The 115343-nt window shown below is 65.1% G+C and carries 102 protein-coding genes, 3 tRNA genes, 4 pseudogenes, 1 riboswitch and 1 other annotated feature (2 of these 111 running past the window's edge); of the genes and pseudogenes, 65 read left to right on the top strand and 44 right to left on the bottom strand.

Going from position 1 to position 115343, the window contains the following annotated elements; all coding sequences use genetic code 11:
- From QM741_RS01510 to ggt, 9 genes and pseudogenes are all read left to right on the top strand, one after another.
- On the top strand, positions 1-889 hold the 3' portion of the coding sequence (locus QM741_RS01510; protein WP_415205983.1) for a serine hydrolase domain-containing protein. 629 nt of this gene lie to the left of the window's left edge; only the last 889 of its 1518 coding nucleotides appear in the window; the start codon falls outside the window, past its left edge; it ends in the stop codon at positions 887-889.
- Positions 790-2238: a D-serine ammonia-lyase gene (locus tag QM741_RS01505; protein ID WP_415209060.1), complete on the top strand. Its 1449-nt coding sequence runs from the start codon at positions 790-792 to the stop codon at positions 2236-2238. The genes QM741_RS01510 and QM741_RS01505 overlap by 100 nt, the downstream gene beginning before the upstream one ends.
- A complete protein-coding gene (locus QM741_RS01500) occupies positions 2235-4262 on the top strand; it encodes a serine hydrolase domain-containing protein (protein ID WP_415209059.1) in 2028 nt (675 codons plus the stop codon). Before QM741_RS01505 ends, QM741_RS01500 begins: the two co-directional genes overlap by 4 nt.
- 214 nt (positions 4263-4476) lie before the next feature.
- Positions 4477-4549 (top strand) — tRNA-Thr (locus tag QM741_RS01495).
- Positions 4550-4950: 401 nt separating this feature from the next.
- Positions 4951-5451 (top strand): annotated as a pseudogene (locus tag QM741_RS01490) (TonB-dependent receptor plug domain-containing protein); the annotation flags it as partial.
- Between the two features lie 763 nt (positions 5452-6214).
- Positions 6215-7456 carry a TonB-dependent receptor domain-containing protein gene (locus QM741_RS01485; protein WP_415209058.1) on the top strand — a complete coding sequence of 414 codons (1242 nt, stop codon included), beginning with the start codon at positions 6215-6217 and terminating at the stop codon, positions 7454-7456.
- A 165-nt stretch (positions 7457-7621) separates the two neighbouring features.
- Positions 7622-8407, top strand: a complete 786-nt coding sequence (locus QM741_RS01480; RefSeq protein WP_415205982.1) for a L,D-transpeptidase family protein — start codon at positions 7622-7624, stop codon at positions 8405-8407.
- Positions 8404-9645 (top strand): dicarboxylate/amino acid:cation symporter, encoded by a 1242-nt coding sequence (locus tag QM741_RS01475; RefSeq protein ID WP_415205981.1) that lies wholly within the window; start codon positions 8404-8406, stop codon positions 9643-9645. Before QM741_RS01480 ends, QM741_RS01475 begins: the two co-directional genes overlap by 4 nt.
- Before the next feature lie 219 nt (positions 9646-9864).
- Positions 9865-11571 carry a gamma-glutamyltransferase gene (ggt, locus tag QM741_RS01470; RefSeq protein WP_415209057.1) on the top strand — a complete coding sequence of 569 codons (1707 nt, stop codon included), beginning with the start codon at positions 9865-9867 and terminating at the stop codon, positions 11569-11571.
- A gap of 117 nt (positions 11572-11688) precedes the next feature.
- On the opposite strand, the gene QM741_RS01465 is transcribed toward ggt, so the two are convergent.
- Entirely contained in the window at positions 11689-13200 is a 1512-nt protein-coding gene (locus tag QM741_RS01465) for a CoA-acylating methylmalonate-semialdehyde dehydrogenase (RefSeq protein ID WP_415209056.1), read from the bottom strand.
- Positions 13201-13494: 294 nt separating this feature from the next.
- Here QM741_RS01465 and QM741_RS01460 point away from each other — a divergent pair, with 294 nt between their 5' ends.
- From QM741_RS01460 to QM741_RS01430, 7 genes are all read left to right on the top strand, one after another.
- Complete coding sequence (locus QM741_RS01460; protein WP_415205980.1) at positions 13495-14619, top strand: serine hydrolase domain-containing protein; 1125 nt, start codon at positions 13495-13497, stop codon at positions 14617-14619.
- Positions 14620-14894: 275 nt separating this feature from the next.
- The gene (locus QM741_RS01455) at positions 14895-15236 is read left to right on the top strand and encodes a type II toxin-antitoxin system RelE/ParE family toxin (RefSeq protein WP_415205979.1); all 342 of its coding nucleotides are present in this window, start codon (positions 14895-14897) and stop codon (positions 15234-15236) included.
- Positions 15229-15522 (top strand): helix-turn-helix domain-containing protein, encoded by a 294-nt coding sequence (locus tag QM741_RS01450; protein ID WP_415205978.1) that lies wholly within the window; start codon positions 15229-15231, stop codon positions 15520-15522. The genes QM741_RS01455 and QM741_RS01450 overlap by 8 nt, the downstream gene beginning before the upstream one ends.
- Positions 15523-15559: 37 nt before the next feature.
- Positions 15560-15823, top strand: a complete 264-nt coding sequence (locus QM741_RS01445) for a hypothetical protein (RefSeq protein WP_415205977.1) — start codon at positions 15560-15562, stop codon at positions 15821-15823.
- Between the two features lie 100 nt (positions 15824-15923).
- On the top strand, positions 15924-16178 hold the full coding sequence (locus QM741_RS01440) for an AbrB/MazE/SpoVT family DNA-binding domain-containing protein (protein ID WP_415205976.1): 255 nt from the start codon (positions 15924-15926) through the stop codon (positions 16176-16178).
- Positions 16175-16576, top strand: a complete 402-nt coding sequence (locus QM741_RS01435; protein WP_415205975.1) for a type II toxin-antitoxin system PemK/MazF family toxin — start codon at positions 16175-16177, stop codon at positions 16574-16576. Before QM741_RS01440 ends, QM741_RS01435 begins: the two co-directional genes overlap by 4 nt.
- A gap of 48 nt (positions 16577-16624) precedes the next feature.
- Positions 16625-16885 carry a hypothetical protein gene (locus QM741_RS01430; RefSeq protein WP_415205974.1) on the top strand — a complete coding sequence of 87 codons (261 nt, stop codon included), beginning with the start codon at positions 16625-16627 and terminating at the stop codon, positions 16883-16885.
- 90 nt (positions 16886-16975) lie between these two features.
- Here QM741_RS01430 and QM741_RS01425 read toward each other — a convergent pair.
- Positions 16976-18198, bottom strand: a protein-coding gene (locus QM741_RS01425) for an IS3 family transposase (protein ID WP_415205973.1) whose coding sequence is annotated in 2 segments (ribosomal slippage) — positions 16976-17916 and positions 17916-18198 — 1224 coding nt in all. Because the reading frame shifts where the segments join, the coding sequence is not laid out codon by codon here.
- Positions 17807-17923 (bottom strand) — a sequence feature (AL1L pseudoknot). Its footprint overlaps the gene before it by 117 nt.
- Positions 18199-18299: 101 nt before the next feature.
- On the opposite strand from QM741_RS01425, the gene QM741_RS01420 reads away from it, so the two are divergent.
- From QM741_RS01420 to QM741_RS01405, 4 genes are all read left to right on the top strand, one after another.
- On the top strand, positions 18300-18419 hold the full coding sequence (locus QM741_RS01420; protein ID WP_415209055.1) for a hypothetical protein: 120 nt from the start codon (positions 18300-18302) through the stop codon (positions 18417-18419).
- The gene (locus tag QM741_RS01415) at positions 18420-19355 is read left to right on the top strand and encodes a trypsin-like peptidase domain-containing protein (protein ID WP_415205972.1); all 936 of its coding nucleotides are present in this window, start codon (positions 18420-18422) and stop codon (positions 19353-19355) included. It begins immediately after the preceding gene.
- Positions 19301-20317: an IS110 family transposase gene (locus tag QM741_RS01410; RefSeq protein WP_415205730.1), complete on the top strand. Its 1017-nt coding sequence runs from the start codon at positions 19301-19303 to the stop codon at positions 20315-20317. The genes QM741_RS01415 and QM741_RS01410 overlap by 55 nt, the downstream gene beginning before the upstream one ends.
- Before the next feature lie 615 nt (positions 20318-20932).
- The gene (locus QM741_RS01405) at positions 20933-21394 is read left to right on the top strand and encodes a hypothetical protein (protein ID WP_415205971.1); all 462 of its coding nucleotides are present in this window, start codon (positions 20933-20935) and stop codon (positions 21392-21394) included.
- A gap of 113 nt (positions 21395-21507) precedes the next feature.
- Here QM741_RS01405 and ahcY read toward each other — a convergent pair whose 3' ends face one another.
- Positions 21508-22932, bottom strand: coding sequence for an adenosylhomocysteinase (gene ahcY / locus QM741_RS01400; protein ID WP_415205970.1), 1425 nt, complete (start codon positions 22930-22932; stop codon positions 21508-21510).
- 16 nt (positions 22933-22948) lie between these two features.
- Positions 22949-23035, bottom strand: a riboswitch (S-adenosyl-L-homocysteine riboswitch).
- 240 nt (positions 23036-23275) lie between these two features.
- On the opposite strand from ahcY, the gene QM741_RS01395 reads away from it, so the two are divergent.
- Positions 23276-23797, top strand: coding sequence for a hypothetical protein (locus QM741_RS01395; protein WP_415205969.1), 522 nt, complete (start codon positions 23276-23278; stop codon positions 23795-23797).
- Positions 23798-23831: 34 nt separating this feature from the next.
- Here the strand turns inward: QM741_RS01395 and QM741_RS01390 are convergent, their stop codons facing one another.
- From QM741_RS01390 to QM741_RS01375, 4 genes and pseudogenes are all read right to left on the bottom strand, one after another.
- Positions 23832-24542 (bottom strand): hypothetical protein, encoded by a 711-nt coding sequence (locus QM741_RS01390; protein ID WP_415205968.1) that lies wholly within the window; start codon positions 24540-24542, stop codon positions 23832-23834.
- A 15-nt stretch (positions 24543-24557) separates the two neighbouring features.
- Entirely contained in the window at positions 24558-25085 is a 528-nt protein-coding gene (locus QM741_RS01385; RefSeq protein WP_415205967.1) for an RNA polymerase sigma factor, read from the bottom strand.
- Between the two features lie 70 nt (positions 25086-25155).
- Positions 25156-27276, bottom strand: coding sequence for a glycosyltransferase (locus QM741_RS01380; RefSeq protein WP_415209054.1), 2121 nt, complete (start codon positions 27274-27276; stop codon positions 25156-25158).
- A 561-nt stretch (positions 27277-27837) separates the two neighbouring features.
- Positions 27838-28683, bottom strand: a pseudogene (locus QM741_RS01375) (glycosyltransferase family 4 protein); the annotation flags it as partial.
- A gap of 1202 nt (positions 28684-29885) precedes the next feature.
- On the opposite strand from QM741_RS01375, the gene mrcB reads away from it, so the two are divergent.
- The 6 genes from mrcB to tsaB all read left to right on the top strand — a co-directional run bounded on the left by mrcB (position 29886) and on the right by tsaB (position 37116).
- Positions 29886-32204 (top strand): penicillin-binding protein 1B, encoded by a 2319-nt coding sequence (mrcB, locus tag QM741_RS01370; protein WP_415205966.1) that lies wholly within the window; start codon positions 29886-29888, stop codon positions 32202-32204.
- A 136-nt stretch (positions 32205-32340) separates the two neighbouring features.
- Complete coding sequence (locus QM741_RS01365) at positions 32341-32865, top strand: tetratricopeptide repeat protein (protein WP_415205965.1); 525 nt, start codon at positions 32341-32343, stop codon at positions 32863-32865.
- A 535-nt stretch (positions 32866-33400) separates the two neighbouring features.
- Positions 33401-35332 carry an ATP-dependent DNA helicase gene (locus tag QM741_RS01360; protein ID WP_415205964.1) on the top strand — a complete coding sequence of 644 codons (1932 nt, stop codon included), beginning with the start codon at positions 33401-33403 and terminating at the stop codon, positions 35330-35332.
- Positions 35329-36144 carry an aminotransferase class IV family protein gene (locus QM741_RS01355; RefSeq protein ID WP_415205963.1) on the top strand — a complete coding sequence of 272 codons (816 nt, stop codon included), beginning with the start codon at positions 35329-35331 and terminating at the stop codon, positions 36142-36144. Before QM741_RS01360 ends, QM741_RS01355 begins: the two co-directional genes overlap by 4 nt.
- Before the next feature lie 125 nt (positions 36145-36269).
- The gene (locus QM741_RS01350; protein WP_415205962.1) at positions 36270-36389 is read left to right on the top strand and encodes an inner membrane CreD family protein; all 120 of its coding nucleotides are present in this window, start codon (positions 36270-36272) and stop codon (positions 36387-36389) included.
- Between the two features lie 10 nt (positions 36390-36399).
- Complete coding sequence (gene tsaB, locus QM741_RS01345) at positions 36400-37116, top strand: tRNA (adenosine(37)-N6)-threonylcarbamoyltransferase complex dimerization subunit type 1 TsaB (protein WP_415205961.1); 717 nt, start codon at positions 36400-36402, stop codon at positions 37114-37116.
- A 10-nt stretch (positions 37117-37126) separates the two neighbouring features.
- Here the strand turns inward: tsaB and QM741_RS01340 are convergent, their stop codons facing one another.
- The 13 genes from QM741_RS01340 to QM741_RS01280 all read right to left on the bottom strand — a co-directional run bounded on the left by QM741_RS01340 (position 37127) and on the right by QM741_RS01280 (position 52224).
- On the bottom strand, positions 37127-38539 hold the full coding sequence (locus tag QM741_RS01340; RefSeq protein WP_415205960.1) for an MBOAT family O-acyltransferase: 1413 nt from the start codon (positions 38537-38539) through the stop codon (positions 37127-37129).
- Between the two features lie 5 nt (positions 38540-38544).
- Complete coding sequence (locus QM741_RS01335; protein ID WP_415205959.1) at positions 38545-39639, bottom strand: hypothetical protein; 1095 nt, start codon at positions 39637-39639, stop codon at positions 38545-38547.
- Positions 39640-39761: 122 nt separating this feature from the next.
- Positions 39762-41849, bottom strand: a complete 2088-nt coding sequence (locus QM741_RS01330; RefSeq protein WP_415205958.1) for a hypothetical protein — start codon at positions 41847-41849, stop codon at positions 39762-39764.
- Positions 41850-41865: 16 nt separating this feature from the next.
- Positions 41866-42573 carry a TVP38/TMEM64 family protein gene (locus QM741_RS01325; protein WP_415205957.1) on the bottom strand — a complete coding sequence of 236 codons (708 nt, stop codon included), beginning with the start codon at positions 42571-42573 and terminating at the stop codon, positions 41866-41868.
- 178 nt (positions 42574-42751) lie between these two features.
- Entirely contained in the window at positions 42752-44491 is a 1740-nt protein-coding gene (ptsP, locus tag QM741_RS01320; RefSeq protein WP_415205956.1) for a phosphoenolpyruvate--protein phosphotransferase, read from the bottom strand.
- Positions 44488-44757, bottom strand: a complete 270-nt coding sequence (locus QM741_RS01315; RefSeq protein ID WP_415205955.1) for an HPr family phosphocarrier protein — start codon at positions 44755-44757, stop codon at positions 44488-44490. The genes ptsP and QM741_RS01315 overlap by 4 nt, the downstream gene beginning before the upstream one ends.
- 17 nt (positions 44758-44774) lie before the next feature.
- Complete coding sequence (locus tag QM741_RS01310; RefSeq protein ID WP_415205954.1) at positions 44775-45161, bottom strand: PTS sugar transporter subunit IIA; 387 nt, start codon at positions 45159-45161, stop codon at positions 44775-44777.
- Positions 45161-46057, bottom strand: a complete 897-nt coding sequence (rapZ, locus tag QM741_RS01305) for an RNase adapter RapZ (RefSeq protein ID WP_415205953.1) — start codon at positions 46055-46057, stop codon at positions 45161-45163. The genes QM741_RS01310 and rapZ overlap by 1 nt, the downstream gene beginning before the upstream one ends.
- A gap of 5 nt (positions 46058-46062) precedes the next feature.
- Positions 46063-47016 (bottom strand): HPr(Ser) kinase/phosphatase, encoded by a 954-nt coding sequence (hprK, locus tag QM741_RS01300; RefSeq protein ID WP_415205952.1) that lies wholly within the window; start codon positions 47014-47016, stop codon positions 46063-46065.
- A 1100-nt stretch (positions 47017-48116) separates the two neighbouring features.
- Positions 48117-48443 carry a ribosome hibernation-promoting factor, HPF/YfiA family gene (hpf, locus tag QM741_RS01295; protein ID WP_415205951.1) on the bottom strand — a complete coding sequence of 109 codons (327 nt, stop codon included), beginning with the start codon at positions 48441-48443 and terminating at the stop codon, positions 48117-48119.
- A gap of 122 nt (positions 48444-48565) precedes the next feature.
- The gene (locus QM741_RS01290; RefSeq protein WP_415209053.1) at positions 48566-50053 is read right to left on the bottom strand and encodes an RNA polymerase factor sigma-54; all 1488 of its coding nucleotides are present in this window, start codon (positions 50051-50053) and stop codon (positions 48566-48568) included.
- Positions 50054-50159: 106 nt separating this feature from the next.
- Complete coding sequence (locus tag QM741_RS01285; RefSeq protein WP_415205950.1) at positions 50160-51521, bottom strand: ATP-binding protein; 1362 nt, start codon at positions 51519-51521, stop codon at positions 50160-50162.
- 4 nt (positions 51522-51525) lie between these two features.
- Entirely contained in the window at positions 51526-52224 is a 699-nt protein-coding gene (locus tag QM741_RS01280; protein ID WP_415205949.1) for a response regulator, read from the bottom strand.
- Positions 52225-52457: 233 nt separating this feature from the next.
- Between QM741_RS01280 and QM741_RS01275 the strand changes: the two genes are divergently transcribed.
- Positions 52458-53426 (top strand): sulfotransferase family protein, encoded by a 969-nt coding sequence (locus QM741_RS01275; protein WP_415205948.1) that lies wholly within the window; start codon positions 52458-52460, stop codon positions 53424-53426.
- A 24-nt stretch (positions 53427-53450) separates the two neighbouring features.
- Here QM741_RS01275 and QM741_RS01270 read toward each other — a convergent pair whose 3' ends face one another.
- Complete coding sequence (locus QM741_RS01270) at positions 53451-54242, bottom strand: undecaprenyl-diphosphate phosphatase (RefSeq protein ID WP_415205947.1); 792 nt, start codon at positions 54240-54242, stop codon at positions 53451-53453.
- 75 nt (positions 54243-54317) lie between these two features.
- On the opposite strand from QM741_RS01270, the gene gcvPB reads away from it, so the two are divergent.
- The 6 genes from gcvPB to QM741_RS01240 all read left to right on the top strand — a co-directional run bounded on the left by gcvPB (position 54318) and on the right by QM741_RS01240 (position 59242).
- A complete protein-coding gene (gene gcvPB, locus QM741_RS01265; RefSeq protein WP_415205946.1) occupies positions 54318-55814 on the top strand; it encodes an aminomethyl-transferring glycine dehydrogenase subunit GcvPB in 1497 nt (498 codons plus the stop codon).
- Between the two features lie 23 nt (positions 55815-55837).
- On the top strand, positions 55838-56212 hold the full coding sequence (locus QM741_RS01260; RefSeq protein WP_415205945.1) for a diacylglycerol kinase: 375 nt from the start codon (positions 55838-55840) through the stop codon (positions 56210-56212).
- Between the two features lie 139 nt (positions 56213-56351).
- Complete coding sequence (locus tag QM741_RS01255) at positions 56352-57071, top strand: TerC family protein (protein ID WP_415205944.1); 720 nt, start codon at positions 56352-56354, stop codon at positions 57069-57071.
- Between the two features lie 72 nt (positions 57072-57143).
- Entirely contained in the window at positions 57144-57776 is a 633-nt protein-coding gene (locus QM741_RS01250) for a LemA family protein (protein WP_415205943.1), read from the top strand.
- A 43-nt stretch (positions 57777-57819) separates the two neighbouring features.
- Positions 57820-58743: a TPM domain-containing protein gene (locus QM741_RS01245; protein ID WP_415205942.1), complete on the top strand. Its 924-nt coding sequence runs from the start codon at positions 57820-57822 to the stop codon at positions 58741-58743.
- Between the two features lies 1 nt (position 58744).
- A complete protein-coding gene (locus QM741_RS01240) occupies positions 58745-59242 on the top strand; it encodes a TPM domain-containing protein (protein ID WP_415205941.1) in 498 nt (165 codons plus the stop codon).
- On the opposite strand, the gene QM741_RS01235 is transcribed toward QM741_RS01240, so the two are convergent.
- Entirely contained in the window at positions 59239-61308 is a 2070-nt protein-coding gene (locus QM741_RS01235; protein ID WP_415205940.1) for a thioredoxin domain-containing protein, read from the bottom strand. The genes QM741_RS01240 and QM741_RS01235 overlap by 4 nt on opposite strands.
- 79 nt (positions 61309-61387) lie before the next feature.
- Between QM741_RS01235 and lgt the strand changes: the two genes are divergently transcribed.
- The 3 genes from lgt to QM741_RS01220 are packed head-to-tail and all read left to right on the top strand — an operon-like array spanning position 61388 to position 63584.
- Positions 61388-62293, top strand: a complete 906-nt coding sequence (gene lgt / locus QM741_RS01230) for a prolipoprotein diacylglyceryl transferase (protein ID WP_415205939.1) — start codon at positions 61388-61390, stop codon at positions 62291-62293.
- The gene (locus QM741_RS01225; protein ID WP_415205938.1) at positions 62293-63087 is read left to right on the top strand and encodes a thymidylate synthase; all 795 of its coding nucleotides are present in this window, start codon (positions 62293-62295) and stop codon (positions 63085-63087) included. Before lgt ends, QM741_RS01225 begins: the two co-directional genes overlap by 1 nt.
- Positions 63087-63584 (top strand): dihydrofolate reductase, encoded by a 498-nt coding sequence (locus QM741_RS01220; protein ID WP_415205937.1) that lies wholly within the window; start codon positions 63087-63089, stop codon positions 63582-63584. Before QM741_RS01225 ends, QM741_RS01220 begins: the two co-directional genes overlap by 1 nt.
- An 8-nt stretch (positions 63585-63592) precedes the next feature.
- On the opposite strand, the gene QM741_RS01215 is transcribed toward QM741_RS01220, so the two are convergent.
- The 3 genes from QM741_RS01215 to rsmA are packed head-to-tail and all read right to left on the bottom strand — an operon-like array spanning position 63593 to position 65664.
- On the bottom strand, positions 63593-64441 hold the full coding sequence (locus QM741_RS01215) for a symmetrical bis(5'-nucleosyl)-tetraphosphatase (protein WP_415205936.1): 849 nt from the start codon (positions 64439-64441) through the stop codon (positions 63593-63595).
- A gap of 13 nt (positions 64442-64454) precedes the next feature.
- The gene (apaG, locus tag QM741_RS01210) at positions 64455-64838 is read right to left on the bottom strand and encodes a Co2+/Mg2+ efflux protein ApaG (protein ID WP_415205935.1); all 384 of its coding nucleotides are present in this window, start codon (positions 64836-64838) and stop codon (positions 64455-64457) included.
- A 31-nt stretch (positions 64839-64869) separates the two neighbouring features.
- Positions 64870-65664, bottom strand: a complete 795-nt coding sequence (gene rsmA / locus QM741_RS01205; protein WP_415205934.1) for a 16S rRNA (adenine(1518)-N(6)/adenine(1519)-N(6))-dimethyltransferase RsmA — start codon at positions 65662-65664, stop codon at positions 64870-64872.
- Positions 65665-65909: 245 nt separating this feature from the next.
- Between rsmA and QM741_RS01200 the strand changes: the two genes are divergently transcribed.
- Positions 65910-66830 carry a DMT family transporter gene (locus QM741_RS01200; protein ID WP_415205933.1) on the top strand — a complete coding sequence of 307 codons (921 nt, stop codon included), beginning with the start codon at positions 65910-65912 and terminating at the stop codon, positions 66828-66830.
- Entirely contained in the window at positions 66821-67441 is a 621-nt protein-coding gene (locus QM741_RS01195; protein WP_415205932.1) for a glutathione S-transferase, read from the top strand. Before QM741_RS01200 ends, QM741_RS01195 begins: the two co-directional genes overlap by 10 nt.
- A 13-nt stretch (positions 67442-67454) precedes the next feature.
- Here the strand turns inward: QM741_RS01195 and pdxA are convergent, their stop codons facing one another.
- The 3 genes from pdxA to QM741_RS01180 form a co-directional block, all read right to left on the bottom strand.
- A complete protein-coding gene (gene pdxA, locus QM741_RS01190) occupies positions 67455-68441 on the bottom strand; it encodes a 4-hydroxythreonine-4-phosphate dehydrogenase PdxA (RefSeq protein WP_415205931.1) in 987 nt (328 codons plus the stop codon).
- Positions 68442-68510: 69 nt separating this feature from the next.
- Complete coding sequence (locus QM741_RS01185; RefSeq protein WP_415205930.1) at positions 68511-69869, bottom strand: peptidylprolyl isomerase; 1359 nt, start codon at positions 69867-69869, stop codon at positions 68511-68513.
- A 130-nt stretch (positions 69870-69999) separates the two neighbouring features.
- On the bottom strand, positions 70000-72477 hold the full coding sequence (locus QM741_RS01180; RefSeq protein ID WP_415205929.1) for an LPS-assembly protein LptD: 2478 nt from the start codon (positions 72475-72477) through the stop codon (positions 70000-70002).
- A 158-nt stretch (positions 72478-72635) separates the two neighbouring features.
- Between QM741_RS01180 and msrB the strand changes: the two genes are divergently transcribed.
- From msrB to ispG, 4 genes are all read left to right on the top strand, one after another.
- Positions 72636-73031: a peptide-methionine (R)-S-oxide reductase MsrB gene (gene msrB, locus QM741_RS01175; protein ID WP_415205928.1), complete on the top strand. Its 396-nt coding sequence runs from the start codon at positions 72636-72638 to the stop codon at positions 73029-73031.
- Between the two features lie 114 nt (positions 73032-73145).
- On the top strand, positions 73146-75320 hold the full coding sequence (locus QM741_RS01170) for an acetyl-CoA hydrolase/transferase C-terminal domain-containing protein (RefSeq protein ID WP_415205927.1): 2175 nt from the start codon (positions 73146-73148) through the stop codon (positions 75318-75320).
- Positions 75321-75335: 15 nt separating this feature from the next.
- On the top strand, positions 75336-77024 hold the full coding sequence (locus QM741_RS01165) for a hypothetical protein (protein ID WP_415205926.1): 1689 nt from the start codon (positions 75336-75338) through the stop codon (positions 77022-77024).
- A gap of 144 nt (positions 77025-77168) precedes the next feature.
- Positions 77169-78428 carry a flavodoxin-dependent (E)-4-hydroxy-3-methylbut-2-enyl-diphosphate synthase gene (gene ispG, locus QM741_RS01160; protein WP_415205925.1) on the top strand — a complete coding sequence of 420 codons (1260 nt, stop codon included), beginning with the start codon at positions 77169-77171 and terminating at the stop codon, positions 78426-78428.
- 4 nt (positions 78429-78432) lie between these two features.
- Here the strand turns inward: ispG and QM741_RS01155 are convergent, their stop codons facing one another.
- Together QM741_RS01155 and QM741_RS01150 are read right to left on the bottom strand one after the other, a co-directional pair.
- Positions 78433-79050 carry a hypothetical protein gene (locus tag QM741_RS01155; protein WP_415205924.1) on the bottom strand — a complete coding sequence of 206 codons (618 nt, stop codon included), beginning with the start codon at positions 79048-79050 and terminating at the stop codon, positions 78433-78435.
- A gap of 12 nt (positions 79051-79062) precedes the next feature.
- Positions 79063-80031, bottom strand: a complete 969-nt coding sequence (locus tag QM741_RS01150; protein WP_415205923.1) for a DMT family transporter — start codon at positions 80029-80031, stop codon at positions 79063-79065.
- 158 nt (positions 80032-80189) lie between these two features.
- Between QM741_RS01150 and QM741_RS01145 the strand changes: the two genes are divergently transcribed.
- From QM741_RS01145 to QM741_RS01110, 8 genes and pseudogenes are all read left to right on the top strand, one after another.
- Positions 80190-81734: an amidohydrolase family protein gene (locus QM741_RS01145; RefSeq protein ID WP_415205922.1), complete on the top strand. Its 1545-nt coding sequence runs from the start codon at positions 80190-80192 to the stop codon at positions 81732-81734.
- 70 nt (positions 81735-81804) lie between these two features.
- Positions 81805-82580 (top strand): annotated as a pseudogene (kdsB, locus tag QM741_RS01140) (3-deoxy-manno-octulosonate cytidylyltransferase).
- Positions 82553-83092 carry a low molecular weight protein-tyrosine-phosphatase gene (locus QM741_RS01135; RefSeq protein WP_415205921.1) on the top strand — a complete coding sequence of 180 codons (540 nt, stop codon included), beginning with the start codon at positions 82553-82555 and terminating at the stop codon, positions 83090-83092. The pseudogene kdsB and the gene QM741_RS01135 overlap by 28 nt, the downstream one beginning before the upstream one ends.
- Complete coding sequence (gene uvrC / locus QM741_RS01130; protein ID WP_415205920.1) at positions 83089-85071, top strand: excinuclease ABC subunit UvrC; 1983 nt, start codon at positions 83089-83091, stop codon at positions 85069-85071. The genes QM741_RS01135 and uvrC overlap by 4 nt, the downstream gene beginning before the upstream one ends.
- Positions 85072-85132: 61 nt before the next feature.
- Complete coding sequence (gene pgsA, locus QM741_RS01125; RefSeq protein ID WP_415205919.1) at positions 85133-85693, top strand: CDP-diacylglycerol--glycerol-3-phosphate 3-phosphatidyltransferase; 561 nt, start codon at positions 85133-85135, stop codon at positions 85691-85693.
- A gap of 59 nt (positions 85694-85752) precedes the next feature.
- A tRNA-Gly gene (locus QM741_RS01120) sits at positions 85753-85828 on the top strand.
- 152 nt (positions 85829-85980) lie between these two features.
- A tRNA-Cys gene (locus QM741_RS01115) sits at positions 85981-86054 on the top strand.
- Positions 86055-86720: 666 nt separating this feature from the next.
- Complete coding sequence (locus tag QM741_RS01110; RefSeq protein ID WP_415205918.1) at positions 86721-87107, top strand: hypothetical protein; 387 nt, start codon at positions 86721-86723, stop codon at positions 87105-87107.
- Between the two features lie 120 nt (positions 87108-87227).
- Here the strand turns inward: QM741_RS01110 and phoU are convergent, their stop codons facing one another.
- A complete protein-coding gene (phoU, locus tag QM741_RS01105) occupies positions 87228-87938 on the bottom strand; it encodes a phosphate signaling complex protein PhoU (RefSeq protein ID WP_415205917.1) in 711 nt (236 codons plus the stop codon).
- Positions 87939-88387: 449 nt separating this feature from the next.
- Between phoU and QM741_RS01100 the strand changes: the two genes are divergently transcribed.
- Positions 88388-88831 (top strand): ORF6N domain-containing protein, encoded by a 444-nt coding sequence (locus tag QM741_RS01100; RefSeq protein WP_415205916.1) that lies wholly within the window; start codon positions 88388-88390, stop codon positions 88829-88831.
- Positions 88832-88908: 77 nt separating this feature from the next.
- Here the strand turns inward: QM741_RS01100 and QM741_RS01095 are convergent, their stop codons facing one another.
- Positions 88909-89325, bottom strand: coding sequence for an RHS repeat-associated core domain-containing protein (locus QM741_RS01095; protein WP_415205915.1), 417 nt, complete (start codon positions 89323-89325; stop codon positions 88909-88911).
- A 413-nt stretch (positions 89326-89738) separates the two neighbouring features.
- Entirely contained in the window at positions 89739-90755 is a 1017-nt protein-coding gene (locus QM741_RS01090; RefSeq protein WP_415205730.1) for an IS110 family transposase, read from the bottom strand.
- Between the two features lie 479 nt (positions 90756-91234).
- Here QM741_RS01090 and QM741_RS01085 point away from each other — a divergent pair, with 479 nt between their 5' ends.
- Entirely contained in the window at positions 91235-91363 is a 129-nt protein-coding gene (locus QM741_RS01085; RefSeq protein WP_415205914.1) for a hypothetical protein, read from the top strand.
- Here the strand turns inward: QM741_RS01085 and QM741_RS01080 are convergent.
- The 6 genes and pseudogenes from QM741_RS01080 to pstS form a co-directional block, all read right to left on the bottom strand.
- The gene (locus QM741_RS01080; protein ID WP_415209052.1) at positions 91357-95280 is read right to left on the bottom strand and encodes an RHS repeat-associated core domain-containing protein; all 3924 of its coding nucleotides are present in this window, start codon (positions 95278-95280) and stop codon (positions 91357-91359) included. The genes QM741_RS01085 and QM741_RS01080 overlap by 7 nt on opposite strands.
- Positions 95281-95346: 66 nt before the next feature.
- Positions 95347-96066, bottom strand: a pseudogene (locus QM741_RS01075) (DUF6531 domain-containing protein); the annotation flags it as partial.
- A 991-nt stretch (positions 96067-97057) separates the two neighbouring features.
- On the bottom strand, positions 97058-97882 hold the full coding sequence (gene pstB, locus QM741_RS01070; RefSeq protein WP_415205913.1) for a phosphate ABC transporter ATP-binding protein PstB: 825 nt from the start codon (positions 97880-97882) through the stop codon (positions 97058-97060).
- Between the two features lie 159 nt (positions 97883-98041).
- A complete protein-coding gene (gene pstA, locus QM741_RS01065; protein WP_415205912.1) occupies positions 98042-98917 on the bottom strand; it encodes a phosphate ABC transporter permease PstA in 876 nt (291 codons plus the stop codon).
- Positions 98914-99894 (bottom strand): phosphate ABC transporter permease subunit PstC, encoded by a 981-nt coding sequence (pstC, locus tag QM741_RS01060; RefSeq protein ID WP_415205911.1) that lies wholly within the window; start codon positions 99892-99894, stop codon positions 98914-98916. The genes pstA and pstC overlap by 4 nt, the downstream gene beginning before the upstream one ends.
- 169 nt (positions 99895-100063) lie before the next feature.
- Positions 100064-101086 (bottom strand): phosphate ABC transporter substrate-binding protein PstS, encoded by a 1023-nt coding sequence (pstS, locus tag QM741_RS01055; RefSeq protein WP_415205910.1) that lies wholly within the window; start codon positions 101084-101086, stop codon positions 100064-100066.
- A gap of 273 nt (positions 101087-101359) precedes the next feature.
- On the opposite strand from pstS, the gene QM741_RS01050 reads away from it, so the two are divergent.
- Positions 101360-101989 (top strand): DUF47 domain-containing protein, encoded by a 630-nt coding sequence (locus QM741_RS01050; RefSeq protein WP_415205909.1) that lies wholly within the window; start codon positions 101360-101362, stop codon positions 101987-101989.
- Positions 101990-102129: 140 nt separating this feature from the next.
- Positions 102130-103305: an inorganic phosphate transporter gene (locus QM741_RS01045; protein ID WP_415205908.1), complete on the top strand. Its 1176-nt coding sequence runs from the start codon at positions 102130-102132 to the stop codon at positions 103303-103305.
- 9 nt (positions 103306-103314) lie between these two features.
- On the opposite strand, the gene QM741_RS01040 is transcribed toward QM741_RS01045, so the two are convergent.
- Positions 103315-104097, bottom strand: coding sequence for a TatD family hydrolase (locus tag QM741_RS01040; protein WP_415205907.1), 783 nt, complete (start codon positions 104095-104097; stop codon positions 103315-103317).
- Between the two features lie 4 nt (positions 104098-104101).
- Positions 104102-105310: a magnesium transporter gene (locus QM741_RS01035; RefSeq protein WP_415205906.1), complete on the bottom strand. Its 1209-nt coding sequence runs from the start codon at positions 105308-105310 to the stop codon at positions 104102-104104.
- Between the two features lie 204 nt (positions 105311-105514).
- Between QM741_RS01035 and QM741_RS01030 the strand changes: the two genes are divergently transcribed.
- Together QM741_RS01030 and QM741_RS01025 are read left to right on the top strand one after the other, a co-directional pair.
- Positions 105515-106024, top strand: a complete 510-nt coding sequence (locus tag QM741_RS01030; RefSeq protein ID WP_415205905.1) for a glycine zipper 2TM domain-containing protein — start codon at positions 105515-105517, stop codon at positions 106022-106024.
- A gap of 228 nt (positions 106025-106252) precedes the next feature.
- On the top strand, positions 106253-107731 hold the full coding sequence (locus QM741_RS01025) for a hypothetical protein (protein ID WP_415205904.1): 1479 nt from the start codon (positions 106253-106255) through the stop codon (positions 107729-107731).
- A gap of 18 nt (positions 107732-107749) precedes the next feature.
- Here the strand turns inward: QM741_RS01025 and QM741_RS01020 are convergent, their stop codons facing one another.
- Both QM741_RS01020 and QM741_RS01015 read right to left on the bottom strand, forming a co-directional pair.
- A complete protein-coding gene (locus tag QM741_RS01020) occupies positions 107750-108187 on the bottom strand; it encodes a cell wall hydrolase (protein WP_415205903.1) in 438 nt (145 codons plus the stop codon).
- A 412-nt stretch (positions 108188-108599) separates the two neighbouring features.
- Positions 108600-109484 carry a YgfZ/GcvT domain-containing protein gene (locus tag QM741_RS01015; RefSeq protein WP_415205902.1) on the bottom strand — a complete coding sequence of 295 codons (885 nt, stop codon included), beginning with the start codon at positions 109482-109484 and terminating at the stop codon, positions 108600-108602.
- A 166-nt stretch (positions 109485-109650) separates the two neighbouring features.
- Here QM741_RS01015 and QM741_RS01010 point away from each other — a divergent pair, with 166 nt between their 5' ends.
- From QM741_RS01010 to QM741_RS00975, 8 genes are all read left to right on the top strand, one after another.
- Complete coding sequence (locus tag QM741_RS01010) at positions 109651-109836, top strand: DUF1674 domain-containing protein (protein WP_415205901.1); 186 nt, start codon at positions 109651-109653, stop codon at positions 109834-109836.
- A 45-nt stretch (positions 109837-109881) separates the two neighbouring features.
- Positions 109882-110277: a succinate dehydrogenase, cytochrome b556 subunit gene (gene sdhC, locus QM741_RS01005; protein ID WP_415205900.1), complete on the top strand. Its 396-nt coding sequence runs from the start codon at positions 109882-109884 to the stop codon at positions 110275-110277.
- Positions 110274-110681 (top strand): succinate dehydrogenase, hydrophobic membrane anchor protein, encoded by a 408-nt coding sequence (gene sdhD, locus QM741_RS01000; protein WP_415205899.1) that lies wholly within the window; start codon positions 110274-110276, stop codon positions 110679-110681. Before sdhC ends, sdhD begins: the two co-directional genes overlap by 4 nt.
- 26 nt (positions 110682-110707) lie before the next feature.
- The gene (sdhA, locus tag QM741_RS00995) at positions 110708-112498 is read left to right on the top strand and encodes a succinate dehydrogenase flavoprotein subunit (protein WP_415205898.1); all 1791 of its coding nucleotides are present in this window, start codon (positions 110708-110710) and stop codon (positions 112496-112498) included.
- A gap of 157 nt (positions 112499-112655) precedes the next feature.
- Positions 112656-113441 (top strand): succinate dehydrogenase iron-sulfur subunit, encoded by a 786-nt coding sequence (locus QM741_RS00990; RefSeq protein ID WP_415205897.1) that lies wholly within the window; start codon positions 112656-112658, stop codon positions 113439-113441.
- A 161-nt stretch (positions 113442-113602) separates the two neighbouring features.
- Positions 113603-114022 (top strand): MAPEG family protein, encoded by a 420-nt coding sequence (locus QM741_RS00985; RefSeq protein WP_415205896.1) that lies wholly within the window; start codon positions 113603-113605, stop codon positions 114020-114022.
- Between the two features lie 38 nt (positions 114023-114060).
- Positions 114061-114261, top strand: a complete 201-nt coding sequence (locus QM741_RS00980) for a succinate dehydrogenase assembly factor 2 (RefSeq protein ID WP_415209051.1) — start codon at positions 114061-114063, stop codon at positions 114259-114261.
- Complete coding sequence (locus QM741_RS00975; RefSeq protein WP_415205895.1) at positions 114233-114664, top strand: protein YgfX; 432 nt, start codon at positions 114233-114235, stop codon at positions 114662-114664. The genes QM741_RS00980 and QM741_RS00975 overlap by 29 nt, the downstream gene beginning before the upstream one ends.
- 144 nt (positions 114665-114808) lie before the next feature.
- Here the strand turns inward: QM741_RS00975 and QM741_RS00970 are convergent, their stop codons facing one another.
- Positions 114809-115343, bottom strand: the 3' portion of a protein-coding gene (locus QM741_RS00970) for an outer membrane protein (protein ID WP_415205894.1). The gene runs 119 nt beyond the window's last position; the window shows 535 of its 654 coding nt (coding positions 120-654); its start codon lies beyond the right edge, outside the window — the gene reads right to left on this strand; the stop codon is at positions 114809-114811.

Genomic DNA, 115343 nt, shown 5'->3' with positions numbered 1-115343 from the left:
CGAGAGCCTGCTGTTGCGCCCGCTGCGGATGAACGACTCGGGCTTCGTCGCCGATGCCGCGCCGATCGGGCGCCGCGCACTCGGTTATCGCTGGGAGGACGATGCCTGGCGCGCGGAACCGACGCAGGCGGCCGGCGCCTTCGGTGCGGTCGGCGGCATCCAGACCAGCGCCAACGATTACGCCAAATGGGTTGCATTTCTGCTCTCGGCATGGCCGGCGCGCGACGATGCCGATGCGGGGCCGGTGAAGCGCGCCAGCGTGCGCGAGCTGGCGCAGGGATCGAATTTCGTCCGCCTGACGGTTCGCCCCGGCCATTCCGCGCCGGAATCGTGCCGTCAGGCCATCGCTTACGGGATGGGCATGCAGGTGGTGACGGATTGCGAGCTGGGAACCGCACTCGCGCACAGTGGCGGTCTGCCCGGATACGGCTCTTATGTTCTGCTGTTGCCGAATCGCGGCGTCGGCGTGTTCGCCTTCGCCAATCGCACCTATGCCGCGCCGATCGCGCCGGTGTGGGATGCGGTCGTGGGGCTGATGAAGTCCGGCCAGTTGCCCGGCGAACGCAGCCTGCCGCCGGGCGTCGATCTGATGGCGGCTTACCGCACCGTCGCGCACATCTACGCCAGCGGCGGCGTCGAGGCGGACCGCGGCCAGCTTGCGATGAACTTCCTCATGGATCGTTCCGCCGATGCATGGAAGCGCACTCTGGCGAAACTGAAAAACGATGCGGGCGAGTGCGACACCTCGGCACCGATAATCCCCGGCGGTGCGCTGACCGGCAGCTTCGCATGGCGTTGCAGTCATGGACGAATCAAGGGCAACGTGCAGCTCGCGCCCACGCTGCCGCCGCGCATTCAAAAACTGGAGCTGGCGGTCGTCGCACCATGAGTGGCGGATTCGGTGCGCACCGCTTGCATCCGCCCTCGCTTGCGCAGGCAGTGAGCGCGAAGCAACCCGTGTTCTGGAGCAACCCGAACTGGCGGACGCTGAGCGAAGCCGCAACCGACGCGGCGCTGGGATTGGCCGACGTACGCGACGCCGAAGCGCGCTGGCAGCGCTTCGGCGGCTTGCTCGAAATCTTGTTCCCCGAGCTGCGCGCCAGCGCCGGTCTCATCGAGTCGCAGCTCTATCCGGTCGACGCGTTCCGGCAGGCGCTGACGGACGACGGCTCATCCGCAACGGGCCGCTGGTTCGTCAAGGCCGATCACGAACTCCCGGTGGCGGGATCGATCAAGGCGCGCGGCGGCATTTACGAGGTGCTCGTCCACGCCGAACGCCTGGCACTGGGTTCGGGATGGATACAGGCGGAAGACGATCCGTGCGTGCTTGCTACGCCGCGCCTGCGCGAATGTTTCGCGCGTCATCGTGTCGCGGTCGGTTCCACCGGAAACTTGGGTTTGAGCATCGGCATCGCCGCTGCGGCGCTCGGCTTTCGCGCCACCGTGCACATGTCCTCGGACGCGAAGGCGTGGAAGAAAATCCGGCTGCGCGCGCGCGGCGTCGAAGTCGTCGAACACGAGGGCGATTTCGGCGCCGCGGTCGCTGCGGGTCGCGAACAAACCGCGCACGATGCCCATGCCTATTTCGTGGACGACGAGAATTCGCGCGAACTGTTCCTCGGCTACAGCGTGGCGGCGTTGCGCCTGCGCAAACAACTCGCGGATTTGCGGATCGAGATCGATGCGGGCCGTCCGCTGTGCGTGTATCTGCCCTGCGGCGTGGGCGGCGCGCCGGGCGGGATCACGTTCGGTTTGCGTCATCTCCTCGGCGATCACGTGCATTGCTTCTTTGCCGAGCCTCTCGCCTCGCCGTGCATGCTGCTGCGTCTCGCGCAGACGGACGACGCCGACGTCTCGGTCCGGGATTTCGGGCTCGACAATCGCACCGCCGCAGATGGGCTGGCGGTGGCCCGCGCCTCGCAGTTCGTGGCGCCGCTGATGCGTCCCTTGGTGTCGGGCGTTTTCACCGTGGCCGACGACCAGTTGTTCGAAGACCTGTATCGACTCGAGCGCAGCGAGGGCTTGCGTATCGAGCCGTCCGCCGCCGCAGCCCTGCGCGGACCGATGCGATTGCGGCAGGCGCTGCGGGATGCGGATTGCACTCCGGGCCGCATTCGCGCGACGGATATCGAACCCGCGACCCATGTCCTTTGGACGACGGGTGGAACGTTCGTTCCGGAAGAGGAATACCGGGAGTTCCACGAGCGCGGCCGAATGCTCTTCCACTCCGTCGCATGAGGCGCTCGACGCGACAGTCATTCAAGGAGACAACCGTGCACAAACTCGCTCTCGCCATAGCCATCGCATTTTGCGTCGCATCCGTTCACGCCGATGATCTCAAGTCATTGCCGACGACGGCGGAAGTTCTCAAGCAGGACAGCTCGCGCACGACGCCGGACGGTACACGCTTCGTCGCGCCGGTCGGCTGGTCGATTCGCACGACGGGATCAACGGTAATTCTCGGCGCGCCGGAGGCGGGCTCGCGCATCGCCTTGGTCGACGTGTCGGCGAAGGACGCCGATACGGCCGTTGCCGCAGCGTGGAACGCGTTCGATCCGAATGCGAAGCGGCCGCTGAAGATCGCGATCGATCGCCCGCCGCGCGACGGCTGGGAAGAACGCCGCATCTACCAGTACGAAACCTCGGCGAACGACCGGCGCGACGTGTACGCCGTGGCGCAACGTCGCGGCGATCACTGGACCGTCCTGATCGGCGATCTGGCGAACGCCGTGGAAGAAAAGCGTCTCGCGCAGATCGCGCAGATATCCGGCCGGCTGTGGCCACAGGGCTACGAGCGCGAAAGTTTCGCCGGGCGTACCGCGCACGCGCTCGACGCGGCTCGGCTCGAACGGATCAAGGCGTTCGTCGAAGAAGGGCGCAGGCAACTCGACGTGCCCGGCATCGCCGTCGGCATAGTGCAAGGCGGCAAGACCGTGTTTGCCGGCGGCTTCGGCGTGCGTGAGCAGGGCAAGCCGGCGAAGGTCGATGCCGGTACGCTCTTCATGATCGCCTCGAACACGAAGGCGCTGACCACGCTGATGCTGGCGCGCGAGGTCGAGGCGGGCAAGTTTGGTTGGGACACGCCGGTTACCGAGATTCTGCCGAGCTTCAAGCTCGGTGACAGCGACACGACGCGGCAGGTATTGGTCAAGCATTTGATCTGCGCCTGCACCGGGCTGCCGCGGCAGGATCTGGAATGGCTGCTCCAAGGGCGCAAGCAGACGCCGAGCACAGTGATGAAGATGCTGGGAACGATGCAGCCGACCAGCAAGTTCGGCGAGCTTTACCAGTACTCCAATCTCATGGCATCCGCAGCGGGGTTCGTCGGCGGTCATGCACTGTATCCGGACAAGGAACTCGGTGCGGCCTATGACGCGGCGATGCAGGACCTCGTGTTCGATCCGCTGGGCATGAAGTCGACCACATTCGATTTCGCCAAAGCGCTGTCCGGCAACCACGCCTCTCCGCACGATTGGAACGTGGATGGCCAGACCGTACCGTCCAGCATGGATCTGAACTACACGGTCTTTCCGGCGCGTCCCGCCGGTGCGGCATGGAGCAACATCAACGACATGCTGCGATATGTGCGGATGGAACTTTCCGACGGTCTTCTGCCGGACGGCAAGCGACTGGTCGCGGAAGGGCCGCTGCTCGAACGCCGCAAGCGGCAGGTCGGGATCGGCAACGACGCGAGCTACGGCATGGGTTTGATGGTCGACCGCACCTGGGGCGTACCGGTAGTGCACCATGGCGGTTCCATGTTTGGCTACAAGTCCGACATGATGTGGCTGCCGGATGCCAATGTCGGCGCGGTGATTCTCACCAATGCGGAAAATGGCTGGAGCTTGCTTGCACCGTTCCAGCGCCGTCTGCTTGAAGTCCTGTTCGATGGCAAGGACGAGGCGCTTGGCGACCTTGAGGCGAGCGCCAAGCGCATCAAGGATCAATTCGCCGTGGAGCGCAAGCGCTTGGCTGTGCCGGTCGCCCCTGCGGTCGTCGGGACACTTGCCGCACACTATCGCAATGCGACGATGGGCGATATCTCGGTACGCCGAATCGGCGCGAATCTGTGGCTCGATTCCGGTGACTGGAAAAGCGAAGTCGCTTCGCGCAAGAACGACGATGGCAGCGTTTCGCTCGTCACCGTGTCACCCGGTGAATCCGGTTTCGAATTCGTCGTCGCCGACAAAGCCGGCAAACGCGATTTGACGCTGCGCGACGCACAGCACGAGTATGTCTTCAGTATGTCTTCGACGAGGTGAAGTAATCGCACACCCGGAACTTGCCCGGGGTCGCTCACTACCGGAGAAGGGAATCGACCGTGCAAGGCATGCGAGCGGTAGTGCATCAATACCGATCAAAGGCAGATCGGGCAATTGCATGCTGATTCGTGGGGTGGTGGCAGGACGGAATCGAACCGCCGACATCGCCACGGTTGAGCCAAGTCCGCATCTTGCCTATAATGCCCGGCTCCGTGCCGGAGTAGCTCAGTTGGTAGAGCGGCGCATTCGTAATGCGTAGGTCGGGGGTTCGATTCCCTTCTCCGGCATGTCCGCATGCTTTGCGGACGACGCATCGGTCGACGGCTTTCCAGCGCAGATGGCGGTGGTACCGAATCGGCGAGAAGCGCAAGGACGAAAGCGCCCGCGTCTGGAAGAAACTCCTCGGCGGTGCCATCGTGCCCGATGGCATCGGCACGCCGGTTGAGGACACCCGTTCGCAACGGACCCCAAAACCTGAAGTTATGCGAAGCACCGACCTTTTCATTGGTGGATGTCGCGTGCCCACGTCTATGCTTGGCTCGGGGCCGTGGAGGGAATGGGGCGAACGGGTCGATTCTCGTGGATTCCACGGCCACCGAAGGAACACCATCATTTGCTCGCAGCGGTACGCGATGGTATTGATCTGCAGCGCCTTGCAGCCCGAAAACACGAACTCCGGTGAGGAATCATGCACAAATCCATTGGTAATGCCGTTCCGACCTTGCTGGCTGCCGCGATCCTGCTTGCACTCGCCAACACCGCAACGGCGCAGGACACCACTGCGTCCGCATCAAGCAATACGTCGGGCAAGACGTCCGCCACGGAAAAAAGCCAGAGCCTCGATACGGTCATCGTGACCGGCACGCGCGCCGCGGGCCGCACGGTCAACTCGTCGTTGACGCCGATCGACATCATTTCCGCCGACGATTTGAAGGCGAGCGGCACGACCGACCTTCCCCAGGCCCTGGCGCGCCTGGTTCCGTCGCTGAATTTCCCGTTGTTCCCCGCCTCGGACACCTTCGCGTTCCAGCGCCCGTTCGAATTGCGCGGCCTGTCGCCGGACCAGGTTCTGGTGCTCGTCAACGGCAAGCGCTGGCATACCGGCGCGCTGCTGATGACGTTGGGCCAGATCGGCCAGGGCGCACAAGGCGCCGACCTGAACACCATCCCCATGTCGGCGGTCGACCATATCGAAGTGCTGCGCGATGGCGCCTCTGCGCAGTACGGCTCCGATGCCCTGGCGGGCGTCATCAACGTGATCCTGAAAAAGGGCGCGGAAGGCGGCGACCTGCAATTCTCCGAAGGGGAATATTCCGCAGGCGACGGTATGCAGGTGCAAGGTTCCGCCAATTTCGGCGTGCCGCTGGGCGGCGACAAGGGCTGGCTGCGCCTTTCCGTGGACGACATCCGTCAGGACCCCACCAACCGGGCCCGGCCCGACAACCGGGCCGGCCTTGCGCAGCTGGGGGTGAAATTCCATTACGGCGTGACCGAATTCGACAGCCAGAACGTGCTCCTGAACGCCCAGTACAATTTCACTCCCGACGTGCAGTTCTACGCTTTCGGACACTACAGCCAGCGTGTCGGCGATCCATACGCCTACTTCCGTTACGGAAGCAATTATCCGTCCTATGCGTCCTCCTCGCTGCTCAAGGTGACCGCGAAGCTCGGGCCGATCTTCCCGGACGGTTTCTTGCCGATGGAGCAAGGCAATGCGATCGATCGCTCGCTGGTCGCGGGGCTGCGCGGAACCTGGAACGACTGGCATTGGGACGTCAGCGCGAACTACGGCGGCAACCGGGTTTACTACAACACCAACGACTCCACGAACTACGCGATGCTGTACGACTTCGGCAGCAGTCCGCGCAACATCTACGACGGCCGCCTGACGGCGACGCAGCAGACCTTCGACATCGACATCTCGCGCGAAATCCGAGTGGGCTGGCTGCCCAATCCGGCGACGCTGTCGTTCGGCACGCAATGGCTGCGCCAGGGCTACCAGAATCAAGTCGGGCGAGCCGGCCTCGTATTACGTCGGCACCTCCGGCGTCACCGGCGGCGCGCAAGGCTTCGCGGGGTGGGGGCCGTGGGACGCGAGGTCGGTCGCGCGCAACGATCTTTCCGAGTACGTGCAGTTGGAGACCAACCTGACCGACCGCTGGAGCGGCTCGCTGGCGGCGCGCCACGAGGATTACTCCGACTTCGGCAGCACGACCTCCGGCGCGTTGTCGACGCGTTTCGATTTCACCGAAGCATTCGCCCTGCGCGGCAGCATTTCGACCGGGTTCCGCGCGCCGACCCTCGGTCAGCAGCATTACTCCGCGACCACTTCGACCGCCTACGGCGCCGGCAACTCCCTCGGCCTGCCCGCGGGCATCTACCTGAGCGGCCTGGTCCCAGTCGACAACCAGCTTGCCAAGCTGCTCGGCGCCACGCCGCTGAAGCCGGAGACATCCAAGAGCATCACCTTCGGCGCCGTGTGGACTCCCACCGAGGCGCTCAACATGAACGTCGACGTCTATCAGATCAACGTCGACGACCGCATCGCGATGTCGAGCACGCTTTCCACCTCGACGGCGGTGGTGCTCAACTACCTCGCCGCCAACGGCATCACCAACGTGCAATACAGCGGCATCCGCTATTTCACCAACGCCGGCGACGTGCGCAGCCAAGGCATCGACGGAGTAGCCAGCTATCGCAGCGACCTCGGCGATGCGGGCACGCTGACGACGACGTTCTCGGCGACCTACAACAAGAACAAGGTCACCAACGTCCTGCCCAATCCCGCCATCCTCACCCAGTTGGGCGCGACGTTCGTGCGCCTCGGCCGCGACGCCGTTCTCGGCCTGCTCGCGGACACGGCGCCGCGCAGCAAGATCATTCTCGGTGAGACCTACGAGACCGGTCGTTGGAGCTTCACGGGCAACGCGATCCGCTATGGCCGCGTCACCGTCTATTCTTCGACCAATTCCATGTACGATCAGTCGTTCCCGGGCAAATGGATTTTCGATGCTTCGGCGAGCTACAGCGTGAACCGGTTGAGGTTCACCCTCGGCGTCGACAACCTGTTCAATACCTATCCGGAAGAAGTGATCCCCTCCCAGAACAACAACGGCACGTTCCCTTATCCGGGGGCTTCACCGTTCGGCTCCCAGGGGGCGTTCGTCTATGGAAAGGTCCAGTACCGTTGGTAAGTCGGACTCGCCGCGAAGATGCCCCCACCGGGTCGTTCGCGGCAATGCTGGACTTGCATGTCGAAAGGGCCGCTCCGAACAAAGGACCTCGACGACGGGCGTGCCCTGATTTCCCAGAGGCCGTGGTGGAAAGCTAAAGTCGCGCCTGCACAGGAACCAGCACACATGTTTCACGGGCACCATCGCAGCGTTTCCATTTTCCGGCTGTTTCTTGTCGTTCTGTGCGTCGCCAGTTGCGCCCGGCACCCGGCGCGGACCGCGTCATCGGAGTCGACCTGGCGGGATTCGCGCCAGCTCGTGCTGGTGATCGTTCCGGACTGGAATGCGAACCACGGCAGTCTGCGCAGCTACGCTCGCGATGGCGGTCGCTGGTATGCCGTGGATGCGGCGCAGCCGGTCGCGATCGGACAGGCGGGCGCCGCCTGGGGCCTGGGCTTGAACGAAACGCACGGCGACGGCCCGATCAAGCGCGAGGGCGACGGCCGCAGCGCGGCGGGCGTGTTCCGCATCGGCGAGGCGTTCGGTTACGGCAGCCATGCCGATACCGGGCTCGAGTACCGCGCGATGCAGGCATCCGACTACTGCGTCGACGTCGACGGCTCGCCGTCGTACAACCGCATCGTGGACGCGAATGCAGTCGATGCGAAAGGCTCCAGCGAACCGATGCGCCGCGACCTGCACATGGACGGCGACCAGCGCTACCGCCTCGGCTTCGTGATCGAGCACAACGCGACCGGCCGGCGCGGCGCGGGCAGTTGCATCTTCGCGCATCTGTGGCAATCGCCGACCGACACGACGACGGGTTGCACCGCGATGAGCGATGCCACGATGCGACATTTGCTGGCGTGGCTGAAACGCGGGGACGCGCCCGTCTTCGTGCTGCTGCCGCAGAGCGAATACGCCCGCCTGCATGCGCAATGGGATCTTCCACCGCCGGAGATGCAACCGTGAATGCGACGACGCGCGTGCTGATCGGGCTGGCGCTGGGCGCGCTGGGTGGACTGGCTTTGGATGCTTACGATTCCGCGACCGCCGTGAAGGTCGCGGACTGGATCCAGCCCTTGGGGCGACTATGGCTCAATGCCCTGCAGATGACCGTGGTGCCGCTGGTGTTTGCGCTGGTCGTCGTCGGCGTGAATGCGGCCAGCGATGCGGCGGCGTCGGGGCGCATCGCGCGCCGCGCGCTCGGGGTGTTCGTGGTGCTGTTGACGATCGGCGTGACCTTGGCCGCGCTGACCGCACCCATGCTGTACGGTCTGTTCACTCGCCATCCTTCATTGGCCGAGGCCCTCGGTGGCGCGGTGGCGCAGAATATGCCGCACGCGGGGCAGGCGGTCGGCTGGGCGGACTGGCTCAACGGCATCGTGCCTAGCAACGCGCTGATGGCCGCCGCGCAAAGCGCGATGTTGCCGCTCGTGGTATTTGCCCTGTTTTTCGGCTTTGCGCTGTCGCGCATCGATGCGGCGCGGCGCGAACTGATGGTGTCGTTTTTCCAGGCCATTGCCGATGCGATGATCGTCAGCGTGCACTGGGTGCTGTGGGCGGCGCCGTTGGGCGTGTTCGCGCTGATTCTCGCAGTATGCGCGCGCGCCGGCATACACATGATCGGCGCGCTCGGCGTCTACGTGCTCGTGGAAAGCACACTGTACGTGATGGCCACGCTGGCGATGCTGCTGGTGGCCTGGACATGGGGCCGCGAACGCGTGCGCCGCTACATGCCGGCGCTGGTGCCAGCGCAGATCGTGGCGGCGAGTACGCAGTCCTCGCTTGCCGCGCTGCCGGCGATGCTCGAATGCAGCGTGCGGCGTCTGGGCTATCCGCAGCGGGTCGCGGCATTGGTGTTGCCTATGGCGGTGAGCCTGTGCCGGCTGACGAGCCCGGTGCAATATATCGCCTCCTCGTGTTTCATCGCATGGGCCCTCAACATCGATCTCGGACCCGCCCAGCTCGCCGCGGGCGCGGCGCTCGCGATCGTGATCAGCCTGGGCGCGGTAAGTCTGCCGGGGCAGGTGAGCTTCATGGCGACAAACATGCCGGTGGCGCAGGCGATGGGCGTGCCGGTGGGGCCGCTGGCGCTGATGCTCGCGATGGATGCGCTGCCCGATGCCATCGGCACCTTGGGCAACGTCACGGCGGACATCACCGCGGTTTGCGTGGTGAGCCGTCAGTCTTCGTCGGATGCGGCATGAGGCGAAATGCCCGCATGCCGTTTCCGTTCGTCGGGCGATCTCGAATCCACCACCGGATCGTGCCAATGGCCAGCTTTTTGATTGGCGGCTTTCACGTGGAAACATGAGTGTATCGAAGGACGGGAATCGGCCTGTCCATGACTGTCTCGCCCCATTGGAGCACGAGCAATGAGCTTTCGCATCGCGCCGCAAACCCATGCCGAATCCGTCTGCCGGACGATGCCGTTGCGCGACTTCCCGTGGCCGCATCGTCTTGCATTGGCGGCGGTCCTCATCGCGCTCGGTGCGCCGGCATTTGCGCGTGACACCGGCGCGGCGACGAAGACGGCCGCGATCGCCAGCGCCAACGCGCACGCCACCGAAGCCGGCTTCGCCGTGCTCGCCGAAGGCGGCAACGCGATGGATGCGGCGATCGCGGTCGCGACGTCGCTGTCGGTGGTGCAGCCGGAAGCGTCCGGCATCGGCGGCGGCTTCCTCGCGTTGATCCACGACGCGGCGAGCGGCAAGGACACGTTCATCGACTCGCGCGAGATGGCGCCGGCGGCCGTGAAGTCCGCGGACTATCTCAACGCGGACGGCACGCCCAATCGCGACACTTCGCTCAACGGCCCGTTGGCCGCGGGCATCCCCGGATCGCCCGCGGGCCTAGCCTACATCGCGCAGCACTTCGGCAAGCTGCCGCTGAAGAAGTCGGTGCAGCCGGCCATCGATCTGGCCGAGAAGGGCGTCCGTCCGACGACCTCGCTGGTGCATTCGATTGCGCATCGCGCCGACGTGCTGCATCGCTACGCCGCCTCGACGGCCAAGTTTTTCCCGAACGGAAAAGCGCTGACTGAGAAAGACGTCTTCCGCGACGAGGCGCAGGCGCGCACGTTGAGGATTTTCGCGGACAAAGGCGCCGACGGTTTCTACAAGGGCGAAGTCGCCGAGGAAATGGTCGCGGCGGTGAAGGCGGCCGGCGGCACGTGGACGGCGACCGATCTCGCGAGCTACCAGACCAAGGAACGCGCGCCGATCGAGCTGACCTACGACGGCTACAAGATCGTCACCGCGCCGCCGGTGTCCTCGGGCGGCGTGGTCGTCGGCGAAGTGCTCAACATTCTCTCCGGCATCGACTTGAAGAGTCTCGATCAGGCGCATCGGCTGCACTACGAAATCGAAGCGATGCGCCGCGCCTATCGCGACCACAACGAATATCTGGGCGATCCGGATTTCGTGAAGATGCCGATGGATATGCTTCTGTCCCCGTACTACGCGGACGGATTGCGCCAAAGCATCCTGCCCGAACAGGCGACGAAATCCGAATGGCTGCCGGCCGTGCACGCCAAGGAACCGGGCATGCACACCACGCACTTCTCGATCGTCGACGAGGACGGCAACATGGTGTCGATGACCTGCACGGTCAACACCACGCTGGGCTCCGCCTTCGTCGCCGGCAAGAGCGGCGTGCTGCTCAACAACGAGATGGACGACTTCGCCCTGGTCGCCGGCCAGCCCAACGCGTTCGGCCTGATCGGTGGCGACGCCAATGCGCCGGTCGCGGGCAAGCGCATGCTCTCCTCGATGACGCCGAGCTTCGTCATCGGCAAGGACCGCCTCGCCGTCATCGGCTCGCCGGGCGGCTCGACGATCATGACCCAGGTGCTCGAAGGCATGCTCGCGTTCATGGACGGCAAGAGCGCACCCGAGATCACCGCGCAGAAGCGCTTCCATCACCAGTATCTGCCCGACACGGTCGAGATCGAGCCCGGCAGCCTGCCCGCCGAGGTGGTCGCGAAGCTCAAGGCGATGGGCCACGACGTGCGCGAGCGCGAGCCGTGGGGCAACATGAACGTCGTGGTCTGGAACAAGACGACGAACACGAAGACGGCGGCCAGCGATCCGCGCAGCAAGGCCGGCCTCGGCAAGGTGCAGGTCATCCGCTGACGGCGACGGGTTTCAGTGCAGGTGCCGGTTTGCACCGGATTCGCGGCCGTCCCCGGTCTGGCCGCATATGGGTCGTCGCTCCGTGCCCCGGTCCGGGTCGGGTGCTTTCCGTTGCGATCAATCCGCCGTGGGCATGGCGAATTCGGCACCCTTGGAGATGTTTTCCGGCCAGCGCTGCATGATCGACTTCTGTTTGGTGTAGAAGCGCACGCCTTCTTCGCCGTAGGCGTGGGTGTCGCCGAACAGCGAGCGCTTCCAACCCCCGAACCCGTGCCAGGCCATCGGCACGGGAATCGGCACGTTGATGCCGACCATGCCGGCCTGGATGCGGCGGCCGAATTCGCGCGCCACGTGACCATCGCTGGTGAAGCAACTCACGCCGTTGCCGAATTCGTGGGCATTGACGAGTTCGATGGCCTCGGCGAAGTTCTTGACGCGCACCACGGCGAGCACCGGGCCGAAGATCTCTTCTCGGTAGATGCGCATTTCCGGCGTCACGCGGTCGAACAGCGTGGCGCCGAGCCAGAAGCCGCCGGACGTGTCCGTGCCGGTGCCCGCGCCGGCCGTCCTGCCGTCGAAGTTGCGGCCGTCCACGAGCAGCTGCGCGCCTTCCGCCACGCCGAGGGCGATGTAGCTGTTGATGCGTTCCTGCCCGGCGCGCGTGACGATGGGCCCCATCTCGGCGGCGAGGTCCTCTCCGTCGAGGATCTTGAGCGCTTTGGCGCGCGCGACCAGTTCGGGTATCAGCCGGTCGGCCACGTCGCCCACCAGCACCGCCACCGAGATGGCCATGCAGCGTTCGCCGGCGGAGCCGTAGGCCGCGCCGATCAGCGCGTCCACGGTACGCGTGATGTCGGCATCGGGCATGACCACCAGATGGTTCTTGGCGCCGCCGAGGGCCTGGATGCGCTTGCCGCGGCGGGCTCCGGTCTCGTAGATATGGTTGGCGATCGGCGTGGAGCCGACGAAGCTGACGGCCGCCACCTGCGGGTGCTCCAGCAGGGCGTCGACAGCCACCTTGTCGCCCTGCACGACGTTGAATACGCCGTCCGGCAAACCGGCTTGCTTGAAAAGCTCGGCGATGCGCAACGACGGGCTGGGGTCGAGCGGACTGGGCTTGAGCACGAAGGTGTTGCCGCAGGCAATGGCCACCGGGAACATCCAGCACGGCACCATCACCGGAAAATTGAAGGGGGTGACGCCCGCGACCACGCCGAGCGGCTGGCGCAGGGTCCAGTTGTCGATACCCGTGGACACCTGCTCGGTGTAATCGCCCTTGAGCAACTGCGGGATGCCGCAGGCGAATTCCACCACGTCGATGCCGCGCGAGACTTCGCCCTGGGCATTCGTGAATACCTTGCCGTGTTCCGCGGTGATCAGGTGGGCCAGTTCGTCCCGGTGCTCGTTCAGCCGTTCCAGGAACTTGAACAGCACCCGGGCGCGCCGCAACGGAGGCGTGTCGGACCAGGCGGGAAACGCCGCGGCCGCGGCTTGCACGGCGGCGTCGACTTCGCCGGCGCTGGCCAATGCCACGGCGCCGGTCGCGGGATTGGTGACGGCGCCGGTGTTGCCCGAAGCGCCGGATACCGTGCGCCCGTTGATGTAATGGCCGATTTCGGTGGAAGCGATGGTCGCTGCGCGGGGACTCCGAGGGGATTGTGCGCGCTTGGGCGCGGCGGTCAGGACCGGGCGGGACTCAGGCGGTGGTGCGGACAACCCATTGTCGGTGCCGATCAAAAATTGACCCGCTTTGCGATGGAGGACTGCCTCGCGTGCGGACGCTGCCGTTGCCTGAGCGTTGGTGAACAAGTGTAGCTTTTCTGCGGTGGCTTTTCTTCCCTCCTCTTTTGCCTGTAGTGGTCTACCATGAAATCCTTGGGCTCTGATTCGGGTTCCAGAAACGAAACCTCCAAGAGGCAAACGATGAAACAAACGAAATTCTTCACATGGGTCTTCGCCGCGGCGATTCTGGCCGGTTGTGCCGCCACGCCGCAGAACAAGCCCGCGGAGTTGTCATTGGCTCAGGAGAAAGAGGTCGATGCGGCGGTCGCAGAAGGCATGCGCCGCGACGGCACGGTCGGCATGGCCGTCGGCGTGATCAAGAACGACCGCATCGTCTACCTCAAGGGTTACGGCTACGCCGACCGCGAATCGAGCGTGCCGGTGACGACGCAGACGATGTTCCGCTGGGCATCGGTGTCCAAGCCCGTGGCCGCGCTCGCGGCGATGCAGCTCGTCGAGCAGGGCAAGCTCGACCTCGACGCCGACGTGCGCCGCTACGTGCCCGAATTCCCCGACAAGGGCGTGAGGATCACCCTGCGTGAACTGATGAGCCATCAGGCCGGCATCGTCCATTACGACAACGGCCCCGTCATCAAAACCGAACGCACCTATACAGAGGCGCATCCGTTTGCGGACGTCGTCACCGCGCTCGACTGGTTCAAGGATTCGCCGCTCGTCAACCAGCCAGGCGAAAAATATTCCTACTCCACCTTCGGCTTCATGCTCGTCGCCGCCGTCGTGCAGCGCGCCGGCAACGAACCGTATGCGCAGCAGGTGCGCGAGCGCATCGTCGATCCGCTGCACCTGACGACGATGCAGCCCGATTACCAGTGGATCGCCATTCCCGACCGCGCCGTCGGCTACGTGAAGAACGGCGACGCGATCGAGCGCTCGACCGACACCGACGTGAGCTGGAAGCTCGGCGGCGGCGGTTACATTTCCGACATCGCCGATTTCGCCGGCTTCGCCAAGGGCGTGCTCGACGGCCGCCTCGTTTCCGCGCAGACGCAGGCCGCGATGTGGACGCCGCAAAAACTCGCCGACGGCACCGCCACCGGCTACGGCCTCGGCTTCATGATCGCCGACGACAACGGCCGCCTGCGCATCGCCCACAGCGGCTCGCAGGAAAAGACCAAGACGTGGCTCGCGATCTGGCCGCAGCAGAAGCGCGGCATCGTCATCATGACGAACAGCGAATGGGTCGATCCGCGCAAATACGCGGAGCCGGTGATGGCGGCGGTGGAGAAGGCGGCTGGCGCGAAATAAGCTGCCGTCTTTTGACGGCGAATCCTGGCCGCCATATTGCCCAGGGACCAATCACGGCGGATTCGACGCATGCGATGTGCGGCCGGCAGCGGCTTGCCGAAGCGCGCTTTGGTCCCTTTTGCACCCTGAACCGAGTTCTTACCTCGTCGAAAAATGAAGACCAAGATCGATATCGCCACGAGCGAGGTCGCCCTGCGCGGCTGACCCTGCGCCGCTGCGCGTTTGCCGTTGACGACGATCATTGACGCTTGTACTAAAAAAAGTACAATGCGTGCATGACACCGACCTTGCAGGTCCACTTCTATGCCGCTGCGTCCGGCAATGAACCGGTGCGTGATTGGCTTCGCACGCTGAAGCGTGAAGATCGCAAGTCGATCGGCGAAGACATCAAGACTGCGCAGTTCGGCTGGCCGCTCGGCATGCCGCTGGTGCGCAAGATGGAGCCCGGTCTCTGGGAAATACGCAGCCGAATCACTCACGGAACGGCACGCATTCTCTTCACCGTGTCCGGCTCGACCATGGTTCTGCTGCACGGATTCGCGAAGAAGTCGGCGAAGACGCCGGCGGCGGATTTGAAGGTTGCCAAGCAGCGCAGATCGGAGGTACACAATGGCTAAGCGCAAAAATTCCATCGGCTCGAATTTCGACGACTTCCTCGCCGACGACGGCATGCTCGCCGAGGCAACCGCCGTCGCGATCAAGCGCGTGATCACCTGGCAGATCGACGAAGCCATGAAGGCCGAGCACATCACCAAGAAGGAGCTTGCCGAACGCATGGGCACCAGCCGCTCACAACTCGATCGTCTGCTCGACGAAAGCGATGCGGGGCTTACGTTGGAAACGTTGAGCAAGGCCGCGCAGGCGTTGGGGCGGCAGGTAAGGGTGGAGTTGGTTGAAGCGTAGCCGACGGTCCATGAAATGGTGATCACTTTTCGCCCATGTGACCCCGTTCCGCCGTCACCGCTCCGGTTTTCGCCCGCCGATCCGCAAAAACAATCCGAGGCCTTTGGCGAAGCGTCGCAGAAACCATCTCGGCCAGAGCATTCGGGCCATCGACGACGTGATCTGGATCGAGTGCAACTGGTTCGAGAAATGCGGGCAAGCCGGGCGGCAAATGCGCGATGTGTATCCGTTCCTCGTGCTGTCGCCGACGTGGCGAGTGGGTTCCGCCGACGCGGCCGACACGGCCCAGGCGCGCCGATGAGTGGAATTCAATGAGCGCAGCGCATCGCGCGGCGCTTTCATGTTGTGCCTGAAGCTGACCAAGTATAGACTTCGTATAAACATATTGGACGGAGCGCATCATGGCGGCAGTCGAGCTGGACATCAAGCAGTGGGGCAACAATCTGGGTGTGCGCTTGCCGGCGGCGATCGCGCGTGCGGCGCATCTGCGCGCGGACCAGCGCGTGAGCATCGTTGTCGAGGCTGGCCGCGTCGTCGTCACGCCGGTGGAAGATAGATTCCTCACGCTTGAGCAGCGCTTGGCGCGGTTCGATCCGCAGCATCACGGCGGCGAAGTCATGTCCGTCGACGGGCGTGTCGGGGCCGAGCGGTGGTGAGCAGGCCGGTCGGCAAGCGCATCGCCAGGCGCGCGCACGCATGGGCGCCGGATCGGCAGGACGTGATCTGGATCGACTGCAACCCCCAAGCCGGGCGGGAAATGCGCGACGTGCATCCGTTCCTCGTGCTGTCGCCCAAGGCGTTCAACCAGCGCACCTCGCTGGTCGTGGGCTTGCCCATGACGACGGCAGCCTGCAATGCGAGCAACCCTTTTGCCATTGCCGCCGGCGCGGCAAGCGGGCGCAAGCCGGGAGCAATCAGCTACGTGCTATGCCACCAGCCCAAGTCGTTCGATTGGCGATTGCGCGGCGGCAAGCCGCATCCCATGCGCAAGCTCGACGACAAACCGTTCGCCGAAGTGCTGCTGGTGCTGAATCAGATCGTGCAGTTGGCGTAGGACACCGGCAGCGGATTTGAAGATCGCCAACCGGCACGCAACTTGATCATGAATGACGAATCCTTGAAACATTCGGATTTCCATATTGGTTTGGAGTTCTATACCGAAACCGGGCGCTGGCGCTGCACGGATGTCGGTTCGCGCACGATCTGCGCGATCAAGCTGGACGAACATACGGAAGATTGGTATCACGGCCCGCCTTATGCCGTAGCGGAGCAGGTATTCGACGAAAACGATTTTGGCGCGCTCTACCGCAACGGCGACGACGTTCCTGGACTCGACATTCGCCAGCAAAAACGAAAGCTTTGACGGCGCATTGCCGCAACGCTATCGTGCCAAGGAGTAACATGTGCTCGCATGTGAACCGCCCCGGGAACGTCGGAGGCTGGTTGGTGTGAGTCAAGCCGCCATCGGCATCTCACGGTGTTGCTGTTGCTGATGATATATCGCTTCGGCTTCCGCCGGCGGTAGGTGTCCGATCGAGGAGAGTAGGCGGTGGTGGTTGAACCAGTTCACCCACGCCAGCGTCGCCATTTCCACGGCTTCCAGGTTCGGCCAGGATCGGCGGTGGATGACCTCGGCCTTGTACAGCCCGTTGATCGTCTCGGCCAGCGCGTTGTCGTAGGAGTCGCCCACGCGGCCGACCGACGGTTCGATGCCGGCCAGCGCCAGCCGCTCGGTGTAGCGGATCGACACGTACTGCACGCCGCGGTCGGAGTGGTGGATCAGGGCTTGCTGCACCGGCCGGCGGTCGTGCAGCGCCTGCTCCAGCGCGTCGAGCACGAAGTCCGTGCGCGCCGACCGCGACACCTTCCAGCCAATGATACGACGAGCGAACACGTCGATCACGAAGGCCACGTAGACGAAGCCAGCCCACGTCGACACGTAGGTGAAGTCGCTGACCCACAGCGCGTTCGGACGGTCGGCGTGGAACTGCCGGTTGACGCGATCCAGCGGGCACGGCGTGGCCTTGTCGCTGACTGTGGTCTTCACCGGCTTGCCGCGGATCACGCCTTGCAGGCCCAGCCTGCGCATCAGCCGCTCGACCGTGCAGCGCGCCACGCGCACGCCCTCACGCAGTAATTGCCGCCATACCTTGCGCGCGCCGTACACCTGCAGGTTCTCGGCGAACACGCGCCGGATCGCTTGGCACAAGTCCTCGTCCCGGCGCGCCCGCGCCGAGCGTCGATCCGGATGGCGACGTTCCCGCGCGTGGCGGCGGTACGTCGACGGAGCGATCGGCAGCACGCGGCAGATCGGCTCGACTCCATGGATGGCTCGGTGATCGTCGATGAACGCGATCATGGCTTGAATCGGCGGTCGAGCTCCGCCTGGGCAAAATACGCCGACGCCTTGCGCAAGATCTCGTTCGCCTGGCGCAGTTCGCGAATCTCTCGCTCCTGCGCCTTGAGCCGATCACGCTCTGACGTGCTCAACCCCTCGCGCCGGCCTTCATCGACCTGCGCCTGCCGCACCCAGCGCCGCAACGACTCCGACGTGCAGCCCAGCTTGCCGGCCACCGAGGCGATCGTCGCCCACTCCGAGCCGTGTTCGGCTTGGTGCTCGCGCACCATCCGCATCGCTCGCTCTCTCACTTCCGCAGAATACTTCGTGTTTGTCATTGCTCCATCCTCTCAAGAGTGGGAGCCTCCGACATACCCGGGGCGGTTCAGTTCAATGGTGGCGCAAGGCTGCAGACAATGGAAATGTTCCTGCACAACAAATGCTCGGGGTGGCTTTCTTGAATGGGTATGGAGTTGAAAAGGATCACGCAAAGGCTTTGGATTGGCTTAATAAAGCCGCGGAGCAAAGTAATGCCGACGCTCAAATCAATTTAGCATGAATGTATGAAAATGGTATCGGAGTGCCAAAGAATCAGGTGACTGCATTCGAGTGGTTGAAGAAAGCAGCTCGACAAGGGAACTCGACTGCGCAAGCAGGGATTGGTTGGGATTACAGTAATGGCGTCGGTACTGCTGCTGATTCGGTATTAGCGTACGCTTGGTTCAATATCGCCGCACTTCAGGGGGATGTGAAGATGGTTGCTGATCGGGACTCGTTAGAGGCTAAGCTTTCGCCTCAGGAGCTTTCTGAAGCACAGCGGCTTTCTTCTTCGTGGCATAAGGGCATGCTGCTCACTCGCGGCGGTACTGTGGACAAAAGATCGGAAGTGTCCGGGGGCATTGCTGCGAACGGATCGTCTAGGCACATAGTCAGCACAGGTACCGTCTTTGTCGTCAGCTCGGATGGGCGCGGTGTCACAAACCATCACGTTGTTGATGGCTGCACTGAGCTTAAGATTGCCGGGCGAGAAGGCTTGGTGCAGCGTCTTACCGATGACTCGGTTAACGATCTGGCCTTGGTCGCTCTTCCCGGAAATATCGGAGGGGCCGCAACAATTGTAAAAGAGCCATCTAAACTACGCCAAGGCGACGAAGTGGTGGTTTTTGGTTTTCCGCTCAATACCGTACTTTCATCTGGTGGAAATTTGACGCCAGGTGTGGTTAGTGCAATTGCGGGTTTGGCAAACAATACGAACCAAATTCAAATCACAGCACCGATTCAACCGGGATCGAGCGGCAGCCCAGTACTGAATAAGCGGGGTGAGGTGGTCGGCGTGGTTTCCATGAAATTATCTGAAGACTCATGTCGCCGCCGCCTGCGCGTGGCGGTATGTTCGGACTTGCGAAGTTCTGAACATCCCCCCCGCGACAGGAGGCAGCCATGTCACTTTACGCAGCCATCGATCTGCATTCCAGCAATAGCGTGCTGGCCGTGATCGACGAAACCGATCGGCCCTTGCGGCAATGCCGCTTACCCAATGAATTGCCGGCAATCCTCAAAACGCTGGAGCCTTTTCGAGAGGAGATTGCCGGTCTGGTTGTCGAATCGACCTACAACTGGTATTGGCTCGTCGATGGCCTGAAGGATCATGGCTATCGTGTGCACTTGGCCAACACCGCGGCCGTGCCGCAGTACGACGGACTCAAGTACAGCGGTGACGAATCCGATGCCCGGCACTTGGCGCATCTGTTGCGTCTGGGGATTCTGCCCGAAGGGTATATCTACCCGCGCGATCAGCGTGCGATTCGCGACCTGCTGCGTCGCCGCTTCCAGTTGGTGCGCATGGCCGTCGGTCTGATGTTGTCGGTGCAATCGAGCTGGGCCAGACATACCGGACAGCGCATCTCGGCCAATGCGGTGCGCCAGCTCTCGGGCGAAGTCATCGAGCGGGCCTTGCCCGATCCGTCGGTGCGCTATGGCGTGCTGGCTCAGTTGCAGGTCTGGTTGCACGTGGAAGAGCAGATTCGGCAGGTGGAAAAGTGGGTCCTCGCCTCGCCCGTCCGCCATAGCGAACAGCGCGTATTGCGTTCGATACCGGGCGTCGGTTCGATTCTGTCCATGACGATCGCGCTGGAAACCGGAGACGTCGCGCGCTTCGCCGAGGTGGGCGACTATGCTTCGTATTGCCGCATGGTCAAGAGTGAGCGCATTTCCAACGGCAAGAAGAAAGGCCACGGCAACCGCAAGTGCGGCAATCGCTACCTGGCTTGGGCATGGATCGAAGCGGCGAACTTTGCCACGCGATTCAGCCCGCCCATCCAGCGCTGGTTCGATCGCAAGGCCAGTCGATGCCATAAGGTCGTCGCCCGCAAGGCCGTAGCGCACAAGCTCGCACGAGCCGGCTACTTCCTGATGCGCGACGGCGGCCGCTTCGACGTGCAGCGCGCGTTCGGATGATCCGATCATGCCGGCGGCGATCCGCTCGCAACGGGGTTGGCGTCCAGCCCGGACTCTGAATAGCGATCCTCGCCGGCGCCCGTGTTGGAGGAAACCGCCCATCGTCCGAGCCCTCTTGGGTTGATCCCCTTCGGGTGAGATCAGGCATCTGTGCGCCGCATCGCGGGCACCTGGACGGCACGATGGCAACCGACGAGTGTTTGGGAGCGCAGCTCAGGGGCGAGAAGCCTTGATCCAGAACGGTGACTGGGCGGAATCCTTCCGCATCCACCCGACAACACCAGGCAGCGGTTCATTCACGACACGGCATTACCGTTCCTCTTCCGCTCTTCCGAGCGGAGTGGATATCTTGTTGCCTATTGACGGAGGCGGCGAAATGGTGACGCCGCTATGGCTAAGGTAACAGGCCAAATCGGCCAGAACGTGAACTTCGCCATAAGTGGCCAGACTCTGAAGGCATTTTTGGATGCAAACTCAGTCAAGTACAGTAACGGGGGCGGCTTGTTTACCTTCGAAAAGTCCACCGCCGACCTTGCGGACGAAGCAAAGAAGTGGTCTTTCGTTCTGGAATGTTGGGAATAGATATCATGGATTGAGTGCGGGCGAGAACCACATATGAACGGTCAGACATTCTTATTAGAAGTCGCGAAAGCGCTGAGTGGTTGTCAGGCCATTGAACTTGAGCTCAAAGCCTATATCTCGCATGCTTTTCGAAATATTCGCAATACAGTTGCACAAAAATATGCCTTCAAGTTCAAAGGTGAGGATTGCGAAAATTATTCGCTTGAAAGATTGATCAAGGTATTTAGGAAACTCAGTGACAATCCCGGTCTTATTGCGCGTTTGAATCGGTTCAAGGACAAGCGAAATTTTTTGGCGCATAAAGCTATTGCTCAATGTATGGATGATGAAGGAGTTCTGGGCGAGCAACAAATGGCGGAAGCTTGCGCTGACATCAGTGCCGTGCAAGAAGATGCTGAAACTCTGCTCAGTGAGATATTCAAGGAGCATCGCAAGCTTTTCGTCATCTACACTGATGTCCCATGTCCTCCGCCCGAGCCGGGTGAGGACGAATGACATGCAGCATTTATTGGGGCTTGGTTAGAATCCACACTTTCGATCCAGCCGAATAACAAATGGGCGCCTTTCGGCGCCCGTTTTGCTTCAAGCTGTGATGACCTGCACGTCAATCAGTAGCGATAATGCTCCGGCTTGTACGGCCCTTCGACCGGCACGCCGAGATAGGCGGCCTGTTTCGCGGTAAGCTTGGTCAGCACCACGCCGATCTTTTCCAGATGCAGGCGCGCGACTTCCTCGTCGAGCTTCTTCGGGAGACGATAAACCGTCTTCTCATACTTGTCTTTGTTGGCCCACAGGTCGATTTGGGCGAGCGTCTGGTTCGAGAACGAGTTCGACATGACGAAGCTCGGATGACCCGTCGCGCAACCGAGGTTCACGAGGCGGCCTTCGGCGAGCAGGAAGATCGAATTCCCGCTCGCAAAAGTATACTTGTCCACCTGCGGCTTGATGTTGACGTGCTTGACGCCTTTGAGGCCCTTGAGCGCGTCGACCTGGATCTCGTTGTCGAAGTGGCCGATGTTGCAGACGATGGCCTGGTCTTTCATCTTGGTGAGGTGGTCGAGCGTGAGCACGTCCTTGTTGCCGGTCGTGGTGACGTAGATGTCGCCCTGGCCGAGCGTGGATTCGACCGTGTTGACCTCGAAGCCTTCCATCGCCGCTTGCAAGGCGTTGATCGGGTCGATCTCGGTGACGACCACGCGCGCACCGTAGGCACGCAGGCTGTGCGCCGAGCCCTTGCCGACGTCGCCGTAGCCGCAGACCACCGCGACCTTGCCGGCGAGCATCACGTCCATCGCGCGCTTCAAGCCGTCGGCGAGCGATTCGCGGCAGCCGTAGAGGTTGTCGAACTTCGACTTGGTCACCGAGTCGTTGACGTTGATCGCGGGCACGAGCAGCTTGCCGGCGGCGGCGAGCTGGTAGAGGCGGTGCACGCCGGTCGTCGTCTCTTCGGAGACACCCTTCCAGTCCTTGACGACATTGGTCCAGAAGCCCGGGCGCTCCTTGGCGACGCGCTTGAGCAGGTTCTTGATCACCTGTTCCTCATGCGAGGACGACGGCGAGTCGACCCACTTGTCGCCCTGTTCGAGCTCGTAGCCCTTGTGGATCAGTAGGGTCACGTCGCCGCCGTCGTCGACGACGAGCTGCGGGCCCTTGTTGCCCGGGAAAGTGACCGCGTCGAGCGTGCAGTCCCAGTACTCTTCGAGCGTTTCGCCCTTCCACGCGAACACCGGCGTGCCGGTCGCGGCGATCGCGGCGGCGGCTTGGTCCTGCGTGGAGAAGATGTTGCACGAGGCCCAGCGCACGTCGGCGCCGACGTCCTTGAGCGTTTCGATCAGCACGGCGGTCTGGATCGTCATGTGCAGCGAGCCGGTCACGCGCACGCCCTTGAGCGGCTTGGTGGCGGCGTACTTCTTGCGGATCGACATCAGGCCCGGCATCTCGTGCTCGGCGATGTCGATTTCCTTGCGCCCCCAGTCGGCGAGCGACATGTCGGCGACTTTGTAGTCGTGTGTGGGTTTGACGACGGCGTTCATTGCGAAATCTCCAGTGAGTTACTGGGCGCGGTTTCGGTGGGTGAACCCGAAAAGCCCGCCGAGCCTGATTTCGCATCGCGAAAATGCAGCGCCCCTCGGCGGGTGAGGGGGCGGGCATTATATCGCTTGTTCGCGATGAAAAGATAAATAGGCGTTATTCCGGTCACCTTGTCCCCGGAATAACTCGCAGCGTTCGAGTCAGCCCTGCGGGCTGCTCAACGCTGCGGTAGGTGCGACGGCCGTTTGTACGGACAAATGGCACCGTGCGGAATGCGTGGATTGGCGGTTCACGCCGGCAGCGGAGGCGGCGAAGAATGGCTTACCGACACTCTGAGGATGCGCAATGAAATCACGCTGCCTGCTGTTGCTGTGCGTCGTTTGCGGACTCTTCGCCGCGCGGGCCGATGCCGCGGAATCGGCCAAATTCTGCACCGACGCGGAATACCGCAAATTCGATTTCTGGATCGGCGATTGGGACACGTTCGACGAACCGGTCACGCCCGCCTCGAAATCGGTTGCACGCAACCATGTCGATGCGGTTCTCGACGGCTGTGCGATCCACGAGGACTACGATCAGTTCGACGGCCATCATGGCCGCAGCTTCACGATCTACGACGCGGCGCGCAAAGTCTGGCACCAGAGCTGGGTGACGAACCGCGGCGAACTGCTCGTGCTCGAAGGCACGCGCAGCGCAAACCGCATCACCCTCGAAGGCGACGAAGCCGGCGCGAAAGGCAGGCGCCGCGTGCGCGTGTTCTGGGAACCGCAAGGCGGCGACGTGCGCGAAACCGCCACCGTGTCCGCCGATGGCGGCAAGACGTGGAGGCCGCTGTTCGACATCCTGTTTCGCCGGCACAAGGAATGATTGCGATAGGGTCGTGGTGTCTTCGTTTCCCGGCTCAACTGCGTTCGAATCGTTCGATTTCGCGCAGCATGTCCATCGCGTTCGTCAGGCCGCGCGCGGACTGGCGCTCGAAGCGTGCGAACGAGTCGGGCCGCTTGATCTTCCAGAGCCGGTACAGCCAGGCGAACAGCGCCATCATGAGCAGGCAGGGAATCAAGTAATAGAGCAGGTTCGGCCAGGCGCGTCCGAGCTGGTCGGGCAAGGTTTCGCCGGTGGCGACGCCGTCGATGGTCAGGCGCGAGTTCAGCATCTCGGCGCTCGTCGTCCACACCAGCAGCAGCGGCAGAAGCGGCACCCACAATACCCACCACGCATTGCCGAGCCAGAAGCTGCTGCGCAGATGGAACGCACGCAGGCGGGCGAGTTCCTGCTGGATGCGCAGCACCGGTGCGGCGTAGTCGATTTCGTGGATCAGCCACAAGGCACGGCCGCTGAGCGCGCACGTGGCGATGCCGTAGATCTGCACGGCGGCGCCGCAAACGACGATCACGGGGTATTGCCAGTAGTTTGGCCACGTCGCGGCGGACGCGGCGATCAGCGCGGCGCCGAACAGGATGCGCAGCCACAGGCCCGCCTGCATCGGCCGCAGGCCGGCGCGCAGGCGGTCGAGCCGCGTCGCCTTGAAGGCGTGCAAGTCCAGCGCGAAGCGCCGTTCTAGCTGGCGGTCGAGCGCCTGCCAGGCGAGCTTGAGGTCGTCGAGTTGCATGATCGTCTCCGGATGTCAGGCGTGGTCGGCGAGGCGCTTGCGCAGACGCTGCCTGAGCCGGCCGAGCTTGGTCGCCACGTTGGTTTCGCTCAGGCCGAGGATGTCGGCGATCTCGCGCTGGCCGCGCTCGTCGAGATAGAGCAGCAGTAGCGCGCGGTTGAGCGGGTCGAACGAATCGATGACGCGGTACAGCGCGGTCACGCGTTCGTCGCGCTCGCCGTCATCGCCGCCGATGTCGTGCAGCGCTTCGTCGAGCGCGACCGTGTGCCGCTCGCGGTATTCGCCGCTGCGTCGATGCGAAACCGCCACGTTGAGCGCGATGCGGTAGAGCCAGGTCGAAAATGCGCGCGCCGGATCGTGTTTTGCGAACGCGCGCCAGCACTGCGCGACGATTTCCTGCGCGAGGTCGGCGCGGTCCTCGGGCGAGCGCGCATAGGTGCTCGCGACCTTGAGCACGATCCCACGGTGCGCGTCGAGCAGGTCGCGGAATCGCGCCTGTGCCGTCCGGTCTATTGTGATCCCCATCGTCGCTTGTGCCGCCATGCCGTGCATCCGCAAGTGTGCCCGTTGCACACATGATTCGCACGGGGGCGGAGAAAATCACACCCGCGCGTCAGCGCGGCAGGATGGCCTTCAGCGCGGCGCGCGCCGCATCGAACGAGAAGTGCGAGCGCACGTTGGCGAGGCCGTTCGCCGACAAGGTGCTCCACAGCGCCTCGTCGTCGTACAAACGCAGGATCGCCGCGGCGAATTCGGCCGCCGTGTCGGCGACGAGCACGTCGCGGCCGGCCTCGACGTGCATGCCTTCGACCGCGGTCGTCGTCGCGACCACGGGCAGGCCGTAGCTCATCGCCATGTTGACCTTGCCCTTGACGCCGGCGCCGACGCGCAGCGGCGCGATCGAGATGCGGCAACCGTCCATGAACGTCGCGAGATCGGCGACGTAGCCGTGCACGCTGACGCCGTCGAGCGCAAGCCGGGCGATCGATTCCGGCGCGCCGTTGCCGATCACGTGCAGTTCGATCTTCGCCTGCGCGCGCAGCAGCGGGAACACTTCGCGCACGAACCAGAGCACGGCGTCGACGTTCGGCGGATGCTGGAAGCTGCCGACGAAGACCAGGCCCGCGCGTTCGGCGAACGCGCGCCGGCAGCCGTGGACCTCGTGCACGTTGCTGACCACGGCGACCGGCACGCCGGGCGCCTCGCGCGCGAGCAACGCCTTCTCCGTCTCGCTGACGACGAGGGTGAGGTCGCATGCGTCCATCATCTTCGTCTCGCTCGCGCGCGTCGCCGCGGCCTGGCGCGCGAGTTCGGCGCTGCCCTGCATCTGTGCCGTGCGCTGCTCGCGCAGATAGTGCAGGTCGACGGTGTCGAAGATGACCTTGGCGCGCCGTGCGTACAGGCGCACGAGGCCGAGATACTTCGCCGCGACGTAGTGGCGCGAGAGCACGACCACGTCCAGTTCCGCGCCGTTCGCGCGCAGCCACGCGCCCGCGTCGGCGACGAACGGGTGGTACAGCGCCTCGACGCCGAGCGCCTGCAATGCTTCGGTGTAACGGCCCTCATGGGCATGGTTCTCGGGCAGGAAGCTGACGCGGTAGCCGAATTCGCGCAGCAGACGCATGAGGTTGGTCATGCGCAGCGAGCCCGAATCCTGGTCGGGCCGCGGCGTATACGAATCGATGATGAGCACGCGCCGCGCGTCGCGGAAATTGGCCGCGGCGGGCGCCTGTTTCGCATCGTGGATCGGTGTCGGCTGGCGCGCGAGCGCATCCTTCCACTTGTCGAGGAATTTCTCGCGGTTGACGACCTGGTAGCGTTTGATGCCGCCGCTCGTGTCCGTGCCCGACGTGACGCCCTCGAAATGCACGACGACCGCGCGCGGCTCGTAGAAAACCTTCTTGCCGGCGGCGCGCACGGCGAAGGCGAGATCGGTGTCCTCGTAGTAGGCCGGTGCGTAGCGCGTGTCGAAGCCGCCGAGCCGTTCGAACAGCGCGCGCGGCAGCATGATGGCCGCGCCGGAAACGTAGTCGGCCTCGCGCCGGTACCCGTAGCGCGGATCGTTCGGGTCGTCGAAGCGCCCGTAGTTCCAGCCCGAACCGTCGCGGAAGACGATGCCGCCGGCCTCCTGCAGGCGCCCGTCGGGATAGACGAGCTTGGCGCCGACGAGGCCGGCATCGGGTTCCTCGGCGAAGCAGGCGATCAACGCGTCGAGCCAGCGGTGCGTGACGACGGTGTCGTTGTTGAGGAACAGCACGTACTCGCCGCGCGCCTGCGCCGCACCGGCATTGCACGAGCCGATGAAGCCGAGGTTGCGTTCGTTGCGCAGCGCGCGGATGCCGGCGATCTGCGCGAGCTGCGCCGGCGTCGCATCGCTCGAACCGTCGTCGACGACGATCACCTCGAACGCGGCATCCGCGGCATGCTCGGCCAGCGAGCGCAGGCAGGCCACGGTGTACTCGATCTTGTTGTAGACCGGAATGACGATGCTGGCCTTGGGCTGCGCCGAGGTCGGCACGGCGAAGCGTTGCAACGGCGCATCGGGCCCGGACGGCGTCGGCACCGCGTCGATGATCGGCGCCGGTACCGGCGCGCCGCGTTTGCGCGCGAACTCGTCGCCGATGCGGCGGAACGTGCCGAGCAGGCCGCGCCGGGCGAGGCTGGCGCGCGTGCGCGTAGCCGCGGCGCGTACGCGCTTGAGCTGGAACGCGGCGCGCGCGCGCGCGGCGCGCAGCTTGCGCATGACGAAGCGCAGCGGCTTGGTGATGCGCCATGATGTGCTCGCGCGCATCTCCTCGATTTGTGCATCCAGACGCAGTGCCCATTGCGTGCGTTCTTCGAAATCGCTTTCGAGCTGGTGATGGTCGCTCTGGAGTCGGCGATGGTCGTCTTGCAATTGTCGATGGTCGCCCTGCAGTTGCAGATGGGCATTGTTGAGCGCGCCATGTTCCACACGCAGGCTCTGCAATTCGGTGTCCAGAGCGAACGCCCAGCGTGTGCGCTCGTCGATGGTTCGTTCCCGTTCGGCGATGACCTTGCGGCCGCGGCGGATGTCGCGTTCGAGGTCGATCGCCCAATCGGCGCGCTGCGACAATTCCTCGCGTTGCCGCGCGACTTCGCCGCGCAATGCGGCATTCGCGCGCTGTGCATCACCGAGCAGAGCGGCGCGCGTCTGCTCGGCAATCGCATCCGGTGTGGTTGCCGAGGGCGCCGCAGCCTCGCGCCGGGGCGTCGACGGCAGCAGCGCCGCATAGTCGGCGCTCATCTGCGCCGAGTTGCGCGGTGCGGCAGCCGCGAGTTCGGCGCGCACTTCGGCGATCGCCGCGCGATCCTTCGCCAGCCGCTCGATGCAGGCTGCGACCGCCGATGCTTCCGGCGCGACGAGCCAGCCGTTGACGCCGTCGGCGATGCGTTCGGCCAGCGCGCCGACGCGCGTGGCGACGACGGGAATGCCGAGGCTGGTCAATTCGGACAAGGTATAGCTGAACGTCTCGGCGACGGTCGGCAGCAGCAGCGCGACATCGGGTTGCACGCGGGCGAGCAGGGCGGGCAAGTCCTCGTGCCGATAATTCAGTACGACGTGGACGTTCGTCTCGCCGAAGAACTGTTCGCCTTCGGCGCCGGCGCCGAGCAGGAAGACGTCCGCGTGCTTGCGCAGTTCCGGCAACGCGGCATGCAGCAGTTCCGCGCCCTTGCCGCGGCGCACGCGCCCGGGAACGACCAGGCGCAGGCGTTCGCGCGCAGGTGGCGCCGGCGTCGGCACGGGCGCATCGTGCGGCCACGGCGCAAGGCCGTGCGCGATCACCGACGAAGTCAGCGCTTCGAGACGCGGCTCGATGCGCAGCAGGTTCTGCAGGGCCGACCGGCTCGGCGCGACGATGCCGCCCTTGGCCGCGAGCGCTGCGGCCACATAGGCCTCGCGCAGGCCGCGCCAGTAGTCGGGGTCGCGCTCGGCGAACTCGAAGTCCGCGCCCGCGCCGCGCAGGTCGGCGACGAGCTGCGCGGCGTCGAAGGCGAGCCGCGCGTCGCCGAAGTCGCGATGCAGGATCGGCCAGAGTGGGTAGTAGTCGTGGGCGACGAGCAAGGTCGGCAACCCGGTACGCAGCGCGTCGAGGCTGTGCCCGATCAGCGAGGAAACCATCACGGCGTCGACGCGGAAATCGCGCAGGATCGCGCCGAGGAAGCTCCGGTAAGTCGCATCGCCGGTCGTCGTGCTGCGGATCGGGTCGGGCAGGGTCAGGCTGCGCAGCGCGGGCGCCGCGGACGTACCGTCGAAATGCCGGCCATCGACGAGATCGAGCGATTCGCCGTAACGGCGGCGCGGAAAACTGCCCTGCGCGCGCAGCACGAGATGATGTCGGGCCGTGTCCGCCGCGGCGAGATCGCGCACGAAGCGTTCGGCGCCGCCGCCCCAGCCGTGCAGGACATGCAGCACGACGGGCTTGCCGTCGAGTCCGCTGTAGGGGCGCGCCTCATCGAGGCCGCCCGACGCCGGCCGCGCCGCCAGCGCCGCGGAAACGTTTTCGCGCAGTTCGCCGAGCGGCGACGGCGGTACCGCGTCGCCGCCGGGCGGCACGGGCGGCGGCCCGCGCAGGTCGCGCGCCGGATCGGCGACATAGAGGTGATCGAGCACGACGCCGCGCAGCGGCGCGAGCGTTTGCGGCAAAGTGGAATTGTGTACTTTCCCCGCGCCGATGCGCTGCAGGCGCGCGCCGCTCCAGGCGCTCAGCAGCGGCGAGAACGACGAGGCGTCGACGATCCGGCCGCGGCCGTAGGCGTGGCACAGCGCATCGATCGTCGCCGCATCGGCTCCGCTGCGCATGCCCGCGATCAACGGCGAGCGCGCGGAATCGGCATTGTCCAGCGGCGAGGCGACGAGCACGTCGTCCGCGGCCAGCGCGCGCCTCAGGCGCGCGAACCAGTGCGGCGGCAGGACGGTGTTCGCGCGCAGCAGGATCAGATCGTCGCCCGGCCACGCACGCGCGGCGGCGCGCAGCGCCGCGCTGGCATCGTCGCCGCGCGCGGCCGGTTCGTCGATGGCGGCGATCTCGGCGTCGACCGCTCCCGCGCGCGCGTGCGCGAGCCAATCCGCATCCGCGGCCTGCGTTCCGAACACGCACAGGCGCAGGCGGTTCGTGGAATTCGATGGGATCAAAGCATGGTCCGTTGCGTATTCGGTTGTGTCCGGCGAGCAGAAAGCGGGCGGAATCTGCAAAATCCGGGGCCGGTTGTGGCAGAACGCCGAAATTATCGCGGATGCGGCGCGCAAAGTCATCGCGATGGCTTGGCGTTCAGTCCGATCCGGTAGACTTCGCCGCATCGTTTTCCGGGTACGATCACGCTTTGTCCTTCCTTTCCGCCTCGCTGCGCACGATCGGGTTCGTCTGGCGCTACGTGCGCGTGCCGTTCTGGCTGTGCTTCGGCTTCGCGATCGGCTTTCTGCCGCTGTACGTGCAGAACCTCGATGCGCAGTTGCGCAGCCGCTTCGACGATTTTTCCTGGGACGTGCCGAGCCGCGTCTATGCGCGGCCGCTCGAATTGCGCGCGGGCACGCCGATGTCGGCCGAGGCGCTGCTGCTCGAACTAGACGCAGCGCGTTACGAAAGCGATGCGGCGGCAAAGGGTCCGAATGCCTTCGCCGAGGCGGCGAAGGCGCCCGGCACGTACGCGCGCAACGGATCGAAGTTCATCATCGCGCGTCGCGCGTTCGTCGATGCGCAGGGTGCGCAAAAGCAGCGCCGCGTCGCGCTGGCGCTGTCGGCGAACGCGGTCGCCAGCGTCAGCGACGCGGACACGGGCGCCGCGCTCGACTACGCGCGCCTGGATCCCGCGCGCATCGCCACGCTCTACGGCGCCGAACAGGAGGAGCGCCGCGTGGTCAAGCTCGAACAGTTGCCGCCGCTGCTCGTCGCTGGCCTGCAGGCGGTGGAGGACCGCGAATTCAAGCACCACCATGGCATCAACATCTTCGCGATCCTGCGCGCGATGCTCGCCAACCTGTTCGCCGGGCACACGGTACAGGGCGGCTCGACGCTGACCCAGCAACTGGTCAAGAACCTGTTCCTCGATTCGGGCCGCAGATTCACGCGCAAGTTCAACGAGGCGATCATCGCGCTGTTGATCGAAGCGCGCTACGACAAGCACCCCATCCTCGAAACCTATTGCAACGAAGTCTTCCTGGGCCAGCAGGGCGGCCAGGCCGTGCACGGTTTCGCGGCGGCGGCGGAATTCTATTTCGGCCGCGACGCCAAGGACCTGAAACCCGCCGAGATCGCGCTGCTGGTCGGCATGGTGCAGGGGCCGAGCGTGTACGATCCGCGGCGCAGTCCCGCGCGCGCGCTGGCTCGCCGCAACGTGGTGCTCAACTCGTTCTACGAAACCGGGCTGATCGATGCGGATACGCTCAAATCGGCGCGCGCCGCGCCGCTCGGCGTGCCGGAAACGCCCGGCCTGCCGCGCAACCGCTATCCGGCCTTCCTCGACCTCGTGCGGGCGCAGTTGCAGCGCGATTATCCCGACGCACAATTGCAGCGCGCCGGCCTTGTCGTCTACACCACGCTGGCGCCGTCGACGCAGGCGCTGGCCGAGCAGGCGCTGACGAAGACGCTCGACGGGCTCGGCAAAAGGCAGAGCGGAACCCAGGGCGCGATGGTCGTCACCGGCGCGCGCGACGGCGAGGTGCAGGCGCTGGTCGGCGCGCGCGATCCGGCCGATCCGGGCTTCAACCGCGCGCTCGACGCACGTCGGCCGATCGGCTCGCTGGTGAAGCCGTTCGTCAACCTCGTCGCGCTCGCGCAGCCGGACAAATATTCGCTGGCGACGCTGCTCGACGATTCGCCGGTTGACATGGCGATGCCGAACGGCTCGCGCTGGACGCCGCAGAACGACGACCACGAAAGCCACGGCCAAGTGCCGCTGATCGACGCGCTGGCGCACTCGTACAACCTTGCGACCGTGCATTTGGGCCTCGCGCTCGGCTTGGCGAAGATTCGCGGCCTGCTCGATTCGTTCGGCCTGGACGCCGAGGTCAATCCGAATCCGTCGCTGCTGCTCGGCGCGGTCGATCTGTCACCGTTCCAGGTCGCGCAGCTCTACCAGTATTTCGCCGCCGACGGCCACGCGCTGCCGCTGCGCGCGTTGCGCGGCGTGGTCGACGCGCAGGGCAGGCCGCTCGCCCGCTACGGCGTGAAGCCCGGCGCGGGCAACTACATCCAGCCGGCGCGCCTGGTCACGTTCGCGATGCAGGACGTGGCCGAGTACGGCACCGCGCACGCGATCTCCGACCAGGGCCTCGGCGCGCTGCGCGCCGCCGGCAAGACCGGCACCAGCGATTCGCAGCGCGACTCCTGGTTCGCCGGCTTCACCGGTTCGCAGCTGGCCGTCGCCTGGATCGGCCGCGACGACAACCAGGTCACCGGCCTGTGGGGCGCCACCGGCGGCCTCGCCGCATGGATCGCGCTGTTCAAGAGGCTGCCGAGCGCGCCGCTGGCCGTGCCGCTCGACGGCATCGAAATGGTCACGGTCAATCCGCAGTCGGGCGAACGCACCGACGCGCAATGCGCCGGCGCGCGCCAGTTGCCGTTCATGGCCGGCTTCGCGCCGAGCGCGACCGACCATTGCGTGATGCAGGAAATCAAGTCGATTTTCAGCGGGAACCCGTAGCTTTCCCTACTCCCTCCGGGAGAAGGTGGCGCGAAGCGCCGGATGAGGGTCCGGTCACGTACAATCCTCACATGATTTCCGTACCCTCACCCCAACCCCTCTCCCGGAGGGAGAGGGGTTAAAGCAAGGTATAAAAATGAAATTTTTCCAATTTCCCATTCTTGCCGTCGCTGCCGGCGCGCTGCTTTCCGCCTGTTCCCAGCCCTCACCGCCGGCCAAGGCCGCGGCCAAGCCCGACCGCGATCCGGCCGCCGCGGTCGCCGCGATCCGCGCCGCGGGCAGTCAACTCGAATCCGCGGTCGAGGTGAAACCGCTGCGCGATCCGGCCGTGGACGGCCTGATCAAGCAGGCGCGCGACCTCGAAGCGCAGGCGCAACCCGCGCCGGCGCTCGACGCCGTGCGCCGCGCCGAGAAGATCGCGGGACCCGCGCCGGACATCCTGCAATTCGAAGCGGAACTGCTGATCGAATCGCGCGAGTGGCGCGAGGCCGGCGAGGTGGCGCAGCGCGCCTACGATTCCGGCCCGAAAGTGGGCGCGATCTGCGCGCGCAACCAGCAGACCCTCGTCGAAGCGCGCAGCGCGCTCGGCGACGCCGCCGGTGCCGAACAGGCGCGCGCCCAGGTCGTCGCGTGCAAGCTGGCGGCGCCGGCGCGCTATTGACGTTGGCGCTGCACTTGGCTTTCGCTCTTTGTTTCTGCTCGTCATTCCCGCGCGCTTTTGGCGGGAATCCAGTGTCTTCGACTTTTTTAAGAGTCGGAGCTTCCGCTCGTCCTGCGGACGAGCGGGTTACTTTCTTTGCTCGTGCAAAGAAAGGTAACCAAAGAAACACGCCCCAGAGCATTGCGCCTTTCGGGCATCCTGCCCGAAAGGTCCGCGTCAGCAGCCGGGCTTCGCTGACTGCACGTCCCTGTGCAGGCAGCGAAGTCGGCGCGATCCCTCGCGCCGCCCCTGCGGGCGTTTCCGTCCGCTGCCGCCGCAATGCAATGGGGACCCGGAAAAGCCAGAGCAGCGCGCTCCTGCGCGCAGAAGCAAAAGCCTCGCACGCCACGGCTTTTGATCTGGCTGGTGATTTTGGGGTCCCCGTTTGCCGTGGCGAATGGACGCGGCTGGAAAGAGCAAAAGGCTCAAAAGAGAAGTCACTGGATTCCCGCCAGAAGCACGCGGGAATGACGAGCAAAGGCGGGAACACGCGCGCATGAGCGCCAACAATCAAAGCGCCCGCGAGCTGCTCGGCCCCGACGGCCCGTTCGCGCACGAAGTGCCGAACTTCGCGCCGCGCGAATCGCAGCGGGCGATGGCCGAAGCCGTCGAGGAAGCGATCGCCGACCGCGAGACATTGATTGCCGAAGCCGGTACCGGCACGGGCAAGACGTTCGCCTATCTCGTGCCCGCCCTGCGTTCGGGCAAGCGCGTGATCGTGTCGACCGGAACGAAGACGCTGCAGGATCAGCTCTTCCATCGCGACCTGCCGCGCGTGCGCGCGACCATCGGCGCGCGCCTGAAGACGAGCCTGCTCAAGGGGCGCGCGAACTATCTGTGCCTGTACCGCATGGACCAGGTCGGCCGCGACGGCCGGCTCGCCTCGCGCGAGCAGGTGGCGCACCTGCAGGCGATTCGCGCGTGGTCGAAGCGCACCGCTTCGGGCGACCGCGGCGAGTTCGCCGAAGTGCCCGAGGATTCGCCGCTATGGCCGCGCGTGACCTCGACCGCGGAGAACTGCCTCGGCGCCGACTGCCCGATGTTCGGCGACTGCTTCGTGGTCAAGGCGCGGCGCGCGGCGCAGGAAGCCGATCTCGTCGTCGTCAACCATCATCTTCTGTTCGCCGACCTCGCGATCAAGCAGGAAGGCTTCGGCGAGATCCTGCCCGGCGCGCAGGCGTTCATCCTCGACGAGGCGCATCAGATTCCCGAACTCGCCGGCGCGTTCTTCTCGACCAGCGTCACTTCGCGCCAGATCACCGAACTCGCGCAGGACGCGCTGGCCGAATGCGCGAACGTCAGCGGCGCGCTGGCGACGCTGCGCGAGCCGATCGAAGCGGTCGCGCCGGCGTTGCGTCGTGCGCGCCTCGCACTCGACAAGCTGCCGCCGAAGGGCGCGTTCGCGCAGATCGAGAACGACGGCATCGCGCAGGGCGAACTGCACGAATTGCAGGGAACGTTGCGCAAGCTGACCGATGCACTGGCGCCGCACGCGGAACGCGCGCGAGGCATGGACTCGGTGCACCAGCGCGGCGAAGCGCTGTGCCAGCGCCTGCACGCCGTGCTCGACGGCGGCGCGCACGACGCGGTGCACTGGTACGAACTGTCGCAGCAGGGGTTTTCGCTGCATGCCACACCGCTCGATCTCGCGCCACCGATGCGCGCGCTGCGCGATGCCTCGCACGCGAGCTGGATCTTCACCTCGGCGACGCTATCGGTCGCCGGCGACTTCCAGCACTTCGCGCGCCAGCTCGGGCTCGACGATCCCGTGCGCCTGAGCTTGGAAAGTCCGTTCGACTACGCGCGCCAGGCGCTGGCCTACGTGCCGCGCGGACTGCCCGACCCGAACGCGCCCGACTACACCGAGCGCATGGTCGCCGCCGCGCGGCCCGTCGTCGACGCGGTGGGCGGACGCACGTTCCTGTTGTTCACTTCGCATCGCGCGCTGCGCCGCGCGGCCGAATTGCTGGCCGATTCCCCCTTTCCGCTTTTCATCCAGGGCACCGCGCCGCGGCACCAGTTGCTCACCGGGTTCCGCGAGTCGGGCAACGGCGTGCTGCTCGGCGCGGCGAGTTTCTGGGAAGGCGTCGACGTGGCCGGCGAAGCGCTGAGCTGCGTCGTCATCGACAAACTGCCGTTCGCCGCGCCCGACGACCCGGTGCTCGTCGCGCGCCTCAACGCGCTGCGCGAGAGCGGCGCGAATCCGTTCTTCGACTGGCAGGTGCCGGCCGCGGTGATCGCGCTCAAGCAGGGCGCGGGGCGGCTGATCCGCGACGTCGCCGATCGCGGCGTGCTGATGCTCTGCGATCCGCGTTTGACGACGAAGGCCTACGGCAAACTGTTCCTGCGCAGCCTGCCGCCGATGCCGCTGACGCGCGAACTGGGCGACGTGTGGAAATTCTTCGACATTGCGGCGGTTCCCGCATGAACGCCACCGCTCTCCCGCGCATGCAATTGAACGGCGCGCCGGCGGGCGCGGACGACCTGCGCCATCTCGTGCAGACCAATTACGGCCATTTCACCGCGCTGCGCGTGGAGCAGGGCGGCGTGCGCGGCCTCGACTTGCATCTGGATCGTCTGCAACACGCCACGCGCGCATTGTTCGGCAGCGAACTCGAGCGCGAGCGCGTGCGCGGCTATCTGCGTCATGCGGTCGCGGGCGACGTGAGCGAGCTGTCCGCGCGCGTCAACGTGTTCGCGCACGCGCTCGACCGCGAGCGTCTCGACCGGTCGGTCGCGGTCGACGTGCTCGTGACCGTTGCGCCCGTATCGACTCGTGCGACGGCGCCGCTGCGGGTGAAATCGTTCCGCTACGCGCGCGACCTTCCGGCGATCAAGCATGTCGGCACGTTTGCGCTGTTCCATCATCGCCACCTCGCGCAACAGGCGGGCTTCGACGACGCGCTGTTCGTCGACGAAGACGGCCGCATCAGCGAAGGCTCGATCTGGAACGTCGGCTTCGTCGATCGCGACGGCGCCGTCGTCTGGCCCGACGCGCCGCAACTCGACGGCGTCGGCATGCAGTTGCTCAAGGCCGGTCTCGCGCGCGAAGGCATCGCCGGCGCGACACGGCCGATTCGTCTGTCCGGGCTTGCCGCGTTTCGCGCCGCGTTCTTCACGAACGCGAGCGTGCCCGTGCGCGCGATCGCCTCGATCGACGGGCAGACATTCGCGCACGACGACGCGATGCTGGAAACGCTGGCGCGTTGCTACGCGGCGAATACGCCGCAGCCGTTGTAGGCCGGCAAGCGGCTGGCGGGACCGCCGCACTGCGGCCAGTGTTTGCCCGCGAATCGCCCGCATTGCACCACTCGCCGGCCCACGCGCGGCGTTGCAATATTGTCGAATCCAGATGGGGACGGACCGTGGCGTTGCATTTTTCGCAATCGGTCTGCCCGATGGGCGCGTTCGCGCTGCTCGCGGTAGTCGCGGCACTGATGTATCTGACGCGCAAAGTGGATTGGTATACTTATGCCGGTGCTTGATCTCCCTTCCATGAACATTCTCGCCATCGATACCGCCACCGAAGCCTGCTCGGCCGCGCTCGCCGCCGGCGGCGCGATCATCGAACGCAGCGAACTGGCGCCGCGCCGGCATGCGGAACTGATCCTGCCGATGATCGAATCGCTGCTCGCGGAAGCGGGAATCGCACGCCGCGACCTCGACGGCATCGCCGTCGGGCGCGGGCCGGGCGCATTCACGGGCGTGCGCCTGGCGATCTCGGTCGCGCAGGGTCTGGCGCTCGGCCTCGGCGTGCCCGTGGTGCCGGTGTCGTCGCTGGCCGCGCTCGCGATCGATGCGCCGGACGGCGCCGCGCATCGCGACGACGTCATTCTCGCCGTCATCGACGCGCGCATGGGCGAGATCTATGCGGGCGCGTTTCGGCGCACACGGGACATGCTCGTCGAGGCGATTTCGGACGAAACCGTCGGCCCGGCGGAAAAGTGGAATTTGCCGCAAAGTACACTCGCGGGCGGTTCGCGCTGGAGCATCGTCGGCAGCGGTTGGGATGCGTACCGCGATGCGCTTCGCGCACGCCTCTGCACTCCGCCCGCGTTCGCCGACGGCGCGCGCTACCCGCAGGCGCGCGCCGTGCTGCGCCTTGCCGCGCCGCGTTTCGCGCAGGGCGGCGGCGTGGCGCCCGAGGCGGCGCTGCCGGTCTACCTGCGCGACAAGGTGGCGCTGACGCTGGACGAGCAGCGCGCGCGCTGAGCGGCAGAATTCAGAACTGGAAATAGACGAACGGAATTTGCGCGTCGACCTGGCCGAACAACTCGAGTGCGATCACGGCGACGACCGTGACCGCGACGACCACGGCGAAGCCGGCGCGTTCGACCAGCCAGTCCTGGACGCGGCGGCGCGCGTCGAGCAGGCATAACGCCAGCGTCGCCAGCGGAATGGCGACGATCGCCGGGTGGGCGCGGGCGAGCGCGGTGTCGGGTGCGTCGAACAGCGCCTGCAACGTATGCCAGGTCGTGGCGAAGTCGGGGGCGCGGAACGGAATCCAGCCGACGGTCACGAGCAGGAAGGTCAGCGCGATCCAGAACGGTTTCAACGCGGCGCGATCGACCGTATCCGCGACCCCGCAAGCCGCCACGAGCTTGCGCCAGTAGCGATGCAGCACCAGCAGCGCGCCGTGGTACAGCCCCCACGCGGCGAAATTCCAGCTCGCGCCGTGCCACAGGCCGCCCAGGCCCATGACGATGAGCAGGTTGACGCTGGTGCGCAGTTCGCCGCGGCGGTTGCCGCCGAGCGGGATGTAGAGATAGTCGCGCAGCCAGGTCGACAGCGAGATGTGCCAGCGCCGCCAGAAGTCGGCGATGTCGGCGGCGAGATAGGGTCGTTCGAAATTCGACGGAAAGCGGAAGCCGAGCAGCCGCGCGCAGCCGCGCGCGATGTCGGTGTAGCCGGAGAAGTCGAAGTAGATCTGCATCGAGAACGCCAGCACGCCGATCCAGGCGGGCACGCTTGCGCCGTTCCATTGCGCGGCGTGGAAATACGCATCCGCGAGCGGTGCGTAGAAGTTCGACAGCGCGATCTTCTTGATCAGACCCTTCAGGATTTCGCGCAGGCCCCAGCGCGCATCCTCGTCGCCCAGCGCCAGCGGCTTGCCGGCCTGCGGAAAGAAATTCGTCGGGCGGATGATGGGTCCGGCGATCAGATGCGGGAAGAACGAAATGAACAACGCGAAGTCGAGCGCGCTGCGTTTCGCGGCGAGATCGCGCCGGTAGACGTCGACGGCGTAGGCGATGCCCTCGAACGTGAAGAAGCTGATGCCGACCGGCAGCACGATGCGCAGCGTCAGCGTTTGCGGGTCGAGATGCAGCAACGCGGCCAGCGTATCGGCGAAGAAGTTGAAGTACTTGAAGAACCCGAGCGTGACGAGATTGAAGACGATGGCGGCGACGAGCGCGCGCTTGCGCGATGCCTGCGCGCCGCGGTCGATCCACAGGCCGAGGCCCCAGTTCGCCAGCGTCGAGGCGCCCAGCAGGAAGACGAAGCGTACGTCCCAGCAGGCATAGAACGCGTAGCTGGCGACGACGAGCAGCCCTTTGCCCGCGCGCGGACGCAATGCAGCGAGCAGCAGCAGGACGGCGGCGAAGAACAGCCAGTAGGAGAGGGTGTCGAACAGCATCCGAATCAGTGAACGAGAGGCGCGATCTTCCGCGCGAGCAGGGCCGAGAACGCCTCGCGGCCGGCGTGGTTCATGTGCAGCGTGTCGAAGAAGAATTGTGGCTTCTCGAACTGCACGAACGCATCGCCGGGCAGCAGGTCGATGCTTCCCGCGCGCGCCAGTTCGAGCAAGGCGCGGTTGGGTTGCGGCGGCGCAACGAGCGATCCGTGCCAGGGACCGCGCGGGATATTGAAAACGATCACCGGAATGCCATGGGCGCGATAGCGCGCCGCGATGCGGCCGACCCATTCGCGCTCGTAATCGATGTTCGCCTCGATCGTGGCCGGGTCCACGGGCGTGCGCAGGTCGCTGAAATACGATTCGAGTTTGGGCTTGAGCGTAGCCGCGTCGGTGCCCCAATCGTTCGGCATTCCCGTGGCGGCGTCGATCGGCAAGTCTGGCAAGGCTTCCTTGTGGCCTTCGTATTTGTTCAAGACGTCTATCCAGATGGGGCGCGTGTCGTGGATTTCGTCGAGCCGTTTGGTCGGTTGGGCGACGAAATCGAGCACATCCAGCCGTATCGCCTGCAACGGCAGCAGGATGGCGCGTCGCGCGCGTTCGCGTTCGTCCGCGTCGTGGAACGAGGCGGGATAGTCGAAGAAATCCGTCAGGCGCAGCAGCGGTGTCAGGTGGGAAGTGTCGAGCGGACTGTCCGCGAACGATCCACCCCAGGTGGGACCGTAATCGACCATCAGGACGATGGCGGCGTATCGATTGACGGCGCGATCGATTTTGCGCAGCAGATAGTTCCAGACGCGCGGCGACGTGCCGGGGATCGCTGCGTTGACGAAATGCAGGTCGCCGTTGCCGAGCGCGGCATCGGCAGTCGGCGCGGAAAGCCCTTCGGCGACGCGCGAGTCGCCGAGCACCAGAACGTTTCTGCGCGACGGGTCGGTGTAATGGCGGATCGCAAGGACATTGCTGACGGTCGCCCCGGCCGTCGAATCCATTTCCATCCACGGCGCATACCAGCCGCTGCGGAACACCACCGCATCGATGAGGACGAGAATCAGGGCGACCGCTGCCACGAGCTTGAGCAGCGCTGAGAGACGGGCGAGCATGGGCGCAGTTTTACCACATGAAGTTTGCGCGCATCGTCATGTCGCCGGAGTCGTCGTCGAAGACGTGGATCGTCGCAGGCCATGCGGGGCGGCAATCGGCGACGACCCGCGCGATGGTCCGGCTATTGTCGTTCAAGGGCATCTTTGGTCGAGGTCGAGAAATATACCGAAGACAGTTTCATTGAAAGTTCGCGCGAGTCCTGTGACGAAGAAAAGCGGTTCGGTACGAACGAGCTGTCCGAAGAGATGTTGATATGCGTCAGGTCCGGATGAGATGCAGGCGCTGGAAGATCGTGTGTGGGTATGTCAATGGTAAACGCGCCGTCGGCCTCGATCGTCTTCGTGGCCACCGGCACGTCATCGACCTTGACCGTGAGGGTCGCGGGCGAACTCTTTCCGGCTTGGGCATAGGTGTTCTGCGGAAACGATCCCTGGACGATCAGGCGCGACGCATCGGCGGGCCTGCGCAATATCAGCGAGACGTCCGGCCCGCACCAGCTCGACTGGTGGTGCTTCGGGCCATCGGGCGACCAGCAGCCTGCAAGCATCAGCGGCACGTCGTTCGCATGCAGGGCATTCACGTCGATGCCGCTGCTTGGCCAAATGTCGCGACCGACGCCGAGGAACCGGCTGATGGAGCCGTATGCATTCTCGGCCGACGCATCGTCTTGCGCTTCCTGCACGGCGGAAAGCAGTGGTTCCCGGCTTGCCGCGCTCATCGAAGACGTCGCGTTCAACAGGTAGGGATGCGCAAGCAGGACCCGCGGCGAAAAAACATTCAGGCGACGGTCCTCAAGCAGGCGCAGCAAGCTTTCCCTCTTTTCGGGCGGCCAGCCGCAGATGGAAAGTTGCATGCTGCAATTGCCGAGCAGCCGGGCATCGTCGGGATGGGCGGCGAGTCGATAGATATCCCGTGCCAGGTTCTGGAAGTAGAGCTGCTTGTAGGGGACGACGCGCCAGGCGGCGATGGAGATGGGGATTTGCAGCAGCACGAGACCCAGGCAGGCGATCGTTCCCCAGCGCACGAGCCGGTGCTTCTGCGCACCGGGGCTGCTGTTCATCGCCGACCCCACCCACATCAGGATGAGTGCCACCAGTTCGAATTGGTACTGGCGCACGTATCGGTCCTGCTGGAAATAATCCGCACCGAATGCCGAAACGCGATAAACGAGTATTCCCGCAATCCAGCCGTAGGCCACGAGCATCAGGCAAACGGCGACGAAAATCGGCAGGTTCCATTCGCGACGCAAGGCCCTCAGCCAGAACCAGCCATGGAGAAACAGCATGACGCCGAAGAAGGCATATTCGATGATCTCGAAAGCGCGGTCGTGGATGCCCGGCAGGAACGGTCGCGAGGCGATGGACCAGGCCAAGGGAGTGATGAGCCATTTGTACCACTCGCCGTGCCGGACCTGATCGAACAGGGCACGCAACTTGTCGGGCAGCGGCGTATCCGGCGCGCCGCCAACCAGCGGCGCATGGGAATAACCGATCCGCATGACCAGCATGCAGACGAGGACGACGGCGACGATGCGCAGCAAAACGCCCTTTTCCGTGGGCTTGCGAGCCAGCACGTAAAACGCGATCGCCGTCAGTGTGGCCGCAACGCCGATCATGGCATTGTCGTCGCTGACGAATCCGAGAATGAGCGTCACGACGGCGAGAAGCAGGTATTTCTTATCGCGGTAGGCGCGCCAGACCGACCACATGAACACGGGCAGGGGCAGGTAGCTGGAATACTGCGCCGAGTTCAACGGCCACGCCCAGACCTCGGTGGCGTTGAGGGAAAACAGGATGGCGGCGATGGTGACCCATGCAAGCTGGCGGCTCTGCCCGGCATCGTTGCCGCCTTCCGAAAAAATCAGGAAACGGAAAATCAGCACGCAACCGAGCACGACCGAAACCCCGACGAGCGCCTCGATCGAAATATCCAGATCGAACCCGCGCAGGCACCACAGCAGGACCATCTTGATGAACGGCTCCGAATGATCCGAGGCGATGCGTTTCACGAAGAAGTCCGCAAAATGCAGATTGCCGTCGATTCCTTTGCGGACGAATACGTCGAGAAAGTACCAGTCGTCCGCCATCAGAACCGGATTGACGCAATGAACGACGAAGGCCAGTACGTTGCAGAAAACGACCAGAAAAACAGCCCGCGCGGCGAGCTTGGGCATGTCCACGCGCGTGCCATTCGTGCCAATCGACTTCATTCCAACTCCCAATCGGCTACGGATGCAACGAGAGCGCCCGAGAGACGACGCGCTTCACGTACAGCGTCAGGAAGACGGTGGCCGCGATGCCTGCTCCGAGAATCGTCCATTGCAAATAACCGACGTCGATGGATCGGGTGCTCATGCTCTGTCGCGCGAACCAACCGATGCAGACATAGCCCAACAGCGCCGGCAGCGATGCGAGGGTACCGAGCATGTAATCGCGTGCCGTGATGGCGGACAGCCCCAACGCGTAGCTGGTGAGTGCGAACGGCATGATGGGAGACATGCGCAGCAGGCAGACGAATCGCCATCCTCCCTTGACCACTTCGTCGCCGATATGGCGAAGGCGTGCGCGCCGGATGAATAGCCGTTCGAATGCCTTCCGGAACAGGCTCCGGCTCACCAAGAAGGAAATCCAGGCTCCCGCCAGCGTTGCCAGCGCCGAAACGAGAAATCCGACGAGCAATCCGTAAATCGATCCGCTCACGATACCTATCAACGAAGCCGGCAGGAATCCAGTGAAAGCAATCAGCACCAGCAGCGCGACGACGACGAGGAAACCGCCTGTGCCTGCCCTTGAAGTGGAATCAAGGAAGTGCTCGATGCGATCCATCCCACCCGTGCCGAACGCGGTGTGCCCGGAAAGCAGCCCGGCCAGCAACAGCCCTGCCATGGTGCAGGCAATTACCGCAAGGCAGATGAGTTTGAAATTGCGGCCCATTACTCGAGCCCCTCGGGTATCAGGTCGCATGCGGAGCAGTCCGGGAAATGCTTTGGGTCCTTCGATTTTTCTGCTTTGCGCCTACGCTCGGAACGAACGATTGCTAAGTTGGAAACATTGCATGCCAGGGGATGGCGGAAAACATGCCCGGCAGCGTGTAAATTCCTGAAAGCAATTTTCATAGCAGATCAAATTGCGCCAGAACACGCTCGATGCCCGCGCGCGACTGTGCGCGCAGCAGGGCCTTGGCCGCGGCGCGCAGCGCCTTGTGGTTGCTGTGCGCAATTTTCTGGCGCACTTCGAGCAGCGAGGAGGGGTGCATCGAAAAATCGGTGAGGCCGAGCGCGAGCAGCAGCGCGGTGTAGCGCGTGTCGCCGGCCATTTCGCCGCAGAGCGCGACCGATTTCTTCGCGCGCTGGCCGGTGGCGATCGCCTGCGCGAGCAGCTTGAGCATGGCCGGATGCAACGGGTCGTGCAGCACGCCGAGCGCGTCGTTGCCGCGGTCGGCGGCGAGGATGTACTGGGTGAGATCGTTGGTGCCGATCGAGACGAAATCGAGATGGCGCAGCAGCGTGGACAATGCGATCGCGGCGGCGGGCACTTCGATCATCGCGCCGAACTCGTAATGGTCGGCGATCTCGTGGCCTTCGGTGCGCAACTCGCGTGCGCAATGCGCGGCGAGGGACTTCGCGGCGACGATTTCCTCTGCCGTCGTCACCATCGGCACGAGGATGCGCACGGGGCCGTAGCGGCTCGCGCGCAGGATCGCGCGCAATTGCGTCGCGAACAGATGCGGGCGCTTCATCGACAGGCGCACGCCGCGCACGCCGAGCGCGGGGTTGTCCTCGTCGGTCAGCGCGATGCCCGACGAGTCGGCCTTGTCGGCGCCGAGGTCGAGCGTGCGGATCGTCACCGGCAGGCCGCCCATGCCGAGCACGAGCTCGCGGTATGCGGCGAACTGTTCTTCCTCGCCCGGCGCGTCGCCGCGCTGCAGGAACAGGAATTCCGTGCGGTAGAGGCCGACGCCGCTGACGCCGAGCGCGTGCGCCTGGGCGATGTCGGCGGCCTGTTCCGCATTCGCGTAGAGGCGGATCTCGACCCCGTCGCGCGTCAGCGTGCGCGCGCCGCGCAGGCGCGAGAGTTCGTCGGCGCTGCGCGCCTGCTCGCGCTGGTAGTTGCGGTAGACCGTCAGGTCCTGCGCGGTGGGATGCACGACGACCTGGCCGCTGCGGCCGTCGACGAGGATCAGGTCGTCGTCGGAGATTTCCTTGAGCGCGTCGTGCACGCCGACCAGCATCGGCATGCGCATCGAGCGCGCGAGGATCGCGCTGTGCGAGAGCGGGCTGCCCGCGGTCGTGACCAGCGCGAGCACGCCGGCCTCGCGCATCTGCGCGAGTTCGGCCGGCGCCACGGTGTCGCTGACGAGGATCGTGCCGACGCGCGCGGCGATCTGGCGCTCGGCCGGGGTCTTGTCGCGCGTCAGTTCGCCCTGCACGCGGCCGATGACGTGGTCGACGTCCTCGCGCCGGCTGCGCAGGTAGGGGTCGTCGATCGCGTCGAACGCGGCGACGAGACGGTCGCGCTGCACCTTGAGCGCCGCGCTCGCGCGCAGGCGCGCGGTGCGGATCAGGTCGTAGAGGCCGTCGACGAGCTCGGGGTCGTCGAGGATCATGCTGTGCGCGTCGATGAACTCGCCGACCTCGTGCGACAGCGCGCCGTGCAGCTTGTCGCGCAGCGCGGCGAGTTCGGAGCGCGCCGCGGCGAGCGCGGAGGCGAGCTTGGCGACTTCGGCTTCGACTTCGTCGGCCGGCAGCGGGCGCTCGTCGACGCTGATCTGGTTGGGCTGGACGAGGCGCGCGCGGCCGAGCGCCATGCCTTTGGCGGCGGCGGTTCCGGGCAGGACGAGGCGGCCGCTCATGCGCCTTCGTCGAACTTGCGGTTGAACAGATCGACCATGGCGTCCATCGCCGCTTCCTCGTCGGCGCCGTCGGTGCGCAGCGTGATCAGGTTGCCGACGCCGGCCGCGAGCATCATCACGCCCATGATGCTCTTCGCGTTCACCTCGCGGCCCTTGAAAATCAGGAAAGCGTTGGCCTTGTAGCCCTGCAGCGATTGCACGAGCTTGGCCGAGGCGCGCGCATGCAGGCCGAGTTTGTTGCTGATGGTGATTTCGCGTTCGAGCATCCGTGATCCTTGCGCCTTCAGTCGATCTTGATTCCGGCCCGCCCGCCTTGTTCCGCGGTTTGCGCGAGTTCGGACAAGCTCTGTTCGGGATAGTTCAACACGCGCAACAGCATCGGCAGATTGAGGCCGGAAACGCGCTTGGTCGCCACGCCCGTCGGCGCGATGCGGTCGAGCACGTTGCTCGGCGTCGCGCCGAAAACGTCGGTGAGCACGAGCACGCCGCCGCCGGAGTCGAGCGCACGAATGCGCGAAGCGGTCGCCTCCATCGCGAAGTCGATGTCGGCGCCGGGCGGAATCGCGAGCGCGTCGACCTTGAGGCTGATCTTGCCGAGCAGGTGGCGCGAAGTTTCGATCAATGCGTCGCCCATGCTTTCGTGGGTGAGCAGGAGAACGCCTACTGCCATCATTCCAGTTCCCGGTGGAAGGTCAGCACCTGCTCGCGCGTCGCGCGGAAGTGTTCGGCGAGTTTCTCCGCAAGGTACACCGAGCGGTGGCGGCCGCCAGTGCAACCGATGCAGATCGTCACATAGGAGCGGTTGTCGGCCTCGAAGCGCGGCAGCCAGGTATCGAGGAAAGCGGTCACTTCCGCGAGGTATTGCGCCACTTCGGGCTTGGCCGCGAGCCATTCCTTCACCGCCGTGTCGCGCCCCGACAGCGGACGCACGCGCGCGTCCCAGTGCGGGTTGGGCAGGCAGCGCGCGTCGAAGACGAAATCCGCGTCGGCCGGCACGCCGCGCTTGTAGGCGAACGATTCGAACAGCAGCGACAGTTCGCCGCCGACCATGCCCAGTTCGGTCGCCATGAGGCGACGCAACTGGTGGACGTTGAGGTTGCCCGTGTCGATCACGCGGTTGGCGATCACCGAAACGGGCTTGAGGCGTTTGCGTTCAAGTGCGATCGCCTCGCTCAGCGACAGGCCGTCGCCGGTCAGCGGATGGCGGCGGCGCGTGTCCGAGTAGCGCTTGAACAACACCTCGTCGGGCGCGTCGAGGAAGATCAATTCGTATTCGATGCCCTGGCGCGCCAGTTCGGAAAGAACCGCCGGCACGCGCTGCAGATCCTCGCTGCGGTTGCGCACGTCGATGCCGACGGCGAGGCGCGGATGCAGACCCGGATCGCCGACGGTGGTCGCGGCGACGAACGCGGACATCAGCGCGGCCGGCAGGTTGTCGACGCAGTAGTAGTCGAGGTCTTCGAGCGCGCGCAGCGCGATCGTCTTGCCCGCACCCGACATGCCGCTGATCACGACGAGGCGCGATGCGGCATTGTGCGCTTTCTCCACTTTTTCGCCTGCGGTCATCGGGTTCACCACGGCGACTGGCGCAGCATCTGGTGCGCCTGGCGGTCGAGGAAGGTCTGCGCCGGATCGATGCCCTTGGTCTTGAGCATGTGGTTGCGCACGGCAGCCTCGACGAGCACGGCGAGGTTGCGGCCTGCGGCGACCGGAATCGTGGTCTGCGGCACCTTGGTGTCGAGGATTTCGCGGTAGCTGTTGTCGCCGTAAATGCGCTCCAGGCCGCCGTCGTCGCCATCGACTTTCTTCGTCGTGGCGAGGTGCACGATCAGGCGCAGGTATTTCGACGGCTTCACCGAGGTCTGGCCGAACATCTCGCGCACGTTGAGGATGCCGAGGCCGCGCACTTCGAGCAGGTCCTGCAGAATCTCCGGGCACGAGCCGTCGATCACGTCGGGCGCGATCTGGGTGAACTCGGGCGCGTCGTCGGCGATGAGGCGATGGCCGCGCGTGATCAGTTCGAGCGCGAGTTCGCTCTTGCCCGAACCCGACTCCCCCGTGATCAGCACGCCGATCGAATACACCTCCATGAGCACGCCGTGCAGCGTGACGCGGCGCGCAAGCAGCCGCGCGAGATGGTATTGCAGGTAGGTCAGCAACTCGTGGCCGCGCTTGGGGCTGAGCCAGATCGGCGTATTGCTCTCGTCCGCCGCAGTGAGCACGTCGGCGGGCACGTCCTGGCCCTTGGTCACGATCAGCGCCGTGGGCCGGAACGCGATGATGCGTTCGACCGCTTCCCAGCGCTCGCGCGCATCGAGATTGTTGAGCCAGTTCAGCTCTTCGCTGCCGATGATCTGGATCTTGTTCGGATAGATGATGTTGAGGTAGCCGGCGAGCGAGGGGCGCCGCGCCTGCTTTTCCGCCGGCGCGATCACGCGCTTCTCGCCCGCCTCGCCCGCGACCCAGCGCAGCGCAAGGCGCTCGGACACTTTGTCGAACAGTTCGCGGGCGGTGAGACGTTCCATGACGTGGGGAAGGGTTTCGCTGGCGCCATTCTGCCAGTTTCGCCGGGGGAGGTGTGTTTTCGCTCCTCTCGGCAGCTCGATCTTTTGCTCGTCATTCCCGCGAAGGCGGGACTGCGCAGGCAGGAAGCCGAAGCGAACATTCGCGCAGCGAATGGCCCGAAGGGCAAACTGCGGATGCAGTTTGTAATCTAGTTCCTGCTTTTGATCTTTGGTTTCTTGCGGGATCAAGAGCGAAGCTTCCACTCGCCCTACGGGCGAGCGTCTTCCTTTCTTTGCTCGTGCAAAGAAAGGAAGCAAAGAAACACGCCCCAGAGCATTGCGCCTTTCGGGCATCCTGCCCGAAAGGTCCGCGTCAGCGGCCGGGCTTCGCTGACTGCACGTCCCTGTGCAGGCAGCGAAGTCGGCGCGATCCCTCGCGCCGCCCCTGCGGGCTCTTCCGTCCGCTGCCGCCGCAATGCAATGGGGACCCGAAAGCCAGAGCAGCGCGCTCCTGCGCGCAGAAGCAAAATCAAAAGCACTCCACACGTCGAAGCTCTTGATCTGGCTCGTGATCTGGCTCGTGATCTTCGGGTCCCCGTTTGCCGCGGCGAGGGCAGGACGGAAACGCCCGCAGGGTCGCGCGCACGATGCGCGCGAGTTCGTTGTACGCACACGGACGTGCGTTCAACGAACCCCGGCCTGACCTCGCGGACTCGCAGCGTAGCTGCGAGCGCGGCATCCGGGGTGTGTTCTCTTTGGTTACTTTCTCTTGCACAAGCAAGAGAAAGTGACCCGCGCGCCGGACGCGCGCGGAAAGGCGAACGGATGCGGTCAGAACAGAATCAAGAGCCAGAGCAAAAGCTGGATTCCCGCTTTCGCTGGAATGACGAGCAAAGGCCAAGGTGCTGGATTACACGCGGCATTCCTGCCGCGTGCCCTTCGGGCCATTCGCTGCGCGAATGTTCGCTTCGGCATCCCTGCCTGCGCAGTCCGGCTTTCGCCGGAATGACGGCCAGCGAGAGCGCAACACAATGCGCCGCCGCCTCATCGCATCCGGCGGCAAACCATCGTCGACGGAGATTGGCAAAGCCGCGTTTTCCTGCGCGACCGGCACCGCTGCGTCAGCTCGCGTAGCGCGCTTCGCGTACGTCGTCGCGGCGATGGCTCTTGAGTTTTTCCTTGTGCTTCTTGACCTGACGGTCGAGCTTGTCGGCGAGGCCGTCGATCGCGGCGTAGAGGTCGGCCCCGTCGGCGTCGGCGTGGATGGTCTTGTTGGTGGCGCAGTGCACCGTGGCTTCCGCTTTCTGGAAGAGTTTTTCGACGGAGAGGACCACGACGGCGGCGTGCACCTGTTCGAAATGGCGGACGATGCGTCCGAGCTTCGATTCGGCGTAATCGCGCAGGGCGGGGGTGACGATGACTTGATGCCCACTGACGGTGATCTGCATGACGAAATCCTCAGGTGATGGAGTTTCACGACGCCCGTCGACGACGACGGGCCTGAATTCAGACCGATGCCATTAGTCGTTGGTTCCGCGTTGCCTCCGTTGTCCGTTGAATGCCGATCCGATCATAGCGCGGAGGCCGCCAGACACAAGCGTCCGCGTTCGGAAGAAGAAGGAATGTTCATACCCTCGCGATACTTTGCCACGGTGCGGCGCGCGACTTCGATGCCGCGGCGGTTCAGCTCGGCCGCGAGCGCCTGGTCGGACAGCGGCTTGCGCGGAATTTCCTCGTCGATCAGTTTCTTGATCATCGCCTGGATCGCCGTCGCCGAGGCCGCGCCGCCGTCGACCGTGCCGACGCCGGAGGAGAAGAAGAACTTGAATTCGAACGTGCCGCGCGGCGTATGCAGGTACTTGCGCGTGGTCATGCGCGAAACGGTGGACTCGTGCATGCCGATCTCGTCGGCGATGTCGCGCAGCACGAGCGGGCGCATCGCTTCGGGACCGAAGTCGAGGAACGCGCTCTGCGCGCGCACGATTGCGCTGGCGACCTTGAGCATCGTTTCGGCGCGCGTGGCCAGGCTCTTGATCAACCAACGCGCTTCCTGCAACTGGCCGCGCAGGTATTGCGCGTCGTCGCGCTGCGCGCGCGCGATCAGGCCGGAGTAGTGGCGGTTGATCGACAATTGCGGCTGGCAGTGCGGGCTCAGCGACACCGCCCAGCGTCCGTTCACGCGGCGCGCGTAGGCGTCGGGCGCGACGAATTCGGGCGGGGCGGAGTTGTACCTGGCGCCGGGCTTGGGATCGAGCGAGCGGATCAGGGCGATGGCGAGGTCGATCGTGGCGGCATCGACGTGCAGCTGCCGGGCCAGGCGCTCGCGATCGTTGCGCGCGAGCACGTCCAGATGGCCGGCGACGATTTCGCGCGCCGCGTTCAGTCCCGGCGTGGCGGGATCGAACGCATCGAGCTGTGCGCGCAGGCATTCGGCGAGGTTGCGGCTGGCGACCCCGATCGGATCGAAACACTGGATGCGGTGGCGCATCGCCTCGACCTCGGCGGCCGCGACGGCGTTGCCGCCCGGCGTGAGCGCTCCGGTCAGCGAGGCGCACAGCGATTCGGCGTCCTCGTGCAGGTAGCCGTCTTCGTCGACGGCTTCGATGATTGCGGTGCCGATCGCGCGATCGCGCAGCGACAGCGCGGTGAGGTTGAGCTGCCAGAGCAGGTGGTCGCGCAGGTCTTCGGGCTGGGCCTCCTGTTTTTCGAGGCCGTCGTCGTCGACCGGTTTCGGGTTGCCGTAGTCGCTGCCGTCGTCCTCGAAGTCGCCGGCGAGCTCGAAGTCGTCGACTTCGCGCGTGTCGTCGTCCGCGCCGGACGCTTCCGCGCGCTCGCCGTCGTCGTCGGCGCCTTCGGTTTCGGGGAATTCGGTTTCGCTCGCGAATTCGTCGTCGCCGTCGGACGCTTCCTCGAGTTCCAGCAGCGGATTGGATTCGATCACCTGGCGCAACTCGACCTCGAGCTCGATGCTCGACATCTGCAGTAGCTTGATCGCCTGCTGCAATTGCGGCGTCAGCGAAAGCTGCTGGTGCAGGCGGAGTTGTAGCGCGGGTTTCACGGCGAAAGGGCGCGGCACCGGGGTTGCGACGATTCAGCATAGCGCCAAATCAGGGGCGGGAGTCAATTTGCGCTGCGTGCTTTCGCGGCGAGCATGGATCGCATCGTCAGGCTGCCGTGGACAACGGCAGGCGGATCTCGATTTCCAGGCCGCCGCTGGCGACGTTGCTCGCGCGGATGCGGCCGCCCTGGCGCTCGATCGCGCGCTTGGCGATGGCCAAGCCGAGGCCGGAGCCGCCGCTCTTGCGCGCGCGCGCGTCGTCGGTGCGGTAGTACGGTTCGAAGATGCGCGCGAGGTCGGATCCGTCCACGCCGGGTCCCGCATCGGCGACGCGCAGCCGCGCCTCGCGTTCGACGCGGTCGAGGCGGATGCGTATGGTCGAATCGGCGCGCGTGTAGTTGACCGCGTTGCGCACGACGTTCTCGATCGCGCTGCCGAGCAGGTCGGCCTCGGCCTGTACCGTGAGCGGCGCGTTCTGCTGGATCAGCAGGGAGCAATTGCGCGCCTGCGCCTCGAACGCCGCGTCGGCGACGATGTCGGCGACGAGCGCATCGAGCGCGACCGCGTCCGCCTTGAGCGGCGGCGCCGTTTCCATGCGCGAGAGCTGGATCGCCTGTGCGATCATCTCCTCGAGCCGTTCGGACTCGCGCTCGATGCGGTCGAGCTGCAGCTTGGCGTCGCCGCCGGGCACTTGCGCGCGCGCGAGTTCGAGCGCGACGCGCTGGCGCGCGAGCGGCGAGCGCATCTCGTGCGAAACGTCGCGGATCAGGCGGCGCTGGCCTTCGACGAGTTCCTTCAGGCGCGCGGCCATGCCGTCGAACTCGTTGGCCAGCGCGAGCATTTCCGCGCTGCGCCCGAACTTGAGCGCGCCGACGCGCGCGTCGAGGTCGCCGCCGGCGACGCGCCGCGCGCCGGCGCGGATGCGAGACAGCGGCGCGGCGATGTAGGCGGCGAGGATCAGCGAGAACAGCGCGCTGATGATGCTGGCGATGACGACCTGATCCCAGAAATAGGTCGGGCGCCGGTTGAGCATGCGCAGCATCGCCGAATGCAGGTAGGCGGCGACGGCGGTGTAGCGCTGGTCGTCGGGCAGCGAGATCGTGCGCATGCGTGCGCGGCGCGAATGCAGGCCCTGCTCGTCGGCGATCGCGCCGGCGATTTCCTCGGCGATGCCGGGCGCGATCTTCTTGCCGAGGATGTCGCGGTTGTCCGCGTCGAGCACGTACAGGGTGATGCCGCGGTCCTTCGCGCCGCGTTCCACCTCGCGCAGCGCTGCGAGGCCGCCGTCGTGCAGCGCACGGGCTGCGCCGCGCAACTGGTCGTTGAGCACCGATTCCATGCGCGTGATGCCGAGGCCGGGGATCTGCTCGTTCTCGAACGTGTACGAGGTGCTCCAGGCGATCGTGAGGATCAGCACGAGGGTGCCGGTCCAGAACAGGGCGAAGATGCGCCAGAACAGACGCCGCACGGCGTCAGCTCTCGTCGACCACGCGGAACAGGTAGCCGCCGCGCTGGATCGTGTGGATCAGCGAATCGCCGTCGGCCGCGGGGCCGAGCTTGCGGCGCAGCTTGGAGATGTGCACGTCGATGCTGCGGTCGAACGGGCGCAGCGTGCGGCCGAGCACGGTCTGGGCGATGGCGTCCTTGCCGACCACGCGGCCGGCCTCGCGCATGAGCAGGGCGAGGATGTTGAACTCGGTGCCGGTCAGCGCGACCGGCTCGCCGCGCACGCTGACCGTGCGCGCCGCCGCCGCGAGCCGCACCGGGCCGAGGGTCAGGTCGCCGAGATGCGAGTCCGCATCGCCGCGCGTGCGGCGCAGGATCGCGCGCAGGCGCGCGGCGATCTCGCGCGGATTGCACGGCTTCGGCACGTAGTCGTCGGCGCCCAGTTCGAGGCCGAGGATGCGGTCGATGTCCTCGCCGAGCGCGGTCAGCATCAGCACCGGCAACTGCGAGGAGCGGCGCAGTTCGCGCAGCACGTCGATGCCGGATTTCTGCGGCAGCATCACGTCGAGGATCATCGCCTCGTAGCTTTCGTCGGCGAGTCTCTGCAGCGCCGCGTTGCCGTCCTCGGCAACCTCGACCTGGAAGCCCTCGCGCGCGAGGAAGTCGCTGAGCAACTGGCTGAGTTCTTCGTCGTCGTCGGCCAGCAGGATTTTCGCGTCGCTCATGGCCGCACTATAGCGTTGCCGCATCGCGCTGTCGCGGATCGCAGCGCGACTGCGAATTTGCTTTACATTTGTTTGCCGGATTTTCTTTTTTTTGAACGTTCTCGATACATCCCGCTGCGTATAGTCGCCCCGTGGCGTTTCACGGGAATGCAGCAAATGCGGGGCAGACGTTTTCCACGGCCGGACGATGCGGCGGATCCATGCCCGGCACCGGACCGCGCGGAGTGCCGACGATGAGTGCGGCGGTGCGACAGCGCTCGTGGCTGGGGACGATGCTCGCGACTGCCGCGACGCCGGCCGCGGCTACGCCGGGCCATGTGTTCATCGTCGGCTGCCCGCGCTCGGGGACGACCTTCCTGCAGGCCGCGCTAGCCGCGCACCCGCAGATTCTTTCGATGCCGGAAACCGCGTTGTTCGAGCATGTCGTTCCGGGCAAGCCCGACCTGTGCATCGCCGACGGCCGCCTTTGCATGCGCATGCTAAGGCGCCGCGGAGTTCCCGGTCTGCACCGTCATCGCGGTATCCGGCGCGTGTTCGCCGACTTGGCGCAGACGCTCGACATGCGCGAAAAGCGCCCGCGCCTGCGCTATCGCCTGTCGGGCTACGTGCGCGACTTCGTCGCTTTGCTCGACGAGGTGAGTCTGGCGCGCGGCAGGTCGGTGTGGATCGAGAAGACGCCCAGCCACGTTTTCCACATCGACACGATCGCCGAACACGTGCCGAATCCGAAATTCGTGCACATCCTGCGCAACGGCGAGGAAGTCGTCGCCTCGCTGATCGACGCCTGCCTGCGTTACCAGCACGAGATGAAGGGCCTGGCCTTCGACAAGAGCATTCCGTACTGGATCGCGTACTGGAACGCCGCGATGGAAATCCACGAGCGCCATGCCGGCCATCCCGATCATTGCATCGTGTTCTACGAGGACCTGATCGACGATTTCGCCGGCGAGTACGCGCGCATTTGCGAATTCGTGGGGGTGTCCATACCCGAGCGCCCCGGTCGCATCACCGAGCCGCTTGCGCGCATCGCGCGCGAGCCGTGGAAGCGCCAGGCGCTCAGCGGCGAGTTGGTCGTGCCGGCGCGCAAGTTCGAGCGCATGTTCGGTCCCGAATGCCAGCGCTGGATACGCGAGGAACTGAAACCCTATGCCGAAGTGCGCGCTGCGTTCGCGCGCGCCGGCCGCGGCACATCGTCGGGCTGATGGAGTGCGGGCGCGGCCTGCCGCTCAGGCGCCGGCGAACGGAACTGCGAGCAGGGTGATGCCGAGCGCGATGCGGTAAAGCGCGAACGGCGTGAAGCGATGCGTGCGGATGAAGCCGAGCAGCCACTTCACCGCGGCGAACGCGACGACCATCGAGACGACGAAGCCGAGCGCGAGCGCGCCCCAGTCCTCGTGGCCTTCCCCGGCCTTCGTCGCCTTGAGCAGTTCGTAGCCCGACGCGGCGAACATGGTCGGGATGCCGACGAGGAAGGCGAATTCGGTCGCCGCGGCGCGGTTGCTGGCGCCGGCGAGCATCGCGACGAAGATCGTCGCCGCCGAGCGCGAGGTGCCGGGAAAGATCGCGGCGACGACCTGGGCGAGGCCGACGAGAATCGCGACCTTCCACGTGATGGTCGCCGAATCGCGCAGCTTCGCGGCGAAATGCTCGGCGGCGATCATCCACAATCCGCCGATGACGAACGCCCAGGCGATCGGCGTGATGTCGTCCTTGAGCTTGAAGCCGAGCCCGGTCATGACGAAGCCGAGCGCGGCGGTGATCAGGAACGCGGCGATCAGCTTCGGCGCGTAGTCGCGGTTTTCCGGTTTGTGGAAACTCGTCGCAAGCTGCCACAGGCGCTGGCGGTAGATCAGCACGACGGCGAGGATCGCGCCGGCTTGGATGACGACGTTGAACATCTCGCTGCGCGCGCCGAGCCAGTGCTCGGCGACGAGCAGATGGCCGGTCGAGGAGATCGGCAGGAATTCGGTGATGCCTTCGATGATGCCGAGCAGGACGATGCGGAGGAATTCGGGCATGGAGGGCCGGGGGGCGGGCAGGGGGAATCTTGTGGCATCATACGTCACCTTCGCTAAATCCCGCTGCCCGCATCCATGCTGATCTTCGAACTGTCGCAACCCGGCCGCAGCGCGGCTGCGCAGATTCCGGCCAAGGCCGCCGTCCCCGCCGACCTGCCCGAACGGTTCCGCCGCACGACGCCGATCGGCCTGCCCGAAGTCTCCGAGCTTCAGGTCGTGCGCCATTACACCAACCTGTCGCGCAAGAATTTCTCGATCGACACGCAGTTCTATCCGCTCGGCTCGTGCACGATGAAGTACAACCCGCGCGCGTGCCATTCGCTCGCGATGCTCGACGGTTTCCTCGCGCGCCACCCGTATGCGCCCGAGTCGAAGTCGCAGGGCTTTCTGGCCTGCATGCACGACTTGCAGGAAATCCTCGCCGACGTCACCGGCATGAAAGGCGGCGTCTCGCTGGCGCCGATGGCCGGCGCGCAGGGCGAGTTCGCCGGCGTGGCGATGATCATGGCCTACCACAAGCATCGCGGCGATCTCGAACGCACCGAGATCATCGTCCCCGACGCCGCGCACGGCACCAATCCCGCGACGGCGACGATGTGCGGCTGCACGGTGCGCGAGATTACGACGCAGGCCGACGGCGACATCGACGTCGAGGCGCTGAAGAAGGTGCTCGGACCGAAAACGGCCGGCATCATGCTGACCAACCCGTCGACGATCGGCGTGTTCGAGCGTCGCATCGTCGAGATCGCCAGACTCGTGCACGAAGCCGGCGGGCTGCTCTACTACGATGGCGCCAACCTCAACGCGATCCTCGGCAAGGTGCGTCCGGGCGACATGGGTTTCGACGCGATCCACATGAACCTGCACAAGACGTTTTCGACGCCGCACGGCGGCGGCGGTCCTGGCGCGGGCGCGGTCGGCGTGTCGGAGCGACTGAAACCGTTCCTGCCGATTCCGATGGTCGAGAAGCGCGCCGACGGCCGCTACGGCTGGATCCGCAAGAAGGACCGCCCGTTGTCGATCGGCCGCCTCACGAGCTTCGCCGGCAATGCGGGCGTGCTGCTGCGCGCCTACGTCTACGCGCGTCTGCTCGGCCGCGAAGGCATGCCGCGCGTGGCCGAGTACGCGACGCTCAACGCGAACTATCTCGCGCGCCGGCTCGCCGAGAAGGGCTACGATCTCGCCTATCCGAACCGCCGCGCGAGCCACGAATTCATCGTCACCGTGTCGAAGCAGAAGAAGCAGAGCGGCGTCACCGCGCTCGATTTTTCCAAGAGCCTGCTCGATCGCGACATCCATGCGCCGACCAATTACTTCCCGCTGCTCGTGCCCGAATGCCTGCTGATCGAGCCGACCGAAACCGAGTCGAAGGAGACGCTCGACGAATTCGTCGAGGTCATGGGCGACCTGCTCGGGCTCGCCGCGACCGATCCGCAGAAGATGAAGGATGCGCCGGTGACCCAGCCCGTGCGCCGCCTCGACGACGTGAAGGCGGCGAAGGATCTCGACCTCGCCTGGCGCGGACGCACGCACCTGCACGCCGCCGACACCGCGGTCGCGACCGGCGTCTGAACGCGCGTCGCAGGGGAGGGGGAATGCCCAGCACCGAACCGCGCGGCCCGAGGCAGATCTACAAGGCGCTGGGCTGGTCGCTCAAGGGCTTGCACGCGAGCTGGACGTTCGAAGCCTCGTTCCGCCTCGAAGTGTATCTTTCGATCGTACTGTTCCCGCTCGGGCTGTGGTTCGGACACGGCGCGGTCGAGAAGGCAATGCTGGCGGGTTGCCTGGTCCTCGTTCTCGCCGCGGAGATTCTGAACTCCGCGATCGAGGCCGTGGTCGACAAGACCACGCCCGAGTTCCACGAACTGGCCGGCCGCGCCAAGGATATGGGGTCTGCGGCCGTGTTCCTGCTCATGCTGAACGTGGTGTTGTGCTGGGGCTTGATTTTGTGGCAGCACGCTGCGACCTAGACCAATGCGGTTGCGTCCAGCTTGGGCGTAGGCCCGCAGGGCCGAAGTCGAAGGGCGGCCAGAGCGCTTCGGCTCCGCTCGCCGCGCGGGCTGCGTCCCGCGCGAACGGATAGAGGCTCATCAAGAGGAAGACGAGATTTTGGACGCTGAGCTCTGGATCGCACTGTTCACCCTGTCCACGCTCGAGATCGTTCTCGGCGTCGACAACCTCGTCTTCATCTCGATCGCGGTCGGCCGCCTGCCCGCCGAGCGGCGCGCGCTCGCGCGCAAGGTCGGACTCGCCTTCGCTTGCCTCACGCGCATCGCGCTGCTCGTTACGCTCGCCCATTTCGCGCGCATGGACGACAAGCACATGCCGTTGTTCACCTTGTTCGGCAAGGTCATCTCGGTGCGCGACCTCGTCCTCGGCGGCGGCGGCGCCTTCCTCATCGTCAAGGGCCTCATGGAGATCGCCGACGCGATCCGCGGCAAGCACAGCGAGGTGGTGGCCAGCGCCGCGGTCGCGGGCTTCGCCTGGGTCATCGCGCAGATCGCGGTGATCGACATCGTGTTTTCGATCGATTCGGTGATCACCGCGGTGGGCATGGTGCGCAACATCCCGGTCATGGTCGGCGCGATCATCCTCGCCGTTGCGGTGATGCTGTTCGCCTCAACGCCGGTCGGCGAGTTCATCGACAACAATCCGGCGATCCGCATGCTCGCGCTGGCCTTCATCGTGCTGATCGGCGGCGTGCTCGTGGCGGAATGCGTCGACGTGCACGTTCCGCGCGCCTACATCTACGGCTCGATGGCATTTTCGGCCGTAGTCGAGGTGCTCAACCTGTGGGTGGCGAAGAACCAGAAGCCGCCCCCGACCTGACCTGCCGCTTGCGCAACGCGCAGGCGCATTCGGTATGATGCTCCCGTTGCCATCCATCGGAGGGGTAAGACCATGCACCTGCAACGCATCGCACTGCTTTTGATCGCCGCGTTGGTATTATCCGGCTGCGGATACAACGCATTCCAGTCCAAGGACGAGGCCGCCAAGGCCGCCTGGTCCGAAGTGGTCAACCAGTACCAGCGCCGCGCCGACCTCGTGCCGAACCTGGTCAACACGGTCAAGGGCTACGCCGAGCACGAGCAGTCGACGCTCGAAGCGGTGACCAACGCGCGCGCCAGCGTCGGCAAGATCACGCTCAACGCCGACGATCTCACCGACGAGAACAAGATGAAGGCGTTCCAGCAGGCCCAGGGCGAGCTGTCGAGCGCGCTGTCGCGCCTGATGGCCGTGTCGGAGAACTATCCGAACCTCAAGGCCGACGGCCTGTTCCAGAACCTGCAGGCGCAGCTCGAAGGCACCGAGAACCGCATCGCCGTCGCGCGCAAGCGCTACATCGACACGATCCAGGACTACAACACCTTCGCGCGCAGCTTCCCGCAGAACCTCACCGCGATGATGTTCGGCTACAAGCCCAAGGCCAATTTCACGGTCGAAAACGAGAAGGCGATCTCGACCGCGCCGACCGTGGATTTCGGCAAGCCTGCGGCCCAGCCGGCGCAGCCGCCCGCCCAGCCCGCGCATTGATCGCAGCGGTGTGAAAAACACCACCGGACACGGATCGACACGGATGCGTGCGGATTTCTTTTCCGCTTCCGTCCGCGTCGGTTTGTGTTTGGCTTTCCTGTGCCTGTTGCTCCTGATCGCACCCGTGGTGCGAGCAGCCGAAGGCGACCCGCAGTCGGTGCCGCCGCTCAAGGCACATGTCACCGACCTGACCGGCACGCTCGATACGCAACAACAGCAGCAACTGGAAAGCGAGCTGACCGCGCTCGAGCAGAGCAAGGGCTCGCAACTCGGCGTCCTCATCGTGCCGACGACACAGCCCGAGGACATCGCGCAATACGGCATCCGTGTCGGCGACGCCTGGAAGCTCGGCCGCAAGGGCACCGACGACGGCGTGATCCTGATCGTCGCCAAGAACGACCGGCGCGTGCGCATCGAAGTGGGCCGCGGCCTCGAGGGTGCGATTCCCGATGCCGCCGGCGCGCGCATCATCCGCGAATACATCACGCCGAAGTTCCGCAGCGGTGATTTCTTCGGCGGCATCCACGACGCAACCGATGCGCTGACCAAGCTGATCCAGGGCGAGCCGTTGCCGCCGCCGTTGACCGACGAGCGCAAATCTTCGTCCGGCGACAGCGATCCGTTCAATGCCGCCATTTTCGCCGTGTTCGCCATCCTGTTCGCGCGCTCGCTGTTCGGTGGCCTGTCGGCGCCGCCGCGCGGCGGCCTCACCGCGCTCGTGGGCAGCGGCGCCGCATGGTTGATGTCCGGCGGCATCGTGCCGCTGACGATCGGGCTCGGCGTCGTTGGCCTCGTCCTCGGCCTGCTCGGCGGCGGCGGTGGCGGCCTCGCCAACCGCGGGGGCGGCTGGGGCGGTTTCCCGGGCGGAGGCTTCGGCGGTGGCGGTTTCGGAGGCGGCGGGGGAGGCGGCGGGTTCAGCGGCGGCGGCGGTTCGTTCGGAGGCGGCGGCGCCTCCGGGAGTTGGTGACATGGGCATCGCACGTCTGGCCAGGCATCTCGTTTCCGAAGGCGCTGCGCGCCGGCGCTTTCCGGACAGCACGCTCGATGTGATCCAGCGCGCGATTGCCGCCGGCGAAGCGTGGCACAAGGGCCAGGTCTGCTTCGCGATCGAAGGCGCGCTGTCGTTCGGCGAACTGCTGCGTGGCCGCAGCGCGCGAGAGCGCGCCCAGGAGGTGTTCGCGCATCTGCGCGTGTGGGACACCGAACACAATTCGGGCGTGCTGATCTATGTGCTCGTGGCGGATCACGCGATCGAGATTGTCGCCGATCGCGGCATCGCGGCGCGCGTACCGGAATCGGAATGGCAGGCGGTCTGCGCGCAACTGCGCGAACGCTTCGGCAACGGAGAGTTTGAATCCGGTGCGGTCGCTGCGGTCGAGGCGGTCAGCGATATCCTCGCCCATCACTATCCCGCCGACGGAACGCCGGTCGCGAACGAGCTGCCGGACAGGCCGGTGCGGCTCTAGTTCGCCGGATTTCCTTCTTTCAAAGCAAATGCGCTTGCGAGGCGGTCTGCGTCGGTGATCGGCGGGTCACACTGCGTGCCGTGGCAAACATAGGCGACGCCGCCGGCGGCGTACGTTTGCGCGGCAATTGCACCGGGCAGATCGCCAGCATAGTCCGGAATGAAGTATGCATCGACACGACGCGGATTGCTGGCTGTACGCAATGCGGCGCGCCATGCGTCGTCCTCCTCGACGGAATCGAAGCGCACGACGGCGAGCGTGCGCGGATGCAGGAAATCGTTGAGCGCGCGCTGCAGCGTCGCGCAGGCAGCGGGCATCTGCGTCATCGTCGCGTGAGCTGCACGCAATGTGCGCTCGGCCGCTTCCAGATAACGCGTTTCGCCGAGCAGATGCCCGAGACGCAGCAGCGCGCGTGCGGCGACGCCGTTGCCGGACGGCAGCGCTTCGTCGGCGTAAGGTTTGGGGCGCTGGATCAGCTTCTCGTGATCGTGCGCGGTGAAGAAGAAGCCGCCGTGTTCGCGATCCTCGAAACGTTCGAGCAGGATGTCGGCGAGACGGATCGCCCAATCGAGATGACGGTTGTTCCATTCCACCTGCAGAAAATCGAGCAGCGCGTCGAGCAGGAAGGCGTGATCGTCGAGATAGGCCGGCAAGCGCGTGTCGCGATCGTCGAGACTCGCGTAAAGCCGGCCGTCGCGCCATGCGTCGGCATGCAGGGGTTCGAGCGCGTTCGCGGCCAGCGCGGTGAATGCGGCGTTGCCCATCGCATGCGCGGCACGTGCGAGACCGCCGATCATCAGCGCATTCCATGCGGTCAAAATCTTGTCGTCGAGCGCCGGCCGCATGCGTTCGGCGCGTGCGGCGAACAGCTTCTTGCGTGCGCTGAACAGCAGGGCGTCGGCCTGCGGCATCGACAAGTTCAATGAATCCGCAACGGCTTCGAGCGGTTGCGCAACGATCGGATTCCAGACGTGATGTTCGAAGTTCGGCGGCCGGTCGAAGCCGTAATGGTGTTCGATCAAGGCGAATTCCTCCGCGTCCAATAGCGCGCGGACTTCGCCGCGACCCCAGACGTAGAACTTGCCTTCCTCGCCGTCGGAATCCGCATCGAGCGCGGAGTAGAACGCGCCATGCTTCGAAGTTCCCGACCCGGCGATCATTTCGCGCGTCAGCCATTCGGTGAACCGCTGCACGACTTCCGATTGAAGGTTGTCGCCGCCGATCTTGGCGCCGTCCGCGTACAGCGGCAGCAACTGCGCGTTGTCGTAGAGCATCTTCTCGAAGTGCGGAATTTCCCAGCGCTCGTCGACGCTGTAGCGGCAGAAACCGCCGCCGATCTGGTCGTGGATGCCGCCTTCGGCCATGCGGGTCAGGGTCAGTTCGACCATCGCACGTCCCCGTTGCGTGCCGAGGTCGAGCAGCAGTTCCATTTCCGGGCAGTGCGGAAACTTCGGCGCGCCGCGATGGCCGCCGTATTCCGGGTCGAAGCCGCGTTCGATCTGTTCGAGCGCTGCGCGGATCGGTGCGTCGTCCAGCGTGCCGTCATGCGCTTCGCCGGCGTCGTAATGTTCGAGGAACTCGCGCAACGTCGCGTTCTGCGCGCGCACCGCATCGCGCCGCTCATCCCAGAAGCCGCGCACCTGTTCGAGCACGTAGGCGAACGGCGGCATGCCGTAGCGCGCCTCCTTCGGGAAATACGTGCCGGCGTAGAACGGCGCGAGGTCGTCGGGCGCGAGAAACACGGTCAGCGGCCAGCCGCCGCCGCGCCGGGTTAGGGCCTGGTGGGCGAGCTGGTAGATCTTGTCGAGGTCGGGCCGCTCCTCGCGGTCCACTTTTATACAAATGAACTTTTCGTTCATGAGCCGCGCGGTCGCTTCGTCCTCGAAGCTTTCGTGCGCCATGACGTGGCACCAGTGGCAGGCGCTGTAACCGATAGAAAGCAGGATCGGCTTGTCCTGCGCGCGCGCCGCGGCCAGCGCCTCGGCAGTCCACGGCCACCAGTCGACCGGGTTGTCCGCGTGCTGGCGCAGGTAGGGGCTGGTTTCGGCGGCGAGGCGGTTGGGCATGCCGCAAGCGTAACCGAATCCGTTAAACTTCATATGCTCGCATCTTCAATGGAATGCCGGCTTTGCCGGCATGAATTGCATGTCGCCATATTTCCACGATATAGATCCGATCGCGTTCTCGCTCGGCCCCGTCGCCGTGCATTGGTACGGCATCATGTACCTGCTCGGCTTCGCCGGCGCGTGGTTCCTCGGCGATCACCGGCGCAGGCAGGGCAGGCTGCCGGTGAGCTACGAAGCGTTTTCCGACCTCGCCTTCTACGTGATGCTCGGCGTGATCCTCGGCGGGCGCATCTGGTACATGCTGTCCTATGTGTCGCTCGACTGGATCGTGCACGATCCACTCGCGATCTTCCGCGTCTGGGACGGCGGCATGTCGTTCCACGGCGGTCTGCTCGGCGTGCTGCTCGCGGGCTGGATCTGGTCGCGGCGCAATCGCATCCATTTTTTCGACACGATCGATTTCGTCGCGCCGCTCGTGCCGATCGGGCTCGGCCTCGGCCGGCTCGGCAACTTCATCAACGGCGAGCTCTGGGGCAAGCTGACGACGGAACCGTGGGGCGTGATCTTCCCCAACTCGCTCGAAAACCTGAACAAGACGCGCGAAGAACTGCATCGGATGTATCTCGCCGGGCAGCTCAACGGCGAGGCGCGCCATCCCTCGCAGCTCTACGAATTCGCGCTCGAAGGCGTGGTGATGTTCGCCGCGCTGTACGTGTTCTCGATGAAGCCGCGGCCGCGCTATGCCGTGTCGGGGCTGTTCGCGCTGATGTACGGCGTGTTCCGCTTCGCGGTCGAGTTCGTGCGCATTCCCGACGCGCAGCTCGGCTATCTCGCGTTCGGCTGGCTGACGATGGGGCAGATCCAGTCGCTGCCGTTGATCGTCATCGGACTTGTGCTGCTATGGCTGTCGCGCCGCGCGCCGACCTTGCGGCCCGATGCCGCGGCGGCAAACCCGCCCGCGGAGCCGAAAAAGGAAGCCGCCTGATGCGCCAGTATCTCGACCTGCTGCGCCATGTGCTCGACCACGGCGACGAGAAATCCGACCGCACCGGCACGGGCACGCTGTCGGTATTCGGCTGGCAGATGCGCTTCGATCTCGCCGACGGTTTTCCGCTCGTGACGACGAAGAAGCTGCATACCCGGTCGATCGTGCGCGAGCTGCTCTGGTTCCTCCGCGGCGATACCAACATCGGTTATCTCAAGGAACACGGCGTCGGCATCTGGGACGAATGGGCCGATGCGAACGGCGATCTCGGGCCGGTGTACGGCAAGCAATGGCGCGCCTGGAGCGCGCCCAACGGGCGCGCGATCGACCAAATCGCTGGCGTCATCGAGCAGATCAAGACGAACCCCGATTCGCGACGCCTCGTCGTCAGCGCGTGGAACGTCGCGGACCTGCCGAAGATGGCCTTGCAGCCCTGCCATACGATGTTCCAGTTCCACGTGGCCAAAGGCCGCTTGTCGTGCCAGCTCTACCAGCGCTCGGGCGACATCTTCCTCGGCGTGCCGTTCAACATCGCCAGCTATGCGCTGCTCACCCACATGATCGCGCAGGTGTGCGGATTGCAGCCCGGCGATTTCGTCCACACGCTCGGCGATGCGCATTTGTATAAAAATCATCTCGACCAGGCGCGGGAGCAATTGACGCGCGAGCCGTTGCCGTTGCCGACGCTCAGGCTCAATCCCGCGATCCGCTCGATCGACGATTTCCGTTACGAGGACATCGCAATCGAAGGCTACCGGTCGCACGCGGCGATCAAGGCGCCGATTGCCGTCTGATGGCCGCATCCATTTCCCTGATCGCCGCGCTCGACCGCAACCACGCCATCGGCCGCGACGGCGCGATGCCCTGGCATCTGCCCGACGATCTCAAGCGCTTCAAGGCGCTGACGCTCGGCAAGCCCGTGCTGATGGGACGCAAGACCGCGCTCGCGATCGGGCGCGCGCTGCCGGGCAGGCCGAATCTGGTGCTGACGCGCAGCGGCATCGCGCCGTTCGCGGACCAGCGTGCGGTCGCTTCGTTGGATGCGGCGATCGAGGCGGCGGCCGGCGCCGAGCTGATGGTGATCGGCGGCGGCGAAGTCTATGCGCTTGCGCTGCCGCGCGCGACGCGGCTGCATTTGACCTGGATAGACACGGCGGCGCGCGACGCCGACGCGCATTTCCCGCGCTTCGATCCCGCGCAATGGCACGAAACCTTCCGCGAGGCGCATCCTGCCGATGCGCGCCATGAATTCGGCTTCCGTTTCGTCGATTACGAAAGGGTGCGCGGATAGCGGTGGTTTCAGTCGGCTTCTTTGCCGACCGGTTTGGGGCGTTTCGACTGGATCGCGACGAACTGCGGCTCCTCCGCGTCGAGCCGCAGCGCGATCAGTTCGCCACCCCATACGCAGCCGCCGTCGATCGCCCAGACGCCCATGCCCATGAAGCGGCCCAGCGTCGACCAGTGGCCGCAGACGATGCGCACGTCGTGGTGCACGCGGCCGGGCACCTCGAACCACGGATAAAGGCCGGGTTTCTGGGTGCCGGGCGCGCCCTTCTCGCCGTAGGCGATGCGGCCGCGCACGTCGCAGAAACGCATGCGCGTCATCACGTTGATCGTTGCGCGCAGGCGGTCGACGCCGCGCAGCTTGGGCGACCACATATCCGGGCGGTTGCCGAACATCGCCTGCAGCAGGCGCCTGGCCCCGTCGCCGGCGAGCCGGGCCTCGACCTCGCGTGCGGCGCGCTCGGCGCGATCCAGCGTCCAGCCCGGCGCGAGGCCGGCATGGACGAGAGCGAAGTTCAGCGCACGGTCGACGTGCAGCAGCGGGCGCGTGCGCAGCCAGCCGAGGATCGAATCGCGGTCGGGCGCGAACAGCACTTCACGCAGTTCGGGGTTGACCTTGGCCTGTGCCGCCTCTTCCCGCTCGGCGATCGCGAGCAGCGAGAGGTCGTGGTTGCCGAGCACGACGACGGCGCTTCTGCCGAACGACTGCACCTGGCGCAGCACGGCCAGCGACTGGCCGCCGCGGTTGACGAGGTCGCCGCAGAACCAGAGCGTGTCGCGCGAGGAGTCGAAACGGATCTTCTCGATCAGTTGCGCGAGTTCGTCGTAGCAGCCCTGCACGTCGCCGATCGCATACGTGGCCATCAGCGCCGCGCCCTCAATGTACGGTCCTGGGAATCGACAGCGTGAACTGTGGAATCGTCGCGTCGAAGCGGCGGCCGTCATCGGCCAGCATCTGGTAGCTGCCGCGCATCGTGCCGACCGCGGTTTCGAGCACGGCGCCCGAGGTATACTGGAAATCGTCGCCGGGCCGCAGCCACGGCTGCTCGCCGACCACGCCCTCGCCGCGCACTTCCTGCACCTTGCCGTTCGCGTCGGTGATGATCCAGTGGCGCGAGATCAGGCGCGCCGCGACGCGGCCGGTGTTGGCGATGCGGATCGTGTAAGCGAACGCATAACGATCGGAGTCGGGCATCGACTGGTCGTGCAGGAATCGCGTCTGCACGGCCACGCTGATCGCATAGGGGCTGTCGTCGTTCATGCGGCGATTGTGCGCAGCCGCGGTGAACGAATCAACCTTTCGCTTGCAGGTGCCGGGCCAGCGCGACGAAAGCCGCCGGTGCGATCTGCTCGGCGCGCTCGCGCGGATCGATGCCGGCGGCGGCGAGGTCGTCCGCATCGGCCACGCCGCGCAGTGCGTTGTTCAAGGTCTTGCGGCGCTGGCCGAACGCGGCGCGGACGACGCGGTCGATCGCGGGGAAATCCGTTTGCGGCAGCTTGTCCTGCGGCAGCGGCACGAGGCGCACGACCGCCGAGTCGACCTTCGGCGGCGGCGAGAACGCGCCCGGCGGCACGTCGAACAGCGGCTCGATCGTGCAGCGCAGTTGCAGCATCACCGAAAGGCGGCCGTAGGTCTTGCTGCCGGGGCCGGCGGCCATGCGTTCGACGACCTCCTTCTGCAGCATGAAGTGCATGTCGGCGATCGCCGCGGCGTGGTCGAGACAATGGAACAGGATCGGCGTGGAGATGTTGTAGGGCAGGTTGCCGACGAGGCGGATCGTGTCGCCTGCGGCGAGCGCGCCGATCTCCACTTCGAGCACGTCGCGGTGCACGATCGCCAGTTCGCCGATGCCGGCCGCGCGTGCGCGCAGCGGCGCTATCAGGTCGCGGTCGAGTTCGATCACGATCAGGCCGCCGGCGGCGCGCAGCAGCGGCAGGGTCAGCGCACCTTCGCCGGGGCCGATCTCGACGATGCGATCGCCCGGCCGCGGTGCGACATATTCCACAATGCGGCTTAGTATATTTTTGTCGCAGAGGAAGTGCTGTCCGAAGCGCTTCTTGGCGACGTGTGGGGCGAAATCGTGCATGGCGCTCAGGCGGTGCGGAACTCGGGGCGGTACGTCGACGGCGGCGGAGCGCGCGGCGGCAGGCGGTGCCGGGAATTCATGCGCGAGCGGCTCTACGAAACGCAAGGGGCGCAGTCTAGCATCCATCGTGCGACGCTCGCGGGCGAAGCGCACAGGCGCCGTTCCTCGCGCGCCCGCGCGGCGGTACGATGCGCGTCCGGTTTGCGGTCGCGCGAATCCACGCGCGCCATTCCAAGGAACTTCCGATGAATGTCTCCGTTTTCGCCCAACTCGTCGCGCTCGGCATGATCTGGGGCGCCTCGTTCATGTTCCAGCGCGTCACCGTGCCGGTGATCGGCGCCGGGCTCACCGGCGCCGGGCGCATGATCTTCGCCGCACTGACCTTGCTCGGCGTGCTCGCGCTGCTGCGCAAGCCGCTGTGCTGGCGTGCGCGCTGGCGCGACTATCTGCTCGTCGGCATCATCGTGATGGGTCTGCCGCTGACCTGCTTCGCGATCGCCGCGCGATCGCTGCCGACCGGCTATCTCGCCGTGCTCAACGCGACCGTGCCGTTGTTCGCCGTGCTGATCGGCTGGATCAACACCGGCGCGCGGCCGTCGGCCTCGAAGCTGGCCGGCGTGGTCGTAGGCGTGGCCGGCGTCGCCACGCTGGCGAAGTTCGGCCAGCTCGCGCTGGACTGGCAGACCGCGCTCGGCTTCGCCGCGGCGCTGTTCGCCTCGCTGCTCTACGCGGTCGGCGCGATCATGGCGAAAAAACGCTACGGCGGCGCCGATCCGCTCGTCGTCACCGCCGGCAACCTGATCGGCGGCTCGGTGCCGCTCGTGCCGGTGGCGCTGGCGACCGCGCCGGTCGCGTTGCCGCCGGCGGGCGTGACGGCGGCGCTCGTCGCGCTCGGCATCCTCTGCACCGGCATCGCCTACGCGCTGTATTTCCGCATCCTGCGCGCGGCCGGCGTCGAACGCACGGTGACGGTGACCTTCCTGGTGCCGCTGTTCGCGCTGATCTGGGCGGCGCTGTTCCTGCACGAGCCGATCACCTGGGCGGCGCTCGCGGGCTGTGCGCTCGTGCTGTCCGCGGTCGCGTTGATCTTCGAGAAGGTGCCGGGCTTAGCGCCTGCGTCCGCGGCCGCCGCACCGCTCGTCGCCAAGGAGGGACCATGCAACTGATCGGCATGCTCGATTCGCCCTACGTGCGCCGCGCGGCGGTATCGCTGCAACTGCTCGGCGTGCCGTTCACGCATCGCTCGCTGTCGGTGTTCCGCGGCTTCGAGGAATTCCGCACGATCAATCCCGTGGTCAAGGCGCCGACGCTGGTCTGCGACGACGGTACCGTGCTCGTCGATTCCGGGCTCATCATCGACTACGCGCAGGCGCTGGCGGGCAGGTCGCTGGCGCCCCGGGAACCGGCCGCATTGCGTCGCGTGCTGCGCATCACCGGCCTCGCGCTCGCCGTCGCCGAGAAAAGCGTGCAGATCTACTATGAGTGCGAGCTGCGGCCGCCCGCGGCGCGGCATGCGCCGTGGATGGAGCGCGTGAGCGCACAACTGCATGCCGCCTGCGTCGCGCTCGAGGCGGAACTCGCGCGGCCGCCGTCGCCGACGGACCGGGCCGGAGTCGTCACGGCCGTCGCCTGGCGCTTCAGCCGCGGCGTGGTTCCGGACGCCATCGCCGCGCTGGATTGTCCGCGTCTCGACGCGTTCTCCGCAGCCGCCGAAGCGCTGCCGGAATACCGCGCCGCGCCGTTTGGCGACGGTACTTATCCCGTGGCCGGCGCGTAGCCCGGGCGGCGATTCATTCGCGCCGCGGCGTCGCGCGCGCGAGTTCGAGCGCGAGCCGGGTTGCGGCGACGAGGCTCGATGCGTCGGCGCGCCCCGTGCCGGCGAGATCGAGCGCAGTGCCGTGGTCGACCGAGGTGCGGATCCACGGCAGGCCCAGGGTGACGTTGACCGAATCGCCGAAGCCGAGCGCCTTGAGCACGGGCAGGCCCTGGTCGTGGTACATCGCGAGATACGCGTCGTATTTCGCGCGCAGCGCGGGCAGAAACGCCGTGTCGGCCGGCAGCGGGCCGTCGATCTCGATGCCTTCGCCGCGCAGCGTTTGCAGGGCGGGGACGATGGTGTCGATTTCCTCGCGGCCGAGATGGCCCGATTCGCCCGCGTGCGGATTGAGGCCGAGCGCGCAGAGGCGCGGCTGCGCGAGGCGGAATTTCGCGTGCAGGTCGCGATCGAGAATGCGCCCGACGCGAACCAGTAGGTTGCGCGTGATCGCAGCCGGCACGGCGGCGAGCGGCAGGTGCGTGGTCGCCAGCGCCACGCGCAAGCCGGGCGCCGCCAGCATCATGACGACGTCGCAATGCGCGCGCGCGGCGAAGAATTCGGTGTGGCCGGTGAAGGCGATGCCGGCGTCGGCGATCACGCTTTTCTGCACGGGCGCGGTGACGAGCGCTGCGAACTCGCCCGAGGCACAGCCGTCGGCGGCGCGTGCGAGCGTGGCTGCCACGTAGTCGCCGTTGCGCGGATCGAGCCTGCCGGGCGTGGCGGCGACATGCAGCGGTACGTGCAGGCAGCGCAGCGTGCCGGGTCTGCGCCGGGCGATCGGTGCAGCCGGATAATCTTCGAGACTCAGGGTGAGGCCGCGTGCGGCGGCGGCCGATTCCAGCAGGCTCGCATCGGCGATCGCGACGAGGTCGGCCTCGAGGTCGGTCGCGGCCAGCGCCGCGACGAGTTCGGGTCCTATGCCGGCCGGCTCACCGGCGGTGATGGCGATGCGCGGCAGCATGGGTCCAGTGGCGGTCGGGTAAAGCCGGCGTCGTTCCCGCACGAGCGGGAACGACCGCAAGGCGGGGCGTTATTTGGCTTCGGCCTGTTTGACCGCCGCGCCCGAGCAGGCGGGGCGATCCTTGTTGACGTAGGTCGGATCGACCGCGCAGATGTACGAGTCCGAACGGAACTGGCGCAGCGTGCTCTCGATTTCGTCCTCGGCCTTGCGCTGGCGGATGAGGTCGCGCGCCTGGTCGCGCTGCATCTGGACGGTACGGTCGGCGTCGCGCTTGCCGAGCAATTGCAGGATGTGCCAACCGGCGTCGGACTGGAACGGCTGCGAGATTTCGTCGGTCTTGAGCGAGCCGACGGTGGTGGCGACGGCGGTGCCGAAACGCTCGATCGGGAACCAGCCCATGTCGCCGCCGAGGTTGGCGGTCGACGGATCCTTCGAATATTCCTTGGCGAGCTTGGCGAAGTCTTCGTGGCCGTCGACGATGCGGTGGCGCAGGTCCGCGACGGTCTTCTGCGCCTCGGCGCTCGACGCGAGTTCGGTGACGGGGACCAGGATATGGCGCGCGTGGTATTCGGTGACGACCTGTTTGCCGCCGTTGCCGCCGCGCTTGTCGATGACCTTGATGATGTGGAAGCCGTTCGGGCCGCGCACGACCTGCGACACCTGGCCCGGCGAGAGCGTGTCGGCGATCTGCACGAACGCCTCGGGCAGCGCGTTGAACGGGCGCCATTGCAGGTCGCCGCCGTCGAGCGCGTCCTGCGCGTTCGAGTAGCGGATCGCGGCGGCGGCGAAGTCGAGGCCGCCGTCGATCTGCTTCTTCACGTCGTCGGCCTTGTCCTTCGCGGCCTTGATCTGGTCCGCGCTCGCGTTTTCGGGCGTGGCGATGAGGATGTGAGCGAGGTGGATCTCGCCGGTCCTGACGTTGCCGCTCGCGAGCAGCGTGTCGATCTCGGCGTCGCTGACCTGACCCACGCCCTGCGCGATGCGCTGCTGCAGGCGCTGGACGAGCAGCGTCTCGCGCGTCTGCTTGCGGAAATCGTCGTAGTCGATGCCGTCGCGCGCGAGCGCGCCGCGCAACTGGGTGACGTCGATGTTGTTGCTCTGCGCGAGGCGCTGGATCGCCTGGTCGACCTCGTTGTCGGTGACGCGGATGCCGGTCGAGGACGCGCGCTGGATCTGCAGGCGGTTCATGATGAGGCGATCGAGCGCCTGGCCGCGCAGTATGTCCAGCGGCGGCAGTTGCTGCGGGTTGCTGCGGTACTGCGCCTGGATTTGCGCGACGAAGCGGTCGAGTTCGCTCTGCAGGATCACGTCGTCCTCGGCGATCGCGACGATGCGGTCGAGCGGTTCGACCGGCTGGATCTGCGCGCGCGCCACGGGTGCGGCGATGGCGAGGAAGAGGGCGAGGAAGGCGGCGAAAAACTTGTTCATCGGCAACTCGGGAGTCGATCGGAGTCCGGCGGCGGGCGCCGCGGCGTCCGCACGAAGGACGGGAAGATAGCGCGGGAACCCTGAACGGATTCCGCGCGTGTGCCCGTGCGGTCGTGCGCAGCGGGACAAATCATCGATAGCCAAGGATAGCATTACGCAGGAAATTCTGCGTGCGCTCGCCGCTGGCGCCGATGCCCTTGAACTCGACTTCGACGAACAGGGTGGTTTCCGGCTTGACGTCGGTCGGGATGATGATGCCGTTGACGCCGAAGTTGCTCAGGTTGGTGAGCCAGCGCCGGGCGACGACGCGCGCGGCCACGCAGCAACTGTCGTACTGCACGCCGGCGAACGCTTCGAGCAGGCGCTTGTCGCGCGCCGAATAGTAGTAGCGGCCGACGAGACTCCAGCGCGGGTTGAGTGGGATCAGTGCGCTGGCGTCGTAGGTTTCGAGGAAGTCGTAGGTCAGGACGGAATCGGCATACGGCGTGAAACCGCGGCGGTAGCGGTAGGCGAGGTTGATGACGCCATCGGTACCGAAGCGGTGCTGCAGCGAGATCGAGTTGAAGTCGGTGTGCTTGCCGGTCGCGACGGTCGTGTTCGTCACGGAATCGAACTCGTGCGGATGCGTGTTCCACTGCAAGTCCCAGGTCAGGCTCCAGCGTTTGTTGAGGTTCAGTTGCAGTTCGGTGAACAGGTCCTTGCCGGCGATGTCGATCGCGGGGTAGTACGGCAGGGTCACGCGCGGCGTTCTGAATTGATGGATCTGGCCGATGCTGGCGCTGAGCAACTGGTCGCCGCTGTCGGCGTCGATCAGGCGCGAGGTCAGGGCGAGGGTGGCCTGGTTCGCGTCCGCCTGGCGGTCGCCGCCGGTGTAGGCGTTGGTGCGGAACAGGCTCGGGAAATCGAGGTATGGCAGCGAGGTGTCGAAGTTCGGCAGTTTGTCCTGGTTGCGGTACGGCACGTAGAGATAGAACAGGCGCGGCTCCAGCGTCTGCGTGAACGAGTTGCCGAACAGCTTGGCATCGCGCTCGAAGTTCAGCCCCGAATCGACGCTGGCGATCGGCAGGCTGCGGCTCGGCGAGGTGCTGGTGACCGCCGCGTTGGTGTTGTAGCGGAAGTCCGCAAGATCGTACTGGGTGTAGCGATAGCCCAGCGTCGGCCGCAGGAACCAGCCCAGCGTTTCGAGCGGATACGAAATGTGCGGGTACAGGTCCAGTCGCTGGCCGGTGATCGAGTAGCCGCGCTCGAAATGGACGTATTCCGACTCCATGCCGAACTCGAATCCGCCGAAGCGCTGGGAGACGACGTTGAAGGTCACGCGCGGCAGGCGCGTGTAGGGTTTGAACACGACCGGATTGGCGCAGCCCTGCAGCGCTCCGCCGCTGGCACAGTAGGCTTCGAGGGTCGGATCGCTGACCTGCCAGTCGTCGCCGCCGATGGCCATGTTCCACCACGAGCCGTTGCCGTTGACGTAGGCGTTCGAAGGCAGCAGGCTGATCGCGGTGCTCTGGAAGCTGTCGCCGAAGTCGCGCAGGTAGCGGTCGTCGGAGACGCGGTGGACGTCGGTCGTCGCGCTCCAGTTCGAGGTGAATGTGGTCCAGTTCTGCAGGCGCAGGTAGCCGCGGTTGGAGTCGCCGGTGTCGTCGTCGTGCGGCAGGTAGCCGACGTCGAGCAGCAGGCGGTCATGTTCCGACAGGTAGCGGAACTCGGCGTCCAGCATCGGCCCGCGCTTGCTGTACTCGATCGGCTTGAGGGTGAGGTCGTAGTTCGGCGCGAGGTCGAGGTAATACGGAATGCCGAGCTTGAGTCCGCGCCGGCTGCTGTAGCCGAGCACCGGCATCAGGAAACCGGAATGGCGGTCCTCGTCGATCGGGAACGAAAGATAGGGAAACCAGAAGAACGGAACGCCCTCGTAGGCCAGCGTCACGCCATGGCCGTAGCCCTCGTTCCTGACCTTGTCGATATCGAGGGTGTCGGCGCGCATTTCCCACTGGCGTTCGCCCGGATCGCAGGTGGAAAACGTGGCCTGCGTCATCTTCGAATGGTCGGGATCGGTCTGGTTGACGATCGCGGCGACGCCGTTGCCGCGCTGGTCGAGCATCTGGTAGCGCGCGGCGTCGAGCCAGGTCACGCTCGGCGTGGTCGTGCCGCGCGCCTTGTCGGCGGCCAAGAGCATGCCGGCGTCCTGGTAGCGCACATGACCGGTGGCGGTGTAGTCGGTGGTCTCGCTGTCGAAGGTGAAGAAGTCGGTGCGCAGCAGGGCGTCGAGGCGCTGCACGCGCACATCGCCCTCGAGCCGCTCGTGCGTCTGGTCGATCCGGGTCACCTTGTCCGCGTCGGCCAGCGTCTGCGCCTTCGAGCGGTCGCCCGCGGGCGGCAGGCCCGAGACGAAGAAGTCGAGCAGGTCGTTGCGCTTGCACTTGCCGTATTCGTTCTTCGGCGCCGCGCAACGCAGCACGCCGGCCGGGCAGGCGTATTGCGTCGTCGCAGGCGCGATCACCGCAGTCTGCGCGAAGACGGATTCGATCAGCGCGGTGGCCAGCAGCAGCGGCAGCAGGCATCGTGAAAGACGCGGGAGCCGGCGGTCTGACAACGAAAATGGCGGCACGGGAAGTCGCAGGCAATCGTGAGGCCGGCAAGCTTGCCCGAAACGCGACAGAGGGGCAATCGGCCACACGGGTTCCGCTGGTCTGCCGTTCATGCCGAACGGCTTGCGGCTCCGGGATTCGGCCGCATATCTTCATCCGGTACGACCAGGAGAACGCGATGGGCGGCAAGATCGAAAAGACCGATGCGCAGTGGCGTGCGGAATTGAACTCCGAGCAGTACGCCGTGTGCCGCTGCTCGGCGACCGAGCGGCCGTTCACGGGCAAATACTACGACCATCACGACGCGGGCACGTATCTCTGCGCGGCCTGCGGCGCCGAACTGTTTTCCTCACAGGCGAAATACGAATCCGGCAGTGGTTGGCCGAGCTATTGGCAGCCGGTCGATGCGGCCGCGGTCAGCGAGCGCGAGGACGCGAGCCACGGCATGCGCCGCGTCGAGGTGAGATGCGCGCGCTGCGACTCGCACCTCGGCCATGTCTTCCCCGACGGGCCGAAGCCGACCGGCCTGCGCTACTGCATCAACTCCGCGGCTCTCGGATTCGAACCTGCGTAGTGCCGTCGCGGCGCCCCGCGTTCCGGCTTCGGTGCGGCATGCGCGCAAGCAGGCCGCGTGGCCGCGGAGTGCGCAATCTGCGATCATTTTCGCAGTTCGGTGAGGGAGATGGACGTGAGCGGAACTGCGCAAATGCTCTCTTCGGTCGACGCCTGCGTCGAGCGCATCGTTGCGCGCGCGGGTTCCGCGCTGTGCGTGGCAGCGCCGCTCGGCCTGGGCAAGCCGAACGTGCTGCTCAATGCGTTGTATCGCCGCGTCGAGGCCGACGTCTCCCTGCGCCTGGACCTCTTCACCGCCCTTTCGCTCGCGCGACCGCAGGCGAAATCCGATCTTGAACGGCGCTTCGTCGAACCGTTCCTCGCGCGCCATTTCGGCGCGGACTACCCGGACCTGCTCTACGTCGGCGCGCAGAAGGCCGGCAGGTTGCCGGCGAACATCCGCATCCACGAGTTCTACCTGCAATCCGGCGCGCTGCTCGGCGTGGAATCGGCGCAACGCGACTATGCGAGCCTGAACTACACCCACGTCGCGCGCGACCTGGTCGATTGCGGCATCAACGTGATCGTGCAACTCGTCGCCGCACGCGAGGAGGCGGGCCGCATCCGCTACAGTCTCGCCTGCAATCCCGACGTCACCGCCGACCTGATCGACCGCATGCGCGACACTGGCGCGGCGCGGCCCTATGTCGTCGGCGTCGTGCATCCCGACCTGCCGTTCGTCGGCAACGAGGCCGAGGTCGCGGCGGATTTCTTCGACGCGCTGTTGTTCGAACAGGCGAACCGGCACACGCTGTTCGCCCTGCCGCGCGCGGCCATCGATCCGGTCGAATACGCGATCGGCCTGCACGCCTCCGCGCTCGTGCGCGACGGCGGCACGCTGCAGATCGGCATCGGTGCCTTGTCCGACGCGATCGTGCACGCGCTGCTGCTGCGCCAGCGCGACAATGCGACCTACCGCGCGGCGCTCGATGCGGTCGGCGCGCAGCTTGGCGACGGGACTTTGGCGGCGCGCATCGGTGGCCTCGGCGGTTTCGCCGCCGGACTGTACGGCGCCAGCGAAATGGTCATGGACGGTTTCATGCACCTTGCCGACGCCGGCATCCTCAAGCGCCGCGTCTACGACGACTACGCCATCGAGCGGGCGCTCGAGGACGGCGGCATCGGGGATACGCTGCACGCGCACGCGGCGGACGCCCTGTACGCCTGCGGCGCGCTCGGCCCGTACATCGACAAGAGCGAGTTCGCGCGCCTGATCCGCTTCGGCCTGCTGCCCGAGGGCACGCAGATGGGATTCACCGCGTTGCAATTGGCCGACGGATCGAGCCTGCCGCTCGACCTGGGCAGCGCCGAGGCGCGCGCGCAATGGAACCGCGTCCTCGCCGGCCGCACGCTGCGCGAGGGCCGCTACCTGCGCGGCGCGTTCTATCTCGGCTCGAAGGCGTTCTACGCATGGCTGCGCGGACTCGAGGGCGCGGCCTTCGACGGCCTGTCGATGACGCGCGTCTCCGACATCAATCAGCTCTACGGCGGGCGCGAGTCGCTCGATGCGCTGCAGCGCCGCGACGCGCGCTTCTTCAACACCTGTATGATGACGACGCTGCTCGGCGCGGCGACCTCGGACGCGCTCGCCGACGGCCAGGTCGTCAGCGGCGTCGGCGGCCAGTACAACTTCGTTGCGATGGCGCACGCGCTGGGCGGCGGGCGCTCGGTGCTGCTGCTGCGCGCGACGCGCGAACACGCTGGCAAGGCCGAGTCGAACCTGCTATGGAATTACGGCCATACCACCATTCCGCGTCACCTGCGCGACGTTTATGTGACCGAATACGGCAGCGCCGACCTGCGCGGCAAGTCCGACGAGGATTGCATTCTCGCCATGCTCGCCATCGCCGATGCGCGCTTCCAGGACGGCCTCGCCGCACAGGCCAAGGCCGCCGGCAAGCTGCGCGGCGACTTCGAGATCCCGCGTGCGTGGCGAGCGAATACGAGGGAAAACCTCGCCGCGGCATTGAAGCGCGGCGAACTGGCAGCCCACTTTCCGGCTTTTCCGTTCGGCAGCGATTTCGACGAAACCGAGTTGCGCCTGTTGCCGGCGCTGGTCCGGCTCAAGGCGCTTTCCGCGAGCAGACGGAAGATGGCATTTTTCTTGCTTAAGTCCTTTATATCTGTGCCTCGCGTAACCGACGGGGAAGCGCTCATGGCGCGACTGAATCTGCATCGCCCCGCGACATTGGCCGAAAGGCTGACGCGCAGGCTCGTGCTCGCGGCCCTTGCCGAAACCAACCGGAATTGAGATGTACGTGCTGTCATGAGTGCCGCTTTTGCCCGCCTGAAATCGATGCTGCCGACGCGGACCGACGCCGGGGATGCGGCGTTCGTTTCCGAGCCGAAAGCATTGCGCGGGTGGCTGGACAACCTGCCGTTGGTCAACCGCGGCTTTGCCCTGCTGCGGTTGCACGACATGCTGCGCGAATTCAACGTCACGCCGATCGCCGCGCGGCAACGCCTGTCCATGCTTGCCATGTTCGAGGGCGTGGCCGCCGGACTCGTCGATGACGCCCGCAACGAAGCGCGCGAATTCTTCCCGATGTCGGCCGAACGCCTCGAGGATGCGCGTCTGGCCAGCGAGATCGAGCGCGACCTTGCGCTCGGCTATATCGCCGTCGTCTGCGAGTTGTGCGCGCCGTCGGGCGAGGTGTCGTTCTTGCGGCGGAGCGTGGTCGCCAAGGCGTTGACGTACGCCTGCTGGCATCAGGGCATGCGGTTGTGGCTTGCGTCGCGGACGCATCGCAAGCCCGCCGAAGGCGTGTGGCGCGGCCTGCACGACCTGTTCCATTTCGCGATCGAATGCGGCTGCGCCGACCAGGCCAAGCTGGCCATGGCGGACGGCATGCGGGCGAGCGTGCGCTCGGTTTACGCGCAAGCCTTGCTGCATGCGTTCGCCAGACCCAACCAGTTCACCCAGCAGCAGAATCGCCAATTGCACGCGAGCCTGCCGGTGCTCGCGTCGTGGTGCGACATCCGGCCGGGCTACGCCCCGCCGGGGGCGATCGCCGTGTATGCCGCGGGTGACTCGTCGCCGCCGACGTTGCCGCGCTCCGGACCCGTCGACGCGGGCGACCGCTGGTTGCTGGACATCGGCCCTCTGCTCGTGCAGTTCGAAATCCTGCTCGCCGCGCGCGGCGAGGCGTCCGAGGTGAACGTGCGTGCGCGGCGCGACAATGTGCGGGCGACGTTGTCCGTCGATACCATCGAGGTGCTCAAGCGTGTCTGGTCCGAACGCATCGAACGCGAATTCCTGCGCAACCCGGGCGTCGGCATGTTCGAGACCGAGGTCGGCCTTCCCGGGCTGCATACCCTGCTGACGGGAGAGCGGGATCTCGATTTCGTGCTGCCGCCGATCGGTGAAGCGTCCGGGTCCGTCGCCGGCGGGGCGATGCGCGGCCCGGGATCCGCTGCGAAGTACGCGCTGGCCAAGGTCGTCGACCGCAGTCGGCGCGGATATCGCCTGCTTTGGGAAGTCGGCGAGGACGCGCGCGCGCGCGTCGGCGAACTGATCGCACTCACTGCGCTCGGCCCGAAGCGCCCGCGACAGTGGAGTTACGGCATCCTGCGCTGGCTGCGCGCGGATCCGAAACTCGGCATAGAGGCTGGCGTCGAGCTGCTGCCTTGTGTTCCGGTCGCCGTGGCCGTGTATGCCTTCGATGCCAACGGCATTGCGCGTGCGCCGGTGCGCGGCATCCTTGTCGATTCGCAGGACGCAGGGCCGAAGCGCTCGCGCGACGCGGGCATCTGGGTGTCGCGGCCGTTCACGCCGGACGCCGTGGTGATCGAGGTACTCCGTTTCGACGCTGGCGCCCGGGAAGACGCGTCGCGGCCCGTGCGCATCGCGACATTCTCCGTTCGCGATGCCGGCCTGTACCAGAAGATCGTGTTGCCCGACGAGGCACTGGATCGCATCGTGCAGCCGGCGATGGCCGCAACGAATCCTGCGTGACGCGCACGCGGAGCGGGCGCATCCGTCGCCTGCATTTCTCACGCCGCTTCTGCCGCGGCCGCCGAGGCGAACCGGTGCGGGAAATGCGGGTTAAAATGCGCGCACCAGCCGACCGTGCGTCGGCATCACACCGTGCGATAGTCCATGAGCGAATCCTCCCAGCCCGCCCACGCGCACGCGGCCGCGCAGCCGCGGCGTGCCTGCGTCGCCGTCCGCGTCGGCGGCGTGCAGGTCGGCGGCGCGGCGCCGGTCGTCGTGCAGTCGATGACCAATACCGACACGGCCGATGTCGCTTCGACCGCGAAGCAGATCGCCGAACTCGCGCGCGCGGGCTCCGAGCTCGTGCGTGTCACCGTGAACACGCCTGAAGCCGCCGCCGCGGTGCCGAGGATCCGCGAGCGCCTCGACATGCAGGGCGTCGGCGTGCCGCTGATCGGCGACTTCCACTACAACGGCCACCAGCTGCTCGCCGGCGAGCCGGCCTGCGCCGAGGCGCTGGCCAAATACCGCATCAACCCGGGCAACGTCGGCTTCGGCAGGAAGCGCGATGTGCAATTTTCCACAATTATAGAATTTGCGCTGAAGCACGCGAAGCCGGTGCGCATCGGCGCGAACTGGGGCTCGCTCGACCAGGCCATGGTCGCCGCGCTCATGGACGAAAACCATGCGCGCGCCGAGCCGTGGGACGCCGCGCACGTCGCGCGCGAGGCGCTGATCCGCTCGGCGCTCGATTCGGCCGCGCGCGCGGAGGAACTCGGCATGGCGCGCGACCGCATCATCCTCTCGTGCAAGGTGTCCGGCGTGCAGGAACTGGTCGCGGTCTATCGCGACCTCGCCGTGCGCAGCGACCATGCGCTGCACCTCGGCCTGACCGAGGCCGGCATGGGCTCGAAGGGCATCGTCGCATCGTCGGCCGCGCTCGCCGTGCTGCTGCAGGAAGGCATCGGCGACACGATCCGCATTTCGCTGACGCCGGAGCCGAACGAGTCGCGCACGCGCGAGGTGATCGTCGCGCAGGAATTGCTGCAGACGATGGGCCTGCGCGCGTTCACGCCGCTGGTCACCGCCTGCCCGGGCTGCGGGCGCACCACGAGCGTGTTCTTCCAGGAACTGGCCAAGACCGTGCAGGAGCACGTGCGCGCGAAGATGCCCGAATGGCGGATCAAATACGACGGCGTCGAGAACCTCACGCTCGCGGTGATGGGCTGCGTCGTCAACGGGCCCGGCGAATCCAAGCACGCCAACATCGGCATCTCGCTGCCCGGCACGGGCGAGGCCCCGGCGGCGCCGGTGTTCATCGACGGGGCGAAGGCGATGACTTTGCGCGGCGAGAACATCGCGCAGGAATTCGTCGGCATCGTCGACAATTACATCGCGACGAAATTCGTCCGGCGCGCCGCCTGAGCGGCTACTGCTCGAACTGCACGGAGTCCTTGGTATCGCAGCGCGGCACGGGCTTGTTCTCGGTCTGCAGCGAACGCGCAAGCCAGCACTCGTCGTAGACCGAGCAGTAGCAGATCTCGATCGTCGTGCGTGGTGTCGCCGTCTGGAACGCCCTGGCCCGCTCGGGCGTGTTCGGCTTGACCATCTCCACCGTCGTTTCGCGATTCGTGCTCGGCGGCAGCACGATGCCGTTGAGCGACGAGGTCTGGCCATGGAATTCCTGGTCGGGCGCGATCTTCGCGAATACTTCCGTCCAGTTGCGATAGGGCTGGCCGTCGACGAGCACGCGCACCGATTCGATCTTCGCCGGGCCGACGCCGTTGTTGTCGACGCGCCAGGAAAACGCTTCGCGCCCCGGAGCCGAGTACTCGTTCTTGCCGATCGTGACGTAGGGCCACACGCTCGCGCGCGCCTGCGTCTGCATCAGTTCGGTCTGCGCCTGCATGAGACGCGCCTGGTACGCGCTCGTCGCCAGCGCAAGCACGCTCAAGGCGAGGGCAGCCAGACTGCCGGCCTCGGCAAGACGCGAGCCGCGGGGCGTGCGATCGCTGGCGGAGGCCGGGGGTGGCGATGGGGTGTCCATGCGTCTGCGTTCTCAGATGGGCTGGCTCGATTCGCCGGATGCGAGTTCCGCATCGGTCGCTCCGCGCCGCGCGAGCCGGGTTTCGCGATGCGCGATGTACAGGTTGGCCGCGATGATGATCGCGGCGCCGGCGAGCGTACCCGCATCGACCGACTGGGCGAAGACGAACCAGGCGCATATCGACACGACCGGCAACTGCAGGTAGTTCAGCGGCGCGAGCGCGGAGACTTCGCCCATGTGGTAGGCGCGCGTCATCGTGATCTGCCCGGCGGTGCCGAGCAGGCCGACGAGCACGGCCCAGAGCCAGCCGGTCGCATCCGGCGACGTCCACGTCGAAATCGCCAGCGGCAGGGTAACCACGCACATGATGGCGGTCATATAGATCACGATCGCGTCGGCCGGTTCGCTGCGCGAGAGGAACTTGATGCTGATGTAGGCCGATGCGGCGAGCATCGCGCCGCACAGCGCGACGAGCATGCCTTCGGAAAAATGCACGCTGCCCGGACGCATGATGACGAGCACGCCGAGGAAGCCGATGACGACGGCGCTCCAGCGCCGCGCGCGCACGATCTCGCCGAGTAGCAGCACGGCGCCGACGGTGACGAACAGCGGCGTCGAGAACGAGATCGCCACGGCCTGCGCCAGCGGCAGATGCGCGAGGGCCCAGAACGAGGCGAGCATCGATCCCGCGCCGAGCGCGCCGCGCAGCAGGTAGAGCCGGAAGTGGTTCGTGCGCAGCAGGGCGAGGCCGCGCCCATGCAGCAGCGGCAGCGCGAACAGCAGGCCGAACGTGCTGCGGAAGAACGCCATTTCGAAGGTATGCAGGCCGCGCTCGGTGCCCAGGCGCATGACGATCGCCATGAGGCCGAACAGGACAGCGCTCGTCGCCATGAGCAGCGCGGCCCGCAACGGCGTGCCGGAGCGCACGGGGCGTTCGGCCGGAATGGCGGTCGCGAATGGGATTCGAGGTTCGGCGGACATGAGGGTGCGGGCGCGAAGACGACGCGCATCTTAGTCGAATCCGCCGAATACGATCTCTGTTATTTTACGAAGCCTCATCGTGTACACATTACGGGGACATCATGCATTTTCGGGGTTTGGCAGTGGTTGGCTTGATGCTCGGAATGTTGGGCGCGGTTATGCTTGCGCCCGCGTCGCCGTCGGCAGAGGTGGTTCCGGCTCCGCCACGGCACGAAGGCGAAGGGCCGTATCCGCAGCTGATCCTGCGTGGCGTGACCGTGATCAACGGCAGCGGCAGCCCGGCGTTCGGCCCGGCCGACGTCGTGATCGAGGGCAACCGCATCGTCAAGGTGCAGTCGGTCGGCAATCCGGGCGCGCCGATCGATGCAGACAAGCGGCCCAAGCTCGCCGCGGGTGGCCGCGAGATCGATTTGGCCGGCCACTACGTGATGCCGGGCATCATCGACATGCACGGCCACATAGGCGGGGCCGAACAGGGCACGCCGGCGGAATACGTGTACAAGCTCTGGCTCGGCAACGGCATCACCACGGTGCGCGAGCCGGGTTGCCTGAACGGCGTCGACTGGTGCGTGAGCGAAGCGCGGCGCAGCGCGGCGAACGCGATCACCGCACCGCGCATCTTTCCGTACGCGGCGTTCGGCTTCAAGGAGCGCGAGCCGATGACGCGGCCCGAACAGGGGCGCGAGTGGGTGCGCGAGATGAAGGCCAAGGGCATCGTCGGCATGAAATGCTTCGGCTATCGGCCCGACGTGCTCGAAGCCGCCTTCGCGGAATTGAAGAAGCAGGGCATGCGCAGCGCCTGCCACCATTCGCAGACCGACGTCGCGCGCGTCAACGTGCTGACCACGGCGCGCTGGGGCCTGACCTCGATGGAGCACTGGTACGGCCTGCCCGAAGCGCTGTTCGACGATCGTACCGTGCAAGACTATCCGCCTGCGTACAACTACAACAATGAAGCCGACCGCTTCGGCCAGGCCGGGCGCCTGTGGGCACAGGCGGCGCAGAAGGGCAGCGACAAATATGAGGCGGTGATCGGCGAACTGCTCAAGCTCGATTTCACGATCGACCCTACCTTCACGATCTACAACGCCGCGCGCGACCTCATGCGCGCACGGCGCGCGGATTGGCACGAGGAATACACGCTGCCGTCGTTGTGGGATTACTACACGCCGAACCGCGATCATCACGGCAGCTTCTTCTTCGACTGGGGCAGCGAAGACGAGGTGGCGTGGCGCCGCAACTATCAGCGCTGGATGGAATTCGTCAACGACTACAAGAACCGCGGTGGTCGCGTCACGGTCGGTTCGGACTCGGGCTTCATCTACCAGCTCTACGGCTTCGGCACGATCCAGGAACTCGAACTGCTGCGCGAGGCCGGATTTCACCCGCTCGAAGTGACCCGTGCGGCGACGCTCAACGGCGCACAGGCGCTCGGCGAGGAGCAGCGGCTCGGCACGGTCGAACCCGGCAAGCTCGCCGATCTCGTCGTGCTCGGGGAAAATCCGCTGGCCAATCTCAAGGTGCTCTACGGTACCGGCCACATCCGCCTCGGCGACGACGGCAAGGTGCACCGCGTCGGCGGCGTCGAGTACACGATCAAGGACGGCATCGTGTTCGACGCGAAGCAGTTGCTCGCCGACGTGCGCAGGATGGTCGCCGACGAGAAGGCGAAGCGGCATATCGAACGCCTGCCGCAACCTTGAGCGGAACGCCGGGGGCGCTTCGACTATGATGAGGCTCTCCCGCTTCGCAACTGCGTGAAAAGCCAATCGCATGACGCAACCGTTCATCGTCGCCATCCCCGCGCGCTATGCGTCCACGCGCCTGCCCGGCAAACCGCTGCTGGCGCTGGCCGGCGAGCCGATGATCCGTCACGTCGTGCGCCGCGCGCAGGCGGCCGGCGCGGCGCAGGTCGTCGTCGCCACCGACGATGCGCGCATCGCCGCGGCGCTCGACGGCTCCGGCGCGACGGTGGCGATGACGCGTGCCGACCACGCATCGGGCAGCGATCGCCTTGCCGAGTGTGCGGAGCGCCTCGGCTGGGCGGACGACGCGATCGTGGTCAACCTGCAGGGCGATGAACCGCTCGCGCCGGCGGGCGGCATCCGGGCCGTCGCCGAGACGTTGTCGCAAAGTACCGCGCCAATGGCGACGCTGGCGACGCCGGTCGCGAACATCGAGGAGTTCCTCAACCCGAACTGCGTCAAAGTCGTCGTCGCCGATGACGGGCATGCCTTGTATTTCAGCCGGGCTCCGGTGCCGTGGCCGCGCGATGCGTTCGCGGCATCGCGCGACGCGCTGCCATCACAAATCCCGTTTCTGCGCATTTATACCTATCGCGCGGGGTTTCTGCGCAGGTTCGCCGCGCTGGCGTCGTCGTCTCTGGAGCGCGCCGAGTCCTCGAGCAACTGCGCGCGCTGGAGCACGGTGACCGCATCGCCGTGCGTCTGGCACCGGAGCCACTTCCGCCCGGTGTCGACACGGTCGAGGAACTCGCGCATGCGCAGTCGCTGTTGCGGAAATGGGGTTCGGCGCCAATTCCCGCGTGAGTCGATACTTGCCGCCTGCTTCCGTTGGGTCGATGACGATGAAACGAATTCTGTTCGTCTGCATGGGCAACATCTGCCGTTCGCCCGTGGTCGAGGCGGTGGCGCGTTCACGCTTCGCGCGCGCCGGGCTCGACATCGAGGTGGATTCGGCGGGCACCGAGGATTACCACGTCGGCGAGCCGCCGGATCGGCGCTCGCTCGCGAGTGCGTTGGCGCGCGGCTACGACGCTTCCGCGCACCGCGCGCGGCAGGTCGAGGCGGATGACTTCGCGCGTTTCGACAAATTGCTCGTGATGGATCGCATGAATCTGCGTGCGCTCACCAGCATGGCGCCGGGCGAAAATCGTGACAGGATCGCGATGTTCCTGCCGTGGGCAGGCCTCGAGGAGCCGCACGATCTGCCCGATCCTTACTACGGCCACACGCAGGACTTCGACAACGTCGTGACGTTCGGCGAGCGCGGCGTCGACGGCTTGATTGCGAGGCTCGGAAAGCCCATAAAGGTGCGATGACAGAAAATGCCCCATCGTTCGACGGCAAGGAATTCGTCCGTACCTTGAGCGGCTCGCCCGGCGTCTACCGCATGTTCGACGCGCGCGGCGAACTGCTTTACGTCGGCAAGGCCGGCAACTTGAAGAAGCGCGTCGGCAGCTATTTCCTCAAGCCGCGCCTCGAGCCGCGCATCATGTCGATGATCTCGCAGATCGCGCGCATGGAGACGACGCTGACGCGCACCGAGGGCGAGGCGCTGCTGCTCGAGGCGCAACTGATCAAGTCGCTGAAGCCGCGCTACAATATCCTGCTGCGCGACGATAAGAGTTATCCGTACGTCTACCTGTCGGAAGGCGAGGACTTCCCGCGCATCGCCTTCCACCGCGGCGCGAAGACCGGCAAGGGAAAATATTTCGGCCCGTTCCCGAGCGCCTGGGCGGTGCGCGAAAGCCTCAATCACATGCAGAAAATCTTCCTCGTGCGCCAGTGCGAGGACAGCCACTTCCGCAACCGCTCGCGGCCGTGCCTGCAATACCAGATCGGCCGCTGCAGCGCGCCCTGCGTCGGCCTGATCGGCACGGAGGAATATCGGGACGGCGTGCGCCACGTGGCGATGTTCCTCGACGGCAAGAGCGATGCGGTGATCGGCGAACTGGTCGCCGCGATGGAAGCGGCAAGCGCAGCGCTGCAATTCGAGAGGGCGGCGAAGTTGCGCGACCAGGTGTCGACGTTGAAGCGCCTGCTCGCGAAGAACTACGTGCAGGGCGCCAGCGCCGATCTCGATGCGATCGCCTGCCGCATCAGCGGCGGCGTGGCTTGCGTATCGGTCATGTACTTCCGCAACGGCGTCAATCTCGGCTCGCGCGATTTCTTTCCGAAACTGCCGCACGCCGCCGATGCCGCCGACGTGCTGACCTCGTTCATCGCGCAGTACTACGTCGACAAGCCGGTGCCGCGCGAACTGCTCGTCGAACGGGCGCTGCCCGACGCCGGCCTGCTCGCGCAGGCGTTCGCCGAGCGGGCCGGGCACGAGGTCGAGATCAAGCACAGCGTGCGCGCCGAACGCGCGCGTTTCCTCGAACTCGCGGCGAAGAACGCCGAGGCGGCGCTGGCCGCGCGCCTGGCGAGCAACGAGACCCAGCGCGAGCGCTTCGAGTCGCTGCGCGACCTGCTCGGCCTCGACGAAGCGCCGCAGCGCCTGGAATGCTTCGACATCAGCCACACGATGGGCGAGGCGACGGTCGCGTCCTGCGTCGTCTACGGCCCCGAGGGACCGATCAAGGCCCAGTACCGGCGCTACAACATCGCCGGCATCGAGCCGGGCGACGACTACGCGGCGATGCGTCAGGCGCTGGAAAGGCGCTTTCGACGTGCCGCTGTCGAGCCCTCTCCCCCGAGCGCTCTTGTCGGGGGAGAGGGTGGGGTGAGGGGGCGCACTTCGCTTTCGACGGCAGAACAAAATGCAGAAGCCCCCCTCACCCCAGTCCTCTCCCCCAGCGATAAAGCGGCGGCTGGAGGAGAGGGGGAGAAAAGCACGGCGGAGACGGCGAACCTTCCCGACATCCTGCTGATCGACGGCGGCAAGGGCCAGGTGCAGCAGGCGCTGGACGTGCTCGCCGACCTCGCGATCGCGGGCGTGCTCGTCGTCGGCGTGGCCAAAGGCGTCGAGCGCCGGGCGGGGCACGAGACGCTGATCCTCGGCGCCAGCGGCAAGACCCTGTGGCCCGGCCCCGAGTCGCCGGCGCTGCATCTGGTTCAGAGCGTGCGCGACGAGGCGCACCGCTTCGCGATCACCGGCCACCGCAAGCGGCGCCAGAAGGCGCGCGACACGAGCAAGCTCGAGGACATCGCCGGCATCGGCGCGAAGCGGCGCGCGGTGCTGCTCAAGCATTTCGGCGGACTGCCCGGCGTGGTCGACGCGGGCATCGAGGAGATCGCCCAGGTCAAGGGCATGAGCCGCGAACTGGCCGAGAAGATCTATGCGCTGCTGCATGGCTGAACTCGTGTTGCTTTCCTGTGTCACACTGCGACGAGTTGAAATTTCCCGAAAAATCCAAGCAATGCCCCTGACCTGGCCGACCATCCTCACCCTGTTCCGCATCGCGCTGTTGCCGGTGATGGTCGTCGTGTTCTATTCGGATTTCCGCGGCGCCAACGTCACCGCCGCGTTGATCTTCCTGCTCGCCGCGATCACCGACTGGCTCGACGGCTACATCGCGCGCCGCTACGACATGTGGAGCGCGTTCGGCGCCTTCCTCGATCCGGTCGCGGACAAGCTCATGGTCGCGGTGACGCTGTTCCTGCTCGTGCAGGAAAATCCGACGCCGCTGCTCGCCGTGACCAGCGCGGTCATCGTCGGCCGCGAGATCACGATCTCGGCGCTGCGCGAGTGGATGGCCGAGATCGGCGAGCGCACGCGCGTCAACGTCGCCGTGCTCGGCAAGGTCAAGACGGTGATGCAGATCGTCGCGATCGAGGTGCTGCTCTACCAGCACGACCTCGAGGGCCTGCGCCTGTTCCATGCCGGCGAAACCCTGCTCGTGATCGCCGCGGCGATGACGATCTGGTCGGCGTTCGAGTACCTGCGCGCGGCATGGCCGGTGCTGCGCGACCGGTGCTGACCCGGCCTGCAATTTTCTATTGACAGACACCCCTCGAAGCGGCATTATTTCCGGCCCACGCGGGAATAGCTCAGTTGGTAGAGCACGACCTTGCCAAGGTCGGGGTCGCGAGTTCGAGTCTCGTTTCCCGCTCCATGATTTCTGTATTCGTCCGTGAATACGAAAGTCAAAAGGCGGCCGTCTATGGCCGCACTTTTCACGGAAGAGCTTGCAAACCTCGGCGCCAAAACCGGGGTTTTGTTTTTTCCGGAACGCGTTGCTACGCTTTCCGGCGCCTTTGATGCTTGGGCGGGGTGGCAGAGTGGTCATGCAGCGGCCTGCAAAGCCGTGTACGCCGGTTCGATTCCGACCCTCGCCTCCAACATCAGGTAACTGGAAATCACGCAACATCACTGAAACCGCGCTCTGACGCGGTTTTTTCTTGCCCGCAGTTCCTTGAACGTACCGGAACATCACTTGTCATCACCCAATTCTGGCGGTAACAGCTCCTGACTTGGAGCGGAGTTACCGCCATGTTGACGCCTTCGAGCTTTCGCGGATTCAGTTGATGCTGCTTCTGCGATTGCGCTACGCCATAAGTTTGGAAACTGAAAACGAAAAAACCGCCCCAAGTGAACGAGGGGCGGCTTTGGATGGTGCCCGAGGCCGGAATCGAACCGGCATGACCGTGAGGTCGAGGGATTTTCTTGCCACTTCGGCTTTCGCCGCCAACGCATGCGCTGTTCGTAGTCTGGAGCACGCCTTCACCATAGCCTTTCGGCCGTAGGTGCCCACCGTCTGCTCTCTACACCTTCCCGGCCATTCAGCCTGGGCTTGGCTCGGCGTTGGCTCGGACGCTTAAAAAGCGCGCAGGGCGTTCGCCGACTTTGACGGGCTTCACCTCTAGGGTTTCCCCTGGAGGGCTCAAATTGTTCAAGTCCCTTGTGTCTACCAGTTTCACCACTCGGGCATGACTGGAACCACGAACTTTACACCACTTTTGCTCGGCCCCTAACTGGCCCCTGGCATCTGGCGTGCACAACGAAGCGTGCGCCATGAAGGGCGCAACCTGTCGTACTTCCTGACGCTGGCGCTCACGCTCGGCGGCGGCATGGCGGCGCTGCACTACCTGCTGACCGGACAGGGCCCGAGCAGCCTCAAGGACTACTTCTTCCCCAAGACGGGCCGCAAGAACGACGACGACAGCGACGAGCGCCTGCAACTGCCGAACTACTGGGTTGATCATCATGTTCATGCGGTACCTCCCGCGCCGTTCTGGCTGGCATCGATCGGCAATCGTTGCGTCGCCGTATCCGCGCGGAGCTTGACGCCGCGGAACTGCGCGGCGATATACTCGGCGTTCTGCGTTCTGGACGCCGCCGAAGTGTTGCGCAAAGGCAACCGCTGTCCGCCTTGTGGGTACGGTTGTGGGTAGGAAATAGCCCGATCGCTTGAAAACCGCGCTACAGAGCCATTTTCTCGCGATCAGATGGCGGAGTGTCCCGCACCATTACGTGACGACACCTTTCAGCTTCCGCCGCTGCCGAAGCGGTCTTCAGGCATTCGCTTCCACCTGGTCCAGGCTGGTCTTGTCGCCCTTCGGCCGCGGCGCGTCGAGCACGTTGCCGGTGACCAGATAGTAGATCGACTCGGCGATGTTGGTGACGTGATCGCCGATACGCTCGACGTTCTTGGCGATGAACATCAGGTGCGTGCCGATCGCGACGTGCTGCGGATCGGCCTTCATGTAGTCGATCAGGCGGCGCGAGATGCCCGTGTAGGTGTCGTCGATCTGCTCGTCGCACGCCCACACCGTGATCGCCTTTTCCTGGTTGCGTTCGCCGAACGCGGTGACGACGTCGGCGAGCTGCTTCTTCGCGAGTTCGCCGAGTTCGCCGATCTCGACCAGCCAGGGTTCGGGCGAGTGCGCGTTGAGCGCGATCACGCGCTTGCAGATGTTCGCCGAGAAGTCGCAGATGCGTTCGAGTTCGACGACGACGCGCAGGGTCGAGATGACCTCGCGCAGGTCGCGCGCGATCGGCTGGCGCAGCGCGAGCACGCGGATCGCACGCGATTCGATGTCGCGTTCGAGCGCGTCGACGTCGATGTCGTCGCGGATCACGCGCGCGGCCGCCTCCACGTCGCGCGTGCGCAGCGCGGTCATCGTCGCGGCGAACTGGCTCTGCGCCGATTCGCCCATGCGCGCGATCGCGGCGTTGAGCTGGGAAAGTTCGTCGTCGAAGCTTTTTACGATATGGTCGGACATTGGTTTGCGTTCGAAATTGAGAAATCAAATAGTCGTGTTACACCGAACTACAATCGAAGAAGAACCTTTTCATGTGGCGGCGTTTGTTCCATAAGTGATAAGTGAACCTGACCCGGTTCGCTTCGCAGCCTTGATGTGATGCGGGTTGGCGGGCACAGCGAGCATAGACGCGGATCGCTCTGGGCAAAATTTTTCTCGAGACGGATTTTGAGTCAGTGCGATGACAATCGCAAGACAGGTTTTTCGCTTATTGAGACTTTCGTAAACCAGTGACGTCATTCCGGCAGGGATCGCCGGAATCCAGTCACAGGGATGTGAACCTCACGCACACCGCGACGTTGCCGTCCGTGGCACGGGATTCCGGCAGTCCCTGCCGGAATGACGGAAAATTCGACCGTCACTCATTTACGAAAGCCTCAATAACATAAGTCAACCTGGAATCGTTTTCGGTGCCAACCAAAGTGCTGCTGCAGGCCGTCAAGCGCCATGCCGCGCGATTTCCGGACGACTTCATGTTCCGGCTCAACGCCGAGGAGTTCGCCGCTTTGAGGTCACAGTCTGTGACCTCAAACGCCGGCCGCGGCGGTCGCCGCTACGCGCCGTATGTGTTCACCGAACAAGGCGTCGCCATGCTGTCCTCGGTGTTGAACAGTCCACGCGCCATCGCCGTCAACATCGAGGTCATGCGCGCGTTCGTGCGTCTGCGCGAAGCAATCGCCGGCAATCAGGAACTCGCGCGCAAGTTCGCCGAACTCAAACGGCGCGTCACGCGCAAACTGGAGAGTCACGATCAGGCCATCACCGGCATCTTGAAGGCCATCCGCGAACTGATGGCGCCGCCGCCTGAGCCGAAGAAGCGGCCGATCGGGTTCGCTGTTCCGGGCAACAAGTAGCAGCTAAAGGTAAAAGTGTAAAAAGGGATTTTGTTGCGCAATATTGCAAAACAAGACCCGACCCTAAGCCCGCGACCCTAAGCCCGCAGTCCAGCAGATGGACCTACAGCAACAACAGATATTCTGAATCGCTCACCAAGCGCATCGCAATCCGACGTCAAGTCAGCAAATAACACTTTTCCGCCGGCTCCGATCGCTGCGCCAATTTCGAGAGAGTCAACAACCTTCCAGCGCGCCAATCCATGCGTGTCGCGAAAGAGCAGAGGATTCGAACCTACGTACGAATATGTGCTAGGCCCACCTCTCAATCCAATCGGATCACTTTCAACATACCTGCCTGTCGTCGGGTCGTAATCTCGGAAGTAGTTGTAGTTCAGCCCCGTTTCGGCATCGAAGTACTGGCCAGGGAAGCGCAGATTGACCACCAACGTCTGCACGCTCGGCGCATTGGTACCGAACGCCGCTCCCGCCCCGAAGTAATCCCACTTCCACACGGCCGGTAACGGTGTCAGGCGGTAACGGTGTCACCATTTCGCCGCCTCCGTCAATAGGCAACAAGATATCCACTCCGCTCGGAAGAGCGGAAGAGGAACGGTAATGCCGTGTCGTGAATGAACCGCTGCCTGGTGTTGTCGGGTGGATGCGGAAGGATTCCGCCCAGTCACCGTTCTGGATCAAGGCTTCTCGCCCCTGAGCTGCGCTCCCAAACACTCGTCGGTTGCCATCGTGCCGTCCAGGTGCCCGCGATGCGGCGCACAGATGCCTGATCTCACCCGAAGGGGATCAACCCAAGAGGGCTCGGACGATGGGCGGTTTCCTCCAACACGGGCGCCGGCGAGGATCGCTATTCAGAGTCCGGGCTGGACGCCAACCCCGTTGCGAGCGGATCGCCGCCGGCATGATCGGATCATCCGAACGCGCGCTGCACGTCGAAGCGGCCGCCGTCGCGCATCAGGAAGTAGCCGGCTCGTGCGAGCTTGTGCGCTACGGCCTTGCGGGCGACGACCTTATGGCATCGACTGGCCTTGCGATCGAACCAGCGCTGGATGGGCGGGCTGAATCGCGTGGCAAAGTTCGCCGCTTCGATCCATGCCCAAGCCAGGTAGCGATTGCCGCACTTGCGGTTGCCGTGGCCTTTCTTCTTGCCGTTGGAAATGCGCTCACTCTTGACCATGCGGCAATACGAAGCATAGTCGCCCACCTCGGCGAAGCGCGCGACGTCTCCGGTTTCCAGCGCGATCGTCATGGACAGAATCGAACCGACGCCCGGTATCGAACGCAATACGCGCTGTTCGCTATGGCGGACGGGCGAGGCGAGGACCCACTTTTCCACCTGCCGAATCTGCTCTTCCACGTGCAACCAGACCTGCAACTGAGCCAGCACGCCATAGCGCACCGACGGATCGGGCAAGGCCCGCTCGATGACTTCGCCCGAGAGCTGGCGCACCGCATTGGCCGAGATGCGCTGTCCGGTATGTCTGGCCCAGCTCGATTGCACCGACAACATCAGACCGACGGCCATGCGCACCAACTGGAAGCGGCGACGCAGCAGGTCGCGAATCGCACGCTGATCGCGCGGGTAGATATACCCTTCGGGCAGAATCCCCAGACGCAACAGATGCGCCAAGTGCCGGGCATCGGATTCGTCACCGCTGTACTTGAGTCCGTCGTACTGCGGCACGGCCGCGGTGTTGGCCAAGTGCACACGATAGCCATGATCCTTCAGGCCATCGACGAGCCAATACCAGTTGTAGGTCGATTCGACAACCAGACCGGCAATCTCCTCTCGAAAAGGCTCCAGCGTTTTGAGGATTGCCGGCAATTCATTGGGTAAGCGGCATTGCCGCAAGGGCCGATCGGTTTCGTCGATCACGGCCAGCACGCTATTGCTGGAATGCAGATCGATGGCTGCGTAAAGTGACATGGCTGCCTCCTGTCGCGGGGGGGATGTTCAGAACTTCGCAAGTCCGAACATACCGCCACGCGCAGGCGGCGGCGACATGAGTCTTCAGGTTCACTTATTTGGCGCAGCCATCAGCAAAGTGCCTCAGAAAGTGCCTCTGACACCGTTTTCGGACACCGTTTTCGTTGCGCCGCGCTCCGTGGCTCATCTTGAACAATGGCGAGTAACGTTGTTCAACGCGAAGCCTTGTCCTGTAAGGCTTCCAGCACTTCGTTGTTCACACCCTTTTATCTTGTCGCCCCGCCCGCGTGTAGCTGCCCTAGTTCAGTGGTCTTGTTGAAAGTGTCCTTCCCTCCAAACACGAAGGACTTTGATCGATAAGTGCGCCCCTCGCACTTCGCCTCGAAGTAGTAGTCCGCGGGCTTTGCCAGCAAAACAAAACTTTCCTCGAAACTCCGACCAACGGTTCTGTAGTCAACCTGACGGCCAGAGCTGGCCGCATGAATCCCAAGAATGCAGCTTGTCTGCTGCTCTGGCTCATCTGCCAAGATTCCCGTAACGCGAATGAAGGTGTCGCCTCTCACAAGGCAGCCGGCACAAAGCAAGCACGCGCCCAGCAAGACTACTGAGAGCAGTTTTCTGCTAAGCATTTTTTGAGCTCGTCAAGGTGTTCACGTGCAAACTGGTTCGCGGCATCTTCATACTTGTTGCCGTCTGAGGAACCGTGCTTGCTCCACTCCCAAGCGTACTTCAATACAGACAACTCGCCAGTATTCCACTGCTCCAACACGTGGTAGTACTCGTGCAGCACAAGGAAAGGGTTGTTGAAAAAGTCATCGCATGGGAAATCGGGCGGCAACCGAATTTCGTTCCGCCGCGTCGTGATGAAGTCATTGCTCATGACCTTCTTGTTGTGAACATCGATCCCACCGATGGGTTTGCCAAAGATTTTCTCCAGGCACTTCTGGAGCTTTGCGCCAGGTTTGCAAAGCCCGAAGGGATCAATTTGTGCTAACGGATTGGCCCCCACGTACCCGTAGCCGTTGATCCCACCGTCCAACCCGATTGGGTCGAACTGCAAATATCTGCCGGTCGCGGGTTCATAGTCCCGGAAGTAGTTGTAGTTCAGCCCCGTTTCGGAGTCAAAGTACTGGCCGGGGAAGCGCAGATGCATAGTGTATGTGTCACCGCTTCCACTGGGGTCCTCGTCCGGCATGTGCTCGCCGAACGCGCTGCCCAACGCGTCCCAGCTCCACACCACCTCGTCCGTCGCCGCCGTGTCGCCCGGCGCAATCACCCGTCGCGGCGTGCCGAGTTGATCTGTCTCTGCATAGTAAAGGTTGCCGTCGCGAACGACGCCCACCAGTATCGCGTCCGCCCACACGTATTCTGTCGTCGTGGATATCGGTGGTCCCCGAGTGCAGGTTTGCCGATCCATACCCTGACACATCGTTGTGGTTTCCGTCTCGTTCAGCAGTTTCCCGTCCAATGAGTAGACGAACGTCGTCAGGTCGGTGATGAACGTGCTCTGCCCCGATGGTGTTGCCAGACGGACGCTGCTTCCCCCACCTCCTTGCGTTCGTTGCACGACCTTCGTTACGCGTTCGCCCTTGCCGTTGTAGTCGTACTCGTACCCTCCTGCCTGCACCAGTCGGTTGCGCTCGTCGTAAACGAACGTGTCTGTGCCGATTTGCGTCGTATTGCCGTTCGCATCGACGGTCCGTGCCGTGCCCGCCACGTTCAGCAGGCGGTGACTGGTCAACGGCGAGGAATAGGCATAGGTGTCGGTGCCGCCGTTCCGTGTCTTGCTTAGCCGATCGCCGGTGTTGTTATAACTATAGCCTTCGAGCGTGTTGGCGCTGCCGTCCTGCACTTGAGTCAAGCGATACAGCGGGTCGTAATGGTAGCTGCGTGCCGTCGCCCCAGCGCTCGCGCTCGTGAGATTGCCCAGTCCGTCCACGCCCGCCTGCAGCGCCAAGCCGTTCGGGTCGGAACTGGCAATCTGGCTGATCGCGTAGTCCTGGTCATAGCTCTTGCTGAGCGTCCTGCCGTTGCCGAAGGTGATCGTCTTCATCGGACCGAACGGTGCGTAACTGATCCCGCTGACCAGGGTGATCGGTGTGGCATCCATCCAGGTGATCGCGGTAATACGCCCCGTCGCATCACGGTCGTAGCCCACGGTCATGCCGCTGGGATAGATCACGAAGCTCACGCGGTCAGCCAACGTGTAGACGTAGGCAGTGGTCGCCGTACCGCCTCCGGTCTCCTGGGTCATTTGGGTGAGGTTGCCGCGCCAGTCGTAGCAGTAGTGGGTAGTCCCGCTACTGTCCGTCATCGTGGTCAGCCGCCCAATCCGATACGAACCAGTGCAGCCGGTGATTCCGTCGGCTTCGTCGTAGGAGTAGGTAATGGAACTGCTTGGGTAGCTGATGCCGGTCAGACGGTTCAGAGCGTCGTAGGCGTACGTCGCCGTGATGCCGCGCGCATCGGTCTGCGTGATGCGATTGCCGGCCGCATCGTAGCTGTAGCCGCTCGTTCCGGTGTCCGGGCTCTGCAACTGTGTCAAGTTGTTAAGGCCATCGTAGGTATAGCCGGTGACTAGGCCGTCCGGATCGGTCACGCTGCGCAGGTTGTCGCGGGCGTCATAGGCATACTGCGTGGTCGTATCTTTCGTCGTACCGGTGCCGGCATGATCCTGGAGCGTCTTGAACAAGCGGTTGAGCGGGTCGTATTGCTGCTCGGTGCCGACGCCGTTGCCGTCGACCGAGTAGATGGCGTTGCCGTTGCCGTCGTAGCCGTTCGTGTAGGTGATGCCCGAGGGGGCGGACTCGGCCGGATTCTGGTAGGTCTGCACCGCCGCGCTCAAGGCATTGAGCGTTTGGGTCAGGTGGCTCAACTGGTCGTATTGGCGCGAGAGCGTACGCTTGAGCGTAGCGGACGGATCCTTGGTGTCTTCTTTCGTGCGGTTGCCGGTCGCATCGAGCGTGTAGTGGATCGTGTTGTTGAGATTGTCGGCGATGTCGGTCAGGCGGTGCGCGGCGTCGTACGTGTAGGCCAGATAGGCACCGTCGGGCTGGGTGATCTGGGTCACCTGGCCGACGTTGTCGTAGCCGAACGTGGTGGTCGCGTCGTTGGCCGAGGCCGAACCGTTGGCATTGGCGCGCACGGTGCGCGTGAGCAGCCAGCCGCGGGGGTGGTAGGTGAAGTCCGTCAGTGTGCCATTCGCGTCGGACTGACGCGTGACGCGGCCGTTCTTGTCGTAGCTAATGTAGGTGGTGGACTGATTCAGCGCGTTGGTGACCTGATTGAGGTCGCCGAGGTAGTGACACGCGCCGCCGGGGGTGGCGCAGCCAGACGTGTCGGTGGTCTGGTAGTAGGTATAGGTGGTCACCGACGAGACATCGGTGCGCGGGCCGGTGACGGTGAGGGCGAGGCCGACCAGAGGACACGTACCGGCCGTCACGCCGGCCTGCTCGCAATACGTGTAGGACGTCTGGCGCACGCCGGTGGGTGCATTGGCCGATGCGCCGCAAGTGTAGGACGAGGCGGTGGCGTTGGCGGGGTCGATCTCGCAGCGGAACAGCACTTGGCCGCGGGTGTTGTAGGCCCACTTCGTCAGCGACTCGGTCACGCCGCTCGCATTGACCACGGTACGCGAGTCGGGGACGCGGAAGTTGGCGTTCCAAACTGTGTTGGTCGTGCGTTGGGCCGAGGTGCCATTTGCTTCTATACGCTGGGTCTCCAAGCCGCGCGTGTCGTCATATGTATAATTCGTGACGCGGCCGTTGAAGTCGGTAGTCGACTGAGGATATCCGGCTGCATCGTACACTTGACTCTGGGCAGCACTGGCGGTGCCACATGCTGCACATGGCTGCGTCGATGACGCTTGTTTCACGACACCTAGTACGGCCGAAAATCCATATGTGCGCTGGCTTGTAGTTGTGCCGGCAACATCGATCCATTGTTTTGCAGAAGTCGTTGCTGTCAACGTTGTCCGGATATCGCCATTGAAGGTAAGTTCTACGCGATCAGTCGTGTCATTCACCCCTCCATGGACGCTTAGCCACGCTCGCCCCGAAGCATCGTACTGCCACGTCGCGTAGCGGCTTGTGTTCTCATCCACAATACCAGTCAATTGATATGGTTTCCCATTGCTGCCCTCACCGTATACGTATGTGCGGGTTACCGTGCCTGTTGCGCCCGGGCTCTTAACAGTTTGCAGATAAGCCTTGCTGTTAACGACGGTGTAGCTGTACTGGTAGCTTGTTCCATCCGGCAGGGTCACACTGGTCAACAAATTGACCATCGGCTGGCTCGAGGGGCCACCGCCTTGATATTGCTGGTATGACAACGTAATCGTGCGCCCTCGCGCGTCTTGAACATTAGTGAGATGCCCATTTGGGTTGTATGTCAGCGTCTGAGTTTGACCGTCTCGATTTGTGACCGACAATAGCTGACCGTCCGTGTTGTACAGTTCCACTTCGTCGAGCGGAGTTACAAGCCGCCATCCGTTGAACGCTCCCGTTCCGTCAACTGTCTGATTCAATGTGTATGCAACATCGCTGTCTGCTACAAAATTGACGCCGGGTCCGACTTGATTGAACGCAAATCGATCTCCGTCTGACCTCAGTACATAAGCGGTATTTATCGCAGTCGTCTGGACAAACCGAATTACTCGGTCATACGTGCTCCGCCACTGAGGCCCGAGAGTTGAAACCTCCCAGAATGGTCGATCGGCAGAAGTGTTGTATCCACTGCTGTAGTAGCGATCAAAGCGGAGAGGAAAAGCGCCGGACAGAACAAAATCCGTCTCTGTCTGCAGCTTGTAGCCAAGAGCAGAGTGAATTGGATTAGTCCCATTCGCTGGACATTGATGATTGTTTTTGTCCGGAATGACACCCTGTGGAGCACAAGTGGATCCATTCCAAATATATCCAACAGGGCAGGCTACTGTTCGACTTCGTTCTACAGTTAGCCCATCTATAGCTGAATTCGTACATTGAGGTGGGCTAAAAAAGTATTTGACTGTTGGATTGCGAGAATTCCAGTATTCAACTCCTAAGGTATACCACGGATAATAGTTGGTACTGCCGCAAGGCCCTGGCTGCTGCGCTGCCGGGGTGCCCCAAGCTGAAGGGTCATATAGTTGCCACGAATTGCAACCGGGGACATTGTACGATTCGTTGGCCTCTGCAACGAAAGCATCCTGATAATTCGTAAACCCAACAAGCCAGCTATTGCACCGTACCGATTGATAGTTCCATGGGCCAATCAATGGAGCAACACCCGAAAGCTGACCGGCTTCTGCAGCGGTGGCTGCAAAGATGAGCATGGCCAACTGCACGAATTGTGCAAAGTATCCTAATGGCATTTTGGATATCCTTAAATTTACCTACCCGTAAGCTAAGGAACGTCTGAACAAGGTCACCCTACAACGCTCGGAACGGCCAAAAGCGGGTCACTCTCCTACAGCGAGAAAATAACTTCCCGACGGGGAAAATTCCAAGAGGGGGATTGCCGTTCTGAATCCGACTAAGAAACCTCAGGGTCAGGTCTTGTTTTGCAACATATCGCGAGCCAATATTGGCTCGCACCTTGTATTGCAACCTGCGCCATGCGAATGATCACGCCAATCTTGCGAACTCCATGTTTCATCCGTTTTCCCCAAGGCCGCTGAGCGCTAGTCCCATTGTGCATACGACTTTGCATAGATGGTACGGCAACATTCCGCACCGGGATGTAGGAATTACGTGAACGGTCGTGTAAGAGAAATACCTCATGGAGTACTTGGTTCGCGTCAAACCTCAGCTCGTCATTCCGGCGAAAGCCGGAATCCCGCGCCTTTCGTTCCCGATCCCATATGCAGGAGCCAAGTCACTGGATTCCCGCCAGAAGCATGCGGGAATGACGAGCCAAAGCAAGTAGCCCGGATGAAGCGCCAGCGGAATCCGGGGCACCTTCTCCCGGATTCTGGCGCCTACGCCTGCATCCGGGCTACTTGCTTCACGCGCGGCACTGGAGAGCCCGATGGTATGCGCTGCGCGCGCGCGCCTTGCCGGCGTATCCCGATGCGTTCGGCCGTGCGCGAAGCGCGCGCTACGTTTTTGCCGAATGCGATCCAGAATTTCCGTCAAGCAACGCAGCATGTCCTCGGCCCTTTCCGTGTGATGGCGGGGCAAATGGAAAATAGCCCGGGTGAAGCTTAAACGAAATCCCGAGCGGTTACATCCCGGATTCCGGCGCGTTGCGCCTGCATCCGGGCTACCTGCTTTCCTCATCCGTCCTTTTGGAGCACCTTCTCCCGGCGGGAGAAGGGAAGCCAATCAGCCGTACCGTCCGGTGATGTAGTCTTCGGTCATCTTCTTCGTCGGGTTCTCGAAGATCGTGGTCGTGTCGCCGAACTCGATCAGCTCGCCCAAGTACATGAAGGCCGTGTAGTCGGAGACGCGCGACGCCTGCTGCATGTTGTGGGTGACGATCGCGATCGTGTAGCGCTCCTTCAATTCTTCCACGAGCTGTTCGATCTTGCCGGTGGCGATCGGATCGAGCGCCGAGGTCGGCTCGTCGAGCAGGATCACCTCGGGCTTCAGGGCGACCGCGCGCGCGATGCACAGGCGCTGCTGCTGGCCGCCGGAGAGGCCGAGCGCGCTGCCGTTGAGCTTGGACTTCACCTCGTCCCACAGCGCGCCCTGGCGCAGCGCTTCCTCGACGCGCGCGTCCATGTCCGCCTTGGACAGCTTCTCGTAGTGGCGGATCGCATAGGCCACGTTGTCGTAGATCGACATCGGGAACGGCACCGGTTTCTGGAACACCATGCCGACCTTGCTGCGCAGGCGGTTGAGCGGGTATTTCGGATCGAGGATGTTGTCGCCGTCGAGCAGCACCTGGCCCTTGGCCTCGAGCTTCGGGTAGATCGAGTAGATGCGGTTGAAGATGCGCAGCAGCGTCGACTTGCCGCAGCCCGAAGGGCCGATCAGCGCGGTGACCTTCTTTTCCGCGATGTCGAGGTTGACGTTCTTGAGCGCGTGGAACTTGTCGTAGTAGAAATCCAGGTCCTTCGCGGACATCTTCGGCGCCGCGGCGACGTCCGCCGCTTTCGCGTCGGCGCCGGGCGGCGGCGTGATCAGGGATACGCTGGTGTCGGCCATTCTCATTTCCTTCGCGCCTCGGTGGCGTCGGTGTTGCTCGTCATTCCCGCGCGCTCCTGGCGGGAATCCAGCGACTTTTCTTTTTGCGGTGCTGCGAAAGCAAAGTCACTGGATTCCCGCCTTCGCGGGAATGACGAGCAAGAGCAATGGCGGCGTGCATCAGTCATTGGACACCTTGTTGCGCAGCAGAATGGCGCGCGAGATCAAACTGAGGGCGAGCACGAACAGCGTGACGATCAGCGCGCCGGCCCAGGCCAGCGACTTCCAGCCGGCGTCGGCGCTCATCGCGAACTTGTAGATCACGACCGGCACCGAGGCCATCGGCTGGGCGACGTTCGTGCTCCAGAACTGGTTGTCGAACGCGGTGAACAGCAGCGGCGCGGTCTCGCCCGAGATGCGCGCGAGCGCGAGCAGCACGCCGGTGACGATGCCGGGCAGGGCGGCGCGGTAGAGCACCTGCATGGTCACCTTCCACTGCGGCACGCCGAGCGAAAGCCCGGCTTCGCGCATCGCGCTCGGTACGAGCTTGAGCATTTCGTCGGTCGTGCGCACGACCACGGGCAGCACGATCAGCGCGAGCGCGAGCGAGCCGGCGAACGCCGAGTAGTGGCCGACCTGCTTGACCACGACCGTGTAGACGAACATGCCGAGCACGATCGACGGCGCGGACAGCAAAATATCGTTGAAGAAGCGGATCGCCTCGCCGAGCCGCGACTTCTTCGCGTATTCGGCGAGATAGGTGCCCGCGGCGATGCCGATCGGCGCGCCGATACCGATCGCGAGCAGGCAGATCATCGCGCTGCCGGCGAAGGCGTTGAGCAGTCCGCCCTCGTCGCCGGGCGGCGGCGTCATCATCGTGAACAGCTTGCCGTTGAGCGAGGAAATGCCGGTGTAGAACGTCGTCCACAGGATCCACGCGAGCCAGAACAGGCCGAAGCCGGTCGACAGCGTCGCGAAGACGAGGCCGACGCCGTTGACGATGCGGCGGCGGAAGTAAAGGCGGTCGGCGACCGCCTGGCGGGCGGCGTCGCTCATTTGCCTTCCTTCTTTTCCATCTGCCGCAGCATCAGCTTGGCGATCGCGAGCACGATGAAGGTGACGACGAAGAGCAGGAAGGCCAGCGCGATCAGCGAGGAGCGGAAGATTTCCGAATCGGCTTCGGCGAATTCGTTCGCGATCGTCGCCGCGATCGAATTGCCCGGTTCGAGCAGCGACAGCGACAGCCGGTGCACGTTGCCGAGCACGAAGGTCACCGCCATCGTCTCGCCGAGCGCGCGGCCGAGGCCGAGGAAGATGCCGCCGATCACGGCGGTGCGCGTGTAGGGCAGGACGATGTCCCAGGCCACTTCCCAGGTCGTCGAGCCGAGCGCGTAGGCCGATTCCTTGAGCCGCGTCGGCACGGTGAGGAACACCTCGCGCATGACCGAGGAAATGAACGGAATGACCATGATCGCGAGGACGATGCCCGCGGTGAGCATGCCGAGGCCGAGCGGCGGCCCTTTGAACAGGCCGCCGACGACGGGCCATTCGCCGAGATGGTCGTTGAGCCAGGGGATGACGTGGCGGCCCATGATCGGCACGAACACGAACAGGCCCCACATGCCGTAGATGATCGAGGGGATGCCGGCGAGCAGTTCGATCGCCGAGGCGACCGGCGTGCGCAGCCAGGGCGGCGCGATCTCGGTGAGGTAGAGCGCGATGCCGAAGCTGACCGGCACCGCGATGATCAGGGCGATCGCCGCCGTCACCAGCGTGCCGTAGACCGGCGCGAGCGCGCCGAACTGCTTGCCGACCGTGTCCCAGTCGGAGGAAACGAGGAACTTGAAGCCGAACGTGGCGAAGGCTTCGCGGCCGCCCCAGAGCGTGGTCAGGGCGACGCCGGCGAGGGTGACCAGGACGAAGACGCCGGCGCCGGCGACGATGCGCCGGAACAGACCGTCGGCGAAGCCGTCGCGGCGCGCGCGGCGCTCGTCGGATTGCGGGATGGCTATTGAATTGGCGGTGCTGGACATTTTTGCTTTCCTTCTCCCACCGGGAGAAGGTGCCTGGAGGGCGGATGAGGGAAGAGCCTTCCAGTTCCGCAATGCTTGGCTGCAACGGAAAGCCCTTCCCTCATCCGGCGCTTCGCGCCACCTTCTGCCGGTGGGAGAAGGGGAGCGAAGCGCAGAGAGATTCAGCCGATCAGAGCTTGACTTCCGCCTTCCAGTACGCCTCGATCTGCTGCACCAGCGCGGCCGGCAGCGGCACGTAGTCGAGCGCCTCGGCCTGCTTGCCGCCTTCGCTGTAGGCGTACTTGAAGAAGTCGATCACGGCCTTGGAATGCGCGGCGTCCTTCGGCGTCTTGTAGATCAGCGCGAACGCGGTCGCGGTGATCGGCCACGAGTCGTCGCCCGGCGCGTTCGTGATCACGAGCTGGAAGTCCTTGGCGCTCTTCCAGTCCGCGTGCGAGGCCGCCGCGGCGAAGCTGGCGAGGTTCGGCGTGACGAACTTGCCGGCCGCGTTCTGCACCTGCGTATAGGCCATTTTGTTCTGCAGCGCGTAGGCGAGTTCGACGTAGCCGATCGAGCCGTTGATCTGCTGCACGTAGGCGGCGACGCCCGCGTTGCCCTTGCCGCCGACGCCGACCGGCCACTGCACCGAGGTGCCTTCGCCGACCTTGTCCTTCCACTCGGCGCTGACCTTGGACAGGTAATTGGTGTAGTTGAACGTCGTGCCCGACCCGTCGGAACGGTAGACGGCCTGGATCTCCGCGTCCGGCAGCTTCACGCCGGGATTGTTCGCGGCGAGCGCCGAGTCGTTCCACTTCTTGATCTTGCCGAGGTAGATGTCGCCGAGCTGCGCGCCGGTCAGCTTGATCTCGCCGGCCTTGACGCCTTCGATGTTGACCACCGGTACGACGCCGCCGATCACGATCGGGAACTGGCCCAGGCCCGCGGCCGAGAGTTCGTCCGGCGACAGCGGTTTGTCCGAGGCGCCGAAGTCGATCGTCGCCGCCTTGATCTGGGCGATGCCGGCGCCCGAACCGCCGCCGCCGTAGTTGATGTGGTTGCCGGTCTTCTCGGCATAGGTCGCCGACCACTTGGTGACGATCGGTTGGACGAAGGTCGAACCGGCGCCGGTAATGTCGATGGCCCAGGCCGAGCCCGCGAACAGCGTGGCGGCGACGGCGAAAGCCGTGAGCGAATGACGAATGCTGTGGAACATGGAAACCTCCGTAGGGGGAAATCGCGCGGAGGCGCGGACGACGTACCCCGCGCCGCTCCTGGACGCCGCAGCAGGCTACGCGGGGAATTTGAAAGTTTTATGACACGCATCGGGAACGGGGAATCGGGAATCGTTCCAGAATCGATGGGCCGACGCCCCTTCCCGAAGACGAGGCGCTGCGGAGGTTTTTCCGGTTCCCGATTCCCCCCGTCCCCATTCCCGGCTTCTGTAACAAAACGGTAAACTTGCCGCCGGTTCCGCGGGGACGATCCCATGTTTTCATTGCAGACCATCTTCGGCAAGGGCGACAAGTTCTACGGCCTGCTCGAGGCCAGCGCCGACGCGGCGCGCCAGAGCGCGCGCGCGCTGATCGCGCTGTCGCGGCAGAAGACGCCCAATCCCTCGCTCGACGAATTCCGCCTCGCGCGCCGGCGCGAGAAGCAGATCTTCAACGACATCAGCGCCGAACTGGTCAATACCTTCGTCACTGCGCTCGAGCGCGAGGACATCGAGGCGCTGTCCGGGGCGCTTTACAAGATTCCGAAGAACATCGAGAAATTCGCCGAGCGCTACGCACTGTTCGCTGGCCAGCTCATGGATGTCGATTTCGGCTCGCGCGCGGTCATGCTCGAGAAGGGCTGCGAGGTGATCGCCGAGATGGTCGGACTGCTGCGCAAGGGCATGCCGCTCGACAAGATGAAGGAGCTCAACGACCGCATACAGGCGATCGAGGGCGAGGCCGACCGCCTGATCCTCGACCTCTATCGCGACCTGTTCGCCAAAGAAAACGACATCGCGCGCCTGCTGTTGCGCAAGGATTTGTTCGAACTGCTGGAAAAAGCCATCGACCGCTGCCGCGATGCGGGCAACGTGATCTACGCGATCGCGCTGAAGAATTCGTAAGGTTTTCCTTCTCCCGTCGGGAGAAGGTGCCCGAAGGGTGGATGAGGGGAGCGCCTTGCAATATATGAAGTTCGTTCAGCGTTGTCGCGCTTTTCCCTCATCCGGCGCTGCCGCGCCACCTTCTCCCGGCGGGAGAAGGGATGCCATCGCATCCTCAACTTGAGCGATATACCGAGAATTGCAACGTGACCCTGACTCTCGTCCTCGCCGTCATCCTCGTCGCCCTCGTTTTCGAGTACATCAACGGCTTCCACGACACCGCCAACTCGATCGCGACCGTGGTCGCGACCAAGGTGCTCAGCCCCGGCCAGGCCGTGCTGCTCGCCGCGGCGACGAACCTGCTCGGCGCGCTCTGGGGCACGGCCGTGGCGAAGACGATTTCATCGGGATTGATCGATGCGAACGTCGTCAACGTCACCCCCGAATTGCTGATCTGCGCCTTGCTCGGCGCGACGATCTGGAACCTGATCACCTGGTGGTGGGGCCTGCCGTCGAGTTCCTCGCACGGCCTGGTCGGCGGCCTTTGCGGCGCCGCGCTCGCCGGCGCGCACAACGACTGGCATGCGCTGATCTGGAACCAGCCCGGCGCGCATTGGTGGGACGGCAAGGGCCTGTGGCCGAAAGTGATCCTGCCGATGATCACCTCGCCGCTGGGCGGTTTCGTGCTCGGCATCGTCGTCATGGGCCTGCTGTTCGCGGTGATTTCGTGGATCGGCTCGCGCCGCAGTCCCGCCGTCAATCAGTTCGGCAGGCCGAAATTCATCAATGCGTTCTTCGGCAAGGCGCAGATTTTCTCCGCCAGCGCGATGGGCCTCTCGCACGGCATGAACGATGCGCAGAAGACGATGGGCATCATCGCGCTTGCGCTCGCCGGCGCGACCAGCGCCGGGACGCTCGACCAGCTGCCTTCGTTCCTGCACTTCCTGCGCGTCGATCAGGATGCGTCGAAGTCGTTCGAGATCGCGCTGTGGATCAAGCTCGTCTGCGCCCTGACCATGGCCGCCGGCACCGCCGCGGGCGGCTGGCGCATCATCAAGACGCTGGGCCACAAGATGGTCAAGCTGCACCCGATCCACGGCTTCGCCGCGGAGACGAGCTCGGCCGCGGTCATCATCGCCGCGTCGACGGTCGGCATCCCGGTGTCGACCACGCACAACATCTCGGCGGCGATCATGGGCGTCGGCGTGGCCAAGCGCGCGAACGCGATCAAGTGGACCGTGGTCGAGCGCATGGTATGGGCGTGGCTGCTGACGATTCCGATCGCGGGCGCGATCGCCTACGCGCTCGCGCGCCTCGTCGAGGCCGTGTTTTCGTAGCGGTGCGGTTCATCGCGCCTGCCGCGCAGGCAGGCGGAACACGCGTTGCGCGTTGCGCGTCGTCGCCGCGGCGATGTCTGCGGCGGATGCGTCGCGCAGCGCCGCGATGCAATCGCAGACTTCGCGCAGCAACGCGGGCTCGTTGCGCCGGCTCTGGTGGCCGTGCAGCGGCTGGTCGGGCGAATCGGTTTCGAGCAGCAGGAATTCGAGCGGCATCGACGCGGCGATGCCGCGCAGCCGGCGCGCACGCTCGTAGGTGATGGGGCCGCCCAGGCCGATGCAGAAACCGAGTTTCCACAGTTGGCGTGCCTGTTCCTCGCTGCCGGAGAAGCTGTGCACGACGCCGTTAAGGCCGCCGATGCCGCGCAGCGCGACGATGACTTCGTCGAGCGCGCGGCGCGCGTGCAGGATCACGGGCAGCTCGAATTCGCGCGCGAGTTCGAGCTGGCGGCGGAAATAGAACCGCTGCGCTTCCGCATCGAGACCTTCGACGAAGAAGTCGAGCCCGCATTCGCCGACTGCGACGGGCCGCTCGCGCTCGATCCAGTCGCGCAGCGCATCCAGGTGTTCGGGCTGGTGGTCGGCCAGGTACATCGGGTGCAGGCCGTAGGCGGGATACAGGCCATGTTCGTCGCGGCACAACGCGCGCAGCGCGTCGAAGCCGGCCAACGCGGTTGCCGGCATGATCTGCCGCGCCACGCCCGCGTCGCGCGCGCGCGCGAGCACGGCGCCGCGGTCGGCGTCGAATTCGGCGGCGTCGAGATGGGAGTGGCTGTCGACGAGATCGGACATCGCGCTACATCAGCCACCACTGCGCCAATCCGAGAAACAGCCCCATGCTGACCACGTCGGTCGCGGTGGTCAGGAAGATGCTCGAGGCCATCGCCGGATCGGCGCCGGCGCGCTTGAGCGCCATCGGCACGCCGGCGCCGGCGACGCCGCTGGCGATGCTCGACAGCGCGGTCGCGGCGAGCGTGATCAGTGCGAGCGGCAGCGCGTGTTCGTTGTGCTGCATGCGTGCGATCACGTACATACCGAGTGCAGCGACGGCGCCGACGAACACGCCGTTGAGGAAGCCGACCCAGGCCTCTTTCGCCAACAGCTTGCCGGCACGGCCGGCGCGCAATTCGTTCAAGGTCATGCCGCGCAGCGTCACCGCGAGCGTCTGGCAGCCTGCGTTGCTGCATTGGCTCGACACCACCGGCAGGAACACGGCAAGCAGCACGATGGCGTTGATCGCGTTCTGGAAATACCCGACCACCGCGGCGGAGACGAATGCGGTCAGCAGGTTCACCTGCAACCACGGATGGCGCAGCTTGAGCGCGCGCAGCCACGGCGTGGTCGTGCGTTCCTCCTTCTCGACGCCGACCATTTCGCCGGCCTGCGCGCTGATCTCGAACGCCTGCTCCTCGAACAGCACCTGGCCGCGCACCTGACCGACGAGCCTGCCCGCGGCGTCGCAGACCGGATAAACCGGATAATGCCGCATGACGACCTCGCGCATCGCATCGACGAGCTTCGTCTCGGGGCGCAGCGAGAACGGATCGCGCACCATGATCTCGCCCAGCGTCTGCGTGCGTTGCGCATAGAGCATTTCGCGGAACGTGACCACGCCGACCAGCCGCGAATCCGCATCGACGACGAACAGGTAGGTGACCAGACGCGTCCTGACCGTGTCGCGCAGCGCGTCGATCGCGGCCTGCACGGTGGTCTGCGGCGCGAAGCGCGGGCCGCTCGATTCCATCAGGCGCCCGACGCTGGACTGCGGATACTGCGTGCGCAGGCGCCACAGTTCGCCCTCGTCGACCGGCGCGGCCGCGGCGATCGCCTCGCGCCGCGCCGGGGCGAAGTGCTGCAGAATGGCGATGGCCTGCGCGGGCCGCAGTTCGCTCAATGCGATGGCGATGTCGGCGTCACCGATGCCGACGGAGTCGAGCTTATCCTTCGCGGAGAGCGGATCGAGATTGCGGATGCGCTCGCCGAGTCTTTGCGCCGCCTGTGTCATCGTTTTCCCCGTCGATGCGTTGTTGGGCCGAGTCAGGGCAAATGCTAACCCGGCAGTGCCCGATCCGGTACGTACGGCCGCGATGCCGTTGCCGCGGGCCAGCCACGCGGGAAATTCCGCGATGGTTCACGCGGCGGCCCGCAAAATGCTTGCACCGGCCCGCACAAAGCGGGCTGCACGAATCGACACTACGAGGACAATCACATGTTGCACCATCGCGGACTCATCGTTTTGCTGATCGTCGCCCTGTTCGGCCTGCAGGCCTGCGTTGCGCCGCCGCCGCGCGAGCGCGTGGTTTATCGCGATCCGGCCGGAAATGGCCAGCGGGGCGGCTACTACGGGCAGGACAGGGGCGTCTGCCAGCGCTGCGGCACGATCCGCCAGATCGAACAGGTGCGCGTGGACCAGCAGACCACGGGCGGCGGCGCGATTCTCGGCCTGATCATCGGCGGCCTCATCGGCAACCAGTTCGGCCGCGGCAGCGGACGCGCGGCGACCACGGCGATCGGCGCGGTCGGCGGCGCGGTCGCCGGCAATGCGATCGAGGACAACAACGCGCGCGCGGCCTCGGGCTACGCGTGGCGCTTCTACGTCGAACTCGACGACGGCCACGAAGCCTGGGTCGGCCAGTACGACAATCCCGGCTTGCGCGTCGGCGATCGCGTGATCATTCGCGGCGATCGCCGCGACGGTCGTCTCGAACTGATGCGCTGACCGTTTCGCGGCAGAGAGCAAAACGAAACCGGGCGTGCCCGCGCACGCCCGGTTTTTTTGTTGTCCGCGCAGCGATGCTACAGTGGGTCGACCCGATCGCCGCCACGGCGGATCCGGTCAGGGAGCGCGGCGATGGCCATTGCCAGGGTCGACGCCTGCCATCCAATAAGCGATTCCAGTTACGGGAGAAATCCAATGAGGACCTTGTTGCAGCCAACGATGCTGGCGATGGCTACCGGCTTCGGCCTCGCTGCCGCGATGCCGGCGCATGCGGTGTTTCTCGATCCGAACGGGCGCGGGCAGGTACTGGTGTATCCGTATTTCACCGTCAACGGCAACAACACAACCTTGGTGACGCTGATCAACTCGAGCAAGGATGCCAAGGCGGTCAAGGTGCGTTTTCTCGAAGGTTACGACGGCCGCGACGTGCTCGATTTCAACTTGTATCTGGCGCCATTGGACACGTGGGTGGGCGCCGTCGTGGAGAAAGGCGAGGGCGCGGCGCTGTTCACCAACGATGGCAGTTGCACGGTGCCGGCGCTGCCCTCGACGTTGGAGCAGGCGCTGGCGTTCTCGACGGCGAATTTCAACGCCGGTTCGGCGCAAGGCGCGGATGGCGGCCCGACCGGCCTGGCGCGCACGCGCGAGGGACATATCGAAGTCATCGAGATGGGCACCGTCACCGATGCCGCGCACGGCACGCGGACTTCGATCCAGATCGACGCGGACGGCAAGCGCGACTGTACGCAGGTCGTCGATGCGTGGGCCGATGCGGGCTACTGGCGCAGCGATGCGCAGGTCGACATCGGGCCGCCGAGCGGCGGCCTGTTCGGCAGCGGCACGATCGTCGACGTGGCGCTCGGCTCGGTGGCATCCTACAACGCCGATGCGGTCGCGCAGTTCTACGCGGACGGCGACAGCGGTGAACACAGCGCGCCGGATGCGTTGACGCCGAACATCGCCGGTGGCACCTCGTTGACCGCGCTGGTCTATGCGAACGACAAGCCGTTCGATCTGACGTTCTCGCAAAGCATCGACGCGGTGTCCGCCGTGTTCATGGCCGACACGCTAGCCAACGAATACTGGACTGGGGGCGGAACGGCGGCGAGCTCGGAATGGGTGATCACCTATCCGACCCGGTGTTTCTACGTCGATCCGTATTATGTCGGCCAGCAGGCGCGAATGCCGTTCGAAAACATCTACGCGCAAACCGCGAGTGGCGATGTGGTCTCGTATACCGATCTGCAGTGGGTGCAGGTGGATCGAGAAGGATACGGGGATGTTTTCGGCACTTGCCTTGAACCTCTGTTATGCCCGCCACCGCGTCTCTTGTACGACAGTCAGGTCGTGACGTTTGGTATATCCAATCCTGACGGCATAGAGACGGATGAGTTCTACAACCCGAAAACGCCTTCCGGCATTCTCGGCTCGAATCTGGTGCCGATGAATCTGCCCGCGTCGGCTGCCGGCACGGGATGGGCAAGGCTGGATTTTCGTCAAGGGAAATATATCTATTCGCAGCCGCGCCTGCTTGCCACGACGGATGGCCGCGCGCTCGCGGGGCAGCCGGTCACGGGCTTCTGGGTCGCGCAACTGGTCAACGGCAACGTCGACGGCAACGGAGTGCTCGCCAACTACACGAGCCTGTTCCGCCACAAGTCCACCTCGACATGCACGAAAGTGGCCGATGGTTCTGCGTGCTCTTGAATCGTGGCGGCGCGGGAATCAGTCCGCGCGATAGAAGCTGTGCTCGCCGATGCGCGCGAGCGGATTGCCTTTCGCCCACGCCGGCGTCGGCGTGTTCGATGCGTAGAAATGATCGGCCTTGGGCACCACCGAATAGCGCAACGCTTCAGGCAGCGACCAATTCGCCATCGCGAGGTTGGCGATCGCCCACGAACGCTCCAGCGCATCGGTTTCGTCCATCGCGTAATTCTGCGGCACGAGCGTGAACGCGAATTGCGCGGGCGCGGTGAGCACGGCGCAGAGCGAGTTGCCCCACTGGCCGCTGTCGGCGCGGCGCAGCGCGACCTCGGCGACCGCAAGTTGGCCCGCCGTCGATTCGCTGCGCGCTTCGAGGTAGATCGTGCCGGCGAGACAGGCGCGGTCGGCCACGGGTTGCGGCAGGATCGAGGCGAGCCAGAGCAGGAAGGACAGTTTCATGGGCGGACGTTTTATCGAAAGGGAATTCGTGGCTCGCGATCCGCGTCGCGCTGCAGCGCGCCAAAGCAGAAGGCCAGACCGGGATTTCATTCCTTCGAAGCAGGCTGCGATGCGGACCGCGCACTGGCTGGGACGAAGGATTCGTTTTGCGGAATCGTTTCGGATTCCGTCGCATCGGCGCACTGCACGTGGGCTGATGCTGGCGCGCCGCCCGAGGGCGGCGCATCGATTCAGTGTGCGAAGAGTAGTCGATTTGCTGCGATCGCACAACGCCAAATGTTAAGAACGGGGAAAGCTGAACGATCGTGTTCAGAAAGAATTAAGCAATGATACAAAGAGAAAATGACTCATTTTCTCATATTTTCTTTTTATACAAATTTACAAAAGTACAGATATACTTCTGTGGGTATTTTCAGCGCGAGCCGATTTTTTCGGCCGAAAGCAGGCCGAGCCCGAGCGAGGAGAGTTTCTGCAAGTGCCCGGCGCCGCGTTCGCCAAGTACGGCCAGCGCGGCGCCAGCGCCCGTGCCGGTCCATGCCGAGCACACGACAAAGCCGGCTTCTCCACCCTCCGCCTCGAGCGCCGTGCCCGGCGCGGGCAGGCGTTCGGCGGAGAAGGCGATGCGATGCAGCCAGCGCTTGTTGCCGCCCTTGAAGTGCAGGCGCGCGACGATTTCCTGGCCGGGATAGCAGCCCTTGTTCGTGCTCGTGGCGCCGAGCGTATCGAGCCCGATCCACGCGGGCAGCAGCTTGTCCTCGAGCGCGGGATCGAGCGTGACGAGGCCCGCGTCGATGTCGGCGAGCGCGTTTGCATTGCGCGCCTCGTCGGAGTCGTCCGCGTCGGCGGGAACACTGCCGCTGTCGCATAGCACGAGCCGGCGTCGCGGCTCGCCGGGAAGCGCGAGCGCGGTCCGCCCGCCGTCGCGTTCGATGCGCATCGCGTTCGGGGACTCGGGATTCACGATGCCGGCCGCGGTTTCGCGTTCGATGAATGCGCCGTATTCGCTCGCGCCCAGCGTCACCTTCGCGCGCAACACGTAACGCGCGAGCGCGTCGCGCAATGCGTTGGCCGTTCCGCCGCGCAGCACGAGGCGAAGGTGCGCAGCGTCGTCGCGCAGCAGGTGGAAGAAGGCGCGCACGCGGCCTTGCGCGGACAGCCACGCCGACCATTGCCAATGTCCGTCCGGAAGTTCGGCGAGGTTGCTCGAGAACTGCGCTTGCGCGAATGCGATCGCATCCGCACCGGAGATGTCGACGATGTGGACCGCGGGCAATGCGACAAGGGGGGCGGAAGTCATGATCGTGCGTCTCGAGTGCTGGCCCGGTTCCGCCGTGATCCTTGTGAGCGGGCAGATTGCGGGCGCCGCTCGTGTCAGTCCCGGGATTGGACGTTATACTTGTGCAACGCGGGAGATGTGGAGATTTCCTGCCGATTGTCAAGCGAACAGGGGTAGGCATCGCGCCATGTCGATCACGATATCCGAATCCCGTTCCGCCGATCGCACGCCGCGTGCGCCGGACGAAAAGGTAACATGCGCGCCGCCGCCGAACGGCGCGGCGTTGCCGCCGAAGGAGGTCGGCGGACGCGACGGCCCGGAGCCGACGCGCTACGGCGATTGGGAAAAGAACGGCCGCTGCATCGATTTCTGATCGCCCTCGGTTCAAACACGCAGTAGCCACATACAAGGTTCTCGTATGCCGCAAAACGCACGTCCACTTTCTCCGCATCTGCAGATCTACCGCTGGCCGCTGTCCATGGCGCTGTCGATCCTGCACCGTGCCACGGGCATCGCGCTCGCGGTCGGCCTGCTGCTCGTGGTCTGGCTGTTGTTCAGCCTCGCGCGCGGGCCGCAGACCTTTGCCGTCGCAAGCGCCTTCTGCGGCTCATGGTTCGGGTTGACCCTGCTGTTCGGCTGGAGCTGGGCCTTGTTTTTCCATTTGTGCAACGGCGTTCGCCATCTGTTCTGGGACGCCGGCAAGGGTTTTTCGATCCAGCGGGCGAAGGCAAGCGGCGTCGTCGTGGTCGTCGCCAGCTTTGTCCTGACCGGCCTGGTCTGGGCCTGCGTGATCGCGCAGGGAGGTGCGTCATGAGCACGCCCGGCATGGATCGCGCGAATCTGCGCACGCCGCTCAAGCAAGTGCTCGGCCTCGGCAGCGCGAAGAGCGGCACGCATCACTTCATCGTGCAGCGCATGACCGGGCTTGCGCTCGTGCTGCTGGTGATCTGGGTAGTCGGCTTCACGCTGACGCTCGTGCACGCGGGCGACTACGCCCATGCGCGCGCGCTGCTGCGTCAGCCGCTCTGCGCCGCGGGGTTGGTCGCGTTCGTCGTCGTCTCGTTCTGGCATGCGCAGCTCGGCCTGCAGGTGGTGATCGAGGACTACGTGCACACGCGCTGGCTCGAAATCGCCTCCCAGATTGCGGTCAAGTTCGTCTGCGCCGGTGCGGCACTGATCGGTGTCATCGCCATCTTCCGCGTTCACATCGGCTATTGACGCAGCAAACGGAAAGACTCACGACAATGTCAGCTTACCCAATCACCGAACACAAATACGACGTCGTCGTCGTCGGCGCCGGCGGCGCCGGTCTGCGCGCGACTTTCGGGCTCGCCGCGAAAGGCCTGAAAACCGTTTGCCTGACGAAAGTGTTTCCGACGCGCTCGCACACGGTCGCGGCGCAGGGCGGCATCTCCGCCGCGCTCGGCAACATGGGCCCGGACGACTGGCGCTACCACTTCTACGACACGATCAAGGGCTCGGACTGGCTCGGCGACCAGGACGCGATCCAGTACATGTGCCAGAACGCGCCGGCCGCGGTGATCGAACTGGAGCACTACGGCGTGCCGTTCTCGCGTACCGAGGAAGGCAAGATCTACCAGCGTCCGTTCGGCGGCATGACGACGAAATACGGCGAGGGTCCGCCGGCGCAGCGCACCTGCGCCGCGGCCGACCGCACCGGCCACGCGATGCTGCACACGCTGTACCAGCAGTCGCTCGCGCACGACGCGCAGTTCAAGGTCGAATACTTCGCGCTCGACCTGATCTTCGACGCCAAGGGCGCCTGCCGCGGCGTGCTCGCGCTCGACATGGCCGAAGGCATGCTGCATCTGTTCCGCGCGCACGGCGTCGTGCTCGCGACCGGCGGCTACGGCCGCGCGTACTTCAGCGCGACCAGCGCGCACACCTGCACGGGCGACGGCGGCGGCCTCGTCGCGCGCGCCGGGCTGGCGTTGCAGGACATGGAATTCGTGCAGTTCCACCCGACCGGCATCTACGGCGCCGGCTGCCTGATCACCGAAGGCGTGCGCGGCGAGGGCGGCATCCTGCGCAACTCGAACGGCGAACGTTTCATGGAGCGTTATGCGCCGCACTATAAGGACCTCGCTTCGCGCGACGTGGTCTCGCGCTCGATGACGATCGAGATCCGCGAAGGCCGAGGCGTCGGCGAGCACAAGGACCACATCCTGCTCGACCTGACCCATCTCGGCCCCGAGGTGATCCACGAGAAGCTGCCCGGGATCGCCGAGAGCGCGCGCATCTTCGCCGGCGTCGACGTGACCAAGCAGCCCATCCCGGTGCTGCCGACCGTGCACTACAACATGGGCGGCATTCCGACCAACCATCACGGCGAAGTCGTGCAGAAGGTCGGCGACGATCCGGACAAGGTCGTCGAAGGCTTGTACGCGATCGGCGAGGCGGCCTGCGTCTCGGTGCACGGCGCCAACCGCCTCGGCTCGAATTCGCTGCTCGATCTCGTCGTGTTCGGCCGCGCGGTCGCCAATCGCGCGGCGGAGACGATCAAGTCGGGTGCCTCGCACGTAGTGCTGCCCGACGACGCTACCGAGGCGGCGCTGGCGAATCTCGACAAGTTGCGCAACGCGAAGGGCTCGCGCTCGACCGCCGAGGTGCGCCTCGACATGCAGCGCACGATGCAGAGCGATGCGGCCGTGTTCCGCACCTCGAAGACGCTCAAGGAAGGCTGCGAGAAGATGGACAAGGTGTTCGTCTCGTTCGACGACGTGCGCGTCGGCGACCGCTCGCTCGTGTGGAACTCCGACCTGATCGAGACATACGAACTGCAGAACCTGCTCTACAACGCCGTCGCGACGATCAACTCCGCCGAGCAGCGCCACGAATCGCGCGGCGCGCACGCGCGCGAGGACTATCCGAATCGCGACGACGTCAACTGGCAGAAGCACACGCTGGTCAAGGTCGACCACAAGGGAGCGTGCAGCTTCGACTACCGGCCGGTGCACATGAATACGCTGACCGACGAAGTGAAGACGGTGCCGCCGAAGGCGCGGGTGTACTGAGAAAGCGAAGCACACCAGGTCGTCATTCCCGCGAAAGCGGGAATCCAGTTTCTTCTTTAATGCTGCTCAGATAAAAGCAAGATCAAGATGGATTCCCGCTTTCGCGGGAATGACGGCAAAAGAAACGTTGCTCATCCAATTTGAAAGGTGCGTGGTCATGGCCGAGTTCAGCCTCCCCAAGAATTCCAAGGTGCAGAAGGGCAAGAAGTACCCCGCCAAGGCCGGCGCGAAGAACGTACGCACGTTCCGCGTCTACCGCTGGAACGAGGAGGACGGCCAGAATCCGCACATCGACGAGTACGAAGTCGACATGGATTCGTGCGGGCCGATGGTTCTCGACGCGCTGCTCAAGATCAAGAACGAGATCGACTCGACGCTGACCTTCCGCCGCTCGTGCCGCGAAGGCATCTGCGGTTCGTGCGCGATGAACATCGACGGCCACAACACGCTGGCCTGCACCAAGGCCTGCGACGAGATCAAGGGCGACGTGAAGATCTATCCGCTGCCGCACATGCCGGTGGTCAAGGACCTCGTGCCCGACCTCACCAACTTCTACGCGCAGTACGCCGCGATCAAGCCGTGGCTGCGCACGCAGACGCCGCCGCCGCCCGACCGCGAGCGCCTGCAGTCGAAGGAGGACCGCGCCAGGCTCGACGGCCTCTACGAATGCATCCTCTGCGCCTCGTGCTCGACCTCGTGCCCGAGCTACTGGTGGAACGGCGACAAGTACCTCGGCCCGGCGGCGCTGCTGCAGGCCTACCGCTTCATCGCCGACTCGCGCGACGAGGACACCGGCGCGCGCCTCGACGAACTTGAGGATCCGTTCAAGCTCTATCGCTGCCACACGATCATGAACTGCACGAACACCTGCCCGAAGGGACTGAACCCGGCCAAAGCGATCGGCGAGATCAAGAAGCTGATGGTCGAGCGCAAGGGCGTATGATTTTCTTTCCTTCTCCCATCGGGAGAAGGTGGCGCGCAGCGCCGGATGAGGGAAGAGCGCTGCAATTGACAATGTCGTGCGATCTTGAAAGGTCTTTCCCTCATCCGCCCTCCGGGCACCTTCTCCCAGTGGGAGAAGGGAAGCGGGACTAAGGGGAAACCATGGACGCGCGTCTGATCTTCTGGCCCGCCGTTGCGCTGGTTCTGCTGACTTTCGTCGTGCAGGTGCGCATGTTCCTTGCGCGAACGGCCGAGATTCGGCGCGAGCGTATTCCCCTGCGCGAAATTGCCACCTCCGCACAACTTTACGCGCGCCTGAGAGACGTGCAGGCAGCCGACAATTTCCGCAACCTGTTCGAATTGCCGGTTGTGTTCTATCTCGGTGTCGTCATCGCCTTTCTCACCGCGCAGGTGAACGCGCTGACCCTGGCGCTGGCTTGGACTTTTGTCGTCTCGCGTATCGCGCACAGTTACATTCACTGCACGAGCAATCGTGTTCGCTATCGCTTCTATGCCTACGCGTTTGGCGTGTGCGTCATGTGGGTTTTCTGGGCCGCGCTCGCTTGCGGCTTGTTGAAGTGAACGAGGCCGGTCGCCTGCGCTGGCGCTGTCGCCGCGGCATGCGTGAGCTGGATCAACTGCTCGGCTGGTGGCTCGACGCGCGCTACGAGCGCGCCGGGACCGAAGCGAAAGCGGCGTTCGCCGAACTACTTGAACAACCCGATCCCGAGCTGTGGCATTGGCTGCAAGGCCACGGCGCGCCCAGCGACGTGCGTTGGCGCGCCGTCATCGATGAAATCCGTACCCGCGATCACGTTTGATTACCGTCCGTCGCGCACGCTGTGGCTCGCGACGTTGGCCATTGCCGTGCTCGCCCTGGCGGCGATCGCCTTGTGCGGATTGCCCGCATGGTCGAAATTCGCGCTGGTCGTGGCGACGGCGATTTACGCCACCCATTCGTTGCGCACGTTGTCCGCACCCGGGTTCACACGGGTGACGTGGCACTCGGCCGGGCACTGGCGGCTGCGGGATGCGGCCGGGAGCGAACGTGTCGGGGAACTCGTGCACGGCGTCGTGCTCGGCGCGCTGATCGTGCTCGTGTTGCGCATCGACACCAAACGCGCGACGGCGCTGGTATTGCTGCCGGACAATTGCGATGCGGAGACCCGGCGCCGATTACGCGTGCGTCTGGCGCGGGCGGGCTCGATCGACGCAGCGGCGTGAGAAAGCCGGCCCGGCGCAATGCCGGGCCGGTTGTCCGAAAAGCGTCCTTGCGCTTCTTCTCCGTTGGAGAGCGGTGAATTGTTCATGCGATCGTCCTGATCGCGAAGATCGGGAAGCGGCCAGTCCCTTGGCCGCATTTTTCAATCAAAAGCGATATTCCGCGTTGACCGAGGCCAGGCCCGGATTGAGTTCGAGACCGTCCTTGCGCGTTTCGAAATAGGTGTAGTTGAGGCCGACCGACACGTGGTCGTTGAAGTCGTGGCCGACACCGACACCCGCATAACCGCCGACGTCGTGGTTGTTCACGCGATAGCCCGATTCGGCGGTGATGGCGTTGTCCGGGGTGCCGAGGACGCTGCTTCCGTCGGCCGTCCAGCCCTTCATGTCGGCGCGATAGGCGCCGCCGCGCAACGACAGATACCATTGCGGATTGAAATTCAGGTGCGCGTTGGCGCCGAGCGTCCAGCCGCGATCGGATGCGGTCGCGTGAGGCAATCCCGCGGGGACGCTGTCTTTCAAACCGAACCGGCCAAGATCGGTGTAGCCGCCTTCCACGCCGAGCGCGACGTAAGGCGACAGCGCGAAGCGATAGCCCGCATTGATGCCGCCGGCGAAACGGTTGTCCTTGTACATTCCGTGGTCGAGTATCGACGCGCCGGCATCGCCGTTGACGAAGAAT

Origin of the sequence: Rudaea sp., from assembly GCF_047601565.1 — a bacterium.
In the GTDB taxonomy this organism is placed as follows: Bacteria; Pseudomonadota; Gammaproteobacteria; order Xanthomonadales; family Rhodanobacteraceae; genus Rudaea.
Note: the sequence above shows the minus strand (reverse complement) of the source record. Positions and strands in the feature narration are given on the sequence as shown.

Excerpts from the sequence above, each read along its gene's own strand:
- QM741_RS01335 (WP_415205959.1), bottom strand. The coding sequence starts at position 39,639 with ATGCTCGCCCGTCTCTCAGCGCTGCTCAAGCTCGTGGCAGCGGTCGCC.
- QM741_RS01020 (WP_415205903.1), bottom strand. The coding sequence starts at position 108,187 with ATGAAACTGTCCTTCCTGCTCTGGCTCGCCTCGATCCTGCCGCAACCC.
- QM741_RS01145 (WP_415205922.1), top strand. The coding sequence starts at position 80,190 with ATGCTTGCGCCCGCGTCGCCGTCGGCAGAGGTGGTTCCGGCTCCGCCA.
- pgsA (WP_415205919.1), top strand. The coding sequence starts at position 85,133 with ATGCCCCTGACCTGGCCGACCATCCTCACCCTGTTCCGCATCGCGCTG.
- ptsP (WP_415205956.1), bottom strand. The coding sequence starts at position 44,491 with ATGAGCGGCCGCCTCGTCCTGCCCGGAACCGCCGCCGCCAAAGGCATG.
- pstC (WP_415205911.1), bottom strand. The coding sequence starts at position 99,894 with ATGTCCAGCACCGCCAATTCAATAGCCATCCCGCAATCCGACGAGCGC.
- QM741_RS01415 (WP_415205972.1), top strand. The coding sequence starts at position 18,420 with ATGTATGAAAATGGTATCGGAGTGCCAAAGAATCAGGTGACTGCATTC.
- QM741_RS01315 (WP_415205955.1), bottom strand. The coding sequence starts at position 44,757 with ATGCTCGAACGCGAAATCACCATCAGCAACAAACTCGGCCTGCATGCG.
- uvrC (WP_415205920.1), top strand. The coding sequence starts at position 83,089 with ATGACAGAAAATGCCCCATCGTTCGACGGCAAGGAATTCGTCCGTACC.
- QM741_RS01270 (WP_415205947.1), bottom strand. The coding sequence starts at position 54,242 with ATGCCCGAATTCCTCCGCATCGTCCTGCTCGGCATCATCGAAGGCATC.
- ahcY (WP_415205970.1), bottom strand. The coding sequence starts at position 22,932 with ATGAACGCCGTCGTCAAACCCACACACGACTACAAAGTCGCCGACATG.
- sdhD (WP_415205899.1), top strand. The coding sequence starts at position 110,274 with ATGAGCACGCCCGGCATGGATCGCGCGAATCTGCGCACGCCGCTCAAG.
- QM741_RS01235 (WP_415205940.1), bottom strand. The coding sequence starts at position 61,308 with ATGCCCAACCGCCTCGCCGCCGAAACCAGCCCCTACCTGCGCCAGCAC.
- QM741_RS01310 (WP_415205954.1), bottom strand. The coding sequence starts at position 45,161 with ATGGCAGTAGGCGTTCTCCTGCTCACCCACGAAAGCATGGGCGACGCA.
- gcvPB (WP_415205946.1), top strand. The coding sequence starts at position 54,318 with ATGCTGATCTTCGAACTGTCGCAACCCGGCCGCAGCGCGGCTGCGCAG.
- tsaB (WP_415205961.1), top strand. The coding sequence starts at position 36,400 with ATGAACATTCTCGCCATCGATACCGCCACCGAAGCCTGCTCGGCCGCG.
- QM741_RS01165 (WP_415205926.1), top strand. The coding sequence starts at position 75,336 with ATGAGTGCCGCTTTTGCCCGCCTGAAATCGATGCTGCCGACGCGGACC.
- QM741_RS01450 (WP_415205978.1), top strand. The coding sequence starts at position 15,229 with ATGGCTAAGCGCAAAAATTCCATCGGCTCGAATTTCGACGACTTCCTC.
- QM741_RS01150 (WP_415205923.1), bottom strand. The coding sequence starts at position 80,031 with ATGTCCGCCGAACCTCGAATCCCATTCGCGACCGCCATTCCGGCCGAA.
- QM741_RS01245 (WP_415205942.1), top strand. The coding sequence starts at position 57,820 with ATGCGTGCGGATTTCTTTTCCGCTTCCGTCCGCGTCGGTTTGTGTTTG.
- sdhC (WP_415205900.1), top strand. The coding sequence starts at position 109,882 with ATGCCGCAAAACGCACGTCCACTTTCTCCGCATCTGCAGATCTACCGC.
- QM741_RS01155 (WP_415205924.1), bottom strand. The coding sequence starts at position 79,050 with ATGGACACCCCATCGCCACCCCCGGCCTCCGCCAGCGATCGCACGCCC.
- ispG (WP_415205925.1), top strand. The coding sequence starts at position 77,169 with ATGAGCGAATCCTCCCAGCCCGCCCACGCGCACGCGGCCGCGCAGCCG.
- QM741_RS01440 (WP_415205976.1), top strand. The coding sequence starts at position 15,924 with ATGGCGGCAGTCGAGCTGGACATCAAGCAGTGGGGCAACAATCTGGGT.
- QM741_RS00975 (WP_415205895.1), top strand. The coding sequence starts at position 114,233 with ATGAAATCCGTACCCGCGATCACGTTTGATTACCGTCCGTCGCGCACG.
- QM741_RS01025 (WP_415205904.1), top strand. The coding sequence starts at position 106,253 with ATGGCTACCGGCTTCGGCCTCGCTGCCGCGATGCCGGCGCATGCGGTG.
- QM741_RS01035 (WP_415205906.1), bottom strand. The coding sequence starts at position 105,310 with ATGACACAGGCGGCGCAAAGACTCGGCGAGCGCATCCGCAATCTCGAT.
- QM741_RS01010 (WP_415205901.1), top strand. The coding sequence starts at position 109,651 with ATGTCGATCACGATATCCGAATCCCGTTCCGCCGATCGCACGCCGCGT.
- QM741_RS01340 (WP_415205960.1), bottom strand. The coding sequence starts at position 38,539 with ATGCTGTTCGACACCCTCTCCTACTGGCTGTTCTTCGCCGCCGTCCTG.
- pstS (WP_415205910.1), bottom strand. The coding sequence starts at position 101,086 with ATGTTCCACAGCATTCGTCATTCGCTCACGGCTTTCGCCGTCGCCGCC.
- QM741_RS01390 (WP_415205968.1), bottom strand. The coding sequence starts at position 24,542 with ATGCAACTCGACGACCTCAAGCTCGCCTGGCAGGCGCTCGACCGCCAG.
- rsmA (WP_415205934.1), bottom strand. The coding sequence starts at position 65,664 with ATGCACGATTTCGCCCCACACGTCGCCAAGAAGCGCTTCGGACAGCAC.
- QM741_RS01505 (WP_415209060.1), top strand. The coding sequence starts at position 790 with ATGGCGTTGCAGTCATGGACGAATCAAGGGCAACGTGCAGCTCGCGCC.
- QM741_RS01240 (WP_415205941.1), top strand. The coding sequence starts at position 58,745 with ATGGGCATCGCACGTCTGGCCAGGCATCTCGTTTCCGAAGGCGCTGCG.
- QM741_RS01385 (WP_415205967.1), bottom strand. The coding sequence starts at position 25,085 with ATGGCGGCACAAGCGACGATGGGGATCACAATAGACCGGACGGCACAG.
- QM741_RS00990 (WP_415205897.1), top strand. The coding sequence starts at position 112,656 with ATGGCCGAGTTCAGCCTCCCCAAGAATTCCAAGGTGCAGAAGGGCAAG.
- QM741_RS01325 (WP_415205957.1), bottom strand. The coding sequence starts at position 42,573 with ATGGGCCGCAATTTCAAACTCATCTGCCTTGCGGTAATTGCCTGCACC.
- QM741_RS00980 (WP_415209051.1), top strand. The coding sequence starts at position 114,061 with ATGCGTGAGCTGGATCAACTGCTCGGCTGGTGGCTCGACGCGCGCTAC.
- QM741_RS01135 (WP_415205921.1), top strand. The coding sequence starts at position 82,553 with ATGGGGTTCGGCGCCAATTCCCGCGTGAGTCGATACTTGCCGCCTGCT.
- QM741_RS01040 (WP_415205907.1), bottom strand. The coding sequence starts at position 104,097 with ATGTCCGATCTCGTCGACAGCCACTCCCATCTCGACGCCGCCGAATTC.
- QM741_RS01225 (WP_415205938.1), top strand. The coding sequence starts at position 62,293 with ATGCGCCAGTATCTCGACCTGCTGCGCCATGTGCTCGACCACGGCGAC.
- QM741_RS01195 (WP_415205932.1), top strand. The coding sequence starts at position 66,821 with ATGCAACTGATCGGCATGCTCGATTCGCCCTACGTGCGCCGCGCGGCG.
- msrB (WP_415205928.1), top strand. The coding sequence starts at position 72,636 with ATGGGCGGCAAGATCGAAAAGACCGATGCGCAGTGGCGTGCGGAATTG.
- QM741_RS01260 (WP_415205945.1), top strand. The coding sequence starts at position 55,838 with ATGCCCAGCACCGAACCGCGCGGCCCGAGGCAGATCTACAAGGCGCTG.
- QM741_RS01330 (WP_415205958.1), bottom strand. The coding sequence starts at position 41,849 with ATGAAGTCGATTGGCACGAATGGCACGCGCGTGGACATGCCCAAGCTC.
- QM741_RS01220 (WP_415205937.1), top strand. The coding sequence starts at position 63,087 with ATGGCCGCATCCATTTCCCTGATCGCCGCGCTCGACCGCAACCACGCC.
- QM741_RS01365 (WP_415205965.1), top strand. The coding sequence starts at position 32,341 with ATGAAATTTTTCCAATTTCCCATTCTTGCCGTCGCTGCCGGCGCGCTG.
- QM741_RS01480 (WP_415205982.1), top strand. The coding sequence starts at position 7,622 with ATGTTTCACGGGCACCATCGCAGCGTTTCCATTTTCCGGCTGTTTCTT.
- hprK (WP_415205952.1), bottom strand. The coding sequence starts at position 47,016 with ATGGAACGTCTCACCGCCCGCGAACTGTTCGACAAAGTGTCCGAGCGC.
- QM741_RS01420 (WP_415209055.1), top strand. The coding sequence starts at position 18,300 with ATGCTCGGGGTGGCTTTCTTGAATGGGTATGGAGTTGAAAAGGATCAC.
- apaG (WP_415205935.1), bottom strand. The coding sequence starts at position 64,838 with ATGAACGACGACAGCCCCTATGCGATCAGCGTGGCCGTGCAGACGCGA.
- QM741_RS01200 (WP_415205933.1), top strand. The coding sequence starts at position 65,910 with ATGAATGTCTCCGTTTTCGCCCAACTCGTCGCGCTCGGCATGATCTGG.
- QM741_RS01250 (WP_415205943.1), top strand. The coding sequence starts at position 57,144 with ATGCACCTGCAACGCATCGCACTGCTTTTGATCGCCGCGTTGGTATTA.
- QM741_RS01405 (WP_415205971.1), top strand. The coding sequence starts at position 20,933 with ATGAACGGTCAGACATTCTTATTAGAAGTCGCGAAAGCGCTGAGTGGT.
- phoU (WP_415205917.1), bottom strand. The coding sequence starts at position 87,938 with ATGTCCGACCATATCGTAAAAAGCTTCGACGACGAACTTTCCCAGCTC.
- QM741_RS01395 (WP_415205969.1), top strand. The coding sequence starts at position 23,276 with ATGAAATCACGCTGCCTGCTGTTGCTGTGCGTCGTTTGCGGACTCTTC.
- QM741_RS01430 (WP_415205974.1), top strand. The coding sequence starts at position 16,625 with ATGAATGACGAATCCTTGAAACATTCGGATTTCCATATTGGTTTGGAG.
- QM741_RS01185 (WP_415205930.1), bottom strand. The coding sequence starts at position 69,869 with ATGAACAAGTTTTTCGCCGCCTTCCTCGCCCTCTTCCTCGCCATCGCC.
- QM741_RS01360 (WP_415205964.1), top strand. The coding sequence starts at position 33,401 with ATGAGCGCCAACAATCAAAGCGCCCGCGAGCTGCTCGGCCCCGACGGC.
- QM741_RS01500 (WP_415209059.1), top strand. The coding sequence starts at position 2,235 with ATGAGGCGCTCGACGCGACAGTCATTCAAGGAGACAACCGTGCACAAA.
- QM741_RS01410 (WP_415205730.1), top strand. The coding sequence starts at position 19,301 with ATGTCACTTTACGCAGCCATCGATCTGCATTCCAGCAATAGCGTGCTG.
- pdxA (WP_415205931.1), bottom strand. The coding sequence starts at position 68,441 with ATGCTGCCGCGCATCGCCATCACCGCCGGTGAGCCGGCCGGCATAGGA.
- QM741_RS01015 (WP_415205902.1), bottom strand. The coding sequence starts at position 109,484 with ATGACTTCCGCCCCCCTTGTCGCATTGCCCGCGGTCCACATCGTCGAC.
- QM741_RS01215 (WP_415205936.1), bottom strand. The coding sequence starts at position 64,441 with ATGGCCACGTATGCGATCGGCGACGTGCAGGGCTGCTACGACGAACTC.
- rapZ (WP_415205953.1), bottom strand. The coding sequence starts at position 46,057 with ATGACCGCAGGCGAAAAAGTGGAGAAAGCGCACAATGCCGCATCGCGC.
- QM741_RS01030 (WP_415205905.1), top strand. The coding sequence starts at position 105,515 with ATGTTGCACCATCGCGGACTCATCGTTTTGCTGATCGTCGCCCTGTTC.
- lgt (WP_415205939.1), top strand. The coding sequence starts at position 61,388 with ATGTCGCCATATTTCCACGATATAGATCCGATCGCGTTCTCGCTCGGC.
- ggt (WP_415209057.1), top strand. The coding sequence starts at position 9,865 with ATGCCGTTGCGCGACTTCCCGTGGCCGCATCGTCTTGCATTGGCGGCG.
- QM741_RS01455 (WP_415205979.1), top strand. The coding sequence starts at position 14,895 with ATGACACCGACCTTGCAGGTCCACTTCTATGCCGCTGCGTCCGGCAAT.
- QM741_RS01090 (WP_415205730.1), bottom strand. The coding sequence starts at position 90,755 with ATGTCACTTTACGCAGCCATCGATCTGCATTCCAGCAATAGCGTGCTG.
- QM741_RS01045 (WP_415205908.1), top strand. The coding sequence starts at position 102,130 with ATGCCATCGCATCCTCAACTTGAGCGATATACCGAGAATTGCAACGTG.
- QM741_RS01050 (WP_415205909.1), top strand. The coding sequence starts at position 101,360 with ATGTTTTCATTGCAGACCATCTTCGGCAAGGGCGACAAGTTCTACGGC.
- hpf (WP_415205951.1), bottom strand. The coding sequence starts at position 48,443 with ATGCAGATCACCGTCAGTGGGCATCAAGTCATCGTCACCCCCGCCCTG.
- pstA (WP_415205912.1), bottom strand. The coding sequence starts at position 98,917 with ATGAGCGACGCCGCCCGCCAGGCGGTCGCCGACCGCCTTTACTTCCGC.
- pstB (WP_415205913.1), bottom strand. The coding sequence starts at position 97,882 with ATGGCCGACACCAGCGTATCCCTGATCACGCCGCCGCCCGGCGCCGAC.
- QM741_RS01355 (WP_415205963.1), top strand. The coding sequence starts at position 35,329 with ATGAACGCCACCGCTCTCCCGCGCATGCAATTGAACGGCGCGCCGGCG.
- sdhA (WP_415205898.1), top strand. The coding sequence starts at position 110,708 with ATGTCAGCTTACCCAATCACCGAACACAAATACGACGTCGTCGTCGTC.
- QM741_RS01280 (WP_415205949.1), bottom strand. The coding sequence starts at position 52,224 with ATGAGCGACGCGAAAATCCTGCTGGCCGACGACGACGAAGAACTCAGC.
- QM741_RS01460 (WP_415205980.1), top strand. The coding sequence starts at position 13,495 with ATGAAACAAACGAAATTCTTCACATGGGTCTTCGCCGCGGCGATTCTG.
- QM741_RS01085 (WP_415205914.1), top strand. The coding sequence starts at position 91,235 with ATGAATCCCAAGAATGCAGCTTGTCTGCTGCTCTGGCTCATCTGCCAA.
- QM741_RS00985 (WP_415205896.1), top strand. The coding sequence starts at position 113,603 with ATGGACGCGCGTCTGATCTTCTGGCCCGCCGTTGCGCTGGTTCTGCTG.
- QM741_RS01275 (WP_415205948.1), top strand. The coding sequence starts at position 52,458 with ATGAGTGCGGCGGTGCGACAGCGCTCGTGGCTGGGGACGATGCTCGCG.